The following is a 115343-nucleotide window of genomic DNA, read 5'->3' as shown; positions in this document are numbered from 1 at the left end:
TGAATGGCCTGGCAATGCGTGATGCGCTTCATCGCGCCTATGTGAACGCCCGCCTGATGTCCGCAATCCCATTGAATGGCGTCTGCGATAACTACAGCTGGGCAGAGGCGATTAGCCTGCTGCGCAACAACCGCGTGGTGATCCTCTCCGCCGGTACGGGTAACCCGTTCTTTACTACCGATTCCGCTGCCTGCCTGCGCGGTATCGAGATCGAAGCCGATGTGGTTCTGAAAGCGACCAAAGTGGATGGCGTGTTTACTGCCGACCCGGCAAAAGATCCGTCTGCCACCATGTACGATCAGCTGAGCTACAGCGAAGTGCTGGAAAAAGAGCTGAAAGTGATGGATCTTGCCGCCTTTACGCTGGCTCGTGACCACAAACTGCCGATCCGTGTCTTCAACATGAACAAACCTGGCGCACTGCGTCGCGTGGTCATGGGTGAAAAAGAAGGCACTTTGATCACGGAATAATTTCCGTCGGCGATAAATACAGGTAAGATTCCGCTTTATTTTGTAGTGGTATCTTACCTGGGCGCGCCTTTGGCGTTGTCAGAATTAAACGCGACTATACTTAGCACACCTGTAGCGCTGTGCTGGCGGATAGTCTGCCTGAGACAAGTTTTCAAGGATTCGTAACGTGATTAACGAAATCAGAAAAGATGCTGAAGTACGCATGGAAAAATGCGTAGAAGCGTTCAAAACCCAAATCAGCAAAATCCGTACTGGCCGTGCTTCCCCAAGCCTGCTGGATGGCATCATCGTAGAATACTACGGCACGCCAACGCCACTGCGTCAGCTTGCGAGTGTTACCGTTGAAGATACCCGTACGCTGAAAATCAACGTCTTCGATCGTTCTATGAGCCCAGCGGTTGAGAAAGCGATCATGGCGTCTGACCTGGGTCTGAACCCAAGCTCTGCGGGCGCTGACATTCGCGTTCCACTGCCTCCACTGACGGAAGAACGTCGTAAAGACCTGATCAAAGTCGTTCGTGGTGAAGCTGAGCAGGGTCGCGTATCCGTGCGTAACGTACGTCGTGATGCGAACGATAAACTCAAAGCGCTGCTGAAAGAAAAAGAGATCAGTGAAGATGACGATCGTCGTTCTCAGGACGACATTCAGAAGATGACGGATGCTGCGATCAAGAAAATTGATGCGGCGCTGGCAGATAAAGAAGCGGAACTGATGCAGTTCTGATTTCTGTCGTACACTGATAAACGCCGTTCAGAAGGACTTCGGGTCTTGCTGGCGGCGTTTTGCTTTTATCTGGTCTAACTTTTTTCGGGCATCTCATGAAGCATTTAACACTCCTTGGCTCAACCGGCTCTATCGGTTGCAGCACTCTCGACGTTGTTCGCCATAATCCTGAACATTACACCGTGACCGCGCTGGTGGCCGGTAAGAATGTGCAGCGTATGATCGAACAGTGCCTGGAGTTTACGCCTCGCTATGCGGTTATGGATGACGAAGAGAGCGCCCGCCTGCTCACCGCGCAGTTGCGTGAGAAAGGCTGTCGTACCGAGGTCCTGAGTGGCCAGCAGGCGGCCTGCGACATGGCTGCGCTGGATGAGGTTGATCAGGTCATGGCGGCAATCGTCGGGGCTGCAGGGCTGCTACCGACGCTTGCCGCTATTGATGCCGGTAAAGAGGTCCTGCTGGCTAACAAAGAGTCGCTAGTGACCTGCGGACGTCTCTTTATGGAGGCGGTGAAGCAGCGCGGGGCGCGTCTTTTACCGGTCGACAGCGAGCACAACGCGATTTTTCAGAGTTTACCGCAACCTTTTCAACAGAACCTGGGGTACGCTGACCTGGAGCAGAATGGCGTAGTATCGATTTTGCTTACCGGGTCAGGTGGCCCGTTCCGTGAAACGCCACTGTCTGAACTGAGCGCAATGACGCCTGAGCAGGCGTGCCGTCATCCGAACTGGTCAATGGGGCGTAAAATCTCCGTTGACTCCGCCACCATGATGAACAAAGGTCTGGAATACATTGAAGCGCGCTGGCTGTTCAATGCGTCGGCGAAACAGATGGAAGTGCTGATCCACCCGCAATCGGTGATTCACTCGATGGTGCGCTATCAGGATGGCAGCGTCCTTGCGCAATTGGGCGAACCGGACATGCGCACGCCTATCGCGCATGCCATGGCGTGGCCGAATCGGGTGAAGTCCGGGGCGAAGCCGCTCGATTTTTGCAAGCTGAGTTCACTGACCTTTAGCGAACCGGACTACGATCGTTATCCGTGTCTGAAGCTTGCGATGAAAGCCTTTGACCAGGGGCAGGCGGCGACGACGGCACTTAATGCAGCTAATGAAATTACCGTTGAGGCATTTCTGAATCAGCAGATCCGATTTACCGATATTGCGACGTTGAATTTATCGGTACTGGAAATGATGGATTTGCGCGAACCACAAAGCGTGGAAGAGGTGCTGGCGGTGGATGCACAGGCTCGCGTTATTGCACGTAAGCAGGTGACACGCCTCGCAAGCTGGTGATAAAGCAAGCACTAGTGGTTGTGCTATTTGTTAGCGTTGGGCTTCAGTGATATAGTCTGCGCCACCTGATCGCAGGTATTTGACTTTACGTGGTCAGGTAAGCCGTGGTTTGACACGGCTTTTTTACGTATAGGCTTCAGTATTCCTGAGTACCGTTAAATCCTTTTCAGGGACCAAAAACGCGTTATGTTGTCTGCGAATCAACCAATAAGCGAAAACTTGCCAGCTCATGGCTGCCGTCATGTAGCAATCATTATGGATGGCAACGGCCGCTGGGCGAAAAGACAAGGGAAGATACGAGCCTTTGGGCATAAAGCTGGGGCGAAATCTGTTCGCCGCGCCGTTTCTTTTGCCGCCAATAACGGCATTGATGCGTTAACGCTCTATGCTTTTAGCAGTGAAAACTGGAATCGACCGCCGCAGGAAGTGACCGCGTTGATGGAATTGTTTGTGTGGGCGCTCGATAGCGAAGTAAAAAGCCTGCACCGCCACAACGTCCGTCTGCGTATTATCGGCGAAACCAGTCGTTTTAACTCACGTTTGCAGGAACGGATTCGTAAAGCAGAAGCGCTGACTGAAAATAATACCGGTCTGACGCTCAATATCGCGGCGAATTACGGTGGACGCTGGGATATTATCCAGGGCGTTCGGCATCTGGCCGAACAGGTTCAGGAAGGGCTGTTGAGACCCGACCAAATTGATGAAGAGGCGCTGAGTAAGCAAATCTGCATGAATGAACTGGCACCTGTGGATTTGGTAATTAGGACAGGGGGAGAACATCGCATCAGTAACTTTTTGCTGTGGCAAATTGCCTACGCCGAACTTTACTTTACTGATGTTCTTTGGCCCGATTTTGATGAACAAGACTTTGAAGGTGCGCTGCATGCCTTTGCCAATCGAGAGCGTCGTTTCGGCGGCACCGAGCCAGGTGGCGACAAAGCCTGATGGGGGTAGCTTTTGCTGAAGTATCGCCTGATTTCCGCTTTTGTATTAATACCCATTGTCATTGCGGCGCTGTTTTTACTGCCCCCGGTGGGATTCGCTATTTTGACGCTGGTGGTCTGCATGCTCGCCGCGTGGGAATGGGGTCAGTTTAGCGGCTTTACCTCACGCACTCAGCGGGTATGGCTGGCGGTACTCTGTGGCTTTATCCTGGCCCTGATGCTGTTTACCTTGCCTGAATATCACCATGATATTCATCAACCGCTGGTTGCCGGTTCCCTTTGGATATCGCTGGGCTGGTGGGTTGCCGCGCTGCTGTTGGTGCTTTTTTACCCAGGTTCCGCGGCATTCTGGCGTAATTCAAAAGTGTTGCGTCTTATTTTTGGCCTGCTCACAATTGTTCCTTTTTTCTGGGGTATGGTCGCACTGCGCGCCTGGCACTATGACGAAAACCACTACAGCGGCGCGATCTGGCTGCTTTATGTGATGATTCTCGTCTGGGGGGCTGACTCTGGGGCCTATATGTTTGGTAAACTGTTTGGCAAACATAAACTGGCGCCAAAAGTGTCTCCGGGCAAAACCTGGCAAGGATTCATCGGCGGCCTGTTTACGGCAGCAATCATTTCCTGGGGCTATGGCGTCTGGGCGAATCTGGAAGTGGCACCGTCAATACTGCTGGTGTGCTCTATTTTTGCTGCGCTGGCCTCGGTACTCGGTGATTTAACCGAAAGTATGTTTAAGCGTGAAGCAGGGATTAAGGACAGCGGACACCTGATTCCAGGACATGGCGGTATACTGGATCGCATTGATAGCCTGACAGCGGCTGTTCCAGTGTTTGCGTGCTTGCTTTTACTGGTATTCGGGACGATTTAACGGAAGGTTTTATGCTGAGCATTCTCTGGAATCTGGCGGCGTTCATTGTTGCACTGGGTGTACTGATTACCGTGCATGAATTTGGCCATTTCTGGGTTGCTCGCCGTTGCGGTGTGCGGGTAGAGCGGTTTTCCATCGGTTTTGGTAAATCACTCTGGACGCGCACTGACCGCCACGGCACAGAATTTGTCATCGCTCTTATCCCGCTTGGCGGCTACGTTAAGATGCTCGACGAACGCGTTGAGCCTGTCGCCCCTGAGCTACGACACAGCGCATTCAACAACAAAACCGTTGGACAACGCGCCGCCATCATCGCTGCCGGGCCGGTAGCCAACTTCATCTTTGCTGTTTTCGCCTACTGGCTGGTGTTTATCATCGGCGTGCCTGGCGTGCGTCCGGTTGTGGGTGAAATTGCGCCTGATTCCATCGCGGCGAGTGCGCAAATTACGCCGGGGATGGAACTTAAAGCGATTGATGGCATCGAAACCCCTGATTGGGATGCCGTGCGTCTGCAGCTGGTAGCCAAAATTGGCGATCGGCAGACAACATTCAGCGTGTCGCCGTTTGGTTCTGACCAGCGGCAGGACAAAGTGCTCGATTTACGTCACTGGCGTTTCGAGCCAGACAAAGAAGATCCCGTCTCTGCGCTGGGCATTCGTCCACGCGGTGCGCAGATTGAGCCGGTATTAGCCGAAGTACAGGCAAACTCGGCTGCCAGCAAAGCAGGTTTGCAAGCGGGCGACAGGATCGTTAAAGTCGATGGTCAACCATTAACAGAGTGGATGACCTTTGTTACTCTGGTGCGCGATAATCCGGGCACGTCGCTCGCGCTGGAAGTTGAAAGGCAGGGCAGCCCGCTTTCGCTGACGCTGACTCCGGATACGAAGTCGGTCGGCAAAAAGGCAGAAGGGTTTGCAGGCGTTGTGCCGAAAGTCATCCCGCTGCCAGATGAGTACAAGACAATACGCCAGTATGGGCCGTTCAGCGCCATCCTTGAAGCCATGGATAAAACATGGCAACTGATGAAGCTGACGGTAAACATGTTGGGGAAATTGATAACCGGTGATGTGAAACTGAACAACCTCAGTGGGCCAATTTCAATAGCTCAGGGGGCTGGGATGTCAGCGGAATTCGGGGTGATTTACTATCTCATGTTTCTTGCGCTCATTAGCGTGAACCTTGGGATAATCAACCTGTTCCCGCTTCCCGTTTTAGACGGGGGTCATCTGCTGTTTTTGGCGATTGAAAAGCTAAAAGGCGGGCCGGTATCCGAGCGAGTTCAAGACTTTAGTTATCGCATTGGCTCGATTTTGCTGGTGCTGTTAATGGGGCTTGCACTTTTCAATGATTTCTCTCGGTTGTAAGAGAGTTAGTTAGGAAGAACGCATAATAACGATGGCGATGAAAAAGTTGCTCATAGCGTCGCTGCTGTTTAGCAGCGCCACCGTATACGGTGCTGACGGGTTCGTAGTGAAAGACATTCATTTCGAAGGCCTTCAGCGTGTCGCCGTTGGTGCGGCCCTCCTCAGTATGCCTGTGCGCCCCGGCGATACGGTTAATGATGATGACATCAGTAACACCATCCGTGCTCTGTTTGCCACTGGCAACTTCGAGGATGTCCGCGTCCTGCGCGATGGTGATACGCTTCTGGTTCAGGTAAAAGAACGTCCGACGATCGCCAGTATCACCTTCTCCGGTAATAAGTCGGTGAAAGATGACATGCTCAAGCAGAACCTTGAAGCATCTGGCGTACGTGTGGGGGAATCCCTGGACCGCACAACCCTTTCAGACATAGAAAAAGGTCTGGAAGACTTCTATTACAGCGTGGGTAAATACAGTGCCAGCGTGAAAGCGGTTGTGACGCCGTTGCCACGTAACCGTGTTGACCTGAAACTGGTCTTCCAGGAAGGCGTTTCTGCGAAGATCCAACAGATCAACATCGTGGGTAACCACGCGTTCAGCACCGATGAACTGATCTCTACGTTCCAGCTGCGCGACGAAGTGCCATGGTGGAACGTGGTGGGCGATCGTAAATACCAGAAGCAGAAACTGGCGGGCGACCTTGAAACCCTGCGCAGCTACTATCTGGATCGCGGTTATGCCCGTTTCAACATCGACTCGACTCAGGTCAGTCTGACGCCAGACAAGAAAGGCATCTACATTACGATTAACATCACAGAAGGCGATCAGTACAAGCTTTCTGGTGTTGACGTGAGTGGTAACCTGGCAGGCCATTCTGCTGAGATCGAATCGCTGACTAAAATTCAGCCGGGCGAGCTGTATAGCGGGTCTAAAGTGACCAAAATGGAAGACAGTATTAAGAAGCTGCTCGGCCGCTATGGTTATGCTTATCCGCGTGTACAAACTCAGCCTGAAATCAACGACGCGGATAAAACTGTGAAGCTTCACGTTAACGTTGATGCGGGTAACCGTTTCTACGTGCGTAAGATCCGCTTCGAAGGTAACGACACCTCCAAAGATTCCGTCCTGCGTCGCGAAATGCGTCAGATGGAAGGCGCATGGTTAGGTAGCGACCTTGTTGATCAGGGTAAAGAGCGTCTGAACCGTCTGGGCTATTTCGAAACGGTTGATACCGATACCCAGCGTGTTCCGGGCAGCCCGGATCAGGTTGATGTCGTGTATAAAGTCAAAGAGCGTAACACCGGTAGCTTTAACTTCGGTGTGGGCTACGGTACTGAAAGTGGCGTCAGCTTCCAGGTCGGCGTACAGCAGGATAACTGGCTGGGTACGGGTTACTCCGTAGGTATCAACGGTACCAAAAACGACTACCAGACCTACTCTGAGTTCTCTGTTACCAACCCATACTTCACCGTAGATGGTGTGAGCCTGGGCGGTCGTATCTTCTATAACGACTTTAAAGCAGATGACGCGGATCTGTCTTCTTACACCAACAAGAGCTACGGTGTAGATGGCACGCTCGGCTTCCCGGTTAACGAATACAACTCGCTGCGCGCTGGTTTAGGTTATGTGCATAACGACCTGTCCAACATGCAACCGCAGGTGGCGATGTGGCGTTATCTGGACTCTATTGGCCAGTCAACCAGTAAAAATGGGGACAACAACGGCTTTGCTGCTGATGACTTCACCTTCAACTATGGCTGGACCTATAACCGTCTCGACCGTGGTTACTTCCCGACGGAAGGTTCTCGTGTCAACCTGAACGGTAAAGTGACCGTTCCGGGGTCTGATAACGAGTTCTACAAGGTAACGCTGGACACTGCGTCCTACTTCCCAATTGATGACGACCACAAGTGGGTAGTCCTGGGTCGTACCCGTTGGGGCTATGGCGATGGTTTAGGTGGCAAAGAACTGCCATTCTATGAGAACTTCTACGCCGGTGGTTCCAGCACCGTCCGTGGCTTCCAGTCCAACAACATTGGTCCGAAAGCGGTCTATTACGGCGGTAACGACACCGATAACTGTAATAAATCGTCGTCTTCTGAAGTCTGTAGCTCTGATGATGCGGTGGGCGGTAACGCCATGGCCGTTGCCAGCCTGGAGTTCATCACGCCTACGCCGTTCATCAGTGATAAATACGCAAACTCAGTCCGTACATCCATCTTCTGGGATGCCGGTACTGTATGGGATACCAACTGGGAGAATACTGCCCAGATGCGTGCGGCAGGCGTACCAGACTACAGCGATCCGAGCAATATTCGCATGTCTGCAGGTATCGCATTACAATGGATGTCACCGCTGGGGCCGTTGGTCTTCTCTTACGCCCAGCCGTTTAAGAAATACGATGGAGACAAAGCGGAGCAATTCCAGTTTAACATTGGTAAAACCTGGTAATAATCCGCTGCAATGGAATGCGTTGGCAGTGTAGCGCTGACAACTGGCGATCGGTAACACGATCGCCTTGCCACGCAAAGAACGGTACCTTCTGGTGCCAATGGGATGGTAAGGAGTTAATTGTGAAAAAGTGGTTATTAGCTGCAGGTCTCGGTTTAGCGATGGCAACCTCTGCTCAGGCAGCAGACAAAATTGCAATCGTCAACATGGGTAATTTGTTCCAGCAGGTTGCACAGAAAACAGGTGTTTCTGCGACGCTGGAAAACGAATTCAAAGGCCGTGCAAGCGAACTGCAGGGTATGGAAAACGATCTTCAGTCCAAAATGCAGCGTCTGCAGCGTGATGGTTCTACCATGAAAGCGAGCGACCGTAGCAAGCTGGAAAAAGACGTAATGGCTCAGCGTCAGACGTTCTCCCAGAAAGCGCAGGCTTTCGAGCAGGATCGTCAGCGTCGTTCTAACGAAGAGCGTGGCAAGCTGGTGACTCGCATTCAGACTGCTGTTAAAGCAGTAGCTGCCGATCAGAGCATCGATCTGGTTGTTGATGCGAATGCCGTTGCTTTCAACAGCAGCGATGTTAAAGACATCACCGCTGATGTTCTGAAACAGGTTAAATAAGTAATGCCTTCAATTCGACTGGCTGATTTAGCTCAGCAGTTGGATGCAGAATTACACGGTGATGGCGATCTCGTCATCACCGCTGTTGCGTCCATGCAATCTGCTAAAGCCGGCACTATTACCTTCATGGTAAGCCCTAAGTACCGTGAGCAACTGGCTCAATGCCAGGCGTCAGCTGTTGTTCTGACGCAGGACGATCTTCCGTTTGCCACTGGAAGCGCGTTGGTAGTGAAAAATCCCTACCTGACGTATGCACGCATGGCACAAATTCTTGATTCCACGCCGCAGCCGGCGCAGGACATTGCTGCCACTGCAGCGATTGATCCGACGGCTCAGCTTGGTCACAACGTGGCAGTTGGCGCAAATGCCGTTATCGAATCTGGCGTGGTGCTGGGCGATAACGTTGTCATTGGCCCAGGTTGCTTCGTTGGGAAAAATACGAAAATCGGCGCCGGGACCCGTTTATGGGCCAACGTGTCTGTTTACCATGAAGTAGAAATTGGCGAAAATTGCCTCATTCAGTCCAGCACAGTGATTGGTTCTGATGGCTTTGGCTACGCTAACGATCGCGGTAATTGGGTTAAGATCCCACAGCTTGGTCGCGTGATTATCGGCGATCGTGTTGAGATCGGTGCTTGTACCACCATTGACCGTGGTGCACTTGACGATACGATTATTGGCAATGGTGTTATCATCGATAATCAGTGCCAGATTGCGCATAACGTTGTGATTGGCGACAATACCGCGGTTGCGGGTGGCGTTATCATGGCGGGCAGCCTGAAAATTGGCCGTTACTGCATGATCGGCGGTGCGAGCGTGATTAATGGCCATATGGAAATATGCGACAAGGTGACCGTGACAGGAATGGGCATGGTAATGCGTCCTATCACCGAACCTGGCGTCTATTCCTCTGGCATCCCGCTGCAACCCAACAAGGTATGGCGTAAAACAGCTGCTCTGGTGATGAATATTGATGATATGAGCAAGCGACTCAAGTCTCTTGAGCGCAAAATCGATCAACAAGACTAAGCGTTCGTCCGTTTAATGCTATATTCCCCGGCCTGTCGGCTTTCTTATAAACCGGCAGGCCGTGTTATTATTTTTATCAGTACATTTTGACAGGAAGAGTATTTTGACTACTGACACTCATACTCTGCATATTGAAGAGATTTTAGAACTTCTGCCGCATCGCTACCCGTTTTTGCTGGTAGACCGTGTGCTGGATTTTGAAGAAGGTCGTTTTCTGCGCGCAGTGAAAAATGTTTCCGTGAACGAGCCGTTCTTCCAGGGACACTTCCCGGGTAAACCTATCTTCCCGGGTGTGTTGATTCTGGAAGCGATGGCACAGGCTACCGGTATTCTTGCGTTTAAAAGCGTGGGCAAACTGGAGCCGGGTGAGCTGTACTACTTCGCGGGTATCGATGAAGCGCGCTTCAAGCGTCCTGTCGTGCCTGGTGATCAGATGATCATGGAAGTCACTTTTGAAAAAACGCGTCGCGGCCTGACTCGCTTCAAAGGCGTAGCTCTGGTTGACGGCAAAGTTGTTTGCGAAGCGACTATGATGTGTGCTCGTAGCCGGGAGTCTTGATACGTGATTGATAAATCCGCCTTTATTCATCCTACCGCCATTGTGGAAGTCGGTGCCATCATTGGTGCTAACGTCCATATTGGCCCATTTTGTATTGTTGGACCCCATGTCGAAATTGGTGAGGGTACAGTACTGAAATCTCACGTTGTCGTGAATGGTCATACGACTATTGGCTGCAATAACGAGATCTATCAGTTCGCTTCCATCGGCGAAGTAAACCAGGATCTTAAATATGCTGGTGAGTCGACCCGTCTGGAAATCGGCGATCGTAACCGCATTCGCGAAAGCGTCACCATTCATCGTGGAACAGTACAGGGTGGTGGATTGACGAAGGTGGGCAGCGACAACCTGTTTATGGTTAATGCGCATATCGCGCACGACTGTACGGTAGGTAACCGCTGTATTCTTGCCAACAACGCAACGCTGGCAGGACACGTATCGGTAGATGATTTCGCAATTATTGGCGGCATGACCGCAGTCCATCAGTTCTGCATCATTGGTGCACACGTGATGGTCGGCGGATGCTCCGGTGTGGCGCAGGATGTCCCACCGTTCGTCATTGCGCAGGGTAACCATGCCACGCCGTTTGGCGTGAACATCGAAGGCCTCAAGCGTCGTGGCTTTAGCCGCGAAGCGATTACTGCAATCCGCAACGCGTACAAGCTGTTGTACCGTAGCGGTAAAACGCTGGAAGAGGCGAAGCCGGAAATTGCCGAGCTGGCGGAAAAGCACCCTGAAGTGAACGAGTTCATGACGTTCTTTGACCGTTCCACAAGGGGTCTGATTCGTTAATGGTCGACAGTCGTCCGCTTACGATAGCCCTGGTCGCCGGAGAAACCTCCGGCGATATTCTTGGTGCAGGTCTTATCCGCGCGCTCAAGGCCCGGGTACCCAATGCACGCTTTGTAGGCGTTGCTGGCCCGCTGATGCAGGCCGAAGGCTGTGAAGCCTGGTATGAAATGGAAGAGCTGGCTGTGATGGGCATCGTTGAGGTGCTGGGTCGCCTGCGTCGTCTGCTGCACATTCGTGCCGATCTCACCCGTCGCTTTACCGAACTCAAACCCGATGTGTTTGTCGGTATCGATGCACCGGATTTCAACATTACCCTCGAAGGGAATCTGAAACAGAAGGGCATCAAAACCATTCATTATGTCAGTCCGTCCGTCTGGGCGTGGCGACAGAAACGCGTTTTCAAAATCGGACGGTCAACCAACCTGGTGCTGGCTTTTCTGCCTTTCGAAAAAGCGTTTTACGACAAATTTAATGTTCCGTGCCGTTTTATCGGTCATACCATGGCGGATGCAATGCCGCTGGATCCGGATAAAAACGCGGCGCGCGATGTGCTGGGTATTCCCCATGATGCGCACTGTCTGGCACTGCTGCCCGGCAGCCGTGGTGCAGAAGTCGAGATGCTCAGCGCGGACTTCCTGAAAACGGCGCAAATCCTTCGCAAGACCTATCCTGACCTCGAAGTGGTTGTGCCGCTGGTGAATGCAAAACGTCGCGAGCAGTTTGAGCGCATCAAGGCGGAGGTTGCTCCGGATCTCCATGTTCATCTGCTGGACGGGAAGGGCCGTGAGGCGATGGTCGCAAGCGACGCCGCACTGCTGGCCTCGGGCACCGCTGCGCTGGAGTGTATGCTGGCGAAGTGCCCGATGGTGGTTGGCTATCGCATGAAGCCGTTCACCTTCTGGCTGGCGAAACGTCTGGTGAAAACGGACTATGTCTCTCTGCCAAACCTGCTTGCCGGGCGCGAGCTGGTGAAAGAACTTCTGCAGGATGAGTGCGAGCCGCAGGCGTTGGCCGATGCGTTGTTACCGCTACTGGCCGATGGCAAAACCAGCCACCAGATGCATGATACGTTCCGCGAACTGCATCAGCAGATCCGCTGTAATGCCGATGAACAAGCGGCTGAAGCGGTGCTGGAGTTAGCAAAATGATGGAATTTATTTATCCTCACACCCACCTCGTGGCGGGTGTGGACGAAGTCGGTCGTGGCCCGTTAGTGGGTGCAGTGGTGACCGCTGCGGTGATCCTCGATCCTGCTCGCCCGATTATCGGGTTAAACGACTCTAAAAAATTGTCTGAAAAGCGCCGTCTGGCGCTGTTTAGTGAGATTCAGGAAAAGGCGCTGGCCTGGAGCCTGGGGCGTGCAGAGCCGCATGAGATCGACGAACTCAATATTTTGCATGCCACTATGCTGGCGATGCAGCGTGCGGTGGCGGGTCTGAAAATTACTCCGGAGTATGTCCTGATTGACGGAAACCGCTGCCCTGCATTGCCGATGCCGTCAATGGCGGTGGTGAAAGGCGATAGCCGGGTCGCAGAAATCAGTGCGGCTTCTATCATTGCCAAAGTGACGCGTGATGCCGAAATGGCCGCGCTGGACCTCACTTACCCTCAGTATGGCTTCGCCCAGCATAAGGGTTATCCAACGGCCTTTCATCTGGAAAGGCTGGCTGAACATGGCGCAACTGAACATCACCGACGCAGCTTTGGCCCGGTGAAACGCGCGCTGGGACTGGTGTCCTGAATCAATACGCAAGCAATTAAGTAACGCGGAATCTGAAGATGGCTGAACCACGTTTCGTACACCTGCGGGTGCATAGCGACTACTCCATGATCGATGGGCTGGCGAAGACCGGGCCGCTGGTAAAAAAGGCTGCCTCGCTTGGCATGCCTGCGCTGGCGATCACCGATTTTACCAACCTGTGTGGCCTGGTGAAGTTCTACGGAGCGGCACATGGCGCGGGGATGAAACCCATCGTTGGCGCGGATTTTCACGTCCAAAGCGATCTTATCGGCGATGAATTGACGCAAATCTCCGTGTTAGCGATGAATAACGTAGGGTATCAAAACCTTACTCTGCTTATCTCCAAAGCCTATCAGCGCGGCTATGGCGCACTGGGGCCGTGGATTGACCGGGACTGGCTGGCTGAGCTGAACGACGGGCTGCTGCTGATCTCCGGCGGCCGTATGGGTGATGTCGGCAAATGTCTGCTGCGTGGCAACAGTGCGCTGGTGGATCAGTGCGTGTCGTTCTATGAAGAACATTTCCCGGATCGTTACTACCTTGAGCTGATCCGCACCGGTCGGCAGGACGAAGAGAGTTACCTGCACGCCGCGGTTGCGCTGGCTGAAGAACGCGGCCTGCCCGTGGTGGCAACCAATGACGTGCGTTTCCTTGAGCCTGGCGATTTTGACGCGCATGAGATTCGCGTCGCGATCCATGATGGCTTCACGCTTGACGATCCGAAGCGTCCACGTAACTACTCGACGCAGCAGTACATGCGCAATGAAGAGGAGATGTGCGAACTCTTCTCCGATATCCCGGAAGCGCTGGAGAACAGCGTAGAGATAGCCAAACGCTGTAACGTCACCGTGCGCCTTGGCGAATACTTCCTGCCGCAGTTCCCGACCGGGGACATGACCACGGAAGATTTCCTGGTCATGAAGTCAAAAGAAGGCCTCGAAGAGCGTCTGGAATTCCTCTTCCCGGATGAAGAAGAGCGTAAAAAGCGTCGTCCAGAATATGACGAGCGCCTGGATATTGAACTCCAGGTGATCAACCAGATGGGTTTCCCGGGCTACTTCTTGATCGTTATGGAGTTTATCCAGTGGTCGAAGGATAACGGCGTACCGGTTGGACCGGGGCGTGGCTCCGGTGCGGGCTCGCTGGTAGCCTATGCACTCAAAATTACCGACCTCGACCCGCTGGAATTTGACCTGCTGTTCGAACGTTTCCTTAACCCGGAACGTGTCTCGATGCCCGACTTCGACGTCGACTTCTGCATGGAGAAACGCGACCAGGTTATTGAACACGTGGCGGACATGTACGGCCGCGACGCGGTATCGCAGATTATTACCTTCGGTACGATGGCAGCGAAAGCGGTTATTCGCGACGTTGGCCGTGTACTGGGGCATCCGTATGGTTTTGTCGATCGTATCTCTAAACTGGTGCCACCTGACCCAGGTATGACGCTGGCAAAAGCGTTTGAAGCTGAACCACAGCTGCCAGAAATCTACGAAGCCGATGAAGAAGTTAAAGCGCTGATCGACATGGCCCGCAAGCTGGAAGGCGTCACGCGTAACGCCGGTAAGCATGCGGGTGGGGTGGTTATCGCGCCGACCAAAATCACCGATTTTGCGCCGCTATACTGCGATGAAGCGGGCCAGCATCCGGTCACCCAGTTTGACAAGAACGACGTCGAATACGCCGGGCTGGTGAAGTTTGACTTCCTCGGTCTGCGTACGCTCACCATCATCAACTGGGCGCTGGAGATGATCAACGCCCGTCGCGAGAAGAACGGCGAGCCGCCGCTGGATATCGCGGCCATCCCGCTTGATGATAAGAAAAGTTTCGACATGCTGCAGCGCTCGGAGACCACCGCCGTCTTCCAGCTTGAATCCCGCGGCATGAAAGATTTGATTAAGCGCCTGCAGCCTGACTGCTTCGAAGATATGATCGCACTGGTGGCCCTGTTCCGTCCGGGCCCGCTACAGTCAGGGATGGTAGATAACTTTATCGACCGTAAGCACGGGCGTGAAGAGATTTCCTATCCGGATGTGCAGTGGCAGCACGAGTGCCTGAAGCCCGTTCTGGAGCCAACCTACGGCATTATCCTGTACCAGGAACAGGTTATGCAGATTGCCCAGGTGCTCTCTGGCTACACCCTTGGCGGCGCGGACATGCTGCGTCGTGCGATGGGTAAGAAAAAGCCGGAAGAGATGGCCAAGCAGCGCGGCACCTTCGAAGAAGGCGCAAGAAAAAACGGTATTGATGGCGAGCTGGCGATCAAAATCTTTGACCTGGTAGAGAAATTCGCCGGGTACGGATTTAACAAATCCCACTCTGCTGCCTATGCTTTGGTCTCTTACCAGACGCTGTGGCTGAAAGCGCACTATCCTGCTGAATTTATGGCGGCGGTTATGACTGCCGATATGGACAACACCGAGAAGGTGGTTGGCCTGGTCGATGAGTGCTGGCGCATGGGGCTTAAGATCCTGCCGCCGGATATCAACTCCGGTCTCTATCATTTCCACGTCAACGAGCACGGGGAAATTGTTTACGGGATTGGCGCGATCAAAGGCGTGGGTGAAGGCCCGATTGAGGCGATCCTCGAAGCGCGTAACAACGGCGGTTATTTCCGCGAGTTGTTCGATCTTTGCGCCCGTACGGACACCAAAAAACTGAACCGCCGCGTGCTCGAAAAACTGATCATGTCCGGCGCGTTCGACAGGCTGGGGCCGCATCGCGCCGCGCTGATGAACTCTCTCGGCGATGCGCTGAAAGCGGCTGATCAGCACGCCAAAGCGGAAGCGATCGGTCAGGCGGATATGTTTGGCGTACTGGCGGAAGAGCCAGAGCAGATAGAGCAGTCTTATGCCAGCTGCCAGCCGTGGCCAGAACAGGTGGTGCTGGATGGAGAGCGTGAAACGTTAGGCTTATACCTGACGGGGCACCCCATCACCCAGTACATCAAAGAAATTGAGCGCTATGTCGGAGGCTACAGGCTGAAAGACATGCATCCGACAGAACGTGGTAAAATCACCACGGCTGCGGGGCTCGTGATTGCTGCAAGGGTTATGGTCACCAAGCGCGGCAATCGTATCGGCATCTGTACGTTGGATGACCGTTCCGGGCGTCTGGAGGTGATGTTGTTCACCGACGCGCTGGATAAATACCAGCATTTGCTGGAAAAAGACCGCATACTTATCGTCAGCGGACAGGTCAGCTTTGATGACTTCAGTGGGGGGCTTAAAATGACCGCCCGCGAAGTGATGGACATTGACGAAGCCCGGGAAAAATATGCTCGCGGGCTTGCTATCTCGCTGACGGACAGGCAAATTGATGACCAGCTTTTAAACCGACTCCGTCAGTCTCTGGAACCCCACCGCTCGGGGACAATTCCAGTACATCTCTACTATCAGAGGGCGGATGCACGTGCGCGGTTGCGCTTTGGTGCAACGTGGCGTGTCTCTCCGAGCGATCGTTTACTTAACGATCTCCGTGGCCTCATTGGTTCGGAGCAGGTGGAACTGGAGTTTGACTAATACAGGAATACTATGAGTCTGAATTTCCTTGATTTCGAACAGCCGATTGCTGAGCTGGAAGCGAAAATCGATTCTCTGACAGCGGTAAGCCGTCAGGATGAAAAACTGGATATTAACATCGATGAAGAAGTGCATCGTCTGCGTGAGAAAAGCGTAGAACTGACGCGCAAAATCTTTGCCGATCTCGGCGCATGGCAGATCGCCCAGCTGGCGCGTCATCCACAGCGTCCGTACACCCTGGATTATGTCCGCCTGGCGTTTGACGAATTTGACGAACTGGCAGGCGATCGCGCTTACGCTGACGACAAAGCTATCGTCGGCGGCATCGCACGTCTGGACGGGCGCCCGGTGATGATCATTGGTCATCAGAAAGGCCGTGAAACCAAAGAGAAAATTCGTCGTAACTTTGGTATGCCGGCACCAGAAGGCTACCGTAAAGCCCTGCGTCTGATGGAGATGGCTGAGCGTTTCAAGATGCCAATCATCACCTTCATCGACACCCCGGGTGCGTATCCTGGCGTGGGCGCGGAAGAGCGTGGCCAGTCAGAAGCCATCGCGCGTAACCTTCGCGAGATGTCTCGCCTGAAGGTGCCGGTCATCTGTACCGTGATCGGTGAAGGGGGTTCCGGTGGTGCGCTGGCGATTGGCGTGGGCGATAAAGTGAATATGCTGCAGTACAGCACCTATTCCGTTATCTCACCGGAAGGTTGTGCCTCTATTCTGTGGAAGAGCGCCGATAAAGCGCCTCTGGCTGCAGAAGCGATGGGCATCATTGCCCCACGTCTGAAAGAGCTGAAGCTGATCGACTCCGTGATCCCTGAACCTCTGGGTGGCGCGCATCGTAAGCCGGAAGTGATGGCGGCTTCCCTGAAAGCGCAGCTGCTGGCAGACCTGGCGGACCTGGATGTCCTGAGCACAGAAGATCTGCTCAACCGTCGTTACCAGCGTCTGATGACCTACGGTTACGCGTAAGCTTCACAATTATCCTAAAAGCCGCACATTGTTGCGGCTTTTTTTATGCCTGCCGTTTACCTTAACTATGCTTAGCTAATGTTTTTCAAGGAGGTAAACCGTGAACATCATCGCCATTATGGGGCCGCACGGCGTCTTTTATAAAGACGAGCCCATTAAGGAGCTGGAGCACGCCCTTCAGTCCCGCGGGTACCAGCTGATTTGGCCGCACAATAGCGCCGACCTGCTGAAATTTATCGAGCACAACCCTCGCATCTGTGGCGTGATCTTCGACTGGGACGAGTACGACATGGAGTTGTGCAGCGATATCAATAAGCTGAACGAATATCTCCCGCTGTACGCTTTTATTAATACCCACTCGACAATGGACGTGAGCGCTCATGATATGCGAATGGCGCTGTGGTTCTTTGAATACTCACTCGGTGTCGCGGAAGATATTGCGACCCGTATTCAGCAGTACACCGGTGAATATCTCGATAACATCACGCCACCGTTTACCCGTGCGCTGTTCACTTACGTCAAAGAAGGCAAATACACCTTCTGCACGCCAGGCCATATGGCAGGGACGGCCTATCAAAAAAGCCCGGTGGGTTGTTTGTTCTATGATTTCTTCGGGGGCAACACGCTTAAAGCGGACGTGTCGATTTCCGTCACTGAACTCGGATCGCTGCTCGATCACACCGGACCGCACCTGGAAGCTGAAGAATACATTGCCCGGACTTTTGGTGCCGAGCAGAGTTATATGGTGACCAACGGCACCTCGACATCAAACAAAATCGTCGGAATGTACGCCGCACCCGCCGGCAGCACCTTGCTGATTGACCGTAACTGCCACAAGTCGCTGGCTCATCTGTTGATGATGAGCGATGTCGTGCCGTTATGGCTCTCCCCGACGCGAAACGCGCTTGGGATCCTCGGCGGGATCCCGCGTCGTGAATTTAGCCACGCCGCGATTGAACATAAGGTCGCGGCGATCCCGGGGGCAAGCTGGCCGATCCATGCGGTCATCACTAACTCCACCTATGACGGTCTGCTCTATAACACCAACTGGATTAAGCAGACGCTGGATGTGCCGTCGATCCACTTTGACTCCGCGTGGGTGCCATACACCAACTTTCACCCGATTTACGCGGGAAAAAGCGGCATGAGCGGTGAGCGCGTGCCGGGCAAAGTGTTTTTCGAAACGCAGTCGACGCACAAAATGCTGGCCGCGTTTTCTCAGGCCTCGCTTATTCACATCAAAGGCGAGTACGACGAAGAGACGTTTAACGAAGCCTTTATGATGCACACCACCACCTCGCCAAGCTATCCGCTGGTGGCCTCTATTGAAACGGCGGCGGCAATGCTGCGCGGGAATCCGGGCAAGCGTCTGATCAATCGGTCTGTAGAGCGGGCGCTGCATTTCCGTAAAGAAGTTCAGCGGCTTAAAGATGAAGCGGACGGCTGGTTCTTCGATATCTGGCAACCCGAAGAGATTGATGAGGCCGAATGCTGGCCTGTCTCACCCGGCGAGAGCTGGCACGGTTTTCGCGATGCCGACGCCGACCATATGTTCCTCGACCCGGTGAAGGTGACGATCCTGACGCCGGGGATGGACGAACAGGGCACGATGAGTGACGAAGGTATTCCTGCTGCTCTGGTGGCAAAATTCCTTGATGAACGAGGCGTAGTGGTGGAGAAAACCGGCCCGTATAACCTCTTGTTCCTGTTCAGTATTGGGATTGATAAAACCCGTGCGATGGGCTTATTGCGCGGACTGATGGAGTTTAAGCGCGCTTACGATCTCAACCTGCGGGTGAAAAATATGCTGCCGGATCTTTATGCTGAAGATCCTGACTTCTACCGCAATATGCGCATTCAGGATCTGGCTCAGGGGATCCATCGGCTGATCCGTCAGCACGATCTGCCGCGCCTGATGCTGCAGGCGTTTGACGTGCTACCGGAGATGAAGTTGACCCCACACAAGGCCTGGCAACGTCAGGTGAAAGGGGAGGTTGAAACCGTTGAGCTGGAAAATCTGGTCGGGCGCGTGTCGGCTAACATGATCCTGCCTTATCCGCCGGGCGTACCGTTGTTGATGCCGGGGGAGATGATCACCGAAGAGAGCCGGGCGGTACTCGATTTTCTGCTGATGCTCTGCTCAGTGGGTCGCCACTATCCGGGCTTTGAGACTGATATTCACGGGGCGAAGCGCGATGAGCAAGGGGTTTACTGGGTGCGAGTCCTAAAATAAGGGCGACAGCTTGCCAGGCCCGGGTTGTCGGTTGTAACGTTCAGGCATCATAAAAAGGAGAAGCTATGCTGGGTTTAAAACAGGTTCACCATATTGCGATCATTGCCACCGATTACGCAAAAAGTAAGGCCTTCTACTGCGATATTCTGGGCTTTACGTTGTTAAGCGAGGCTTACCGTGAGGAGCGTGACTCCTGGAAAGGCGATCTCGCTTTAAACGGGCAATATGTGATTGAGCTGTTCTCTTTTCCTTTTCCGCCAGCACGTCCGTCCCGCCCGGAAGCCTGCGGCCTGCGCCACCTTGCCTTTAGCGTCGACGACATTGATCGCGCCGTAAAACATCTGGAGACCCACGGCGTGAAGTGCGAAGCGATTCGTATCGACCCGTTCACCGACAAGCGTTTTACCTTTTTCAACGATCCGGATGGCCTTCCGCTGGAGCTTTACCAGCAGTAATTTCCACCCTGTGTGATAATGCCCGCTCAGTTCGGGCATTTTTATGTGTGATTTTCTATGACCCTACCCGCGATTGCTCAAGCCGTTTCACCGTACCGCCAGCTGTTGGTGGGGTTTAGCGGTGGCCTGGATTCCACCGTTTTGCTCCACCGTCTCAAACTCTGGCGTGACAACGAGCCTGATATTCAGCTTCGGGCGATGCACATTCATCACGGGTTAAGCCCGCACGCGGATGCGTGGGTGGCACACTGCGAGGCGGTGTGTGCAGCATGGGCGATCCCGCTGACTGTTGAACGTGTACATCTCCATGATGAGGGGCTGGGCATTGAGGCGCAGGCGCGTAAAGCACGCTATGCCGCTTTTGCCGCTGAATTACAGCCTGACGAAGCGCTGGTCACGGCGCAGCATCTCGATGACCAGTGCGAGACGTTATTACTGGCCCTCAAACGAGGAAGCGGCCCGGCGGGGCTATCCGCGATGCCAGAACGGGCTGATTTCGCCGGATCGCACCTCCTTCGCCCACTGCTTGGCGAGACGCGAGCCTCGCTGGAAACGTGGGCACGGGAACACGGGCTGAGCTGGATTGAAGATGAAAGCAACCAGGATGACCGCTATGACCGTAACTTCCTGCGTCTGCGTGTCGTACCGCTTCTGAGCGAGCGCTGGCCGCACTTTGCAGAAGCGGCAGCACGCAGCGCCATGCTGTGCGCTGAACAGGAGAGTCTGCTGGATGAGTTGCTGAGCGAAGTGCTGGCGGAACTGATTACCGCGCAGGGATCGCTTACCATCGCACCGCTGGAAGCGATGAGCCCGGCGCGTCGGGCCGCATTGTTACGACGCTGGCTGGCCTCTCACGGTGCCGCTATGCCGTCGCGGGCAATGCTGGCTCGTCTCTGGGATGAAGTCGCCCTGGCACGGGAAGATGCTACGCCGTGTGTGCACCTGAACGGTTTCGACGTCAGACGCTATAAAGGGGCGCTCTGGTGGGTTAAATCATCCCCCTCGCTCGCCGACAGGGTGCTCGACTGGCCGTCGCTTGCGGAACCGCTGCTGTTGCCCTGTGATGCCGGGCGTGTGTCTCTGGTGCCAACCGGCCATGTGCGTCTGCCTGAACCCGGGGAGCCGGTCACCGTGCGCTTTAAGGCGGGCGGACTGCTGCATATTGTCGGGCGCAACGGAGGGCGGAAGCTGAAGAAAATCTGGCAGGAGAGCAATGTGCCGCCCTGGCGACGCGATACCACGCCGCTACTTTTCTACGGTGAAACGCTGATTGCAGCAGCAGGGGGATTCATTACGCAAGAGGGGTGGGCAGACACGGGCGTGCAGTTTGAGTGGAAAGCGTAACGGGCAGCCGGGCTGCCCGTTAGTGTCATCAGGATTCGCTCACCACAACGGTGCCGATTTGCGGGTGGCTGAAGCTGGCAATTTTGTCCAGACGTAGCTCACGCGTCGCCCCGGCATCTTCCACTATCAGATATTCCACATTCTTTCGCGAAACCAGGTCGCTGGCTTTTGCCTTCAACACTTCGCCATCTTTTAGCTCCAGCGTCAGTATTAAATGATGCTGGCAGGCGAGTTCGAGGTTGTCATAGTCATCACAATTGATGGGTTGATAAGTTTCATTCATTGACATAATCGCTCACCAGTAAATTCGCCGCAGCATACGCTGCTTTTTCCCTGACCGATTCTGAAAGGCCCTCATCAGAGGCCACTTCATTAAGCACTTTCAATACACAGCCCAACGCGTCCGGGACATACCCCAGATCTCCGCTGGCGATTTCCGCATACCGTTTGCGAATTAACTCACAATAATTATTCACATCCCCTCCCGCCAGCGCACTGACTTACTGTGAGATATCATTAAGCCTACGAAGATAAACTCGGTTTAGCAAGGTGACTATACCATACTCATTTAAGCAATATCAGCGCCTTGATAGCCGGTGAATGTTCACCCGGGAACAGCCTTTTTATTCCTTTTTCGCTACAATGTGCGCCTGATTCGAAAGGAGTTCTCTCATGGCGCTGAAAGCGACAATTTATAAAGCTGTGGTCAATGTGGCAGATCTTGACCGCAACCAGTTCCTGGATGCGTCACTCACTCTGGCACGCCACCCTTCTGAAACCCTGGAGCGCATGATGCTGCGCCTGCTGGCGTGGATAAAGTATGCTGACGAGCGTCTGCAATTTAGCCGTGGCTTAAGCGCTGAGGACGAGCCAGAGGCCTGGCTGCACAACGATCATCTGGGTATCGATTTATGGATTGAACTCGGTCTGCCGGATGAGCGCCGCATTAAAAAGGCCTGCACGCAGTCCGCTAACGTGGCGTTATTCGCGTATAATCAACGTGCTGCGGAAATCTGGTGGCAGCAAAGCAAGAGCAAGTGCGGGCAGTTTGCCAATCTTACCGTCTGGTATCTGGACGATGAGCAGCTGGCGAAGCTGAGCGAGTTTGCCAGCCGGACGATGGTCCTGCAGGCCACAATTCAGGACGGTGCTATCTGGCTTTCTGATTCTCAGAATAATCTGGAAATTCATTTGACGGCGTGGCAGCCAGCGCCATGATTGTCTTGTCCCGAAACGTTAGTATCCCTGACAATGAGCTGGAGATCACCGCCATCCGTGCTCAGGGGGCGGGTGGACAGCACGTTAACAAGGCTTCAACGGCTATCCATTTGCGCTTTGACATTCGGGCCTCCAGCCTGCCAGAGTATTACAAAGAAAGCCTGCTCGCTGCCAGCCATCATCTGATCACCAGTGATGGCGTGATTGTGATTAAAGCGCAGGAGTACCGCAGCCAGGAGTTGAACCGCGAAGCGGCGATTGCCAGACTGGTGTCGATGATTAAAGAATTAACGGCAGTGCAAAAAAGCCGTCGGGCAACGCGACCGACCCGCGCATCGAAAGAGCGTCGGCTATCGTCGAAGGCCCAAAAATCCACAGTGAAAGCACTACGCGGTAAAGTTCGTCGCCCTACGGAGTGACGAAAAGGAACACAATTTCATAAGGAATTCATTGTGAAAAAAGCATTATTGTCAGCGCTGGCAGTGAGTACGCTGTTTGCGCTTTTCGGGTGTAACAACCGTTCTGAAACGCAGGTCGTGCAGCCTGCGCAGAATGAAGAGTTAAAACCAATGCAGCAGAGCTGGCGCGGCGTTTTACCGTGTGCCGACTGCGAGGGCATTGAAACGTCACTGTTCCTGCAGAAAGATGGTACCTGGGTTATGAACCAGCGTTATCAGGGCGCGAAAGAACCATCTTCCTTTGCGAGCTACGGGACATGGGCGCGTACGGCTGAGAAGCTGGTACTGACGGATACCACCGGTGAGAAAACCTATTTCCGCGCCAAAGGTGAAGGGATGGAGATGCTCGACCGCGAAGGCAATCCGATTGAGTCCCAATTCAACTATACGCTGGCCCCGGTGAAAGCGGCCCTGCCTGCAACGCCAATGCCAATGCGTGGGATGTATTTCTATATGGCGGATGCGGCGATCTTTACCGACTGCGCCACCGGCAAGAAAACCAGCGTGGCGAACAATGCGCAGCTGGAGCGTGATTACGCTGTTGCGCGTGGCAATGACAGCAAGCCTGTCCTGCTGACGGTAGATGGTCACTTTACGCTGGAGCCGAACCCGGATAGCGGAGAGCTGGTGAAAACGCTGGTGGCAGATAAAGACGCGAAGTTTGTTGCGGGCAAAGACTGTAACAGCAAATAAGCCGATATCGACCCATTAAAAAACCCCGCCTGAGCGGGGTTTTTTGTTGAACGTTAACCTTTGATGGCTTTCACCAGGTAATCAAGAATGTCGCCAGTCTTGATCATCTGCTTTTCACCACTGCGACGGTATTTGTATTCAATGTCGTCGCTGTCGAGGTTACGGTCGCCGATGACTACGGTGTGCGGGATACCGATCAGTTCCATATCGGCAAACATCACGCCTGGACGCTCTTTACGGTCATCCATCAGCACTTCGATACCCTGAGCGCGCAGCTCGGAGTAAAGTTTTTCGGCCAACTCCTGCACGCGGTAAGACTTGTGCATGTTCATTGGCAGAATAGCCACCTGGAACGGGGCGATATTGTCTGGCCAGACGATGCCACGTTCGTCGTAGTTCTGTTCAATGGCGGCTGCAACCACACGCGTCACACCGATACCGTAGCAACCCATGGTCAGGATCTGGTTGCGGCCATCTTCCCCCTGAACGGCGGCATTCAGTGCGCGGGAATATTTATCCCCCAGTTGGAAGATGTGGCCCACTTCGATACCGCGTTTGATCATCAGGGTGCCCTGACCGTCCGGGCTCGGATCGCCTGCCACCACGTTACGGATATCAGCCACTTCCGGTGTCGCGACATCGCGATCCCAGTTGATACCGAAGTAATGTTTACCGTCGATGTTAGCGCCAGCGGCGAAGTCGCTCATTGCGGCTACCGTACGGTCAATAACCACCGGAACCGGCATATTCACCGGGCCCAGAGAGCCAGGACCTGCGTTCACGACGGCACGGATTTCCGCTTCCGTTGCGAACGTCAGCGGGCTGGCAACCTGAGGCAGCTTCTCAGCTTTCACTTCGTTCAGTTCGTGATCGCCACGCACCAGCAGGGCAACCAGCGGGTACGCGCTACCTTCGGTGGATTTCACCAGCAGGGTTTTTACCGTTTTTTCGACGGGCAGGTTGAACTGCTCAACCAGCTCGGCAATGGTTTTTGCGTGAGGTGTATCAACCAGCGTCATCTCTTCGGTTGCAGCAGCACGTGGCGCTTTAGGGGCCAGCGCTTCTGCAAACTCGATGTTCGCGGCGTAATCAGAAGAGTCAGAGAAGATCACATCGTCTTCGCCGCTCTGAGCCAGAACCTGGAACTCATGAGACGCGCTTCCGCCGATAGAACCGGTATCAGCCTGCACAGCACGGAAATCCAGACCCATACGGGAGAAGATTTTGCTGTAAGCCTCGTACATTTTGTCGTAGGTCTCTTGCAGCGATTCCTGAGACGTATGGAAAGAGTAAGCATCTTTCATCAGGAATTCGCGTGAGCGCATGACGCCGAAACGTGGGCGAACTTCATCACGGAACTTGGTCTGGATCTGGAAGAAGTTTAGCGGCAGCTGTTTGTAAGAGCTCAGCTCATTACGAATCAGGTCGGTAATGACTTCTTCATGCGTTGGGCCGAGGACGAATGGACGCTCGCCACGATCAACGAAACGCAGCAGCTCAGGGCCATATTGCTCCCAACGGCCGCTCTCCTGCCACAGGTCAGCGGGCTGAACCACAGGCATGGACACCTCGATAGCACCGGCGTTGTTCATCTCTTCACGCACGATGTTTTCGACTTTTTTCAGGACGCGCACGCCGGTCGGCAGCCAGGTATATAACCCGGAGGCCAGCTTGCGGATCATCCCGGCGCGCAGCATCAGCTGATGGCTGATCACTTCGGCGTCGGCAGGCGTCTCCTTCAGAGTGGAGAGCAGATATTGGCTAGTACGCATGTTGTTACGGTTCCATTTCGACGATTGGAACAGGCTGAAACACCAGCCTGAGACAAAAAAAGTGGTTTAGTTTACCAGTGTGGCAAAGATGCCAAAAGAGAGGAGGACAAAATTACCTGGGTTCAAGGGCAAACACTTCAAAACCTGCCCCGGTCACGCGCCAGCGAACGTTAAAATCCAGCAGCCAGACGGCGTAGGTTTTCCCGGCGTCCTCTTCTTTACGATAGGCCGGACGGGGGTCCTGAGCCAGCACTTCGGTGATAAAGTCACGAAGGCGGGGATAGCGTGTTTCCAGCTGCTGAAGCTGCGTGGTTATCTCAGCCGTGAAGTGAACAGGCATATCTGCCTGCGGTGCTTCCTGTGCATAGCTTGCGCGGGCGTCGGGTAACGCTTCGGCAAAGGGGAGATACGGCTTGATATCGATAACCGGCGTGCCATCAACCAGGTCAAGGCTGCCTAACTCCAGTATGACCTGATCCTTCTGACAGCGTATACCTTTCAGTTCGACCAGCGACATCCCGACAGGGTTTGGACGGAAGGTTGAGCGCGTCGCAAACACGCCCATCCTGGCGTTGCCTCCCAGGCGAGGAGGGCGTACGGTCGGACGCCAGCCACCTTCCATCGTCTGGTGAAACACAAACACAACCCATAAGTGGCTGAATGCTTCGAGCCCGCGTACGGCATCGGCCTGATTGTAGGGCGCGATCAAGTGAAGCTCGCCACCGCTGGTGACCAGACCTGGCTGGCGTGGCACGGCGAACTTCTCTTTATAGGGAGAGCGAATAACGCCTATCTGTTCGAACTGAAATGAACTCATTTCGCCGTAATGTTCAGCGCCGAGCCGATGCAAACCGCCTGACGGTAGCAACCCGGTGTTCCACTGGTCACTTCGCAGCTATGCAGCAGAACCGCGTTGGCTTTCATTTTTGCCGCGTTGATCTGCATGCGTTTACGCGCTGTTGGGATATTCGGTGGAGAGTCCTGATTGGTAGCCTGACAGGATTCGCCGCTTACTTCACCCAGTTCACGGAAAGGTTTACCCACGAGTTCGTCAGCTTTGGTAATAATGCGAACCGGCGCAGGGCGAGGCGCTTTCGGTTTTACGGGTTCTGCTTTTGGCGGGGTTGCCGTGCTTTGGACAGGTTCAACAGGAGATCTGCTTAGCATAGAACAGCCGCTCAGCATGAGTGCTAAAAGACAGATCGGTAAAGCACGCATAATAATTCCTCAATGGATAATCAAAACGTCAGATATTGAATCAGTTGACTGCACAAATGACAAGACGGGCATAAGCCCGTCTTGATGATATTACACTGAGGTGAGATTACCAGCCCTTAACAGCGCCGCCGTTAAACACTTTGTTGGCTTCCTGGTAAACTTCGTCAGACTGATAAGCCTGTACGAACTTCTTCACGTTTTCCGCATCTTTGTTGTCTTCGCGAGTCACGATCAGGTTTACATACGGGGAGTCTTTGTCTTCAACGAAGATACCGTCTTTCGCTGGCGTCAGGCCAATCTGGCTGGCGTACGTGGTGTTGATAACGGCCAGGGCAATCTGCGCGTCGTCGAGAGAACGTGGCAGCTGTGGGGCTTCCAGCTCAACAATTTTCAGATTTTTCGGATTCTCGGTGACATCCAGAACGGTTGGCAGCAGGCCAACACCGTCTTTCAGCTTAATCAGGCCCACTTTCTGCAGCAGCAGCAGGGAACGGCCAAGGTTGGTTGGGTCGTTAGGGACGGCAACCTGAGAGCCTGGCTGTAGTTCGTCCAGAGATTTAATTTTCTTGGAGTAACCGGCAATAGGGTAAACAAAGGTGTTACCCACACCCACCAGTTTATAGCCGCGGTCCTTGATCTGCTGATCCAGGTAAGGTTTGTGCTGGAAGGCGTTGGCGTCGATATCGCCTTTGCTCAGCGCTTCGTTCGGCAGAACGTAATCGTTAAAGGTCACCAGCTCAACGTCCAGACCATACTTCTCTTTCGCGACTTTCTGCGCGACTTCAGCAACCTGCTGTTCTGCACCCACGATAACGCCCACTTTGATGTGGTTTGGATCTTTTTCGTCCTGACCGCAACCCACCAGTGCCAGAGAGCCGATCAGCGCGCCTACCGCTGCAAAGGTCTTTAATTTAAACGCCATGTTATATCCTTAACTCGTCGAGTTTGTGTTGTGTGTAACGTTATTTGTGAGTAACAGTCCGGACGATGCGATCGCCAGAGAACTGGATTAAGTAAACCAGCACAACCAGCAATACCAGAACGGTATTCATTACGGTAGCGTTATAACCAATATAGCCGTACTGGTAGCCAATCTGGCCTAAACCGCCGGCGCCAACGGCACCGCCCATCGCGGAATAACCCACCAGAGTAATCAACGTAATGGTTGCCGCGTTAACCAGCCCGGGCAGCGCTTCAGGCAGCAGGACTTTACGCACGATCTGCATTGGCGTTGCCCCCATCGCGCGGGAAGCCTCGATCAAACCGGTCGGGATTTCCAGCAGGGCGTTTTCCACCATACGGGCGATAAACGGCGCAGCTCCCACGGTCAGCGGAACGATGGCTGCCTGCAAACCGATAGACGTTCCCACGATCACACGGGTAAATGGAATCATCCACACCAGCAGAATAATGAACGGGATAGAACGGAAGATATTCACCAGTGCAGACAGGGTGCGATACAGCTTCGCATTCTCAATGATTTGTCCCGGGCGCGTCACATACAGCAGCACGCCGACCGGCAGACCAATCACAAAACCAAAGAAGCCTGATACAAAGGTCATTGCCAGCGTTTCCCAAACGCCGCGAACCAGCAGCCACATCATCGGCTCAGACATAACCCAGTACCTCTACTTTTACGTGATGTTCTTGCAGCCAGGCAATGGCCGCCTGGGTTTCTGCTTGTGTGCCGTGCATTTCCGTCAGCATGATGCCGAACTTCACGCCACCGGCGTAATCCATTTGCGCGCTGATGATGTTGTTATTCACATTAAAGCGGCGCGCGGTTTCGGACAGCAGTGGCGCATCGACGGACTGGCCAGTGAACTCCATACGCAGCATCGGGACGCTGTCCGCGGTCGATTCTGTTTTTAAACGCTCCAGATAATCTTCCGGAATATCCAGGTGCAGCGTGGACTGAATAAACTGTTGTGCCAGTGGGGTTTTCGGATGGGAAAACACTTCGCTGACCGTGTCTTGCTCAATCAACTCACCGTTGCTGATTACCGCGACGCAATCACAGATGCGTTTCACCACGTCCATTTCATGTGTAATAAGGAGAATGGTCAGGCCGAGGCGACGGTTGATGTCCTTCAGCAGCTCCAGAATGGAACGCGTAGTGGCGGGATCTAATGCGCTGGTGGCTTCATCGCACAGCAGCACTTTCGGGTTGCTTGCCAGCGCGCGGGCAATGGCCACACGCTGCTTTTGTCCGCCGGACAGGTTTGCCGGGTAGCTATCGTGTTTATCACCCAGACCGACGAGATCCAGCAGTTCGGTTACGCGACGCTTAACTTCTTCTTTTGGCGTGTTGTCCAGTTCCAGCGGTAAGGCAACGTTGCCAAACACCGTACGGGAGGCCAGCAGGTTAAAGTGCTGGAAGATCATGCCAATCTGGCGGCGTGCTTTCGTCAGTTCTTTCTCTGAAAGGGCGGTCAGTTCCTGCCCGCCAACTTCTACACGACCCTGGGTTGGGCGCTCAAGCAGGTTAACACAACGGATCAGCGTACTTTTACCTGCACCCGATGCGCCAATGACGCCATAAATTTGACCAGCAGGAACATGCAGGCTGACATTGTTCAGCGCCTGAATGGTTCGGTTCCCCTGCTGGAACACTTTGGTGATATTGGAAAGTTTAATCATTAGATTATTTTTATCGTATGTAAGTTAGCCGTGGCATTTTCTTCTGCCAGATACGGGTGATGACCGTAAACAAAACGGATGTTAAGGCATCCAGACGTCTAAATCAATCCAACTCTGTACGATGAGCACTTTATTGCGCTGCGATTCATGAGATACTAGCTGTACATGCCTTTTTCAGGAGCAAACCGGTGGCAAAATCAGTACCCGCAATTTTTCTCGATCGTGATGGCACTATTAATGTGGATCACGGTTATGTCCACGAAATTGATGAGTTCGAGTTTATCGAGGGCGTTATCGATGCCATGCGCCAGCTGAAAGAGATGGGCTATGCGCTGGTCGTCGTGACCAACCAGTCCGGTATCGCACGTGGAAAATTCACCGAGGCGCAATTCGAGACGCTGACGGAATGGATGGACTGGTCGCTGGCTGACCGCGGTGTCGAACTTGATGGCATTTACTATTGCCCGCACCACCCGCAGGGAACTGTAGAAGAGTTTCGCCAGACGTGTGATTGCCGCAAGCCGCATCCGGGAATGTTTATCTCTGCGCAGGAATTCCTGCATATCGATATGGCTGCTTCTTATATGGTGGGCGATAAACTGGAAGATATGCAGGCAGCAACCGCCGCAGGTGTGGGGACTAAAATACTTGTGCGCACCGGCAAACCTGTGACCCCTGAAGCAGAGAGTGCCGCGGATTGGGTGATTAATAGCCTGGCAGAGCTGCCAAAAGAGATTAAAAAGCACCAAAAATAGCCTTTTTGGTGAAAAGGTGAGCGGTCGAAATAAAAATGCATATTTCCGCTTGTCATTCCTCGGCGGCACCCTATAATGCGCCTCCATCGACACGGCGGATGTGAATCACTTCACAGTTAACCCGGTCGGTTGAAGAGAAAAAATCCTGAACTTCAGGGTTGACTCTGAAAGAGGAAAGCGTAATATACGCCACCTCGCGACGGTGAGCTGTAAGCCGCGTCGCAACTGCTCTTTAACAATTTATCAGACAATCTGTGTGGGCACTCAAAGTGACATGGATTCTTAACGTCCTCGGACGAAAAATGAATACCAAGTCTCTGAGTGAACATACGTAATTCATTACGAAGTTTAATTCACGAGCATCAAACTTAAATTGAAGAGTTTGATCATGGCTCAGATTGAACGCTGGCGGCAGGCCTAACACATGCAAGTCGAACGGTAGCACAGAGAGCTTGCTCTCGGGTGACGAGTGGCGGACGGGTGAGTAATGTCTGGGAAACTGCCTGATGGAGGGGGATAACTACTGGAAACGGTAGCTAATACCGCATAACGTCGCAAGACCAAAGAGGGGGACCTTCGGGCCTCTTGCCATCAGATGTGCCCAGATGGGATTAGCTAGTAGGTGGGGTAACGGCTCACCTAGGCGACGATCCCTAGCTGGTCTGAGAGGATGACCAGCCACACTGGAACTGAGACACGGTCCAGACTCCTACGGGAGGCAGCAGTGGGGAATATTGCACAATGGGCGCAAGCCTGATGCAGCCATGCCGCGTGTATGAAGAAGGCCTTCGGGTTGTAAAGTACTTTCAGCGGGGAGGAAGGTGTTGTGGTTAATAACCGCAGCAATTGACGTTACCCGCAGAAGAAGCACCGGCTAACTCCGTGCCAGCAGCCGCGGTAATACGGAGGGTGCAAGCGTTAATCGGAATTACTGGGCGTAAAGCGCACGCAGGCGGTCTGTCAAGTCGGATGTGAAATCCCCGGGCTCAACCTGGGAACTGCATTCGAAACTGGCAGGCTAGAGTCTTGTAGAGGGGGGTAGAATTCCAGGTGTAGCGGTGAAATGCGTAGAGATCTGGAGGAATACCGGTGGCGAAGGCGGCCCCCTGGACAAAGACTGACGCTCAGGTGCGAAAGCGTGGGGAGCAAACAGGATTAGATACCCTGGTAGTCCACGCCGTAAACGATGTCGACTTGGAGGTTGTGCCCTTGAGGCGTGGCTTCCGGAGCTAACGCGTTAAGTCGACCGCCTGGGGAGTACGGCCGCAAGGTTAAAACTCAAATGAATTGACGGGGGCCCGCACAAGCGGTGGAGCATGTGGTTTAATTCGATGCAACGCGAAGAACCTTACCTACTCTTGACATCCAGAGAACTTAGCAGAGATGCTTTGGTGCCTTCGGGAACTCTGAGACAGGTGCTGCATGGCTGTCGTCAGCTCGTGTTGTGAAATGTTGGGTTAAGTCCCGCAACGAGCGCAACCCTTATCCTTTGTTGCCAGCGGTCCGGCCGGGAACTCAAAGGAGACTGCCAGTGATAAACTGGAGGAAGGTGGGGATGACGTCAAGTCATCATGGCCCTTACGAGTAGGGCTACACACGTGCTACAATGGCGCATACAAAGAGAAGCGAACTCGCGAGAGCAAGCGGACCTCATAAAGTGCGTCGTAGTCCGGATTGGAGTCTGCAACTCGACTCCATGAAGTCGGAATCGCTAGTAATCGTAGATCAGAATGCTACGGTGAATACGTTCCCGGGCCTTGTACACACCGCCCGTCACACCATGGGAGTGGGTTGCAAAAGAAGTAGGTAGCTTAACCTTCGGGAGGGCGCTTACCACTTTGTGATTCATGACTGGGGTGAAGTCGTAACAAGGTAACCGTAGGGGAACCTGCGGTTGGATCACCTCCTTACCTTAAAGAACCTGCCTTTGTAGTGCTCACACAGATTGTCTGATGAAAAACAGCAGTAAAAAACCTCTACAGGCTTGTAGCTCAGGTGGTTAGAGCGCACCCCTGATAAGGGTGAGGTCGGTGGTTCAAGTCCACTCAGGCCTACCAAATCTGTCATGCAGATTTGAAGAGGTTGGTCATACGATGGGGCTATAGCTCAGCTGGGAGAGCGCCTGCTTTGCACGCAGGAGGTCTGCGGTTCGATCCCGCATAGCTCCACCATCTTTTACTGCGAAAACAAGAAAACTTCAGAGTGAACCTGAAAAGGTGCACTGCGAAGTTTTGCTCTTTAAAAATCTGGATCAAGCTGAAAATTGAAACGACACACATGTTATGTGTGTTCGAGTCTCTCAAATTTTCGCAAACCGGTGGTGAATCGAAAGAAACATCTTCGGGTTGTGAGGTTAAGCGACTAAGCGTACACGGTGGATGCCCTGGCAGTCAGAGGCGATGAAGGACGTGCTAATCTGCGAAAAGCGCCGGCGAGGTGATATGAACCTTTGACCCGGCGATGTCCGAATGGGGAAACCCAGTGTGTTCCGACACACTATCGTTAACTGAATACATAGGTTAACGAGGCGAACCGGGGGAACTGAAACATCTAAGTACCCCGAGGAAAAGAAATCAACCGAGATTCCCCCAGTAGCGGCGAGCGAACGGGGAGCAGCCCAGAGTCTGAATCAGCTTGTGTGTTAGTGGAAGCGTCTGGAAAGTCGCACGGTACAGGGTGACAGTCCCGTACACGAAAGCACACAGGCTGTGAACTCGAAGAGTAGGGCGGGACACGTGGTATCCTGTCTGAATATGGGGGGACCATCCTCCAAGGCTAAATACTCCTGACTGACCGATAGTGAACCAGTACCGTGAGGGAAAGGCGAAAAGAACCCCGGCGAGGGGAGTGAAAAAGAACCTGAAACCGTGTACGTACAAGCAGTGGGAGCCTCTTTTATGGGGTGACTGCGTACCTTTTGTATAATGGGTCAGCGACTTATATTCTGTAGCAAGGTTAACCGTATAGGGGAGCCGAAGGGAAACCGAGTCTTAACTGGGCGTTAAGTTGCAGGGTATAGACCCGAAACCCGGTGATCTAGCCATGGGCAGGTTGAAGGTTGGGTAACACTAACTGGAGGACCGAACCGACTAATGTTGAAAAATTAGCGGATGACTTGTGGCTGGGGGTGAAAGGCCAATCAAACCGGGAGATAGCTGGTTCTCCCCGAAAGCTATTTAGGTAGCGCCTCGTGAACTCATCTTCGGGGGTAGAGCACTGTTTCGGCTAGGGGGCCATCCCGGCTTACCAACCCGATGCAAACTACGAATACCGAAGAATGTTATCACGGGAGACACACGGCGGGTGCTAACGTCCGTCGTGAAGAGGGAAACAACCCAGACCGCCAGCTAAGGTCCCAAAGTCATGGTTAAGTGGGAAACGATGTGGGAAGGCACAGACAGCCAGGATGTTGGCTTAGAAGCAGCCATCATTTAAAGAAAGCGTAATAGCTCACTGGTCGAGTCGGCCTGCGCGGAAGATGTAACGGGGCTAAACCATGCACCGAAGCTGCGGCAGCGACGCTTATGCGTTGTTGGGTAGGGGAGCGTTCTGTAAGCCGTTGAAGGTGTCCTGTGAGGGGTGCTGGAGGTATCAGAAGTGCGAATGCTGACATAAGTAACGATAAAGCGGGTGAAAAGCCCGCTCGCCGGAAGACCAAGGGTTCCTGTCCAACGTTAATCGGGGCAGGGTGAGTCGACCCCTAAGGCGAGGCCGAAAGGCGTAGTCGATGGGAAACAGGTTAATATTCCTGTACTTGGTGTTACTGCGAAGGGGGGACGGAGAAGGCTATGTTAGCCGGGCGACGGTTGTCCCGGTTTAAGCATGTAGGCGGAGGTTCCAGGTAAATCCGGTACCTTATTAACGCTGAGGTGTGATGACGAGGCACTACGGTGCTGAAGTAACAAATGCCCTGCTTCCAGGAAAAGCCTCTAAGCATCAGGTAACATCAAATCGTACCCCAAACCGACACAGGTGGTCAGGTAGAGAATACCAAGGCGCTTGAGAGAACTCGGGTGAAGGAACTAGGCAAAATGGTGCCGTAACTTCGGGAGAAGGCACGCTGATATGTAGGTGAAGCCCCTGCGGGTGGAGCTGAAATCAGTCGAAGATACCAGCTGGCTGCAACTGTTTATTAAAAACACAGCACTGTGCAAACACGAAAGTGGACGTATACGGTGTGACGCCTGCCCGGTGCCGGAAGGTTAATTGATGGGGTTAGCGGCAACGCGAAGCTCTTGATCGAAGCCCCGGTAAACGGCGGCCGTAACTATAACGGTCCTAAGGTAGCGAAATTCCTTGTCGGGTAAGTTCCGACCTGCACGAATGGCGTAATGATGGCCAGGCTGTCTCCACCCGAGACTCAGTGAAATTGAACTCGCTGTGAAGATGCAGTGTACCCGCGGCAAGACGGAAAGACCCCGTGAACCTTTACTATAGCTTGACACTGAACACTGGTCCTTGATGTGTAGGATAGGTGGGAGGCTTTGAAGCGTGGACGCCAGTCTGCGTGGAGCCAACCTTGAAATACCACCCTTTAATGGCTGGTGTTCTAACGTAGACCCGTAATCCGGGTTGCGGACAGTGTCTGGTGGGTAGTTTGACTGGGGCGGTCTCCTCCCAAAGAGTAACGGAGGAGCACGAAGGTTAGCTAATCCTGGTCGGACATCAGGAGGTTAGTGCAATGGCATAAGCTAGCTTGACTGCGAGAGTGACGGCTCGAGCAGGTGCGAAAGCAGGTCATAGTGATCCGGTGGTTCTGAATGGAAGGGCCATCGCTCAACGGATAAAAGGTACTCCGGGGATAACAGGCTGATACCGCCCAAGAGTTCATATCGACGGCGGTGTTTGGCACCTCGATGTCGGCTCATCACATCCTGGGGCTGAAGTAGGTCCCAAGGGTATGGCTGTTCGCCATTTAAAGTGGTACGCGAGCTGGGTTTAGAACGTCGTGAGACAGTTCGGTCCCTATCTGCCGTGGGCGCTGGAGAATTGAGGGGGGCTGCTCCTAGTACGAGAGGACCGGAGTGGACGCATCACTGGTGTTCGGGTTGTCATGCCAATGGCACTGCCCGGTAGCTAAATGCGGAAGAGATAAGTGCTGAAAGCATCTAAGCACGAAACTTGCCCCGAGATGAGTTCTCCCTGAGACTTTAAGTCTCCTGAAGGAACGTTGAAGACTACGACGTTGATAGGTCGGGTGTGTAAGCGCAGCGATGCGTTGAGCTAACCGATACTAATGAACCGTGAGGCTTAACCTTACAACGCCGAAGATGTTTTGGCGATGAGAGACGATTTTCAGCTGATACAGATTAACAGAATTTGCCTGGCGGCTTTAGCGCGGTGGTCCCACCTGACCCCATGCCGAACTCAGAAGTGAAACGCCGTAGCGCCGATGGTAGTGTGGGGTCTCCCCATGTGAGAGTAGGGAACTGCCAGGCATCAAATTACGTAGTAAGCCGGTGCATAAATCCGGTGGTTACAGCAGTCTTCGGTGGAGCGGTAGTTCAGTCGGTTAGAATACCTGCCTGTCACGCAGGGGGTCGCGGGTTCGAGTCCCGTCCGTTCCGCCACTTATTAAAAGCCCTGAGTTAACGCTCAGGGCTTTTTTCATATCTGTCGTATCATTATTGCCAAATCAGCAAAAATCCTCTGCGTTAAACGCTCTTTTTATGCATAACGGCAGCAGCGATAATCCTCCTCAGTTAACAATCATTATGAATAACGAGGATTACATGACTATCCCTGCACTGGGTCTGGGCACTTTCCGCCTGAAAGACGACGTTGTTATCGCATCCGTTAAAACTGCACTTGAACTCGGCTATCGCGCAATTGATACGGCGCAGATTTATGATAACGAAGCTGCCGTTGGTCAGGCTATCGAAGAGAGCGGCGTAGCGCGCAGCGAGCTTTTCATCACCACCAAAATCTGGATTGAAAACCTCAGCAAAGACAAATTGATCCCCAGCCTGAAAGAGAGCCTGGAAAAACTGCGTACCGACTATGTGGATCTGACGTTGATCCACTGGCCATCACCGAACGATGCTGTGTCAGTCGAGGAGTTCATGCAGGCATTGCTTGAAGCGAAAGAGCAGGGCTTAACGCGTGAAATAGGTATTTCTAATTTCACCATCCCGCTGATGGAAAAAGCCATTGCCGCCGTGGGGGCAGAAAACATTGCAACCAATCAGATTGAACTCTCTCCCTACCTGCAAAACCGCAAAGTAGTGGACTGGGCAAAACAGCACGGCATCCACATTACCTCATATATGACCCTGGCCTACGGTAAGGCACTGAAAGATGACGTGATTAATCGTATCGCAGAAAAACATAGCGCAACGGCTGCACAGGTGATTCTGGCATGGGCGATGGGTGAAGGTTACGCCGTGATCCCCTCTTCAACCCGACGTGAAAACCTGGCCAGCAACCTGTTAGCGAAGGATCTCCAGCTGGACGACGAAGACAAAAAAGCGATCGCTGCCCTGGAATGCAACGATCGTCTGGTCAGCCCTGAAGGTCTGGCACCTGACTGGGATTAATATTGACCCTTTCCTCTGTAGCCTGAAACCCTCACACAGCTCCCACGGGAGCTGTTTTTATATGTTCGCTCAGGAAATCGATAAAGGCGCGTATGCGCGTACTTACCGCTCTGTCACTGTAATAAACTGCACTAAAAGGCATCTCCACAGGCAGACGTTTATCTGCCATCAGCTCTACAAGCTCACCGCGTGCAATTTCTTTATCAATCATATAGTCCGACAAACAGGCGATCCCATTCCCTTCGAGGCAAAGCTGCTTCAGCGTTTCTCCACTGTTGGACGATAACCCACTGGTGATTTCATGCAGTTGACCATCATGACAGGCCACAGGCCAGGTGTTCAGGGATACGGGCTCCGTGAAGCCCAGGCACAGGTGCTGATTCAGCTCTTCAACCGTCTCTGGTTTGCCATGCTCTGCGATGTATTGCGGTGACGCGACTATCTTGCGGTAGCTGGCAAAAAGAGGGCGGGCCCGCAAGCTCGAGTCGGTCAGGGTGCCGGCCCGGATCGCCACATCCACTTTTCGCTCAATGAGATTGATAAACGTCTCTGAGGAAACTAACGAGAGCGTCATCTCCGGATAGCGTTCGCGGAAAGGCTTGATCAGCGGCATCAGAAAATGAAGAACAACCGGTGTTGCCGCATCAATGCGCAGCAATCCGCGCGGCGTACTACGGGTTTCCATAATCTCTGTTTCTGCCGCCGCCATCTCCTGCAGGACGGACTGCACACGGCGGAAATAACGCTCGCCTTCCTCCGTCAGGCTTAGCTGACGCGTCGTTCGGTTGAGAAGACTGACGCCGAGCTTCATCTCCAGTTTTTTCACCGAGCGGCTGATGGCTGAATTAGCCTGCCCCAACTGCTCGGCCGCACGGCTAAAACTGCCGCTTTCGACGACGGCGACAAAAATTGTCAGCTCTTCCGACGTTGCTTTCATTGTTGCACCACCTGCAAAATTCTATTGATATTTTGACCATTTTTGTTATTTAAGCACTGGCGCATACTGCCTGTCATCTTAATCCTGATGATATGGAGTTATTTATGCCACTGGCGCTACTTGCCCTGACGATCAGTGCCTTTGCAATTGGCACGACCGAATTTGTTATCGTAGGACTGGTGCCTACGATAGCTAACCAGCTTTCAATCTCGCTGCCCTCTGCCGGCCTGTTGGTTTCTATCTATGCGCTCGGGGTCGCCATCGGCGCCCCCGTACTGACCGCGTTGACGGGACGTTTCCCGCGTAAGCCGCTGTTGGTTGCGCTGATGGTGTTATTCACCGCTGGCAATATTCTGGCCTGGCAGGCGCCGGACTACACCACGCTGGTGATTGCCCGGCTGCTGACCGGTCTCGCTCACGGTGTGTTCTTCTCTATTGGTTCAACTATTGCAACCAGCCTGGTACCAAAAGAGAAAGCAGCATCCGCCATCGCGATTATGTTCGGTGGTCTGACTGTCGCTCTTGTCACCGGTGTACCGTTAGGAACGTTTATCGGACAGCACTTTGGCTGGCGCGAAACCTTCCTTGCCGTCTCTTTACTGGGGGTAATTGCCCTGGTTGCCAGCCTGCTATTGGTACCGTCGACAATTGCAGGACGTGCGAGTGCCAGCCTGAGCGATCAGCTCAAGGTACTCACGCATACGCGTTTGCTGATCATCTACGCCGTCACAGCGCTCGGCTATGGGGGTGTATTCACGGCTTTCACCTTCCTGGCTCCGATGATGCAGGACCTGGCAGGCTTCTCACCCAGTGCAGTGAGCTGGATTTTGCTGGGGTATGGTATCTCCGTCGCCATCGGTAATATCTGGGGTGGGAAGCTTGCGGACAAACATGGTGCAGTGCCAGCCCTGAAGTTTATCTTCGCAGCACTGGTTGTTCTGCTGATGATTTTCCAGTTCACGGCATCGATGCAATACGCCGCACTGATAACGGTACTGGTGATGGGGATCTTCGCTTTTGGTAATGTGCCAGGCCTGCAGGTTTACGTGGTACAAAAAGCCGAACTTTATACACCCAACGCGGTAGATGTCGCATCGGGCCTGAATATTGCCGCGTTCAATATTGGGATTGCGCTGGGTTCCATCATTGGTGGGCAAACCGTTGAACATTTCGGATTAACCCAAACGCCATGGATTGGTGCGGTGATTGTTCTGGTCGCTTTCCTGCTCATTAGCCTGAGTGGGCGCCTTGATAAACCCGCTCGTGTAGTGCTGGGATAACATCAGTAAGTGCTTGCTTACAAAACTGGAAAGCGGTTTATCTGAAATTGCGTTGAAAGTGTAACCTAAAGTCCCTATAACATTAGAACCAGTCCGTTTTCCGGGCTGGTTCATGTTACAGAGGCCGTTTCCAAAAGTGCGAAAAAATACCTATGCCATGCGTTATGTTGCCGGAATGCCCGCGGAGAGGATCTTGCCTCCGGGGTCGTTTGCGAGCATAAGTCAGGCATTACCTGCCGGGACACCCTTAAGCAGCGATGAAAAAATCCGGGTGCTGGTGTGGAACATCTTTAAACAACAGCGCGCTGAGTGGTTATCGGTACTCAAGAATTTTGGGAAAGACGCCCATCTGGTGCTGTTGCAGGAGGCGCAAACCACCCCCGAGCTGGTAAGGTTTGCTACGACTCACTACCTTGCTGCTGACCAGGTTCCCGCGTTTGTCTTGCCGCAACATCCTTCTGGCGTGATGACCCTCTCTTCGGCTCATCCGGTCTATTGCTGCCCGCTGCGCGAGCGCGAGCCGATTCTGCGTCTGGCGAAATCGGCGCTGGTAACGGTCTACCCGCTGCCGGACACGCGCATGCTGATGGTTGTGAATATCCACGCGGTCAACTTCAGCCTGGGCGTGGATGTGTATAGTAAGCAGTTACTTCCGATCGGTGACCAGATCGCCCATCACAGCGGGCCCATCATTATGGCCGGGGATTTTAATGCCTGGAGCCGTCCGCGCATGAATGCGCTGTATCGCTTTGCACGCGAAATGTCGCTGCGTGAAGTTCGTTTTAGCGATGACCAGCGCAAGAAAGCGTTTGGCCGTCCTCTCGATTTTGTCTTCTATCGTGGTCTGAACGTTCACGACGCCTCTGTTCTGGTGACGCGTGCCTCCGATCACAATCCTCTACTCGTTGAATTCAGTCCCGGCAAACCTGATAAATAATGGTATGTCAGGTCTGCCGTGGGGCAGGCCATTCGGGTGCTGCCCTTTATTTTTAACAACAAAAGGACAGTACGATGACAACAACACACTCCCATCATGACAACGTAGAAAAACAGTTTGGCTCCCAGGCAAATGCTTATCTGAGCAGTGCCGTGCACGCGTCTGGCCGTGATCTGGTCCGTCTCGGTGAACGCCTGGCGGCAGTGCCGCACGCGCACGTCCTGGACTTAGGCTGTGGTGCCGGGCATGCCAGCTTCACGGCAGCACAACAGGTGGCGCAGGTCACGGCCTATGATTTATCCAGTCAGATGCTGGAGGTGGTTGCAGAGGCCGCAAAAGCCAAAGGGCTGAACAACATCACGACGCGTCAGGGCTATGCCGAATCCTTACCCTTTGAAGATGCCTCATTTGAAGTTGTTATCAGCCGTTATTCTGCCCATCACTGGCATGATGTCGGCCAGGCATTACGTGAAGTTAAACGCGTTCTGAAGCCGGGCGGGGTCTTTATCATTATGGATGTGATGTCGCCGGGACATCCGGTGCGTAATATCTGGCTGCAGACGGTTGAAGCGCTGCGCGACACCTCGCATGTGCAAAACTACTCCAGCGGGGAGTGGTTAGCGCTGATTACTGAAGCGGGGCTGATCACACGTGCATTGATAACGGACCGCTTGCCGCTGGAGTTCAGCTCGTGGATTGCCCGTATGCGCACGCCGGAAGCGTTAAGCCAGGCCATTCGGTTGTATCAGGATAGTGCGTCAGCGGAAGTGAAGGCGTACTTTGAATTGCAGGATGATGGATCATTTACCAGCGATACCATCATGGCTGAAGCGCAAAAAGCAGCGTAAAGAAAAAAGGCACCGAGGGGAATCGGTGCCTTTTTATCGTTAGGTCGTGTCATCAGGAGTCTGGCGTGGCGCTGTTTTTCACAAACAACGTTAGCTGGTCGCCTGGTTTCAGATTGTCAGTATCATTGTTCCAGCGCATCACATCCTTGATATTTACGCCGTGTCGTTTTGCGATACTGGACAGTGAATCACCTTTACGCACACGATAGGTAATGCTATCGCTGTTGCTGGCGAGACGCTGTGCACTGTTACCTGCACCCACCGTCAGAGTCTGACCCACTTTCAGGCCTGAGCTGCGCAGATTATTCCACTGCTGCAAGTCGTTTGCCGTCACGCCAAGACGTGAGGCAATGCCCGAAAGCGTATCACCTGACCGAACCTTATAGCTGCGGCTGTTCACGGATGATGCATCCGCGATCAGTGTTGACTGAACAGCGGCAATTTCACCCGATGCTAAAGACTCACGTAACTGCTCAGCATGTTTCTGCGGAACCATTACATACTGCGGACCACTGGCCCCCAGCGTTGAGCCTTTAACGCCAGCATTAAAGGTTTTCAGTTTACTTACCGACATACCCGTCATATCAGCAACCTGTTGAATATCAACCGGATTGCTGAGGCGAACGCGCGCCAGTGCACGACTTTCGTCTGGTGTTGGCAGTTGTACACCGTAACGCTTGCTGTTCTTGAGAATATCGCTCAATGCCAGCATTTTCGGTACGTAAATCTTCGTTTCCTGTGGCAGTGAGAGCGACCAAAAATCGGTGGATTTACCCCGTGCTTTATTCGCTTTCATTGCCTTCAGTACACGACCTTCGCCACTGTTATACGCTGCGACCGTTAACAGCCAGTCGCCGTCGAACATCTTATTAAGACGTTCCATCATGTCGAGAGCGGCTGTCGTTGAAGCGACAACATCACGACGCGCATCATAGTTGCGGGTCTGTTTCAAACCATAGTTTCGCCCGGTGCTCGGAATGATCTGCCAAATGCCTGCGGCATTGGCGCCAGACGTCGCGTGTGGGTCAAAAGCGCTCTCCACTATGGGTAGGAGTACCAGCTCCATCGGCATGTTACGTTTCTTAACTTGCCCGGCTATCCAGTACATATACGGCTCTGCCCGTAAAGTTACATCGTGGAGATAGCTCTTATTTCTTAAATACTTTTGCTTCTGTTCGCGAATCCGGTTGTTTTCCGGAATTCCCATCTTTAGCTCGTCGCCAATAGAGGTCCACAAGTCTTCATCCTGTGCGAAAGACGTCCCATCGTCCATCCATCGCGCTGAACTTGTAAACTTCCCTGCTTCCCCTTGACCAGCTGCAGAAAGGCTCTGTGCGTGCTGTTGTACGTTGCTGCCGTTCTGCGACTGGCAACCTACAAGCAGGACAGAGGCGAGAAATATCGCTTTTGCCTTCATGTGTGTGTCAATAGTTGCTTAAAAGACGAGCGATGATAACGGCGAAATTTTGAAAAGGCAACCCGCAATTATCTGAAGTTATCTTTCTTTGACCTTAACCATGCAAATCGTTGTTCTGGTTGTGACAAATTTGTTTCTTTGTTAATTTCATCAATTAAATCAATATCATCTGTTCGTAAAAATAAATTAGTTTTACGCTCATTTTTCAGAATTACGGGGAGTGTTTTTTGGTTTTTTGCACGTAACTCCTTCACTTTGTGATAATAATCTTCAATCGCCCGATCCTCTGGCAAGATGCTTGCCGCAAACTTCATATTTCCTAATGTATACTCATGTGCGCAACAAATAAGGGTATCGTCAGGTAATGCGCTAATCTTCTGTAATGACTGGTACATCTGGGATGGGGTGCCCTCAAAAAGCCTTCCGCAGCCTCCGGAGAACAGCGTATCGCCGCAAAAAAGATAAGGTTTACTGTAGAAACAAAGATGTCCCAAAGTGTGACCTGGTGTAGCAAATACAGAAAACTCCCACTCGCGTATGAGGATATTTTCACCTTCTTCGACTACCTGCGTTGTTCCCTTATCTTGTGTCTCTGCCGGTCCGTAAACCACCAGATGCGGGAATTGGGCACGAAGGTCAGCAACGCCGCCGGTGTGATCGTTATGATGATGGGTCAGAAGGATGGCCTCTGGTTGCCAGCCGTTCTCTTTTATCGCGTCTGATACGGGAGCCGATTCTCCAGGATCGACAATGACGCACCGACGCTCGTCATCGACTAAAACCCAGATGTAATTGTCCTGAAAGGCGGGAATACTGATAAGATTCATAAATTACCTCTTATAGCGTGGTGGGTGTGTTGATGAAACCGGCAAGGATACCTCAGATTGTCCCGGCACCTGAACGTTGGGCCGAATTGCCCTGGGGTGAATACTATCGCGAGAACCTGGAACAGCAGCTTAAACCCTGGCTCGCGAAAATGTATGGTTTTCACTTGCTTAAGATTGGCAATCTCAGCGCGGAAATCAATACCGAAAGCTGCGCTATCTCACATCAGGTTAATGTCTCTCTTGGCGCATCACCGGTTCAGGTGAAAGCGGATCCTTTGCATCTGCCGTTTGCGGAAAAGTCCGTTGATGCCTGCCTGCTGGCACACACGTTGCCCTGGTGCAGCGATCCTCATCGCCTGCTGCGCGAGGCCGATCGCGTCCTGATTGATGATGGCTGGCTGATACTCAGCGGGTTCAATCCGCTGAGTCTGATGGGGCTGCGCAAGCTGGTTCCGGTGCTTCGCCGGACACCGCCGTATAACAGCAGGATGTTCACGATGATGCGCCAGCTTGACTGGCTTTCACTGCTGAATTTTGAGGTGCTCTGCTCGGGCGGTTTTCAGGTACTTCCCTGGGCGCGGCAGGGGGGCGTTGTTCTGAGCACCCATCTGCCGGCATTAGGCTGCATGCAATTTATTGTCGCGCGTAAGCGGACCATCCCCCTTACGCTTAATCCGATGAAGCAGAGTAAATCGAAATCGCCCATTCGCCAGACCGTGGGCGCCACGCGGCAGTACAGAAAACCCTGATCAGGATTCGGGCTGATAGCCTGTGTCTTCATGAGCGGGGTTGGATGCCGCCGCCCGTGCCAGTTCGTCACAACGTTCGTTTTCGGGGTGGCCTGCGTGACCTTTAACCCATTCCCATTTAATCTCGTGCTGGCCCAGCGCAGCATCAAGACGTTTCCAGAGATCGACGTTTTTGACCGGCTTTTTGTCTGCCGTCTTCCAGCCGCGTTTTTTCCAGTTGTGGATCCACTGGGTGATCCCCTGGCGTACGTACTGACTGTCAGTGCTCAACACCACATCGCAGTGTTCTTTTAGCGCTTCCAGTGCCACAATGGCGGCCATCAACTCCATGCGGTTGTTGGTGGTCAGAAAATAGCCTTCGCTAAAAGTTTTTTCATGCTCACGATAGCGCATAATCGCGCCATAACCGCCAGGCCCTGGGTTGCCAAGGCAAGATCCATCGGTGAAAATTTCTACCTGTTTACGCATCTCTGGTAGACTTCCTGTATTTGAAACGTTCAGTTAAACGATAAGTCTGACATAAATGACCGCTATGAGCACTGCAATTACTCGCCAGATTGTCCTCGATACCGAAACCACCGGTATGAACCAGATCGGCGCGCACTACGAAGGGCACAAGATCATTGAGATCGGTGCCGTTGAAGTGGTGAACCGTCGTCTTACGGGGAACAACTTCCATGTCTACCTCAAACCCGACCGGCTGGTGGACCCAGAAGCGTTCGGCGTGCACGGTATCGCCGATGAGTTCTTGCTGGATAAACCGACCTTTGCGGAAGTGGCAGACGAGTTTCTGGAATATATCAAAGGCGCCGAGCTTATCATTCACAACGCGTCGTTCGATATCGGCTTTATGGACTATGAGTTCAGTAAGCTCCATCGTGATATTCCGAAAACGAACACGTTCTGTAAGGTGACCGATAGCCTGGCGCTGGCGAGGAAAATGTTTCCTGGCAAGCGTAACAGCCTGGATGCGCTCTGTTCTCGCTATGAAATAGATAACACCAAGCGAACGTTGCACGGCGCATTGCTCGATGCCCAGATCCTGGCGGATGTCTACCTGGCGATGACCGGTGGTCAGACGTCCATGAAATTCAGCATGGAAAATGAATCCCAGCAGACGCAGGGGGAAGCGGGGATTCAACGTGTTGTTCGCCAGGCCAGTCGTTTGCGGGTGGTTTTAGCCAGTGATGAAGAGTTACTTAACCATGAATCCCGTCTTGATTTAGTGCAGAAGAAAGGCGGAAGCTGCATGTGGCGGGCCTGAAAAAGGGCCAGAATGCCTGTAAAATCATCGTTTGGGTGAATTTTGCAGCAAACGATTCAAAACGTGAGAAAAAGCGTTGACGAGTCCGGAGGCAAACCGTAATATGCGCCTCGTTCCCCCAGCGGGAACAGTGGAGCGGTAGTTCAGTCGGTTAGAATACCTGCCTGTCACGCAGGGGGTCGCGGGTTCGAGTCCCGTCCGTTCCGCCACTATTCAGAAGGCCTGAATCAGAAATGATTCAGGCCTTCGTCGTTTCTGCGTCTGCAAATCTTCTTTATCCGCCCCCCTGTCTTTATTAACAAAAAGTTAATATCTGTGGTGCAATTAATTAACATTTGATCAATGATAGTGCACAATTTGCACCGTATTTGTGCATTTTGCCACCGATTGTCTTTTTGGCAGCGGAGCAGATGTGTAATTTTGTAAAAAATAATTCACAGAAAATCATTCGCTTATCTCCATCCCTTCAGAAAGTTCATGAACCAATGCTTTATTGGTTCGTTTATTGCTTAATCATTAGCACGGTAAGTAGCACGTCATATCAATAACTTATCGTTAATAAAAATAAAGTAATGATGATAGCGAGCGAACCAATATGGAAAAACCGTCACGGTTTCTGGCCAATTCCAGCACCGCGCTTGAGCAGCTGCGCGGACTGATCAACCAGCATGAGTCAACACCAGGCACTCCGCTGCCCACTGAACGTGAGCTGTCGGAGACTCTCGGCGTAGGACGACGTGAAGTACGTCGTGCGCTGGATGTGCTGGAAGAGGAGGGGCGGATCTGGCGTAAACAGGGTAAAGGGACCTTTATAGGCCCGTCTGCACCTGTTGAACCTCTGGCCCTTCAGGGATTGGTTCAGCAAACCAACCTTCTGGAAGTCATGGAAGCTCGTCTACAGCTCGAACCCGGCTTAGCCCGGCTTGCGGCACTGCGTGCCACCAGGGAAAACCTCGCGCTTATGCAGCGCATGCTGGAACGCATTGATAAGGTCAGCCCGGACGACCGCGATCTCAACGAACTCTGGGATAGCGCATTTCACCGCGCCATTGCCGAGGCTGCCGGTAATCGCCTGATGCTTGGCCTGTTTGATGCCATTGATGCCGTCAGACGTGAACCGGGCTGGCAGCATTTGCGCGAATTAGCCCGTACACCCGAGCGGGTTGATCACTACAACGACCACCATCAAAAAATCATGTCTGCGATTATCCATCGCCAGCCTAATGAAGCAGCGGCCGCCATGCGCGAACACCTGCTTAGCCTGCAGTCAGCCCTGATTCAGGCTATTCACCTTGAGGACGACTTCACGCTATGACGACGATCCCGTTTAAGGACCCCACGCCTGTACTGCGGCTGCAAAATCTTAACGTAACGTTCGCCGGCTCTCCGGTGAGCGTGCTTGATGGTATTTCACTGACGGTCAACGCGGGAGAAACGCTGGCGCTGGTGGGGGAATCCGGCTGCGGGAAAAGTATCACCTCATTAGCGCTGATGGGCTTACTGCCCGCCAGCGCACAGATCGTCAGCGGCGAGATGCAGTTCCGTCGTCACGACTTACGAAAGCTTTCACCGCGGGAATATGCCGATCTGCGCGGCAGTGAACTGGCAATGATTTTCCAGGAGCCAATGACCTCGCTCAACCCTGCCTTCACGCTGGGAGACCAGCTCAGTGAAGCGGTGATGCGCCATCAGAAACTTTCTCGTGCAGAGGCGATGAAGGTTGCGCTGCAGATTCTGGAGAAGGTGCAGATCCCGGCAGCAGAAATGCGCCTGAAAGCGTATCCGCACCAGCTTTCCGGGGGGATGCGTCAGCGCGTGATGATTGCGATGGCGCTGATTAACCATCCACGTTTGCTGATTGCCGACGAGCCGACAACCGCGCTGGATGTGACCATTCAGGCGCAGATCCTCGCGCTGCTTAATACCCTCAAAGAAGAGACCGGTACGGCGGTGTTAATGATCACCCACGATCTGGGCGTGGTGGCGGAAGTCGCGCAGCAGGTGGCGGTAATGTATGCCGGACAGGTGGTAGAGCAGGGGAGCGTGGAGGCCATTTTTGCCGATCCGCAACACCCGTACACCATAGGACTGATGGGCTCGATTCCGTCCCTCGGCGCACGTAAAGGCGCGCTTTCCACTATTCCCGGAGCCGTTCCGCTGCCGGAATCCATGCCCAAAGGGTGCCGGTTCGCTACCCGCTGCCCCTTCGCGCAAACGCGGTGTCATGACGAAAAGCCGTCGCTGACGGCGATGGGGACCGACCATCAGGTGGCCTGCTTCCGCGTGCCGCTGGAACAACATATTGCGCTGGGAGAAATTGCATGACGACGCCCATTCTTGAAGCCCGGGACCTGAGCAAACTTTTTCCCGGCCCTAAAAAACTGTTTACCCCAGCACGTTTTGTCACCGCGGTCGATCGCGTCTCCCTCTCCGTCATGTCTGGTGAAACGCTGGCGATTGTGGGTGAGTCCGGATCCGGAAAATCGACGCTGGGCCGTCTTCTTCTGCGCCTGCTGGCGGCCAGCGAAGGACGCGTATTTTATCAGGGTGAAGAGATCACTCACGCCTCGGGAGCGCGCCTGAACCAGCTGCGGCGGGAGCTGCAGATCATCTTTCAGGATCCTTTCGCATCGTTAAACCCGCGCATGACGGTCGAGCAGATCGTCGGTGAGCCGCTGTGGCTACACCAGTCAATGAAGAAAGCCGACAGGCAATATCGGGTGGCGGAACTGCTTAACACCGTAGGGCTGCCAGCGGCCTGGGCGCAACGTTATCCGCACGAATTTTCCGGAGGGCAGCGTCAGCGAATCGGTATTGCGCGTGCGCTGGCCTCCGGGCCAAAGTTGTTGCTCGGGGACGAGCCGGTCTCCGCGCTGGATGTCTCGGTTCAGGCGCAGGTGGTCAACCTGCTGGAAAGCCTGAAGCACCAGTTGGGGCTGACAATGGTGATTGTCGCCCATGGCCTGGCGGTTATCCGCCATATGAGTGACCGCGTGGCGGTGATGTATCTCGGTCAAATTGTTGAGCTTGCGACCGTCGACGAAATCTTTGATGCCCCGCTACACCCCTATACGCAGGCGTTAATCGCCTCCGCCCCCCAGATGCAGCCAGGCGCGCCGCGCGTGGCACCTCTGCTGCAGGGGGATTTACCGAACCCGGCCAGCCCACCGTCAGGCTGCCGTTTCCATACCCGTTGTCCGTATGCCACGGATGAATGTCGCCAGGTCGAGCCGATCAATCAGGTGCTGGACGGGGGACGCCAGATTGCCTGCCATCGCTGGCAGGAGATTAACCGCGATCGCAGTGTTATCCAGATAGCACCGCCATCCGCAGCCTTTCTGCGCCGCCGCGCGCTGTTTGAACACGCGGCCACTCACTCCTCCCTTCCTTCAAGGAACTCATGATAATGACAATGCGTAATTCTCTTTTGACCGTACTGGGAAGTGTTATGTTGCTTGGCGCGGCGCTGCCCGCCCATTCTGAAAGCGTACTGCGGATTGGTCTGGGTGCGGATCCGGACATGCTCGATCCGCATCTTGCGCGCACCTATTATGGCCGTTTCGTCTTTGCGTCTCTGTGCGACCGGCTGGTGGACGTGGATGAGCATCTGAAAGTGGTTCCCGGGCTGGCGAAATCGTGGGCCTGGAGTGACGACGGCAAAACGCTGACCATGGATCTGCGTGAAGGTGTGACCTTCCATGACGGTGAAAAATTTGACGCCGCCGCGGCAAAATACAACCTCGACCGCGCGCTGACGTTAAAAGGTTCGCTGCGTAAAAGTGAAATCTCGTCCGTTGAGTCCGTTGAGGTGACAGGCCCGATGCAGATTGCCCTGCATCTGAAAACACCTGATGCCGCACTGCTGATGCAGCTTACCGATCGCGCCGGGGCGATGATGGCACCCGACGCCGCGAAAAAGCCTGACTTTGCCGCCCATCCGGTCTGCTCTGGCCCCTATAAGTTCGACAGCCGCGTCTCGCAGGACCGTATCGTTTTGACGCGTTTTGACAACTACTGGAACAAAGACGCTTACCACTTCGACAAAATTATTTATCTGCCGATCCCGGATGCTTCCGTGCGTCTGGCTAACCTGCGTGCCGGAGATCTCGATCTGACCGAAGGCATTGCCGCCAGCGACGTGAAAACCGTCGAAGCCGACAGCAAACTGGCGCTGGCGAAGGTGACCGGTCTGGGTTATCAGGGCATTACCTTCAATATCAATAACGGCAAGGTCCCGGCGAACGATCCGTTTAAGGATGCCCGCGTGCGTGAGGCATTTTCTCAGGCAATCGATCGCGATGCGTTAAATCAGGTGGTCTTCGAGGGGCTGTACACCCCGGCAAACCAGGCGTTTTCTACCGTAAGTCCGTATCACGTTAACCTGCCGGTGCCACCACGCGATGTCGACAAAGCCAAAGCGCTGTTGAAAGCGGCAGGCGTCACTACGCCGCTGAACGTCAATCTGCTGGTGCCCAACAACCCAACTTCACAGCAGGTCGGTCAGGTACTGCAGGCGATGGTCGCAGAGGCTGGCTTTAACCTGAACCTGCAAATGACCGAGTTCGCCACGCTGCTCGACCGCCAGCAAAGCGGTGATTATCAGCTGAGCTTCTCTGGCTGGTCGGGTCGTCCGGATCCGGATGGCAGCATCTACGGCTTCATTAACAGCAAAGGCACCCTTAACGATGGTCGCTACAGTAACGCGCAGGTGGATGAATGGCTGACGCAGGCGCGCCTGAGCAACGACAAAGCCGTCCGTCAGCCGCTGTACGACAAGGTGGTGAAACAGCTGCAGACGGATATGCCCATTGCCTACCTCTATTTTGAACCGCGTATTTTTGGTCTGAACAAGAGCGTGCAGGGCTTTAAACCGTATCCGGACGGCATTGTGCGTCTGGCTGGTCTGACGCTGGCGAAATAACTGGCCTGAGGAGAACCCATGCTGGAACTGATTTGCAAACGTCTGCTGCTGGCCATCCCGACCTTACTGCTGGTGAGCATGATGGTGTTTGGCCTGCAAAAACTGCTGCCCGGCGATCCGCTGATCGCCATGGCCGGGGAGGAGCGCGATCCGGCGGTGATCGCCCAGCTGCGTGCTGAGCTCAATCTCGATGCGCCCATCCCTGTGCAGTACTTCAACTGGCTGACGCGCGCGCTGCAGGGCGATCTTGGTGTCTCCTTACGCACTCACGAGCCGGTCACCCAGCTCATTGCCAGCAAACTGCCGGTGACGCTGGAGCTGTCGCTGCTGGCGATGATCATCGCGCTGGTGTTTGGCATCAGCATGGGGATCCTCGCGGCGGTCAACAAAAACAGCTGGGTCGATCACGGTGCCAACTTTGTGGCGATCTCGGGGATCTCGATACCGCATTTCTGGCTCGGGATCCTGTTGATTCTGGTCTTCTCGGTCAATCTGCAATGGCTGCCAGCGTCGGGGTTCGTGCCGTTTAGTGAAGATCCGATCCAGAACCTGCGTACGCTGTTGTTGCCTGCCTCGGTACTGGGAACGGGGCTGGCGGCCACGCTGATGCGCCATACCCGCGCCTCCATGATCGCGGTAATGAAGGCCGATTACATCCGCACCGCACGGGCTAAAGGGCTGTTGCCAAAGGCGGTGATTTTAAAGCATGCGTTTCGCAATGCGCTGGTTCCGGTGATCACCCTGACCACGCTGCTGTTCGGCGAACTGTTGGGGGGCGCGGTACTGACCGAACAGGTCTTCACCATTCCAGGGTTCGGCAAGATGATCGTCGATTCGGTCTTTAACCGTGACTATGCGGTGGTGCAGGGGGTGGTGCTTATCGTGGCGATCGGTTTCCTGCTGCTGAACCTGCTGGCCGACGTGCTTTACGTTCTTATCAACCCGAAAATGCGAGGTTAAGCATGGCGGAACTGACAACTCAAACCATTGTCGCGGTTCAGCCCCGTGCGCAGAACCGGGTGCTGAAGAAATTTCTCGCCAATAAAAGCGCGGTGATGGGTGCCGTGGTGGTGGGCTTTTTTGTGCTGGTGGCACTGCTGGCACCGTGGATCGCGCCTTTTGATCCGGTGAAAGCCAATTTCCTGGCGGTGCGTAAAGCGCCTTCGGTGATGTACTGGTTTGGGACCGATGAACTGGGCCGCGATATTTTGTCCCGCATTATCTGGGGGGCGAGAACGTCGTTGATGGCTGGCTGTATGTCGGTGGTGATCGCCGTGGTCATTGGCGTTCCGCTGGGGCTGGTGGCGGGTTACTTCCAGAAGATGTGGGACGGCGTGATCTCGCGTTTTATTGAAGCGCTGCTGGCCTGTCCGTTCCTGATCATGGCGATCGCGCTCGGGGCGTTTCTGGGCCCAAGCCTGACCAACGCCATGATCGCCATTGGCCTCTCCGCAATGCCGATCTTCGCCCGCCTGACGCGCGGCCAGGTGATCGCCATTCGCAACGAAGAGTATATCGACGGCGCGAGGGCGATTGGCCTGCCGGATCGCTGGATCATCATTAAGTATGTGCTGCCCAATGTGATGTCTCCGATTCTGGTGCAGGCCACGCTGGCCATTGCCTCGGCAATCATTGCTGAAGCCAGTTTGTCATTTCTGGGGTTAGGCCAGCAGCCGCCGAACCCGTCATGGGGCTCAATGCTTAATACCGCGAAAGGTTTCCTTGAGCAGGCTCCATGGATGTCTGTATTCCCCGGTGTGGCGATTTTTCTTGCCGTGCAGGGCTTTAATTTACTCGGCGACGGGCTGCGCGATGCGCTCGATCCGCGCCATGACTAAGGAGTCATGATGACCAAAGCGCTTGATTTCACTTCCGGTTACGATTCACGACGCCCGCCGATGATGGGCCACAACGCCGTGGCGACATCTCAGCCGCTGGCGGCCCAGGCGGGAATGAAAATGCTGCAGCTCGGCGGGAACGCGGTTGATGCGGCGGTTGCAACCGCCATGGCATTGACGGTGGTTGAACCCACCGGCAACGGTATTGGCAGCGATGCCTTTGCCATCGTCTGGGATGGTGAAAAACTCCACGGCCTGAACGCCTCAGGCCGCTCGCCTGCCAGCTGGCACGCGGATCTGTTTGCCGGTAAAACCGCGGTGCCAGAAATTGGCTGGGACGCCGTCACCGTGCCGGGTGCGGTTTCGGGCTGGGTGGCGCTGGCAGAACGTTTTGGCACGCTGCCGCTCACTACGCTGGCGCAACCGGCCATCGAGTATGCGCGTAACGGTTTTCCGGTCTCCCCGTTGATTGGCCATCTCTGGCAGCGGGGTTATAACAAGCTCAAAGATCAGCCAGGCTTTAGCGCCTGCTTTGCACCGGTAGGGCGTGCTCCCAGGGTTGGCGAGATCTTCCGTAACCCGGCGCAGGCTCATTCACTGGAGCTGATTGCCAGAACCAACGGTGAAGCGTTTTACCGCGGCGAGCTGGCGCAGAAAATTGCCGCTTTCGCGAAAGAACATGGCGCGCACCTGACGGCAGAGGATTTGGCCAATCATCGTGTGGACTGGGTAGAACTGCTGTCGCGTGATTTTGCCGGTGGTTCGGTGCAGGAGCTGCCGCCAAACGGGCAGGGCATCGCCACGCTGATTGCGCTCGGTATTCTGGAGCAGTGTGGAATTGAAAAACATCATCCGGATTCCGTGCAGTCGCTTCATCTGTCTATTGAAGCGATGAAACTGGCGCTGGCGGATCTCGATCGCTACGTCGCTGATGAAGAACACATGGAGTTTGCGGCCCAGGCGTTGCTGAGCGATCGTTATCTGGCGTCGCGCGCGGCGCTTATCGACCCCGATAACGCCTCCGATTTCGTCTACGGTTCGCCGACGCAGAGCGGCACGGTCTACCTGAGCGCTGCAGATTCCAGCGGTATGATGATCTCCTTTATTCAGTCCAACTATATGGGCTTTGGATCCGGGATTGTGGTGCCGGAGACCGGGATCAGTCTGCAAAACCGCGGCTGTGGCTTTGTGCTGGATCCAAACCATCCGAATGCGCTGGCGGGCAGTAAGCGTCCGTTCCACACCATCATTCCGGGCTTTGCGATGGACGGCAACGGTAAACCGCTGATGTCCTTTGGCGTCATGGGCGGCCCAATGCAGGCGCAGGGGCATATGCAGATGGCGCTGCGCATCATGCTGCACGGGCAAAACCCACAGGCGGCAATTGATGCGCCTCGCTGGCGCGTGGTGCAGGGCAGGGAAGTGATCGTCGAATCGACGTTCGATCGCAATACTATCGCCGCACTGCGTGAGCGCGGGCACCAGATCGTGGTGGAAGATCCGCTCCAGGATTACAACTTCGGCGGCGCGCAGGTGATTTATCGTATGCCGGAAGGGCACTATGTGGCGGCGACAGAGAGCCGCAAAGACGGGCAGGCGCTGGTGAGTTAATGATGTCCCCTCCCTCTTCCTGTGAGAGGGAGGGGAAACCGTTATCCAATGCTAAACGGATCCGCATCCTGCCAGGCCGGAAACTTCTCGCGATATTCCTTCAGGGCCGTCAGTGACAATTCAGCATCAATGCGCGTTGCCTGATGCGGCTCGGCGGTGGCAATAATTTCACCCTGCGGGTTCACCACCCGGCTATCCCCCCGATAATGATGCCCGTTGCCATCGGTCCCCACGCGGTTACAGCCGACCACATACGCCTGGTTTTCAATGGCGCGTGCGACCAGCAGCGACTGCCAGTGCAGGGAGCGCGGGGCAGGCCAGTTGGCGACATACAGCGCCAGGTCGTAATCGTTGCGGTTGCGTGACCACACCGGGAAGCGCAGGTCGTAGCAAACCAGCGGCAGAATACGCCAGCCGCGCCATTCGAACACCACGCGCGCATCACCCGCTTCATAGTGATGATGTTCATCTGCCATGCGGAACAGGTGGCGTTTATCATAGAAATGCACTTTCCCTTCCGGCTCGACCAGCAGGAAGCGGTTGACCGGCCCGCGTTCGGTTTGCAGCGCAGCGCTGCCGGCAATCAGCGCATTGGTTTGCTGCGCTTTGGCGTGCATCCAGGCGACCACCTCTTGCTGTGGCATTGACTGTTGCGCCGCTTCCATGGCGAAGCCGGTAGTGAACATCTCCGGCAGGACAATCACATCACGCCCGGTAATGCCTTCCAGTTGACGATCAAAGTGGCGCAGGTTGGCAGGGCCGTCCATCCACACTAAAGGTTGCTGCAAAATCGAAATCTTCAGACCAGGCACAATTCAGACTCCTCAAACGACCACTTTTTGACACTGTAGCACGACATAAAGAGAAAATGTGGCAATAAAAAACCCCGCGCGTGGCGGGGTTTGTAGAAGCGAAACGCGTTATGCAGCTTCAGGTTTGCGGACCTTCTCCGGCAGCTTTACCGGCTGTGTCGCCAGCTCATCCGGGTCGAAATCATCCACGTTAATGCTGCGCAGACGGCTCTCTTCGGCTTTCACCAGCAGAGCGGCTTCATCATTGTTGATGATCCCGCCCGTCAGGGCCTGTTTCGCCAGTTCATCCAGGCGGGTGAACGGCAGGTTTTTGCCCAGCTGTTTGCAGATCTTCTGGTGGATGGGATCGGCAGCCATCACGTCCAGCAGCGCTTCTTCCAGCAGACCAACCGGGTTATGCGGTGTTGGAGCCAGAAACTGACCGCGGCCGATACGGGAACGGGTTGCGCTCGGTACCTGCAGGATCTTCGCCACTTTGTGATCCAGTTTGTCAGACGGCGCCAGATGATGACGACCGGTCGGGAAGATCACCACGCGAAGGGCGCCTGCAACAAAGCGGTTCGGGAAGTTCGCCAGCAGATCGTCAATGGCCTGTTCCGCCTGATACATCGCATCCTGAACGCCCCAGTGAACCAGCGGCAGATCGGCTTCCTGACGGCCTTCATCGTCGTAGCGTTTCAGGACCGCAGAGGCCAGGAAGATTTGGCTCAGCACATCACCCAGACGGGCAGAGATACGCTCGCGACGCTTCAGGCTACCGCCCAGCACCGCCATAGAAACATCTGACAGCAGAGCCAGGTTGGCGCTCAGACGGTTAAGATGCTGGTAATAACGCTTGGTCGCATCACCGGTTGGCGTGGCGCTGGTAAGACCGCGCGTCAGACCCAGCCAGAAGCTGCGTACCTTATTACTGCCCACGTGACCGATATGTTTGAACAGCAGCTTGTCGAAGGCATCCACGTCGTTATTCTGCGCGGCGGCCATCTCTTCCAGCACATAAGGATGGCAACGGATTGCCCCCTGGCCGAAGATCATCATGCTGCGGGTCAGAATGTTTGCCCCTTCAACGGTGATGGCAATCGGTGCGCCCTGGTAGCCGCGCGCCAGGAAGTTGCCCTCGCCGAGCATGATGCCTTTACCGCCCGCGATATCCATTGCATCAATGATTGACTGCTGTGCGCGGTGGGTACAGTGATACTTCACGATAGCTGACAGCACGGCCGGTTTTTCGCCCAGCATAATGCCGTAGGTAATCAGGGAGGCGGCAGCATCCATCACGTAGGCGTTGCCTGCGATACGTGCCAGCGGCTCTTCGATCCCTTCCATCTTGCCGATAGAGATTTTGAACTGACGGCGGATATGGGCGTATGCACCAATCCCCATCGCGACAGATTTCAAACCACCGGTCGAGTTCGACGGCAGGGTAATACCGCGGCCAACCGACAGACATTCCACCAGCATGCGCCAGCCCTGACCGGCCATTTTTGGACCACCGATGATGTAGTCAATCGGTACAAAGATATCCTTGCCGCGGGTTGGGCCGTTCTGGAACGGTACGTTCAGCGGGAAGTGGCGACGACCAATTTCAACGCCTGGGGTGGAGGTTGGGATCAGCGCACAGGTAATGCCCAGATCTTCTTCACCGCCCAGCAGTTTTTCCGGATCGGAGAGCTTAAAGGCCAGTCCCAGCACGGTCGCGATAGGGGCGAGCGTAATATAACGTTTGTTCCAGGTCAGGCGCATACCCAGCACCTGTTGGCCCTGCCATTCACCCATGCAGACGACGCCGGTATCCGGGATCGCACCCGCATCGGAACCCGCTTCCGGGCTGGTCAGCGCGAAGCATGGAATTTCCTGGCCGCGTGCCAGACGCGGCAGGTAGTGATCTTTCTGCTCTTCGGTACCGTAGTGTTGCAGCAGTTCACCCGGGCCTAACGAGTTCGGCACGCCAACGGTGATCGCCAGGATCCCAGAAACGCCTGCCAGTTTTTGCAGGACGCGTGCCTGAGCGTAAGCGGAGAACTCCAGACCGCCGTACTCTTTCTTAATGATCATCGCGAAGAAGCGGTGTTCTTTCAGATACGCCCACAGTTCTGGCGGCAGGTCCGCCATTTCATGGGTAATCGCGAAGTCATTTGCCATGCGGCACGCTTCTTCCACCGGACCATCAATAAAGGCCTGTTCTTCAGCGGTCAGACGCGGTTGCGGATAGTTGTGCAGCTTTTTCCAGTCCGGGTTGCCCTGGAACAGGTCGCCTTCCCACCAGGTGGTACCGGCATCAATCGCTTCTTTCTCCGTACGCGACATGGGCGGCATCACTTTGCGGAAGCCTTTGAACACCGGCGCGGAGATCATCGATTTACGCATCGGCGTAAAGTTAAACGGCAGAAGAATGATAGCCAGCGGGACTAAAAGCCAGATATTCCACAGGCCAGCGACGCCAAGCGCAGCCGTCCAGGCCAGCAGAATCAGACTGCTCAGGAATAAACTCACCCGGTGATAGAACAGCACACCGAGCAGAACAACGGTTGCGAGAATGCTCAAAATCATCATAAAGAAAAGCTCCCTTGCTTGTAGGAGGTCTGACCACTTGTGATGATATGGTTGTAGTTGATGTTATTTCCTTTAGCAATGTGTTTACAAAATAATTACAACCTGGTTCACATTGTTCAGGTTTAAGCCGGCACGAAAACGCAAAACGCCAGACGATTCGCATGGCTTTAGCTTCTCGCTTTTCCCGCTATCCGGTACACTCCACTGTGTTATTTCATCAATACTGAAGGATTATCCTCATGTACCAGGATCTTATTCGTAACGAACTGAACGAAGCGGCGGAAACGCTGGCTAACTTTCTGAAAGATGATGCCAATATTCACGCTATTCAGCGCGCAGCGGTCCTGCTGGCCGACAGTTTCAAGGCCGGCGGTAAAGTGCTCTCCTGTGGTAACGGTGGTTCCCACTGTGATGCGATGCACTTTGCAGAAGAGCTGACCGGGCGTTATCGTGAAAACCGTCCGGGATACCCGGCGATTGCGATTTCCGATGTGAGCCACATTTCCTGCGTCAGTAACGATTTTGGTTATGACTTTATCTTCTCTCGCTACGTTGAAGCCGTGGGCCGTGAAGGTGACGTGCTGCTGGGTATTTCGACGTCCGGAAACTCGGCTAACGTGATCAAAGCGATTGCCGCAGCGCGTGAAAAAGGGATGAAAGTCATCACCCTGACCGGTAAAGATGGCGGTAAGATGGACGGTACGGCGGATATCGAAATCCGTGTTCCGCACTTCGGTTATGCTGACCGTATTCAGGAAATTCACATCAAAGTGATCCACATCCTGATCCAGCTGATCGAAAAAGAGATGGTTAAGTAAGACTTCGCTGGGGGCATGATTGCCCCCGCTGTTGTGGAGGTGATGTATGTGCGAATTGCTCGGGATGAGCGCCAATGTGCCAACCGATATCTGCTTTAGCTTCACCGGGCTCGTTCAGCGCGGCGGGGGTACCGGGCCGCATAAAGACGGCTGGGGCATTACCTTCTACGAAGGCAAAGGATGTCGCACATTCAAAGATCCCCAGCCCAGCTTTAATTCCCCGATTGCCAGACTGGTGCAGGACTATCCCATTAAGTCCCGCTCGGTGATTGCCCACATCCGTCAGGCAAACCGTGGGGAAGTGGCGCTGGAAAATACCCACCCGTTCACCCGCGAGCTGTGGGGCCGTCACTGGACCTACGCGCACAATGGCCAGCTCTCCGGCTATAAGTCGCTGGAGACGGGCAATTTCCGTCCGGTCGGTGAGACCGACAGCGAAAAAGCGTTTTGCTGGCTGCTGCACAAGCTGACGCAGCGTTATCCACGCACGCCCGGCAACATGACCGCCGTCTTCAAATACATTGCGTCGCTGGCATCAGAACTGCGTGAGAAGGGCGTGTTCAACATGCTGCTGTCTGACGGGCGTTATGTGATGGCGTTCTGTTCGACCAATCTGTTCTGGATCACGCGCCGCGCGCCGTTTGGCGTCGCCAAGCTGCTCGATCAGGATGTGGAAATTGATTTTCAACGAGAGACCACACCGAATGATGTGGTCACAGTGATCGCGACCCAGCCGCTGACGGGCAACGAAACCTGGCAAAAGATTATGCCAGGCGAGTGGGTCTTATTTTGTCTCGGGGACCGAGTAGTTTGATGCCAGCTGCGGCTGGACGACTTCGTGGCTCAGCGGCTTGCTGACCACATAGCGGCCATCGACAACCGAGACAACCGGCGGCTTGTGCGTCTGCTCAAAGTAGTCGTAACCCGGTTTCAGCTGTTTCCAGAAATCCGCGTAGTAGGAGTACTTGTGACGCGCCATGTTGGCATCGGTCATGCGGAACGGGTAGATGCTGACCTGAACGTTCGGCTGACCAAAGACCAGTGCGCCGGTGACAAACTGGAAAATCTCATCAATGCCGGTATCGGTCATCGCATAACAGCCGATAGACACGCATGCACCGTGGATCATCAGGTATTTGCCTTCATAACCGTGGGCACGGTCATAGGCGTTCGGGAAGCCAATGTTAATGGCTTTATAGAAGCGGCTGTCAGGTTTTAGCTGGCTACGCTGAACGTTGTAAAACCCTTCCGGACTTTTGAAATCGCCCTGACGCTGTTTTGGCCCCAGACCACCGGAGTAGTTACAAATCTTGTAACTATCAAGCAGCTGATATGTCTCGCCCATTTTTACAAACAGATCGAGTGTGCGTTCTTCCTTGAAGATTTGAATATAAACCGGTGATCCCATTAACTGCTGTTTATATTCTTTGCTGACCGGCGTGGTTGAGCTATTGCTGCTGAGCAGCCCGGCAAACGATACGCACGGAATCAGGAGCATCGCAATGAACAATGCGATTTTACGCATACTACTAGTTCCTTGATAAAACTAAGACCAAATTGCCAGGACGGCAAAAGAGACCCGAAATCAGATTATTCTGTTAGGTGCGCTCACATTAGCACCGCCATAGATTTTCGCAAGAGCCGGGCGGTGAGTTTACAAATTAGTTTTACTTTATAAACCATCAAAATCGCGTTGGCTCCAGGAACTTTGCGTAATACCTCGCACTTTAGCGCCTGCAACCGAGGTTTTGGTGCCCGAAAAACAGCGAAAATGGTACACTTCGCTCCCTCTGGATTGAAGTTCATGGAAGCTTGCTAACCACATGTTTAAAATCAGAAAAGGACTTGATCTGCCGATTGCAGGCGTGCCCGAGCCGCACGTTTCGCCTGGCGCAAGTGTCCGCCATGTCGCCATTTTGGGCGATGACTACCTGGGAATGCGTCCCTCAATGCTGGTGCAGGAAGGCGATCGCGTCATTAAAGGACAGGCGCTCTTCGAGGACAAAAAAAATCCTGGCGTTATGTTTACGGCCCCCGCGAGCGGTACCGTGGTGGCAATCAATCGCGGTGAACGTCGCGTCCTGCAGTCGGTGGTTATCCGTATTGAAGGCGACGAACAACGTGAGTTTTCCCGTTTCGACGCAGCAGACCTCGCCGCCCTGAGCCGGGAAGCCGTTCAGGCACAACTGCTGGCGTCCGGCTTGTGGACGGCGTTTCGCACGCGACCTTTCAGCAAATCGCCTGTTCCGGACACGCTTCCGGCCGCTATTTTCGTCACCGCCATTGATACCAACCCGCTCAGCGCGGACCCGGAGCCCATTATTCTGGCGCAGCGTAACGCGTTTGATGCCGGGCTAACCGTGTTAACCCGTCTGACTTCGGGGAAGGTCCACGTCTGTCAGGCGGGCGGCGGCAAACTCGGGGGCCATCCGCAAGGGCAAGTTACGTTTAATGCGTTTGCAGGCCCGCACCCGGCGGGGTTAGTCGGAACGCATATCCACTTCCTGGAGCCGGTGAGCCTGACGAAACAGGTCTGGCATCTGAATTATCAGGACGTGATTGCCATTGGTAAGCTCTTTACCACCGGTGAACTGTGCGCTGAACGGGTGATCGCCCTCGGCGGGCCACAGGCTGCAAATCCACGCCTGGTGAAAACGCTGCTGGGTGCGGACATTAATGAACTGCTTGCCGGTGAAACGAAAGAGGGTGAAAACCGCCTGATTTCTGGCTCGGTGCTCAGTGGCCGTCATGCGGCTGGCGCGCAGGCGTATCTTGGGCGCTTCCACCTGCAGGTCAGTGTGGTTCTGGAAGGTCGCGAGAAAGAGCTGTTCGGCTGGGTTCTGCCGGGCGCTGAGAAGTATTCAGTGACCCGCACCACCCTTGGGCACTTCCTGCGTCGCAAACTCTTTAATTTCTCGACCAGCACCCACGGCGGAGAGCGCGCCATGGTTCCGATTGGCAACTACGAGCGCGTTATGCCGCTGGATATTCTGCCAACTCTGCTGCTGCGCGATCTGCTGGCCGGCGACACCGACAGTGCCCAGGCGCTGGGGTGCCTTGAGCTTGACGAAGAAGATCTGGCGCTCTGTACCTATGTCTGTCCGGGAAAATACGAATATGGACCGGTATTGCGCGAGGTGTTAACCCGCATTGAGCAGGAAGGATAACTGATGGGCTTAAAACACCTCTTTGAAAAAATAGAGCCGCACTTTACGCACGGGAAGCTCAGGAAATACTACCCGCTGTATGAAGCAACGGCGACCATTTTCTACACGCCGGGGCTGGTCACAAAAGGGGCGGCACACGTTCGCGATGCTATCGACCTCAAACGAATGATGATTCTGGTCTGGTTTGCGGTCTTCCCGGCCATGTTCTGGGGTATGTACAACGTTGGCCTGCAGACCATTCCGGCGCTGCATCATTTATATGATGCCCCACAGCTGGCTCAGGTTATCCAGTCGGACTGGCACTACCGCCTGGCTCAGACGTTGGGCGTCAGCTTTGCAGCCGATGCCGGCTGGATAAGCATGATGACGCTGGGAGCCGTATTCTTCCTGCCAATCTACATCACGGTGTTTATCGTGGGGGGCTTCTGGGAAGTGCTGTTCGCCATCATTCGCAAACATGAGATCAACGAAGGCTTCTTCGTGACGTCGATTCTGTTTGCCCTGATTGTTCCACCGACGCTGCCGCTCTGGCAGGCGGCACTGGGGATCAGTTTTGGCGTGGTGATTGCCAAGGAGATCTTCGGTGGCACCGGGCGCAACTTCCTCAACCCGGCGCTGGCCGGGCGAGCTTTCCTGTTCTTTGCGTATCCGGCGCAAATTTCGGGCGACCTGGTGTGGACGGCCGCGGATGGGTTCTCGGGTGCGACGCCGCTTTCACAGTGGGCCGCGCACGGGGGCGAAACGCTGGTTAACAACGCCACGGGTCAACCCGTAACCTGGCTGGATGCCTTTATTGGCAACATTCCCGGCTCTGTTGGAGAAGTTTCCACGCTGATGATTTTACTCGGTGGCGCCATCATTCTCTTCGGACGCGTCGCGTCGTGGCGGATTGTCGCAGGGGTAATGATTGGCATGGTGTTAACAGCCACGATGTTTAATTTCATCGGTTCCGCCACCAACCCGATGTTCTCCATGCCCTGGTACTGGCATCTGGTGCTGGGTGGGTTCGCTTTCGGCATGATGTTCATGGCCACCGATCCTGTCTCTGCGTCCTTTACCGACAAAGGTAAATGGAGCTATGGCGTGCTCATTGGTGCGATGTGTGTCTTGATTCGTGTGGTCAACCCGGCTTATCCGGAAGGGATGATGTTGGCCATTCTGTTTGCCAATCTGTTTGCGCCGCTCTTTGACTATCTGGTCGTGCGCGCCAACATTAAGCGGAGGAAAGCGCGTGGCTGAAAGCAAGAATAACGACAGCATCGGCAAAACGCTGCTGGTGGTGCTGGTCCTTTGCCTGGTCTGTTCCATTGTCGTGGCTGGCTCTGCCGTGGGGTTAAAACCACGGCAACAGGAGCAGCGTGCGCTGGATAAACAACGCAACATCCTGGCTGTGGCCGGGTTAATGCAGGAAGGGATGAGTACAGACGACGTGGCTGAACTCTTCGCGGAGCGCATTTCGGCGCGTCTGGTGGATTTAAAAACCGGCCAGTTGCTGGATAAAGACCCGACGAAATTTAACCCGGCACTGGCACTGAAAGACCCTCAGATGAGCCTGACGCTGGAGGCATCGCAAGATCCCGCTGGCATCAAGCGTCGCAGTAACCTCGCCGAAATTTACCTTGTGCGCGATGAGCAGAAGCGGGTGCAGGAGGTCGTGCTGCCGATATACGGCAACGGGCTATGGTCGATGATGTACGCCTTTGTGGCACTCGATACGGATGGCCGCACGGTGAAAGGGATTACCTATTATGACCAGGGCGAAACGCCGGGGCTCGGCGGTGAGGTTGAAAACCCTAACTGGCGCGCGCAGTTTGTCGGCAAGAAAGTGCTCGATGATAACGGCCTGCCTGCCCTGAAGGTGATGAAAGGGGCTGCGCGTCCAGGTGACGAATATGCCGTAGATGGGCTTTCCGGGGCAACGCTCACGTCAAAAGGGGTGCAGCACAGTTTTGATTTCTGGATGGGCGAGCTGGGCTTTGGTCCTTTCCTGAAAAACGTACGTGAAGGAGCGCTGAACAATGGCTGATACGGGTGAACTGAAAGAAGTCAAAAAGGTGCTCATTGGCCCGCTACTGGCGAATAACCCTATTACCTTACAGGTGCTGGGCGTCTGTTCGGCGCTGGCGGTCACGACAAAACTGGAAACCGCGCTGGTCATGACCGTCGCGGTCACGCTGGTGACGGCATTTTCCAGCATGTTTATCTCCATGATCCGCCACCACATCCCGAATAGCGTGAGGATCATTGTGCAGATGGCGATCATCGCGTCGCTGGTGATCGTGGTCGATCAGCTACTGCGCGCTTTCGCGTATGAAACGTCAAAACAGCTCTCGGTGTTTGTCGGCCTGATTATCACCAACTGCATCGTAATGGGGCGTGCCGAAGCTTATGCAATGAAAATGCCTCCGCTGGCGAGCTTTATGGACGGGATCGGTAACGGTCTCGGTTACGGCGTTATCCTGCTGACCGTTGGGTTCCTGCGCGAGCTGATCGGCAGCGGTAAGCTCTTTGGCGTCACGGTGCTGGACACGGTACAAAACGGCGGCTGGTATCTGCCAAACGGACTCTTCCTGCTGGCCCCAAGCGCATTTTTCATTATCGGTTTGCTGATCTGGCTGATTCGTACCCTGAAGCCCGAACAGCAGGAAAAGGAGTAACCGACGATGGCTCATTACCTGAGTTTATTTGTGCGCGCGGTGTTTGTTGAAAACATGGCACTCGCGTTTTTCCTGGGCATGTGTACGTTTCTTGCCGTTTCCAAAAAGGTATCGACGGCATTTGGTCTGGGTGTCGCGGTCACGGTGGTGCTCGGCTTATCTGTACCGATTAACAACCTGGTCTACAACTTTGTGCTGCGCGACGGTGCGCTGGTAGACGGTGTCGATCTCAGCTTCCTGAACTTCATCACCTTTATCGGTGTGATTGCGGCGCTGGTACAAATCCTGGAGATGATCCTCGACAGGTATTTTCCGTCGCTATACAACGCGCTGGGGATTTTTCTGCCGTTGATCGCGGTGAACTGCGCCATCTTTGGTGGCGTTTCGTTTATGGTTCAGCGTGATTACAACTTCAGTGAATCCGTTGTGTATGGTTTCGGCTCCGGCATCGGCTGGATGCTGGCTATCGTCACCATGGCGGGGATCCGCGAAAAAATGAAATATGCCAATGTGCCTGTGGGCTTACGTGGCTTAGGGATCACCTTTATCACCACCGGACTGATGGCGCTGGGCTTTATGTCCTTCTCCGGTGTGCAGCTATAAGGGCTAACAGATGGAAATTATTCTTGGCGTGGTGATGTTCACGCTGATTGTACTGGTGTTGTCAGGGCTGATTCTGGCGGCACGCGCGAAGCTGGTGAATTCCGGCGACGTGGTGATTGATATCAACGGTGAGCCGCAAAACCAGATCCGCACGCCGGCGGGGGATAAACTGCTCAATACGCTCTCCGGCAACGGGATCTTTGTCTCCTCGGCCTGCGGTGGCGGTGGCTCCTGCGGTCAGTGCCGCGTCACGGTGAAAGAGGGGGGCGGGGATATTCTGCCCACTGAGCTGGCGCATATCACGAAGCGTGAGGCGAAAGAGGGCTGCCGTCTGGCCTGCCAGGTCGCGGTGCGCCAGGACATGAAAATTGAGCTGCCGGAAGAGATCTTCGGGGTCAAAAAATGGGAGTGCGAAGTTATCTCTAACGATAACAAAGCGACTTTCATTAAAGAGCTGAAGCTGCGCGTGCCGGAAGGGGAAGATGTTCCGTTCCGGGCAGGGGGATACATCCAGATTGAGTGCCCGGATCACACCGTGGCGTATGCGGACTTCGACGTTCCGGATGAGTACCGTGCCGACTGGGACAAATTCAATCTTTTCCGTTTTGTGTCTGACGTTAAAGAACCGACGCTTCGCGCCTACTCAATGGCCAACTACCCGGACGAGAAGGGCCTCATTATGCTCAACGTGCGTATCGCCACGCCGCCGCCGAATGTGCCTGATGCACCCCCGGGCGTCATGTCGTCGTATATCTGGTCCCTGAAACCGGGAGATAAGGTGACCATCTCCGGTCCGTTTGGCGAGTTCTTTGCTAAAGAGACCGAGGCTGAAATGGTCTTTATCGGTGGTGGCGCGGGCATGGCACCGATGCGTTCGCACATTTTTGACCAGCTCAAGCGCCTCGGGAGCAAGCGCAAAATCAGCTTCTGGTACGGGGCACGCTCGCTGCGAGAGATGTTCTATGATGATGAGTTTGAGCAACTGGCGCGTGAAAACCCAAACTTCACCTTCCATGTGGCCCTCTCCGATCCGCAACCGGAAGATAACTGGACCGGCCACACGGGGTTCATCCACAACGTGCTTTATGAAAACTACCTCAAGCAGCATCCTGCGCCAGAGGATTGCGAATTTTACATGTGTGGGCCGCCAGTGATGAACGCTGCAGTCATTAAGATGCTAAAAGGTCTGGGTGTGGAAGATGAGAACATCCTGCTGGATGACTTCGGGGGGTGATGATGCTGACGTTTCTGGCAACTTTCGCGGTTTTTTTGCTTGTTGTACTCGGCATGTCTCTGGGCTGGATCATAAAGCGTAAAAGCATTCAGGGCAGCTGTGGTGGTATCTCCGCGCTCGGGATGGAAAAAGTGTGCGACTGCCCCGAACCCTGCGACGCCCGTAAAAAACGCATGGCGCGTGAGGCCCGGCGGATCCTGTAGTGAATCCGGTGTTTTCCCTCTTCCAGGAGGAGAGGGGAAACACACTTCTCAACTCTCATTTCTTTACTGTATACTTATCCAGTGATGAGTGAGGGCTTACTATGCGCAAAATAATCCATGTCGATATGGACTGCTTTTTTGCCGCAGTGGAGATGCGTGACAATCCGGCGCTGCGGGATATACCTATTGCGATTGGCGGTAGCCGTGTCCAGCGCGGTGTGATCAGTACCGCCAACTACCCTGCGCGTAAATTTGGCGTGCGCAGCGCTATGCCAACTGCCATGGCGCTAAAGCTGTGCCCTCATCTCACACTGTTGCCCGGCCGATTTGAAGCCTACAAAGAAGCCTCCCTGCATATCCGCGAGATCTTCTCTCGCTATACCTCGCTGATTGAACCTCTGTCACTGGACGAAGCCTACCTGGATGTCACTGACAGCCTGCACTGCCACGGCTCCGCAACGTTAATGGCGCAGGAGATCCGCCGGACTATCTTCAACGAGCTAAATCTGACCGCTTCCGCGGGCGTCGCACCGGTGAAATTTCTCGCCAAAATAGCGTCTGATTTGAATAAACCCGATGGTCAGTACGTCATCACTCCGGAAGAGGTTCCGGCGTTTTTAAAAACGCTGCCGCTCGGCAAAATCCCCGGCGTGGGGAAAGTGTCTGCTGCAAAGCTGGAAAGTATGGGATTACGGACCTGTGAAGATGTACAGCGAAGCGATCTGGCCATGCTGCTCAAGCGTTTCGGTAAGTTTGGTCGCGTGCTGTGGGAGCGCAGTCAGGGAATTGATGAGCGCAGCGTGAGCAGTGAGCGGCTGCGTAAATCGGTCGGGGTTGAACGCACGCTGATGGAAGACATCCATGACTGGTCCGAGTGTGAAGTCATTATCACTGACCAACTTTATCCCGAACTGGAGCGGCGGTTAGCGAAAGTAAAACCCGATCTGCTGATTGCCCGTCAGGGCGTTAAGCTGAAGTTTAATGATTTCCAGCAGACGACGCAGGAGCATGTCTGGCCGCGACTGAATAAAGACGATCTTATCGCCACTGCGAGAAAAGCCTGGGAAGAACGACGGGCAGGGCGGGGAGTGAGGCTGGTGGGGTTACACGTAACGCTGCTGGACCCGCAACTGGAGCGGCAGCTGGTATTGGGGTTATAGCTGACGGATTTGTCAGCCCGGCAGGCAACGTGCTACCGGGCATCATACGGCGAATTACTTAGCAGGGATCGCTTTCAGCAGTTCAGTCAGCAGAGTCCAGTAATGACCGACGCTTTCAATATGAACCTGCTCATCCGGCGAGTGCGGACCGGTAATGGTTGGCCCGATAGACACCATGTCCATGTTCGGATACGGTTTCTTGAACAGACCACACTCCAGACCGGCGTGGATCACCTGAATGTTCGGGGTACTGTTGAACAGACGCTGGTAAGTTTCACGCACCAGCGCCATCACCGGGGAACTTGCATCCGGCTGCCAGCCTGGGTAGCTACCTTTTGCGGAGGTGTGCGCACCCGCCAGTTTACCCAGAGACTCCAGCATGCTCACCACATACTCTTTACCGCTGTCGATAAGCGAGCGGATCAGGCAGATGATCTCCGCGCTGTCATCACTCATGGTGACCACGCCCACGTTCAGGGAGGTTTCAACCACGCCTTTCGCGACGTCTGAATTACGAATCACGCCGTTTGGCGTCGCGTTCAGCAGCTGAACGAAGGCGTCACGAGACGGGGAGGTCAGCGCCGCTTTGTCGGTAGTCACGGACTCGAGCACCACGGTCAGGTTCTTCTCTTTCGCTGACAGTTCGTTTTTCAGGATATCCAGATACACGCTGGAAAGCTTTTTCAGCTCGTCGGCTTTTGCAGCGGGTACTGCCACGGTCGTGAAGGCTTCACGCGGAATGGCATTGCGCAATGTGCCGCCGTTGAAATCCACCAGACGCAGATCCAGCTCAGCCGCGTGGCCAGCCAGGAAGCGTGCCAGCAGTTTGTTGGCGTTGCCCAGACCCAGGTGAATATCACCACCGGAGTGGCCGCCTTTCAGCCCTTTCAGCGTCAGCTTGAAGGTCTGGAAACCAGCAGGGATCGCTTCGCGGGACAGTGGCAGGGTCGTGATGAAATCAATCCCGCCGGCGCAGCCCATGTAGATCTCACCCTCTTCTTCAGAGTCGGTGTTGATCAGAATGTCCGCCTGCAGCCAGTTCGCCTGCAGACCGAACGCGCCGTCCATGCCTGCTTCTTCCGTCATGGTCAGCAGCACTTCCAGCGGACCGTGTTCAACGCTGTCGTCCGCCAGGACCGCCAGAGCAGACGCCATACCAATGCCGTTATCTGCACCAAGGGTCGTGCCGCGCGCTTTCACCCAGTCGCCATCGATGTAAGGCTGGATAGGGTCTTTGGTGAAGTCGTGAACGGTGTCGTTGTTTTTCTGTGGAACCATGTCCAGGTGCGCCTGCAGCACAACCGGTTTACGGTTTTCCATGCCTGCGGTCGCCGGTTTGCGGATCAGAATATTGCCAACCTGGTCGCGTTCAGCATGCAGACCTTTTTCCTTCGCCCAGCCCATAATATGTTCGGCAAGCTGTTCTTCATGGTAGGAAGGGTGGGGAATGGAACAGATTTTGGCAAAAATATCCCACAGTGGCTGTGGAGATAATTGAGACAGTTCAGACACGATAAGTCTCCTTGTCGATGCCCTGCAAAGCGAGTTGCAGGTCACAGGGTTAGCAGGTTAATAGTTACCACAAGACAGGCTTGCGAGATGCAACTGAGAATACCACTTTCTCCGGTGGCTGGTAGCATAAAGCATGTAAAAACTCAGGCTCCGGGCGCTAAACACTGGTTTTTAGTGCGTCAGATCTCTATAATCTCGCGCAACCTATTTCCCCCTCGAACACTTTTTAAGCCGTATACAAACAGGCTGGGACACTTCACATGAGCGAAAAATACGTCGTCACCTGGGACATGTTGCAGATTCACGCACGCAAACTGGCTGCGCGTCTGATGCCTTCCGAACAGTGGAAAGGCATTATTGCCGTCAGCCGTGGCGGTCTGGTACCGGGGGCGCTGCTGGCACGTGAGCTGGGTATTCGTCATGTCGATACCGTATGCATCTCCAGCTATGACCATGACAACCAGCGTGAGCTGACCGTGCTGAAACGTGCGGAAGGCGACGGTGAAGGCTTCATCGTTATCGACGACCTGGTTGATACCGGCGGTACCGCGGTGGCTATCCGCGAAATGTATCCAAAAGCCCACTTCGTCACCATCTTCGCGAAGCCAGCAGGCCGTCCGCTGGTTGACGATTACGTGATTGATATCCCTCAGGATACCTGGATTGAACAGCCATGGGATATGGGCGTGGTATTCGTACCGCCAATCTCTGGTCGTTAATTCTCTTACGCATTTATTTAACGCCCGGTGATACCGGGCGTTGTTTTTTTTAGTCTGACGCGCGTTACAATGGTCTCTATATGACGTATTCATGGAGGCAACGTAATGACGCAGGCGAATCTCACCGAGACTCTCTTCAAACCCCGTTTCAAACATCCTGAAACGTCGACGCTGGTGCGCCGGTTTAATCCGGGGACCATGCCTGCCGTCCAGTCTGCATTAGACGGTAAAAACGTGCCCCACTGGTACCGCATGATTAACCGTCTGATGTGGATCTGGCGCGGTATTGATCCCCGTGAAATCCTTGATGTGCAGGCGCGTATCGTGATGAGCGAAGCCGAGCGCACCGACAGTGAACTCTACGATACGGTCGTGGGTTATCGCGGGGGAAACTGGATCTACGAATGGTCTAAACAGGCGATGCTCTGGCAGCAAAAAGCCAGCCAGGAAGAGGACGCCACGCTCAGCGGCAAACACTGGCTGCATGCAGCCAACCTCTATGCTATTGCCGCATACCCGCATTTGAAAGGTGATGAGCTGGCCGAGCAGGCTCAGGCGCTGGCGAATCGCGCCTACGAAGAGGCCGCTCAACGCTTGCCGGGCCGGATGCGCGAGCTGGAGTTTACCATCCCGGGTGGCGCGCCCGTCACCGGGTTCCTGCATATGCCAGAAGGCGACGGCCCGTTCCCGACCGTTCTGATGTGCGGCGGGCTGGATTCACTGCAAATCGACTATTACAGCCTGTATGAGCGTTACTTCGCACCAAAAGGGATCGCGATGCTGACGCTGGATATGCCCTCAATTGGCTTTTCATCCAAATGGAAACTGACTCAGGACTCGAGTCTTCTGCACCAGCATGCACTAAAAGCGCTGGAAAACATTCCATGGGTTGACCACACGCGTGTTGCTGCATTTGGCTTCCGCTTTGGCGCCAACGTCGCCGTGCGTCTGGCTTACCTTGAAGCTTCACGCCTGAAGGCCGTCGCCTGTCTCGGTCCGGTGGTGCACGCTCTGCTCAGCGATCCGACCCGGCAGGGCCGCGTGCCGGAAATGTACCTTGATGTGCTGGCCAGCCGCCTTGGCATGCATGATGCATCAGACGAAGCGCTGCGCGTTGAACTCAATCGTTACTCGCTAAAAACGCAGGGGTTGCTGGGACGGCGTTGCCCTACGCCTATGATGTCAGGGTACTGGAAAAACGATCCCTTCAGTCCCGAAGAGGAGTCACGCTTAATCACTTCGTCATCTGCGGATGGCAAATTGCTTGAGGTACCGTTCAGCCCGGTGTACCAGAATTTTGACAAAGCATTGAGAGAGATCACACGCTGGATCGCGCAGAGATTGTGTTAATAGATTGCTAAATTTTGCTGGTTTGGTAAAACAGTGGCTTCACAAAAGGAGATCGCAATGACGTTACCGAGTGGACACCCGAAAAGTAGACTGATCAAGAAGTTTATGGCTCTCGGCCCGTATATTCGAGAAGAGCAGTGTGAAGAAAATCGCTTTTTTTTCGACTGCCTGGCTGTATGCGTCAACGTGAAGCCTGCACCCGAAAAACGTGAATTCTGGGGCTGGTGGATGGAAATGGAAGCGGAAGAAAAACGTTTTACGTATAGCTACCAGTTCGGCCTGTTTAATAAAGACGGCTACTGGCAAACAGCCCCAATCAAAGACCAGGAAGTGATTGACCGCCTGGAGCATACTTTGAAAGAGTACCTCGAAAAGGCAAGAGCACTGCTGGCCACCCTGGATCTGAAGCTTGAACCCGCGGATAACTTTTCCAGCGAAGCGGTTAAGCTGACGGCGTAATCGCGATATTTCTCCCTCTCTCTTCGCGAGGGATGGGGTGAGGGCAGTAAACCCGACCCCCTCCAGGCAAAAAAAATCCCGGCATCTGCGCCGGGATTTTTTATTTCAACAATATCAGAACTGGTAGGTCATACCCAGAGCAACGATGTCATCGCTGCTCACGCCCAGTTTATTGTCGTCATCAATCTGGTTGATTTTATAATCAACAAACGCGGACATATTTTTATTGAAATAATAGGTCGCGCCCACGTCGATGTATTTCACCAGATCTTCGTCACCCACACCTTCGATATCCTTGCCTTTAGACTGGACATAACCCAGGGACGGGCGCAGACCGAAATCGAACTGGTATTGTGCAACAACTTCAAAGTTCTGAGCCTTATTCGCAAAACCACCCGAAATTGGGGTCATATTGCGGGTTTCAGAGTACATCGCTGCCAGGTAAATATCGTTAGCGTCATATTTCAGACCGGTTGCCCATGCTTCTGCTTTTTTACCTTCGCCGCGCGTCAGCAGGTTTTGTGCGTTAGTACGGTCAGAGTTGGTGTAAGCACCGCTGACGGCGAAGTCGCTGCCACCGAAGTCATAGGTCAGAGAGGTACCGAAACCGTCACCGTTCTGTTTTTTGACGTCGCGGTTTTCGTTTTTGCCCTGATACTGCAGGGTCATATCCAGGCCATCAACCGCACCGAAGAAGTCGGTGTTACGGTAGGTGGCAAGACCGCTCGCACGTTTGGTCATGAAGTTATCAGTCTGGGCTGAAGAGTCACCGCCGAACTCAGGGAACATATCGGTCCAGGCTTCAACGTCGTACAGCGCACCCAGGTTACGACCGTAATCCAGAGAGCCAATGTCTTTCAGTTTCAGACCAGCAAACGCCAGACGCGTTTTCTGTGTAGAGTCGCTTTCTGCTTTGTTACCGGCAAATTCAGCTTCCCAACGGCCATAGCCTGTCAGCTGATCGTTAATCTGTGTTTCGCCTTTAAAACCGAAACGGACGTAAGTCTGGTCACCATCTTTAGTGTCATCATCGCTGATGTAGTGCATTGCTTTAACTTTGCCGTATACGTCCAGTTTATTACCGTTTTTATTATAAACTTCGGCTGCGTGTACAGATGCGGAAGCCACAACGCCCATTACCACTAATGCCAGTGTGCTCTTTTTCATTTTCGATCCTGTCTTATAAACGCGCTAAAAAAATTCGCTGGACGATAAGCTCATGCTTAAGTCCCGTGAAAAAACAGAAAGGGTTTTAACGTTACGCAATGAAACTTTTATGACAAATTAAGAATAATTTTAAAAAACTGTGATTTATTATTTCGGTAATAAAACTGTCAAATTTTGCCGCTACGCTTCCTGATCCCGCGCAACAAAGTGTTTCGCGATGTGCTAAGGCAGTTGGCAACGGGGCTGACACCTGTTAAAACGTTCGTTTGACATCATTTTCCCTTATCGTTGAACGGCAGAGAATCATGAGTGACAGCCAGACGCTGGTGGTAAAACTCGGTACCAGTGTTTTAACAGGCGGATCGCGCCGCCTTAATCGCGCCCACATTGTTGAGCTTGTACGTCAGTGCGCTCAGTTGCATGCCGCAGGGCATCGTATTGTAATTGTGACCTCCGGGGCGATTGCCGCCGGGCGTGAACACCTGGGTTACCCCGAACTCCCCGCGACGATCGCCTCGAAACAGCTGCTGGCCGCCGTGGGACAAAGCCGACTCATTCAACTCTGGGAACAGCTGTTTTCTATCTATGGCATCCACGTCGGGCAGATGCTGCTGACGCGTGCGGATATGGAAGACAGGGAGCGTTTTCTGAACGCGCGCGATACGCTGCGCGCGCTGCTGGATAACAACATCGTTCCCGTCATTAACGAAAACGATGCCGTTGCCACCGCTGAAATCAAAGTGGGTGATAACGATAACCTCTCGGCACTGGCCGCAATTCTGGCAGGCGCTGATAAATTACTGCTCCTGACCGACCAGCAGGGGCTCTTCACCGCCGACCCGCGTTCAAATCCGGACGCTGAACTGATTACCGATGTACACGGTATCGACGATGCGCTACGCGCCATCGCAGGTGACAGCGTTTCAGGCCTCGGGACCGGCGGGATGGGGACCAAGCTGCAGGCTGCTGACGTGGCATGCCGTGCCGGTATCGACACCATCATTGCCGCGGGCAGCCGTCCTGGCGTGATTGGCGACGTGATGGAAGGCATCTCCGTGGGAACCCGCTTCCACGCGCAGGCCTCCCCGCTGGAGAACCGTAAACGCTGGATCTTTGGCGCACCGCCGGCAGGCGAACTCACCGTTGATGAAGGGGCGACTGCCGCAATTCTGGAAAGAGGGAGCTCATTACTTCCTAAAGGAATTAAAAGCGTGACAGGCAACTTCTCACGTGGTGAAGTGATCCGTATCCGTAATCTCGAAGGTCGTGACATCGCCCACGGCGTAAGCCGCTACAACAGCGATGCCCTGCGCCGTATTGCGGGTCACCATTCACAGCAGATAGACGCCATTCTGGGTTATGAATATGGCCCGGTTGCCGTGCATCGTGATGACATGATTATTCGTTAAGGAGCCAGAAAATGCTGGAACAAATGGGCGCAGCCGCGAAGGCCGCCTCTTACAAACTGGCGCTCCTTTCCAGCCGCGAGAAAAACCGCGTACTGGAAAAAATCGCTGATTATCTGGAATCGCAGTCGCAGGAGATTCTGCTCGCCAACGAGCAGGATCTGCTGGAAGCGCGTCGCAATGGCCTGAGCGAAGCAATGCTCGACCGCCTGGCGCTGACCCCGGCACGTCTGAAAGGCATCGCTGACGATGTCCGCCAGGTCTGCAATCTTGCCGATCCGGTAGGTCAGGTCATTGACGGTGGGCTGCTCGACAGCGGGCTGCGCCTTGAGCGTCGTCGCGTGCCGCTGGGCGTGATTGGCGTGATCTATGAAGCCCGTCCCAACGTTACGGTTGATGTCGCTTCCCTGTGCCTGAAGACCGGCAACGCCGCCATTCTGCGTGGCGGGAAAGAGACCTGGCGTACCAACGCCGCGACCGTAAACGTTATCCAGCAGGCGCTGGAGGAGTGCGGCCTGCCGGCAGGTGCCGTACAGGCAATCGAGAGCCCGGACCGTGCGCTGGTGAACGAGATGCTGCGTATGGATAAATACATCGACATGCTGATCCCACGCGGTGGCGCGGGCCTGCACAAGCTGTGCCGTGAGCAGTCGACCATTCCTGTGATCACGGGCGGTATCGGCGTGTGCCATATCGTGGTCGATGACAGTGCCGAGATTGAACCGGCGCTGAAGATTATCGTCAATGCCAAAACCCAGCGTCCAAGCACTTGTAATACGGTTGAAACGCTGCTGGTGCATCAGGGCATCGCCAACACCTTCCTGCCTGCGCTGAGCAAACAGATGGCCGAAAGCGGCGTGACGCTGCACGCGGATGCCAACGCGCTGGCACTGCTGAAAGACGGCCCAGCGACGGTGGTACCGGTGAAAGCGGAACAGTACGACGACGAGTTTCTGTCGCTGGATTTGAACGTGAAGGTGGTTGCGAGCCTTGACGATGCCATTGCTCACATCCGTGAACATGGTACCCAGCACTCGGATGCGATTCTGACGCGTACCCTGCGCAATGCCGATCGCTTTGTGAATGAGGTGGACTCCTCCGCCGTATACGTGAATGCCTCAACCCGCTTCACCGACGGTGGCCAGTTCGGCCTGGGCGCAGAAGTTGCTGTCAGCACGCAAAAACTGCATGCAAGAGGCCCGATGGGCCTGGAAGCACTGACCACTTACAAGTGGATCGGCTTCGGTGATGATACGATTCGTGCGTAAATAATCACGGGTGATGCAAAAATAGCCGTTTGATTCAAAAGGGCATTGACGCATCACCCGGTTAGATCTAACCTTTTGCCCCGTGGTTACGCTCGTAACCGGCCTTTCAGGGCCGATATAGCTCAGTTGGTAGAGCAGCGCATTCGTAATGCGAAGGTCGTAGGTTCGACTCCTATTATCGGCACCATTCTACTTATTTTAACGTCTCCTTAAGTCTACTCAAATACCCTTTAAACCCTTATAATACGCGGTTTCACGGCCCTTGTTGTCTCTGCTCGTCTACTCACGTTCACAGAAATCTACGGTGAGTTGGGGGCATCGGTGGGGGCATATCGTGTTCGGTCTAAAGGAGATGCCCCCAAATGAAGCTCAATGCCAGACAGGTAGAGACTGCCAAGCCCAAAGATAAACCCTACAAGTTAGCAGATGGTGGGGGCATGTATCTGGAAGTGTTCCCTAACGGCACCAAAAGCTGGCGCATGAAATACCGTATCGCCGGTAAAGAAAAACGTGTGGTGTTTGGTGTCTACCCGACCATTACCTTAGCCGATGCCAGAAGCAAAAGAGATGATGCTAAAAAGCTGCTGGTTAATGGCGTTGATCCGAGTGCGTTTAAGCAAGAAAGCAAACAAGCCCAAATCGAAGAAGTAAAAAACACTTTTCAGCAAATTGCGCTCGAATGGCACAGCATGAAAGTGAAGAAATGGTCTGCGGGATATGCCTCAGACATTCTTGAAGCGTTCAACAAAGACGTCTTCCCCTTCATTGGTCAACGTCCTGTTGCAGACATCAAGCCGTTGGAACTGCTAAACGTGCTTAAAAAGATGGAAGACAGAGGAGCAACCGAGAAAGCCAAAAAAGTGCGTCAACGCTGCGGCGAAGTGTTTCGCTATGCCATCGTGACAGGCAGAGCCGAGTATAATCCCGCACCAGATCTCACCAGTGCCATGCAAGGGCATGAGTCTACACATTACCCGTTCCTGACCATAGAAGAGCTTCCCGCCTTCTTTAAAGCCCTTGCTGGCTACTCTGGCAGTGAATTGATGGTGCTGGCAGCAAGATTGCTGATCATTACCGGCCTGAGAACAGGTGAATTGCGTGGTGCGCTATGGTCAGAAATCGATACCAAGAAAGCGCTATGGGAAATTTCTGCTGAACGCATGAAAATGCGCCGTCCCCATATCATCCCGCTATCTACCCAAGCGTTAGCCATTATCGAACAGATCAGAGCAATGACGGGGCAATTTCCTTTACTATTTCCCGGACGCAATGATCCCAGTAAGACCATGAGCGAAGCCAGTATCAATCAGGTATTTAAGCGAATTGGCTATACAGGCCGGGTTACGGGTCACGGCTTCCGCCATACCATGAGCACCGTTCTTCATGAACAGGGCTACAACACCGCATGGATTGAAACCCAACTGGCGCATGTTGATAAGAATGCTATCCGTGGCACCTACAACCATGCGCAATATCTTGATGGCAGACGTGAGATGCTGCAATGGTATGCCGACTACATGGTAAGCCTTGAGAACGGAAGCAATGTGGTGCAGGGAGCGTTTAATCGGCGTGGGTAAGGATAACGGCTGATGAAAGAGGGGCTATGTCTTAACGGGCATAGCCCTTTTTCTTGGCTAAAGCAGATAAGAATTAAGTCAGAATTTAAACTGATATTGATTAACTAATTGATTAATATGGAAATTATAAAATACCTTAAAACAGGAAAATAAATAGCACTTTTTGCCAAATCGCTCTACACCCCGCCCAGTGACAGCTCTCCCGCCATTTCATTCGTTTTTGTTTAAAAAACATTCAATTCAGGTTCAATTCTGATTTTTCGAGGGTTGAACGTCATAAGCGATCTGCAGATACTACATTCATCAAAACAACAACGGAGAAATATATGACAACAAGAAGACTTATTCGCCTGCCGGAAGTGATGAATAAAACAGGATATAGCAAAGCATGGATTTATCGACTTATTAGCAGGGGCGTATTCCCAGAACCGATAAAGATTGGAATAAAAGCCAGAGCTTTTGTTGAAAGTGAAATCGATGAATGGATTGAAAATATTATTCAGTTATCACGTAAACATGCTGATTAATGAAAAATACACTATTAATACGATGAGGAGGTTTTATGTAAAACGTTAAATAACACACTTTATTAATCATATCCCTACATTGAAAAGCATAAAGCACTTTTATGCAGGGAATCTTATTACAAAAAAAAGGATAAACAAAATGAATAATGATATATCAATATTAGTAAGCATGGTATGTGAAAAAACGCCTAAAACACTTAGCGTGATCCAAGAAAGCTTCAATGTATTTGTTGCGTTGAGCGGATATACCATCGAGGAAATAATGAAAGATAAAAACTTGTTAGACGCTTTAAATAGGCATGTGAATAATGATTTAGTTGATGAGATGGAGTTAGAGTATGGATCTGTAATCATAAATCTAGTTTATAAAAAGTAGTTTTCTTATTTACCCTCTGTTCGGGGGTTAAAATAAAATGAATTCCAAATAATCATATAAAAGTGAGGTTTAGTTATGTTTGAAAATAATAAACTTGAAAATAAATCTACAGAGTTGTTCCTTGATCTTGCTATGAGATCGTTTGAAGCAAGCTGGGAGTATTTTCAGGAAGTAAATGGAGAGAGTATTGAGCTGCTTGATGATCCTGATTTTATGAGTTTATTCATTATGTATATTATTGATCATATCCAGAATAACTTTGAGAGATTCACAACCCAAGAAGGGAATGGTGGTGATATTGGTGAAGTTAACGTTGAGCAAGTTGCGGAAATGTTGGTGAGGTATTCGGATAGTTTTAGAAAGTAAGCTTTAATATTGCCCCGCAAGGGGCTAACAATCAACCTAACAAAAGGATTCAATATGAAAGAGATTGTATTAAATGAAAAGAATGAAACGGCAGTATATCTTATCGCAAAAGTATTACAGGGGTATTGTGAAACGATTTATAACATATTTGAAAAAGAACCTGAAACAGCAATGACTCTTTTATTTTGGCAAATGCATTCAGAGATATTGTATGACGTTTTACTTGCACATGAAGTTGAAGTGTGTGTGAAGAATGGCAGATATAGGGATTTAACAGGCATTAACTTTGATGACTTAAAGGAAAAGATTTTATATTGGCACCAAGAGCATATCATTGAGCTTGTATTAAAAAACATAAAACAAGATGAAACTGACGGCCCTATTTATTGGAAGCTGAAAATGACAGTGAACCAGCATTGAATAATGAATATATTCCCTCGATAAGAGGAAAATAAAATAGATAAGATAACTGAGAGATTAAAAATGATTGATGAATTCAACGTTATGTTTATGCATAGAAAAATCCAAGCTGATATTTTATTAAAGAGATCGAAAAATGATAATATTTTCACGCTATATCTGCTATTTTAAAATAATGCTAAATATTTTTGACTTTCTCTTGACGAATAATATATATCGGTTAAATAGAATAAAGATACAAAAAAAGTCAAACTATGATGTCTGACTTTCTAAGGACTAAAAAAGTTTTGCCGACTTTTGAAGCCTTGTAATCGAGTTAAGCAAGAACTGATTACAAATATAAATAAAACATTACTCAATCAACTTATATTTGTCAAATCTAAATCGCAACTTTTTACAAACTTCAAATACCATTTCTAAAAGCTTCGCAGTCCTCGAAAGCAATCAAATTAATAGCCTTTGTATCAGGTCTGCATATGTGGAGTCATTGAGCGCGAGTCGCTTACAAGAGTTGTCCGTATGTTTGTTGATTGTAGGTATAGAAGGGGGAGCGACGAAATACCAACTCGAAGCGAAGCTCTAAACAGATAAATGAAGTTGTAATGGAATGGCTATGAGAAAGCCCTACCTTTGCTTAACCGCATAAATAGGGGACAACAATACATTTTATCTGCATGGGCGAATCTGGGAGTGTCGTAGGGTGTCCTGTGTTGGAAACGATTCAGAACTCTAAGCCAGATCAACTTGGGTGAAGTCATATATTTTCATCTTGGTTCTCGCCAATCCTGATCGATTTTTGACTTTTTCGTCAGAAATTTCAGGAGGTGAAACCTTGGGTGAAGTCCCCTTTCGGGGAGCACACGCAAGGTAAACTCATTTATAATAAGTTATGCCATGAGATAATAAAATAGATAGGTGCCATTTTAAAGGCACCAATAAATTAAAAGTAAAACTTGGAAAAAATATACTTGGTTGTTATTCGTTAATCCAACAATCCTTTCGAAACCTTACTCGCCGTCTGACTGAAATTATATCGATCAACAACATTCCCCTTGAACCAAATCTCTAACGAATTCATATGCGCTGTGCTGCTGTTCTTCAGTAGGGCCAGACCGGGAATGTAGTTCGAGATCTGGCTCTCGCCTGACATGCTGGAGTAGGACCACATTTCTTGACCATCATTGGTAGCTCGTGTTTGTGGTTCCCCGAATGCGTTAATAACATCTTGCTGGGTCGTTTTCCCCTTAACGATTTTGGTTTTTACGGTTTGTTGTGATTCATCTTTCAGGGATTTATTGCCATAGGTGGTGCAAGCGGTAAGAGGCAGGATCACCAACGCAGCGATAAACAATTTTCTCATGTTAACTCCATATAAACAGTAAACGTAAAAATAGGCGCAAAGAATCCGGGGCCAGCGTTGTGCCGCATCTGGCTATTAAAGTTTGTGTTAATCAATAGTGAAGAAAGCCGCTTATCAGAAGCCTGTGAGTTTTTTTTATCTAATCAGCTACCGGCATCCTTCACTGTTGTTTTCCCTGATGTTGCATTAATAAAACCTACGCTAAGGCCATAGAACAGTGCTGGCTGTTGGTCATAGGGTTTGACGTTATATCCCTACAAACCAGCGCATAAACGGTCCAATGAGCCTTCTGTTCACTTTATCCAGTAACGATTCATCTAGCAAGAAAATGATCGGTAAATAAGATCGATAAATTGATATTGATAGATAATGTCGATTAATAACGTTTTTTCGATCGGTAGTTTAATTGGTTTAATCGATCAATATATATTTAATAATATGTGTTGGCTATCATTATTTTGATTTTGATCGTTACAAACGATATGACGGCCCACAAAAATAATTGAATCCTATCAATTGGTTAATCAGGTGGTTTTGCTGCGTTATGCCAGTAAGAACAAGCTTTAACGACTACAGGTGCGCAGCAGACTACCTCAACATAACAGCATTTTTGATTATCAGGATGGATAGGAAGATGAAGAAGATTTTGCTCGTTGCTGGCATAGCTCTTGTTCTGGCGGGATGTGGTGAGAAAGGCGACTTTGAGAAGGCTATCAACGCGAAAATTTCAAAATCAAAGGTGTGCTACTCATTGCAGAACAATGACTTTGCGTTCAATAAGGGTTTTCCAGTAAAGGTTAATCATGGCTACCGTTCTGCTGGATACAATGTCAGCCATGAAATCCTGAACGGGCTTGTTGAACAGGGGCTTCTCACTGTTTCACAACAGGCAAATGGTTTTAGTAGCGTTGATGTTCTGGAAGTAACAGACAAAGGACAAGAGGTTGGGTTTTGGAACCGTGAGGAAGGTGCCTGTGTCGGTCATCGTGTTGTTGCTGAGATCACCAGTTGGACTGAACCGAGTGATGGCGCTGGCGCTAAAATCACACAAGTGACTTATACGTGGAAACTCGACGCTGTTCCGGGGTGGGTTGATAAAAATGCTTTCTCTGGCGTCAAGGGAATCGCTGAATCCGAAGAAGCCAAAATTGTTCTGGTGAAAACTAATAACGGCTGGGTCGCTCGGTAATTACAGGAAAAGACGCTATGAACACTATTTATTGGGCGTTTTTCATCGATCTGCTGATGAACATACCATCACTGGCACCGGTGCTGTTTCTCCGAAAGACACAAAAGAACGTGAAGGTATCGCTGGCCCTTAGACTTTTTCTGCTTAACGCCTTCTTGGTGCTATCGCTGGTAACGGTATCGCAGAATACAACACAAAAATATGGACTGTTCCCTGTATGGCTGATTTTTGCCGCCATTGGGTTATTTGTGGTCATGCTGGTGCCAGCGGTAAAATTCATGCGTAAGCATTTAACTGTAGGTAAAAGCAGGGCTGTTATCCTTTCATCATTCCTGATTATCTATGCCATTAGGTTTCACGGCGTTTTTTCAGATGTGAATGGCAGTGGATACACGCTTAATGGATACAATGTGGTGTGGACGTTGTTCTTCTTGTTTGTCTGTCTGCTGGCTTATCTCGGTTGTGCTGGGAGTAAAACATATTCTGGTTATTCTGCACCGTCATCTGCACCGCAATCAGAATATTTCAAGCCCATTAAAGAGTATGAGACACAATCACAAATTGACTACGATATTGCTGTGAAGGGCGCAAGTATTCTGTCTGAACTCAATCTGAATATCGTCGAACGACAGCGTTATGAAGATGTTATAAAGGAAAGAAAAAATGATGTCTGGTAAAGATAAGCATAGTTTTAGCAATGGTTAATATGTAAGTGAATAAATTATAAGTTAGCAGGATGAAACATAGCCATCAGATACAGGATATGTGATGGCTATGTTTTTTGAGAGAGGGTGTCAAAGTAATACGAAGTCGTTTAGGTCAAAATTAAAATGATTTTTAAAAATAGTGCTGTACGCTTCTTTAAGTTCACTTTCATTATGTTTTGCTCTAATTTCGTTTATAAAATCAATGTTGAATTCACCTTCATTTATTATCCACTGTCTTATCAGGTTTGATAATATGTTCATAGTGGTAAAGTGATCTTTTAATATTTCAATATTATCTTCATTGATACCTTCTTGGTATGCTGCGTAGACATCTAAATCTTTTTGGTTTATAAATGGAGCCTTGTGCTTTTCAGTTAGAGAAATGTAACTATCTTTCAATTTTTCGCCTGCGCTACAAGCCCCCGTCCAGCAGAAAAACTCTGGATTTTCTTGTTTGTCTACACAAAAAATTATAAATTTAGATAAAAGAAAACGAATTGGAAGAAGTTCATTTTTATAAGAGTACGTTTTTTCTTCGCACATTATTTCGCGAATTGAATCATATTTTTCATTCCAAGAAATCACTTTCTCTAAAACTTCACTTGGATGAGGGTAATATAGTTTATCACATAATAAATTAGCTATGTAAGAATACTCATCTTTTGAATAGTCTCGTACAATGAAGTTCTGATCTGATTCAATTAGTTCTTTAGCCACATGACATAGATCATAAAAGCGTATGCCGGGTATTACTTCAAAGAAGAAACTTTCGTCATGACCTACATCTAATGGAAAAGCATTGCCGGGGTTTATTGCCAAATCACATATAACTAAAAATATAGGTATTAAAGAATCATTGAATGAGGAAGGGTAATCTTTTTCAATAACGGTTAAAAATAAGTCGAAGGCTTCACCATAAACCCCATCTAGTAATCTTTTTTCTTGAAAAAACGGAACGTCATATTTATGACTGTTAGAAAAATACAAAAATTGAAGTTGAATAAATCTGGCTTGTCCTTCAAATATTTGCTTGAGACCAATTGGGGGTATTACTATCTGTTCTTCTTTAAATGCATTAAACTCCTTATCTGGTGAGTTTTCTTGAGAGGATATTATAGATTTTAATTCGTTTGCTTTTATGTCTATCTCATCATCATTAAAGAAATGGGAAAGGATTTGAAGTGTGTTTATATAAGCGTATATTGTCGAATGGCCATAACTAATAAAAAAACCATTTTTTAAATGTATGTTTTCAGTTAATTTTTTAGGGTTTACAGCTAAGTGGGTATAATAGTTCAAATCATGAAAGTTGTTAAGTGTGTTATTAAGGTTTTGAAACAATTTATCATCTGGGGTATTTGTTTTTACATTATCATAATAGTATTTTTGTAAGGGCTTTACAGGACCTATTTCTTCAAGAATGATTTTTAAAAAGCTATGTAAGCAAAAGTTCTGAGATGGTGACACCATACTTAAAATAAATCCAGATATAGAGCCTATATGTTGTCTCCAGTGTACAGTTTCATGTAGGAATGTGGAGTATGCTTGTAATGTTTCATCATCAATGTTGCTATATTTGATAACTCCTGAGTTAAGTTTTTCTAATTTCTCATGAATATAATATGCAAGTCTTATTGTAAAATCCTCTGTGGTATAAGTCCCTAAAATATTATTATATATTGATAGTTCTTTATTTGTTGAAAACTCAGTGTATATTTCGTTAGAACTTAATAAGTCATCCATTTTTTGTCCTATGAGAAGGTTGTCTTTTTTGATGTAGGTTGAAAATAACAATTTTATTACGTGATTATACTTTCACTATATAAGTTTACAAGATGTAAATATAATGACTGCCATTTTTATTTTAATTGCAACCTAATGGTATTATTAGCTTGCTATTCTTTTTTGTTTTTTTCTTGTTATGTTGGGAAGATAACCCATCTTAACAGGCCGTGTGATGAGTAACAATGTTATAAATGACATATTTAAAGAGTTGGCTTGTTTTATGAGTTAGCTATGGCTATATTAATTCATTAACTTGACTTTTTAATTTTTCTTATCTTTGGTGTGTTTTTTGGCAGGAATATTTCACTTACATATACCTGCAATTTGTATGGCGTAAGATCCATATTTTTATCTTTATTAAACTGTCCATGTCCAAGACGACTTGGAAAACGTGTAATCTCTTCCTTGGTAGGCTTGTAATCATCACGGTTGAACCTTGTGCGTCTCTCATGTTCAGCGCGTGGAACATAGATCCCCAGCACATCATCAAACACATAGTTTTCAGCAATACGTTTATCGTGCTCAACATCAGGGGCAACAGGCTTCTTCTTGGCCCAGACGAATTTCTCCCTTATATATTCAACCACCAGTAGGGTGAAACGCTTGAACAAACCATCTTGACGAGGTTTAACCTGCTTTCTCTTACTTTTAACAGGCGCGCGTTTAACCGCTCTGGCCGTTGTAGAGGATGGGGTTTTCAGTGTAGTGCGTGTATGAGGTGTAGGGGCAACCAGAACAGGCTTTTGGCCTTCCGATGATGACGACTGCGAACCTGTTTCAGGCAATACGATTTCAACAGGCTCAGGCATTTCTGATACGGTGAAGCTTCTAAGGTCAACAACGATCTGCAGATCTAAATCTTTGAAGGTGTTGTATGTAGCCTGAGCTACCTTTTTCATCTCATCACGAAAAGCCTGTTCAGCAGCACGTTGTTTCTGAACACTCTTGCTGTTCCACTTGGCACGATGAACACGTTGCATTGCCGGGCGGCTGGTTGCTGTTGCCTTGGCAAGCCATAGCGCTTTTTCTTCTGCATCCAAGGTAATAGCAGCATTTTTCAAGGCTTCATTATGTTGAGCCTCAATAGAACGATGAACAATACGTTCTGACACGCCTGACGCCTCAAGATAGCGATTGGCAAGAGTAGACCACGCTTCACGCCACAGGATTACGTTTTTCTTGTCGTTCCAGCTTCTTTCTTTTTTACCGAAGCTATCAGCGGTGATCGGTTTTAATGTCAACATCACATGTGCATGTGGATTATTGCTATTAAGATCGTGATATGCGATATCGGCAATCATGCCCTTATCAACGAAATTATTCTGGCAGTATTCAACAACTAGTTTTATCTTGTCTTCATTGTCCAGTTCACAGGGAATAGCAACATCAAAATAACGGGCTGTTTGACCGTCTTTCTGACGTTCAACCTTTTCTACTTCATTCCACAAGGTGGTTGAGCTTTCGATAATATGAGCAGGTGCGGAAACTGGTGCTAATATCTGATGATGGAATAAATCTGTTCTGTGGCTAAAATTGTAGGTATTGCCTGTACGATCATCTGTTATTCTGCAACGCGCGTGGTAGGCTGCCTTCCTACAGGAAGACATACCCTCAGAGCGCTTCACAATTTTAAACTCCAGATGAAAAATCGCCATATAATAAATAACCTCAAATATAACCATGCTGCTGTTAGTTTTTCGCAAGAAAAACTTTTATGTTGACGTTGACCTGTCTTTTAGCCTGCGGCAGGCAACCGTAGGTAGACCCCACACGCTCACGAAGTGAGTGTATAAGTGGGCATTGTTTTTTCTAACAATGTAAAAGCCCCTACTTAATTAATACGAAATATATTAATGTCTGTAAAACAAAACGCCGAATTAAGCGGCGCAATCTAGATGAAAGGGCGAAGTATTACGCGATATTAACCCGATGGGTTTTAGATGGGGTCCGAAGGACAAGAAGAGTGTTAATTTATCCCGCCGTAAGGCGGGAAAGCCCTAAAACAATAAAATAGTAGCTTTTTGTCTGTAGTTTTCCCTGTGGCAACCTTCACAGGTTAGGATGGGAAATCATAGTGAAAATTTAAGAGATAATATGAAAAACATTAACGAGAAAAATTAAGTAACGTAGTGAGTATTAGACAAAACAGTTAGTGATTACTATCGTATAGTGTTGCTTAATTTAATTTATTGCCATAAATTTACCATCCCTTTCAACTGGTCAGGATTCCATGTATTGATGGTATGAATATTCTGATGCTTTGAATCGCTCAAATATATGCGCTTAACCTATTTAATAGATCATATATAAGCGGTTAAGTTAGATTCTATCTATCTTTTTCTTAATAACTATAATTGCCTACATAAGTGATATAAGTTAAATGAAATGATTAATGCTGTGGCGTGGGATTTAAATATAAGCCTTATGAGCTTGCATTTTATAAAATAAAATTAGTTTCCTGTGTTGATAATTATTAAAAATATGGTAAAGGATAACCTATAACAAACATAAGGAGGTTTAATGTATAAAAATAATGATGAAGCCATTGATTGGGAAGCAAAAAAACTTCTTGATGAAGGTGTTTATACCGATACGGAACAAGCCTATTTAGAAGCAGAAAAGATAGTAATAAATATTAGGGAACAAGCAAAGAAGCGCCAGATAAAGCAACAGTTCAAGATGAAAATAAGATCAATCAAGAAACAGATTAGTAATGGTTATGACTATGCTGACATCCCTTATTCCAACAAGAAAAAACATTGGGGAGATAAATAATGACAACAAAAACAATTAAACAACAAATTGCTTCAGCGCAGGAACGTCTATACTTCTTGGAAGCCAAAAAGAAACAACAAACAAAAAAAGAGAATACTCGTCAGAAAATTATTTTCGGTGCAGAGGTTGCCAAAGTCTTAGGATGTGATATTGGTTATGTAGATAAGGAATTAGTCTTTGGGGTTCTGCTTGATATCCAGAATCTTCATGAGAGTGATATCAAAGCCTACCGAGTACAGGGCCAAACCTATATCGATACTGTTATAAACAGAACTAAGTCCTAATCATGTTTTTCACGTCCAAACGGTGAACCGGCCTAAAACTTGCTTTTAGGTCGGTGAACTGTTGAACAAGCCCCAGAGGGTGAGTCGGCAAGTATTTAAATGTTATTTAAATATCGCAAATCTAGTTTCTCCAATGCTTATGTTGTGGTGCTAAGAATAAACTTATTAACTTCTCTATAGTTAATTGTCTTAGGTAATTGTCTTGGCAAAAACACCCGCTACAATGTCTTTTTGTTAATAGTGTTAAAGGCAATTGAACATTGTTCAATTCTATACTTAACGATGCATGTGCTACATCATAAAGTATGGTTTCGTCATAAATTTGAACGCCGGGATCATCAAGAACTATTTCCTCCAAGTACTTAAATAGTACTGGGTGGTATGGTTTTCGTATTGTTATCATTTTGCGTTGGCGATCAAAATTATTCCAGTTCAGTAAAATGTCAGACATGCCTTGGAAGTATCTTTCATTACTTGACATGTTTGGGATCCAAAACATTGGGTTTGTTTTTGTTATCCATATATCTAAATTTTCATGAAGTAGAAAATCTATATTAAACTTGAACAAAACAGGACCATATAGGTTTTGTCTCGGGAAAAAACCATGAAGGTCCACTGTGTCCAAAAACACATCTCCCCAGACGTCATACTGCTTATCTTCCGGGTCGGATTCCTGCTTCGTTTGAAATGCTCCAAGTCTTTCAATATCACTTCTTGAAACTAGCCCCCCATTCCTAATAAAAGATATTGCAGTTGCTACAGTATTTGCATGATGAAAATACGTTATATCCTGTGAGCGTAAGAAAGAGTGTAGCTGTATGTTGTCAATCTTCATGCTTTATCCTTGTTGTAATTTTATATTTTTATCTACAACCTATCAAAAATTGAACCGATATCTGGTGTGAATAATTTGTGGTACAGTTTTGTTGCATAACTGTCGGTCATTCCAGATATATAATCGCATAAAACTCTGTTTTTATTTTCAGCATTTTTATAAGCACTGAGTGTATTTTTTGGAAGCAATCGGTTAGGATTTTCACGTAAGACTTCAAATATCCTTAATATGATTTGTTGACCTTTATATTCTAAAACCTGAACTTCTGGAGTTTTTATTACCCGATTCATGACGAATTTTTTTAACGCTTTCAAGATGCTCATGCTGTCATTATCTTGGGTGGCTTTTAGCATTAAAAGTGGTGTGTCGAAAACATCATTCCTTTCAACATGTATAGATGAAATAAAATACCCTACTAATTTACTTATTGCATGTTTTCTTTCTTTATTAGAACCATCGAAGAGATTTTCATTATAGAAATCAATGTTTTCTGCCAGTTGATTATTATTATGAGCTAAAATTATTGGGATAATATCGCTTTCCCACATGCTTTTAGTTATGAGACCTAATGCTATACCGTCTTCTAAATCATGAACTCCATATGAAATATCATCTGCAAGCTCCATAATTGTCGTGTCAAATGATTTGAAAATTGTTTCATGATGATTGCTCTCTACAAATTTAATGGTTGAAAATATCTCAATGTCATTTTTAGGGATTTCTTTAAAAATCCAATCAAGTAAATTTTTTTCATCATCAAGATAACATTTTGGGGGGTGCCAGTTATCTAAATTTAAGGGAAGAATAGTTTGGGATATTTCCTTTTGATTATAGTTTCTTACTTTGCTATATGGAGCCGGATATTTTACCAGTCCTAAAAGGGTTCTTCGAGTCAAATCCATGCCATGATTTGGTGAGTATTCGGCAAGGCGACTAACAATTCTTAGGGTCTGCCCGTTGCCTTCAAATCCACCCGAATCAATCATTGAATAGTTAAGTGCTACTTCACCACCATGACCGAAAGGAGGGTGACCTATATCATGACTCAAACCGATAGCCTCAATCAGGCTTAAGGATGGAATCCACGATCTAATGAGTTCATCTGTCGTATACTTTTCATGTAATCTTTCACAAATGGCAGAGCCTATCTGTGCTACCTCTAAAGAATGTGTTAATCGTGTCCGGTAAAAATCATTTTCTCCGAGTCCTAATACTTGCGTCTTAGTTTGTAATCGTCTAAATGCTGCCGAATGAATAACCCTTGCTCTGTCTCTTTGGTACTGGCTGTCCTCAGTATTTGAATTGAATTCTTTTACAGGGTAGTTATCATCATCATTCTGTTTTCTTCTACTCCAGTACGCAGTATTCATGCATTAACCCTCTGATTTTTAATGGCATTATTACACTGATTTTTTTGGCATAGTTTTGGCATAGAAAGATTTAAAGCTGTATTCTATTTTATCTAATAATTTAGATTTGTGGGATATGGTTTGTTATACAGTGCATGGATAGGGTGGTAACAATAACATTCAGTTATTATATTGATTTTAACTAACTCAATGATGACTTAAAGTTCAACCTAAGGTGTGTGTTCATCAGGTGTTCATAACTAAAAAATGTTTTTTTAATTTCAGAGGTAATATTGACCACTTTTTTATTTTTGCTAATTAACAATTACGTGAAAGTAAAAAGGACGATGAAAAATGAAAATAATAAATAAAAAAGGTTTTTCCTTATTGGGAATAACATTAGTTTTAGGTATTGGCTCTGCAATGACATCCATAAAGTTTCAGGACATGAAGCAAGATCAAGAAGCCATCATGGCTAATACCGTTGGTGCTCAAATGAAACAGATGGGGGAAGCGGTTAATCGTTATATCAGTATTCATTTTGACAAGCTTTCAACCCTGACATCCAGCAGCAGCCAGACAAGCGATCCGGGACCAAGAACCTGTTCGGCTAATGGTTGTGAAATTACTTATCAGACGTTGGTTAATGAAGGGCTGTTGCCTGCGGGTCATACTGGCGTCAATATGCAAAAATCTTCTTATAAAATCCTGCTAAAACGCGCTGGAACAACGCCTAACTACGTTATCAATGGACTGATAATAACAACGTTGCCTTGGTCAGAAGGAGACCGTATTCGCTATGACTTATTAGGCCGTGCTATGCAAACAGCAGGGATTGATAGCGGTATGACGCAATCTGCATCTGTCGCATCAGGTACGAGTGGTCAATGGACTGAGAACCAAAATAACTATAGTGGGATTAATGCGGCTGGATTGCTGGCCTACCGAGTAGGATACGATTCCTCCATGTATTCTGTTTACCTACATCGTGATGGCACATTGCCAATGACGGGCGATCTCAACATGGGAGGTCAAAGCATAAACAACGCCAAAGACATTACCGCGTCCGGTGATGTCAATGCGGTTTCGTTTAATGGTTCCTATGGGCGCTTTGCCAAGAATGTCAGTGTTTCAGAAGATCTGGTGGTGACGGGCTTCTCTACCTTTGGCAAAAACGTATCCATGAACAGCTATCTGACCGTTAAGAATGGCATTGATTCGAATAGCTATGTTGCTGCCAAGACTAACAGCAGCCGTCTCCAAATTGGCGGCGGTGGGTCCAGTAATCAGAATGCGGTGTTGATTAACGTCGCAGGCGGGGCGGGTGATGGCTACCTCTCCCTTAATGGCGATAACAACTCATCGGTTAAGCTTGATGTATGGGGAAGTCAAAAGCTTCGCGGTGATCTTGTTTTGTCAGCATCTAATGATGGTAAAACCACCGGTGGCATCAGTGCATCAGGCAATATTGCTGGTAGATACATTCAACCCACATCAATAGCCACTACCGGGGAAACATGCTTACCTACGGACTTATCAGCAAGGCAACCGATGGATCGCCAGTATGGTGTATTGATGGCGAATGGAAGGGTAATGAAGGGAACACGATTGCTTGCTCTGAAACCCGAGTCAATTGCATTGCTATGGCAAGACTTGTCGCTAGCGCATGTTCATCACCAAACTCTTCTACTAAAATATTTTCAAAATTAATTAAAGCAGATTGGCATTCTCCACAAACCGCAAGATCTATAGCAGGTAAACTTCGATGCTCTATTCTATTTCGCAATCCAATAAGAAAAATTATATTTGCTTTTTCAGGTGTCATAACACCACGCCAGTATTCATCTATGCATTCTGCAAGTTCCCATGCTTTTTCCTCGCCATCAATGAAAATTGTTTTTGCATTATCATTAAAATGAAAATAATTAATTCCTTTTTTATTAAAAATAGCATGAAATAATGAAGTATAAGCGATGATGATATTTACAATGAATCCATAAGTTTTGAATTCTGTGTATGGATTATTATAAGTGCTTACTGCTAGTAGGGCGAATTCTTTAGCTTTATGAATGAAGATTCCTTTTATTGATTGATCGGTCGTCTGTTGAAGCTTTTGACTGTGAACTGATCTAAACTCCTCTTTACTTAGATAAATAATTCCTGAGGTTGTATATTGTGAACCATCTTTTTCAATGTACTGATGCCAACGTTTAGACGGATAGGTTCGACAAGTGTCAATAGCCCAACCAGTGGTTTCAACAAGTTGTTCTATTGTGAAAGCTTCACCTTTCTTTTCCATTTTGCTCAAAAATTCATATGCTAAATCAACTTTATCATATCTATTCATTCTTTGATCCTTGCAATCTGATTATATATAAATATATTTTAATAGCTGACTGATATTCGATATTTAGAGCAGTTGTTCAAGATGAGTGATCCTTGTTTGATAGTAAAATATTGTTAGGTGTTTTCTTCATCTTTCTACTAAGCACTGAAAGTAAGGTGTCAGCATCAAAATTATCTCTTGGGTCAATTACTTGTATTGAAACATCAGGCCAAAGTGCTTGGGCACTTGCTATATTTGGAAATGGATCAACTAAAATAACTTTTTGGAGGTTAGAACCATGCTTCTTTAAATACTCTAACAATGCCTGATCGTATGGGTTAAATGCAAAACCAAATATAATTAAAATGTTACTTTGTTCTAATAGTTTTGCTCCTAAAGCCCAAGTATACTGTAGTTCTACTGGTGGTTTTTTTTCTGGTGCTGGTGGAATAATTAGTGCTTTTCCATTTCTTCCCGGTTTTCCACTTGTGTATTTTGTATTTATATCCCAAGACAACGAACCGTGTAATTTAGCTAATGAAATTGAACCAGTAACCTGTAAGTGTGCATTTTGCCATGGGAATAATGGATTTATTCCTCTTCCGAACAATTGTTCACCGATGACACCGTAGTTAAATCCAGACATACCCAAAGCACACTCAGTAATTGTATCGTAATTACAAGTAAGAATTCCACTTAAACCATTTTCGCTTAATTTCGCAAAGAACTCTCGAAGATACTTTATTCTTTCATTTTCTCTAATTGATCTCTCATCAAACATTGCCGAAGTATATGAACCCCTGATTTTAGTCATGAATGGTTCTGTTAGGCGACGACTCACATACCAAATTATGCGACTTTTTCTATGCGATGATTTATTCATGCACCAATAGACAAATTGTTCAGGAGTTACATCAGGATTTTTTTTCCGCCAATCTCCCCAATCCTTTTCAATTAAAGCTAGTTTTTTTACCTCTTGCTCTGATGTCGCCGAGATATTTAAATCAAATAATTGATTTACTAAAGGTAAGTCGAATGCCCATTTCGAAAAACCAGCTCCTAAAAATAGAGTTATCATACTATCTCCTTGTCGTGCGTAATATTTAATCTATGTTATGTGGTATAGCCCAGTGTCCGTAGAGAGCAAGCTTGGATTATATGTTATATATCCTGCACCAAACAATCGATAATATCTTTAAGTAGTAGTATTTCTTTCGGTGTCGGTAAATTAGACTTCATCAGTTCTGATAACATTTTTATAATATCTGTTTTGTATTTTAACAGATCTGTTATTAGTTCGAAACCACGGTCGCAATCATTTTCATACGCAAATATTACACCTTTGATTACATTATATAATTCTGGTATTGTAATTTTATTTAGACGTTCTTTGAAGAAATTCCGTTGTTCATTTGTAACAACAGGAAAATGCCATGACAATCTATATCCAACATCATAAATGACTTCCGGATTGCTCTCTGATGAAAAGAATGCGGCAGTTAACCGCTTCCATATAATTATTTTATCAGTGTTAGATGTTTTATTATCACTGTCTAATGAATCAAAGTTGTTCAACTTTTCTTCTGTTATTGGTCGCTTGTAATAATTTCTAATATAATTAATAAGATAACAGCAAGGGCTGTTCTCAATAGATAATTCATTGGAGATGTCTATCTTCTGAATTATTGTGCTAGAGGAGTTGTTGCTAATGATTTCTTTTGAGTGGTTTTCTAGATTGAACCATGCAGCAGTTTTAAGTTTAGGAGAAAAGACAATGCCTATGCTTGGTATTGTAAGATTGTCCCAATATTTATAATGTTCTTTACTAGCTTTAAATGTGAATATCCTTTTCTTGTGGTCTACAAATGAGTCACCACTTTTTATCTGTACTCCAGCTAACATGCCAGTAGCAGAACCATCTTTATCAACTAATTCAATTTGCCCATCTATGCCAATATCACTTGAGCTTGTTTCGCGAAAGATAATACCTGATATTGACAAAGCGTACCCAGCAAAATATACGCCAGCTCTGCTAATTAATTCAGTTTTTGGGGCTTTCAAGTGCTATCTCCACTAAGTATAATAATTTAATGAAAATTGTCTATTTTATAAATTGTAAATCACTCTTTTTCTATTTCATTATTTTACTCATTCCAAACTAACGTTAAAGCAATATTTTTTCAACTTTTTTTCTGAGGCTAACGAAGTGATGAACCACGAAAATCTCCTTGATGTTTACAAATTATTCACACTCACTTAGGATAAATAATGCAACTATAACTAATAGACCAATGTGCATTTCTGACCGAAGTCGAAGTGGTTATATAAGATTAGGGTGTCTCTTGAGGCCCTCACACGTAAAATCAAAATTGAATCATCTCATCCCGGGTAAAGAACAGAAAATGAAACGACCACTCATTTTCGGAATGCGTTTTTCAAGATGCTTAGCCTAGCAGACCTTGGCTGCACATGCACGACAACACCCTCACAGCTCATCATGCACTCATAAGTAGACTTTAATCTCCTCAGTACATTTAAACTAGATGTACGCTTTGATGTGCATTATAATGTATGTAATAAAACACGATTTTAGGTGATCTATGGAACGTATCCTCGCAGAAAAATCTATCAACATCACCGAGTTACGAAAGAACCCGGCGAAATATTTTATTGATGAACCGGTTGCCGTTCTCTCAAACAACCGTCCCGCTGGCTACATGGTTAGTGCTAAGGTGTTTGAAGAGCTGATCGATCTGTTGGAAGAGAAGCAGGGCAGGGTTCATACCGGTGCGCGATTCAGGCCAACGGCTGAACGTTTAAGTGATATTGCGGATAGTGGACAGAAACTGCTGCAAAACGCCTCTGACAAGGATCTGACCGAGTTCACGGAATGAGTATCAGGATTTTCAAGTCAGCACTGATCCGTCAACAATTAAGCCAACAAGAGCTTGATGATTTGGCGGCGGATTTTCTGTCCTATAAAAAGGATTGCGTGTTGCCAGATACCTTTGGGCGTGATGCGCCTTATGATGATGACCGCACCTATCCCTTGGTAAAAGAAGAGCAAGTGGCCCACATTCATCTTGCCGATGCGGATGCCCCTTTCCCGAAGTTTTTACGTCAGTTCAAACGAACCAGCGATCAGGCGCATTTGGTATACTGCCAAGGTGCGATGGACCCTGATGCCTATCTGTTGATTATCATTCTGAAACCCGAAGCGCATAAAATGGCGCGTAACAATAACCATATGCATAAGATCGGGATGATGGCCGAAGCGTTCAGGATGAAGCATTAAGTTGGACAAAAAACACTCTGTCATTTAGGGCAGAAAAACATATGGGGGCATCAATGGGGGCATGTAGGTAGTTGAAACAGAGTATTAGTTAATACTATCAATATGATAGTGGTCAGGTGTTGTTCCTATTATCGAATCGCCATGTACTATGTCATTCATCACCTTGCCTGAATATAAGTAAAATAAAAGGCATACAAGAATCCAAATGTGTCTCAATATCGGTTTTCTCAACGGGATCAATTAAACCAATCGCCGCCTGCCGAAGAGGTTCGGCGACACACATGGCGAGTATGACTTTGGCACTAGTATCTGCAGGTAACATCGGCAACCAGCCCTGTTTTTGCTGTCGTGTAATCCACTCTGTGAGTAATTGTTGGCCGCGCGCTATGCCATTTTCAGTGTATTTCTTGAGGAGATCATCTTTACCAGGAAATTCAGTATTGAGAAGACGAAACATTTTCACGGCGGTTACTGATAGCGCCTGACCACAAATCGCAGCCAGTAATTTTCTTAACGCCGGTAAAACGTCATTCTTATCTGTCGGATCGCTCTGCAGGAGTGGGGCATAGTTATCCGTCCAGTTTCGAACCGAAAGGCCAAGCAATTCCTCCCTGTTTTTCGCAAAGCGATAGACGGTCTTTTTGGCAACGCCTGCATGCGATGCAACCGCCTCAATTGTTGTGGCGTCATAGCCTTTGTCAAAGAGCAAGGCCATCGCGCTACCAATGATTTGTTTCTTCACCTCTTCCTCAGGGACTGAGGGACGTCCGCGTGGTTTGGTTGGTGAGGTCATCCTGGAGATTCCTTTTCGCTTGTCATACGACCATTCTATCGGTAATGTTTAGGAAACGCACTTCGTTTCCTAAATGGTTCGAACTTCCCAATGCTAATGGAGAAAAAAATGCGACAACACGATATTGCCAGGCCCTGGCTGGATTATTCGGCATTGCTTGATCCTTCTCCCATGCCGCTGGAGACAGGTATTAAACGTCTGGATGACGGGAGTCTGCTGGTCGCCGTACGCACCGATTTACATGGCTGCAAAGGACGTATGATTAACTGGTGGTTTACCTTCTTTGAAACGACGCAGCATATAAAATGGTGGCATCCCATTGATCATGTTGAACATCGTGGATGGGATGCCAACTGGAAGCGTGGGGAAAGTTTTTATGGCGCAAGCATCCATGCAGTAGAATCATTAGCTGAAATCCCTCCCATTCCCGCGCGTCTTAAATTCCATCACCCTGCATCGGTATTTGGCGAAATGGCTGTCGAAAAGGCAATGGCGGATGGGAGTGTCTCGGCAATCATTGCCGCAAGGATAGGCTTCGGTGAAAAAACTGAACTGGATAGCCAGGGCGACCCGCTGGACGGACAAATGCTACATGTTGTCCGGGATACGCCTTTTGGGTGTGTGCTGCGTAGCCGGTTTATTCTGGGTATGAGTAATGACGACCACGCTGAACCTGCCGATGACGTTGGATTAGCGCTTATGCGACACTGTTATACAGAGTTCACGTTCTTGTCTCGTTTCCTGCCTTCTTTGTATTACGGCGAGAAAGCGAATGATGAGAAAATTGCGCTTCCCTGGTAACTCGCAGGTTTAACTGCTCAAATAAACGTTTCGACGAGGGTAATCATGCCCACCGTGTATTACCGGGCCAGACCAACGTTATCGCCTGCGTGACGCACACTGGCTAAGCAGTGATGCCTGGTTTAACTAACACGTAGCCAAACCGGCATCACTTCATATCTGAAATGAAGTCAGCGTAACAAAATCAATCGACTGATCTTACTGTGATTCCAGTTATGCTGAAATCATTACCATCGCCGCTGGCTTTATGGCTGAAAATTTCCAGCACATTATCGCCCTGTGCCGCCGTAAACTCACCTGACAGCGTGACCCACTCGCCTTTCACGGCAAGTGCTGTAACCGAGGTAATATCCTGGCCTGCCACCCGCAGTGACAGTTCGGGTATCACCTTGTAGTCATTGTCCCTGCGAGCCTGAAGGCTGAAGCGATAGCGTTTCCCCGGCAGGAGTTCCGAATAATGTTTATAAAGCAGCACGCCATTGTGTGTCCGGCCCTTAACATTGGTGGTCGGAAAACGAATCATGGTCGCGCCACCTTCTGAGTAAAACTCATGCTCAGGCGTTGCCGGTCCAAACTGCCAGTGATTCAGATGATTATTCGTAAACTTACTCTCATCCAGGAATGGTGTTGGCTCGGGACTGACAGAGGGAGTGTCCGGCGCAGCGGGGGGTGAGGAGGGGGGCACCGGTTTGTTGTGATGTTCCTGACACGGGCAAGGGGGCGTATTCTCTTTGCAACTGCAGTCGCTGGCGCAAGCGTCAATCAGGTTCTTAAGCACATCAGCAAGCGTATTCACCGCCCGGACAATCTCAGGGGCCTGTGCGCAAAGATCGCTGCCATTACCGGGCGTCTTCGCTGGCGTTTTGCCTTCCAGCGCATCTGCTTCTTCTTTTTTGTTCGCCACGCTGTCGTGTTGCGTGGCCTTACTGGCGCAAATGGTGCTTTTTAAAACCGAGGCAAAATCGGCAATGCCGGAGGTGTAGATATAATGCTCACCACCCGTACGAAGCGCCAGGCGCTTGTATTCCCGAACCATGGCTTTCTCATCATCCGGGGTGGGATAAGGTAATGAGGCATGAGGCGTGCCCAGATAGGAGTGGATTTTGACGCTGTACTCCAGGGCGGTGGCAATGGCATCATCGCAGGCTTTGATGCGGCCCGCATCCAGGGTCATCTCTCCGCCTTTCAGACTTTCGTCTCCCAGCACAAAAACATTCTTTTCAGCGCCGTCACGCCAGTTGTAATGACGGATAACGTCCTCCGCAGCAGGCGCCACATCTTCCTGAGCGGGGTTCCCCTCTTTGACATACTCTCTGCCTTTCAGGGCGGACGGGTTAGCACCGGCCTCGCTCGTCAGGAACTGACGGACCGTTTTATTAAATTTGGTGCCGGCAAAAACGCCTTCGATACCCAGAAAATCAGTTCGTAAATCCGAAGGGCAGGCTTTTCTGGCCTCCTCAATGGCGCTCTCAAGTTTTGCACAGAGCGCTTCCGCTTCATCCTTCATTGAAAGACTGCTGTCGATGATGAAAACCAAATCAACTTTTTTATTGTCCATAATGCTCATATCAGGGGCTCCATTAACGTTCATTTTTGTTTTCCAGTGAACCGGCAGGGAAGGCAGTGCATGGCACGTTGCCTCCCTGCGGGCGTTTCAACCGAGCACAACAAACCTGACGTCATAGCCTCCCGTATTATTGGCGTATTCAGACGCAACATTTGTATCGTTAAAAATGAATGAAATTTCGCCATCAGCAGGGACTTCCCAGTCGCTACCGCCGCTTCCGATACCGTAAATATGCTCACCCGCTTTGATCAGTAATTTCCCCGCCAGTGCTTCTGGCAGGACAAAAGTGGGATCCGGTTTTTGCGCTGACGGATGCTGGCTGTCGCCGTCAGGTCCAAAGCTGCGACCGCGGCTGTCGTACTGAGCGGTACCGGCAGCAATCAGCATCACCTTGTCCCCTTTGCTCACGGATACGCCGGTGTGGGTCCAGTCACTGCGCGTTGCGGGAACATGACCTTTCCAGTCCGCCTTTTGAGCCGCCGCTTTCTTTTCGTCTTCAGCGATATACACAACCGCGCTGAAAGCGCCGCTGTTGTCGCGATGTGAAGAGTCACTGACCACGAGAATCAGCTCGCCGTCTTCCGGTACCGACCATTGGTAAACACCACTGCCAATGTCATAGCTTTTTCCGGATGCACTGAATCGGGCTTTCAGCACCTTATCGTTCCGTAAGACAAAGCCCTCTTTTAGCCTGCCGTATGGCGATGCCAGGGCGTAGTCTTCTTTACCGTATTTAATCCATCCTTCCGCAATAATACTGATTTTTTGCCCGGCTTTTAGTTTAAGTCCGGTATTAATGCCCGTGTCAGCAGTTGCGTCAATATTGCCCGACCATGCAGGTGAAACAGTCATATAATTCTCCGTAATCGTGACAGCGTAGAGCGTCCAGCTTGTCAGTGGTATGAGGTAATAAATAGCCTACAGATAATGTTTTTTGTTACTAAGGGGTACGGCATTCACAATCAGAATATAAACAGATATGCCACTCAGCAAATAATATTCTGGAAATGATGCTGATGATTTCCGTTCGTCTCCCGTCTGCTGCAGTTCTGCGAATTAAATATTAGGATTAATCTCATGCTGTGTTTTGTTACTCCAGAGCGGTAATGCGTCCGCGTGAGAGGTATATGTTGAAACCAAAAAAGTAATACACAGGGTAACTAAGTGGATATTTGTTAACCCATTCATTTTCCGTCGGGGAGGCGAGAAATTAAGTGGAGAAGTAGAGGTTTTTTATTAGGCGGATATCGCAGTAGGCTGTGCTGTAAGGCGCCCTTTCACTGCTTCGCGTACCTATTATTACCGCCAGTCAGGCATGGTAATTAATTTACTAAAGGTATAATTACAGTCATGATTAAAAGTGCGATTACTCCTATAGTTAACATTAAAATCAACTACAAATCAATGTGTTAGTGGTTGGTTGTGTTGGTGTGTTTATATAAATCGCGGCGTAAAAAAAGAAATCGCATTATTCTTTCGACATAACTCTGGAAAAGATAAATATATTCATATGCATCCATGATGAAATGTTATGAATACTAAATGTGATGTCTGTCACATGCAGGAGAATCTTGTCTTTGATTGATGCAAAGCACGCATCAAATGTAATGTTAATGAAGTTTGATAAAGGAGAATAGCATGACGGCTAAGCCAGAATGGTCCGGAGAAGTTCCTGCAAATATTCCTGCCGGTATTAATACAGGCCTGCAACTGAATGCCGGTGATGAGATAACGATAATGGCCTCTGGCTGGATTAAATACGGTAAAGAAGAATTTGCGCTGGCGGTGCCGGATGGCAGGGTGAAAGAAGGGCTCATTACCTGCAATGATAAGGTGCTCAAGGCGAGATTTGATACTTCTGGCAAAGGTTATGATATAGGCGGTGGAGTATATAAATGGGCGACTCCCCAAAGCGGTATCCTGCATCTGTATATTGCCGATACAGAGGTTGGATACTCTGATAATACCGGCAGTTTCAGCGTCAATGTATACCGATAAGAACGGGTCGTTTCGGATACAGCGATTTCAGCCCCATTGATATGGCGGCAGGGATTATGTCCGGCGTTCTCAAACCGATATCTTATTCATTCCAATATTATTCGCAGAACTCAGCAGATGATAAGAAGACTAATCAACAATATTCTCTGGTACTCTACCGGGTGGGTGTTTTTTGGCCTGATAGTGCTCAGTGGAATCGCAGGGGGACTGGCGGCTTCAGTCCTGCATTTTACTACAACGGATGCATTCCTGGCCGCATTTTGCCTTTTTCTGTTGCTGTCATTGCCCGTTTGCTTCTGGCTGCACCGGTTATCTCGTATACACCGGCGTCAGTAATGTACACGCCCACAAGGAGAGTCCCTGTGAGCGTGTAGTGTTTCCAGTGCTGAGCATGCGCAGTCGCGTTACTGGTGCTTATCCTGCAACGCCTTCAGGGGTAAACGCCATACGTCATAGCGCTCCTGGCCAGGTTTGACCGCGCCAGCAAAATGGTCGTTCAGGCTGCTGGAGGTAAAGATCAGATCCCCGTTCGGATTGATGGCCGGTGTGTCCGGCCAGTGTACGCCGTCGTTTGACGCCAACAGGGTCATTGAGCCGCTCTTCGGTTCATACCTGACAATACCGTTGTGTGTCACATCGGTGATATAGAGGTTGCCTTTGGCATCGGTCACGATACCGTCGGTATTGCCTCCCACCGAACCAAGATCCCGGATCTGCGCCGCAATCTGCGCATCGTCAGCACCAGGCTTTCGCAGGATGTCAGTTGGTACCGCAAACGCATGGGTCCCTGTCGTCACCGTCCAGTAGAGCGTGCCGGTATCCGGAGACAGCGCAATACCGTTGATGCCAATCAGTAATGGATGACCTGGCCAGACTTCAGCCCCGTGCGAGACGACTTTCACACCCGGCTCAATCTGCAGGTCTGGATGACGGTCGAGCACACGTCGGGCAGTGCCGGTTGCGAAATCGGCGATGATAAGACCGACGCGGTTCTCAGGCGCACTGCGCGAGCCGCTGTCGGAGATGTAAGCGACACGGCGCGTCTCATCAACAACCACATCATTGAGGAAACTCGCCTTGCGGTCTGCCACGCCATCCAGTGGAATGCGTTTGATCGTGCGACCGGTATTCAGATCCAGCACCATCAGTTTCTGCGAACCCACGGGGGATTCCGCTTCTCCCGCGACGAACCCCATATCCAGGGCCCACAGCCAGCCATTCTTACGGTCAATATAGAAGCCAAGCACGTTACGCAGGTTCTGATCGGGAGCGGTTTCCACCGCATTCCCCTCGCGGGACGGAAATGCCGTGAGGCGCGCCGGTCCGGTCTGCACGGTCGTATCAAGAATACTTAACGTCGCGGGTGCACCGGCTGAAACCAGTCGAGGGGTACTGACAAAGGCTCTTCCCTTTGCATCAAAGTGGATGCCTGCGATGGGCGCGTTAACCGAGCCGGAAAACGGCGTCGGCGTTTCCTCCTTCTCAGGCGTATTCCAGGTTACGCCGGTATAGCTGCGCCAGCGCTCAAGAGGGGCCTGGTTCGCTGCGCTGACTCCGCTCGCAAAAGAGAACAACATTGCCATCGCGATGGCGGACATATTACGGGTACGTTTGAACATTTCTATGCTCCGGTAAATAGGGGAAAGCAGGGGACACTGATTCCCCTCAGGTCATGACGGCTGCTGTATTAAAGAATGGAGCGGAAGGTGCCGCCTTCGACGCGCACCGCGGCACCGTTAGAGGCAGCGCCCAACGGGCTTGCCAGCAGCGCGACCATCGCGGCTATCTCATCAGCATCGATCATTCGCGCGATAAGAGAGCTGGGACGGTAGGTCTGGAAGAAATTCGCTTCGATCTCCTGGTCGGTCATACCCGGTGCAGGTGCGGTCTGGCGCAGGTATTCGATAATGCCGTCGGAGCGGGTCGCTGAAGGCAGTACGCTGTTGACCGTAACGCCCGTCCCCTTCGTGAGTTCGGCCATACCGCGCGAAACGGCGAGTTGCGCCGACTTACTGACGCCGTAATGCACCATGTCTGGCGGCGTGAACGCGCCGACTTCGCTCGACATAAATATCACCCGGCCCCAGTTGCGTTCCAGCATGCGCGGGAAGTAATGCCGTGACAGGCGAACGCCGGACATGACATTGATGTTGAACATGTTCAGCCACTCATCATCGGTGATGTCGACGAAGTCTCGGGCTTCGTAAAAGCCCAGGTTGTTGATGAGAATATCGGTGTCAGGGCAGGCCGCGATCAGGGCTTTTGCCCCCTCAGCGTTTCCCAGGTCGGCAACGATGGCGGTGACCTGCGCCTGAGGCTGAGCGGCGGTAATGTCTGCCACGGCGTTTTGCAATTTCGCGTGGTCACGACCAGTAATGGTGACGGCCACGCCTTCGCGCGCCAGCGTGCGGGCGATGGCCAGACCAATCCCCGCGGTTGCGCCAGTAACGAGTGCTGTCTTACCGGTGAGTTGAAGATCCATGATTTTACCCTCTGGTGATGAATGCGCACACTTTACTCATCGCCCAACTGGAGATAAATTAGCGGAATTGAAAAACATTTGTTCCTGAAAGAGCATAATGAGCAGAAAATTCGATTATCTTGGCGATGTTGAGGTCTTCATCGCTGTCGTTGAACACGGCTCATTTACTGCTGCTGCCGTCGCCCTGTCCACCACGCCCTCGGTGTTGAGTCGTGCGGTTTCTCGCCTTGAGACGCGTCTGGGACGACAGCTTTTACAGCGAACCACCCGTCGGGTAGGCCTGACCGAGGCAGGGCGAGTCTATCTGGAGCAGGCGCGCTCTGCTTTTTCCCTGCTGGATGAAGCCGAACGTGATGGGCAGGGTCAGGAAGGCGATCTGACCGGACGCGTGCGCATGAGTGTACCGACTACCTACGGGCACTATCGCCTGCCGCCCTTGCTGGCGCGATTCTCCCAACACTACCCGCGCGTTCAGGTGGATCTGAACATCACCAACCGCAACGTCGACCTGATTGCTGAAGGGTTCGATCTGGCGATTCGTTTGGGTCAGATGCCCGACAGTGGTTTAGTCGCGCGTAAACTGGAGGATGCCGCTTTGCTGCTGGTCGCATCACCCGCGTACCTTCACAGGATGGGGACTCCGCAAACGCTGGATGATTTGCACCGACACATGTGTCTGCCGTTTATTTTGCCGCGCACCGGTCGCATCGCTCCGTGGGTGTTTCGGGAAGACGAACGCGATGTGGACTGGCTACCCGTTTCACCTATCGAAACATCGGATGATGTGCTTGGCGTCGTCTCCCTGGCTGAACACGGTATGGGGATTTGCCAGAGCTATGAATTTATCGTCCAGGACAGGATACAGCGCGGTCAGCTGGTGGAGGTGCTTCCTCACCTTCGCGGACGCTCGCGGCCGTTCTCGGTGATCTTCGCGCCACACCGGCGCCAGTCCGCTGCCACCCGCGCGATGATTGATCTCCTGACCACGCAATAACGACAAGGGAGGGGTGCAATATGAAAAAAACGTCTTATTCGTTTTTGATTCCAGCGATTGTTGGGGTATTGACGCTGGTAATTTGTTTTATTACCTGGCGCGTAGAAATTTACCGTGTGACATTTATTAACGCTCTCGCAATGCAATACATCGCGACCGGCTCATTGCTCTTGTCGCTGGCTTTGATGGTCATTTTTATCTGGAAGGGACGATTGAAAGGTTGGCCGTTTTCTGAGCGTCTAAAAGTGTTCATTGGCACCTTTATTATCAGCATGCCTCTCGCCATTTTCGTCGTCTTTACGGCGGTTTATTTACTGGATGGGAAAGTGTCGTCCTGGAGTGCTCCTTACAAATATAAATCTGTAGGCAGATATAATTGTGAAGGGGCTGAAGTATATGAACCTGAACTGAAAGAGAAGATACGTATTTGTCACCCGATGGGCGACTATCAACTCGATAACACCTTATATGTTGAAAAACGCAGTAATGCGCTGGGTATCGTGGTGCTTTGGGCTATCACGCGCTCATGAACAGGGGAAAGCCTCAGTGGCGCAACATGACGTCTAGCCCGCCTCCAGCATCCCAAAACTTACAATCCGCGATCGGCCCAGTTCTTTAGCCCGGTACAAAGCCACATCGGCTGCACGCAGCAGGTTGTCACTCTGGGCGTGCTGCGGATAGCTGGCGATACCAATCGAAACATCGACTGGCCCAATCTCCGTGAGTCCATAACGTAGCGACAACCCTTGTACGCCGTTGTAAATCTGTTGAGCACAGTCATGCGCTTCTTCTTCATCAGCACCGGAAAGCAGTACTAAAAACTCCTCCCCGCCGTAGCGGAAAGCCATTCCGTTGTCATGGGTAGCCCGCTGAACAATCGTCGCTACGCTTTTAATAACCTGATCACCCGCTTCATGGCCAAACCGGTCATTAATGCTCTTGAAGTGATCGATATCGATCATCATGCAACTCAGTGGTTCGCCGTTACGAATGGCCTGTGTCATTTGGGTATGAAGCGTATCTTCCAGATGATGGCGATTGCGCAAGCCGGTCAGCGGGTCGAACAATGCTTTTTCCAGCAACGCATCGCGTAGCCGCTGGTTTGCCAGCGCCAGACCGAGCGCTTCGGCCATCAGTTCGAGATAAGCTCGGGCAGGGGCATTTTCCGCGGTGATATTCTGGAATGAGAGCAGACCAATGGCCTCGCCCTGGGCAATGAGCGGCACGCACAGCGAACGATACGCCAGTGATTCTGGCAGATGATAGCAGGCGATATCCGGCTTACCGCTGAACGGGGGATGGCTCTGACCACGCCTTACTGCCCAACATTCGTCAGGATGAAACGTCATCTCCTCTCCCGTGGGGGAGAGCCACTGGGCAACGCAGCGCATCTGCCAGGGATCGCGGTCAAGGACATAGAGCCGGCCAGGGACCCCCGGGGCGATATTGGGGGCAAACAGCTCCGCCACGTTGATAACATCGGTAAAGTTCTCACACCCTTGCAGCCGCTGCGTCATGCGGGCCAGCAGTTCGCGGACAGCCCAGTCGGCGTCGCGCTCTTTTTCCAGCCGTTGCCGGGCAAGGCCGTTTTCACGAAAAATACGGATCGCCTGCGCCATATCGCCAATCTCATCAATCTGATTAAAATTCGGCGTTTCGACGGCGTAATCCTGCGACGCCAGACGGTGTACCACGTCGCTCAGACGCACCACGGGGCGCAGCACGCGGCGTTTCAGGATAAAGCCCAGGACAAACAGAAACAGCAGGGCGGTCAGGCCAACCATCAGTTCAGAGGCCGTACGCAGCGCTTTCGATTTTTTGGTGGCATCCTGCACGGACGCAATCACCCGCTTGTCGAGGATCTGGCGAAAGTGATCAATCTGGTTTTGTGCGCGTTCCAGCGCCTGCTCATAGGGGGCACCATAAAGCAGGGCAATGGCCTGAGCATCTTCTCCCCGCTCTGTACTGGTCAGGGCCGTCTGCTGTTCATCCTGTAGCGCATCGATAATCTTGAGACCTTCCCGCAGCAGGGCCAGCTCCTCATCAGACGCGCCGTTATCGCGCAGTTTATCCAGCCTCAGTTCGACATTTTTCAGGTTGTTCTCTGACTGGCTGTATTGTCTGAGGGTTTGCGGATCTTTTTTTATCACGTACAGGCGGGCTAAATCGGACTGCGCCCAGGCGTCGGTTTCAATATCCTCCGTCAGCTCATCAAAGCGCTGCCGCTGTTCAACGGCGTGACGTTCCACGGTGTCGGCATTGGATGCCATCAGCATGATGATGCCTGAGACAAGGGTCAGGCAGACCGTGGCACCATAGGCCCAGTTAGTTATCGTTGCGATTCGCACCTGTGGATCCTTTTACGACATGAGAAGGATGGCGTTCTTTCAAATTATAGAAAACGTTTGATTTAAGGCGAAAAAAAAGGCGGCACAGTGCCGCCTGGTGTGGTCTTTATCGTCATATCATCACAAATCTGGAGGGTTTTTTCCTTCCTCGATGAAATCCGCATCCAGCTCTTCGGCGTTACCCGCGTGATCGCGACCGGAGAACAGGTTCCAGCAGGCGATGAACAGCGCGGCGATCAGCGGCCCAATCACAAAGCCATTAATGCCGTACAGCTCCATCCCGCCAAGGGTTGAGATGAGGATCAGGTAGTCCGGCATTTTGGTGTCTTTCCCCACCAGCAATGGACGCAGAATATTGTCCACCAGCCCGACAATGATGACGAAGAAGCCAACGATAAAGAGACCCTGCCAGAGCTGATGCGTGGCGAACAGGAAGATGGCGGCCGGCACCCAGACAATGGCCGAGCCGACGGCCGGAACCAGCGAAAGGAACGCCATCAGCGCGCCCCAGAGTACGCTACCGTCAATACCAGCGATGGCAAATGCAATCCCGCCGAGCGTGCCCTGAACCACCGCCACTACCGCCGTACCTTTTACCGTTGCCCGCGAGACGCCGACGAATTTGGCGAACAGATGCTGTTTGGCAAAATCAGACAGAGGAAGCGAATCAAGGATCTGGCGTACCAGATACGGACCATCTTTCAGCAGGAAGAACAGCAGATAAAGCATGATGCCAAAGCTGATCGCAAAGCCAAACGTCCCTTTACCAATCAGAAACGCGCTGCCGGCCAGATACTGTCCGCCCTGCAGGGCCACATCGGAGAGTTTTTTCTGGATCTGCGCCGCGTTCGTCAGATTGTGGTCCGCAAGGAAGCCGCTGGCCCAGCCTGGCAGGTGGTTAAAGATGCTCGCCACCACTTCCGGGAATTGGGTGTTGTTCGCTTGCAGCTTGGTGTACACCACGTTCAGTTCAATGGCGAGCGATGAAAAGATCACCATCAACGGGATAAAGACGATGAGGCAGATAATGCCGATAGTTAACAGCGAAGCCAGTCCGTTGCGATCGCCCATCGCCGCGCGCAGCTTGTTTTTTACCGGGTTAAAGATAACGGTAAGAATGGCGGCCCATAAAATCGCGGAGAAGTAGGGGGAGAGCACGTCGAAGAAAGCCCAGGTGACAAGGGCGAGTATGAAGATAAAGAAACCTTTGGTCAGTCCGTTAAAGCGCATCAGTTGATCCTGTAACGATGAAACTGTGTCGACTATAGAACTGATTGAGGGATTTACCAAGAATTGCGCCGCTGTAAAATCCCGCGTATGAACCCGCTCCTTACGGATACCACTTTCGACTGACCGAAGAACGCCAGGGTCCGCGCCATGCTGTAAGTATCTGCTTGCGGAGGTACTTATGGCCTGGCGTCCGTTCCTGTATGTGATCCTCACAACCCACCCCAGACTCAGCGCGCGGCGCGCTCGATTACGTCTGGTCGTCTAGCTTTTTCTTAACAATCGCGGTATAACACACCTTCTTTGGATGTTTAGATGTCCATACGTATAGAAGGTAATATGCAAACACAACAAGAAAATGGGCAGCTTAAGCGCACCATGAAAACACGCCACCTGATTATGCTCTCGCTGGGTGGGGTCATTGGGACAGGGCTATTCTTCAATACTGGTTATATCATTTCAACGACCGGGGCCGCGGGAACGCTGCTGGCGTACCTGATTGGCGCGCTGGTGGTCTGGCTGGTGATGCAGTGTCTGGGCGAACTTTCCGTTGCGATGCCGGAAACCGGCGCGTTTCACGTCTATGCCGCCCGCTATCTTGGCCCGGCTACAGGCTATACCGTGGCGTGGCTTTACTGGCTTACCTGGACGGTGGCGCTCGGGTCGAGCTTTACCGCCGCCGGGTTCTGTATGCAGTACTGGTTCCCGCAGGTGCCCGTCTGGACGTGGTGCGTGGTGTTCTGCGTGGTGATCTTCGGCCTTAACGTCATCTCCACGCGCTTCTTTGCCGAAGGCGAGTTCTGGTTCTCGCTGGTGAAAGTCATCACCATTATTGCCTTTATTATTCTTGGCGGCGCTGCGGTGTTTGGCTTTATCCCGATGCAGGACGGTTCTCCCGCGCCGGGCTTAACCAACCTTACCGCCGAAGGCTGGTTCCCGCACGGCGGCCTGCCCATCCTGATGACCATGGTCGCGGTGAACTTCGCTTTCTCCGGGACAGAGCTTATCGGTATCGCGGCGGGTGAGACGGAAAATCCGCACAAGGTGATTCCGGTTGCCATTCGCACCACCATTGCCCGGCTGATCATCTTCTTTATTGGTACCGTGTTTGTGCTGGCCGCGCTGATCCCGATGCATCAGGCGGGCGTGGAAAAAAGTCCGTTTGTACTGGTGTTCGAAAAGGTCGGTATTCCGTACGCGGCTGATATTTTTAACTTCGTGATCCTGACGGCCATCCTGTCGGCGGCGAACTCGGGCCTGTACGCTTCTGGCCGCATGTTATGGTCGCTCTCGAATGAAAAAACGCTGCCGCGTTGCTTTGCGCGCGTTAATAAAAACGGCGTACCCATGACGGCGATTTCTGTTTCAATGCTTGGCGGCGTACTGGCGCTGTTCTCAAGCGTGGTGGCACCGGACACGGTGTTTGTCGCACTGTCCGCCATCTCAGGCTTTGCTGTGGTGGCGGTCTGGATCAGCATCTGCGCGTCGCATTTTGTCTTCCGTCGTCGCCATCTTCAGTCTGGTCAGCCGCTTTCCGCTCTGCAGTATCGCGCGCCGTGGTATCCGCTGGTGCCGGTGCTTGGCTTTATCCTCTGTGTGGTGGCCTGTGTTGGTCTGGCGTTTGACCCGAGTCAGCGTATTGCCCTTTATTGCGGGCTTCCGTTTGTTGCCCTGTGTTATGGTGCCTACTACCTGACCCGAAACATGACATCGCAGGAGCCTGAACATGTCGCAGAATAATCCGCTTACCGCCATCCTTGAAAAACAGCCATTTGTGGTGCTGGATGGCGCGATGGCGACGGAACTGGAAGCGCGCGGTTGTAATCTTGCAGACAGCCTGTGGTCTGCCAAAGTGCTGGTTGAAAACCCGGATCTTATCCGCGACGTTCATCTGGACTACTACCGGGCGGGAGCGCAGGTGGCGATCACCGCCAGCTATCAGGCCACGCCTGCGGGGTTTGCCGCACGAGGCCTGGATGAGGCGCAATCCCGCGCGCTGATTGGCAAAAGTGTGGAGCTGGCGCGTAAGGCGCGCGAAGCGTATCTCGCGGAAAACCCTCATGCAGGCACGCTGCTGGTCGCGGGATCGGTTGGGCCGTATGGTGCATACCTGGCGGATGGTTCTGAGTATCGCGGTGACTACGTGCGAAGCGCAGAAGCGTTTACCGATTTCCATCGCCCGCGCGTGGAAGCGCTGCTGGATGCCGGGGCAGATCTGCTGGCCTGCGAAACGCTGCCATCCTTTGCTGAAATCAAGGCGCTGGCGGCGCTTCTTGCCGAGTATCCCCGGGCCCGGGGATGGTTCTCGTTTACCCTGCGTGACAGCGAGCACCTCAGCGACGGCACGCCGCTGCGCGAGGTGATTTCTGCGCTGGAACGCTATCCGCAAATTGTGGCGCTGGGGATCAACTGTATCGCGCTGGAAAATACCACCGCGGCACTGAAACATCTTCACAGCCTTACCGCACTGCCGCTGGTGGTCTACCCGAATTCGGGGGAGCATTATGACGCCGTGACCAAAACCTGGCATCACCATGGCGAAGCCTGCGAAACGCTGGCGGGCTATTTACCCCAGTGGCTGGCGGCCGGGGCGACGTTGATTGGAGGATGTTGCCGGACCACGCCGAAAGACATTGCGGAGCTAAAGGCGCAGCGCTGATGCCGTGTGTCGTCTGATGCATTCACCTCATCCCTCTCCCGTCGGGAGAGGGAGCCAGAATAAACCTCACAAAATTCACTATCCTTTGCCACTTTTTTTCTAAAAACGAATCGGAATTAACGATTCTTTTTTATTCCTTTATCAAAATTCCTGCGCCGGAAATACTGCCCTCATAACAACAAGGGGAGCAGTCACAATGGCAATTTCATCGCGAATTACACTTCTCGGCGCGCTGGCGCTGTGGGCATTTCAGGCACAGGCGGTAGACGTTACCGTCGCGTATCAAACCTCTGCGGAACCGGCAAAAGTTGCGCAGGCGGATAACACCTTCGCCAAAGAAAGCGGCGCGAAGGTGGACTGGCGTAAATTCGACAGCGGGGCGGCCGTCGTGCGCGCATTAGCGTCCGGCGATGTGCAGATTGGCAATATCGGTTCCAGCCCGCTGGCAGTGGCTGCCAGCCAGCAGGTGCCTGTTGAGGTTTTCCTGCTGGCGTCACAGCTCGGGAATTCTGAAGCCCTGGTCGTGAAGAAAAACATCACCCGGCCGGAAGATCTGATTGGCAAGCGCATCGCCGTGCCGTTTATCTCCACCACCCATTACAGCCTGCTGGCGGCGCTCAAACACTGGGGCATCAAGCCGGGCCAGGTGCAGATCATCAACCTGCAGCCACCCGCAATTATTGCCGCCTGGCAGCGTGGGGATATCGACGGCGCTTACGTCTGGGCACCTGCCGTGAATGAGCTGGAAAAAGACGGCACCGTGCTGACCGATTCCGAACAGGTGGGACAGTGGGGCGCGCCGACGCTTGACGTGTGGGTCGTGCGTAAAGACTTCGCGGAGAAACACCCAGACGTGGTGAAGGCGTTTGCTAAAAGCGCCATTGACGCCCAACAGCCTTATCTCAGCAACCCCGATGCGTGGCTGAAAGAGACGGGCAATCTGGAAAAACTGTCGCGCCTGAGCGGCGTTCCGGAAGCGGACGTGCCGGGGCTGGTGAAAGGCAATACCTATCTCACGCCTGCACAACAGGTCCAGCAGCTCAATGGGCCGGTCAATAAAGCGATTGTCGATACCGCAACGTTTCTGAAAGAGCAGGGCAAAGTGCCTGCGGTGGCGACAGATTACAGCCAGTACGTGACCGATCGCTTTGTGAAATAAGGGGGAAGCGATGCTGAATATTACAAATCTGTCTGCTGATTACGGCGGTAAACCCGTGCTGGAGGAGATCAACCTGACGCTGGACAGCGGTGAATTGCTGGTCGTGCTGGGTCCGTCCGGGTGCGGCAAAACCACGCTGCTGAATCTGATCGCCGGGTTTGTACCGTATCAGCATGGTTCCATCCAGCTGGAAGGGAAACGGGTCGAGGGTCCGGGTGCAGAGCGCGGCGTGGTCTTTCAGAGTGAAGGGCTGCTTCCGTGGCGCAACGTGCAGGAAAACGTCGCCTTCGGCCTGCAGCTTGCGGGGATTCACCGTGAACAACGGCTGGCGACCGCGCGTGAGATGCTAAAAAAGGTGGGGCTGGAGGGCGCTGAAAAACGTTTTATCTGGCAGCTTTCCGGTGGCCAGCGTCAGCGGGTCGGGATTGCCCGCGCGCTGGCGGCAAACCCACAGCTGTTGCTGCTGGATGAGCCGTTTGGTGCGCTGGACGCCTTCACACGTGAGCAGATGCAAACGCTGCTTTTGCGCCTGTGGCACGAAACGGGCAAGCAGGTACTGCTGATCACCCACGATATCGAAGAGGCGGTGTTTATGGCGACCGAACTGGTGTTGCTTTCGCCGGGGCCGGGGCGTGTGCTGGAGCGGTTGCCGCTCAGCTTTGCCCGTCGCTATGTGGCCGGTGAACCGGTCCGCAGTATCAAATCCGATCCGCTGTTTATTGAACAGCGCGAATATGTTTTAAGCCGCGTATTTGAGCAACGGGAGGCATTCTCATGAGCATTGTCTTCAGTGAAAAAACGCGCCGTCCTCGTCTCGCGTTACGCTGGCCGTTCTCTCGCCAGATCACGCTGAGTGCGGGCACGTTGCTGGTATTGCTCGCGGTCTGGTGGGCAGTGGCAGCGCAACAGTGGGTTAGCCCGTTGTTCCTTCCGCCACCGGGACAGGTGCTGGCGAAACTCATCACCATCGCCGGGCCGCAGGGTTTTATGGATGCCACGCTCTGGCAGCATTTAGGTGCCAGTCTGGCGCGTATTCTGGTGGCGCTGCTGGCGGCGGTAGTGATTGGCATCCCGGTGGGTATCGCGATGGGGCTGAGCCCGACGGTGCGCGGCATTCTCGACCCGCTGATTGAGCTATACCGTCCGGTCCCACCGCTGGCCTATCTGCCGCTGATGGTGATCTGGTTTGGCATCGGGGAAACCTCGAAAATCTTGCTGATTTATCTGGCGATTTTTGCCCCGGTTGCTATGTCGGCATTGGCTGGGGTGAAGAGTGCGCAGCAGGTGCGGATCCGCGCGGCGCAGTCGCTTGGTGCCAGCCGTCTTCAGGTGCTGCTGTTTGTGATTTTACCGGGCGCGCTGCCGGAGATTTTAACCGGGTTGCGCATTGGCCTCGGGGTGGGCTGGTCAACGCTGGTGGCGGCTGAGCTGATCGCCGCCACGCGCGGATTAGGGTTTATGGTGCAGTCGGCGGGAGAGTTTCTGGCGACTGACGTCGTGCTGGCAGGGATCGCGGTGATCGCCGTGATCGCCTTTGGATTAGAACTGGGGCTGCGCGCGCTACAGCGACGTCTGACGCCCTGGCATGGAGAAATACAATGAGTGAACGTCTGACCATCACCCCGCTGGGGCCATACATTGGTGCGCAGGTCTCCGGCCTGGACGTGACCCGTCCACTGAGCGATAACCAGTTCGAGCAGTTGTACCACGCGGTGCTGCGCCATCAGGTGGTGTTCCTGCGCGAACAGGCGATCACCCCGCAGCAGCAGCGCGCGCTGGCCCTGCGCTTCGGCGATCTGCATATTCACCCGGTCTATCCCCATGCGGAAGGCGTGGAGGAGATCATCGTGCTGGATACCCATAACGATAATCCGCCGGACAACGACAACTGGCACACCGACGTGACGTTTATCGAAACGCCACCTGCCGGGGCGATACTGGCGGCGAAGCTGTTGCCGGACACCGGTGGAGATACGCTGTGGGCCAGCGGTATCGCCGCCTTCGAGGCGCTGTCCGTGCCGTTCCGGACGCTGCTGAGCGGGTTGCGGGCCGAACATGACTTCAAAAAATCCTTCCAGGAGTACAAGTACCGGAAAAGCGAAGAGGAACATCTGCGCTGGCAGGATGCGGTCGCGAAACATCCGCCGCTGCTGCATCCGGTAGTGCGTACGCACCCGGTAACCGGTAAGCAGGCGTTATTTGTGAACGAAGGCTTTACGACGCGGATCGTAGACGTGACGGAAAAAGAGAGCGATGCGCTGTTAAGCTTCCTGTTTGCCCATATCACCAGGCCGGAATTTCAGGTGCGCTGGCGATGGCAGGAGAACGATCTGGCGATCTGGGACAATCGCGTGACGCAACACTATGCGAACGCAGATTATCTGCCGCAGCGTCGGATTATGCAGCGGGCGACGATTTTAGGGGATAAACCGTTTTACCGTGCGGGCTGATGCCTTCACCTGACCCTCTCCCGACGGGAGAGGGGAAAGCAGGGTTACAAATGCGCCTCAATATAGCGCTGATAGCGGTTCGCCTTCAGATAACACAAATCCACCAGCACCAGGCCATCAACGCAGTTGTTGAATGCCGGGTCGCTCCCGAAATCAATAAACTGTACGCCACCCGGTTCGCACAGCTCGGAATACTGCTTGTAGAGCGGCGGAATGCCGCAGCCCAGATTGCCGAGCAGGGATTTCAGCTTCGTCAGATCGTCGACATAATCCACGCCGCCAAACTGCGCCAGCACATCCGGAAGCGATGCCGGGTAGGGCTGGCGTGACGCCGCGAGCGGATGGCTTGCCGGGAACCAGAGGCGGTAAAACGCCACCAGCAGATCCCGCGCGGCAGGCGGTAAGCCGCCGGATATCGAGACCGGACCAAACAGATAGCGGTAGTGGGGATAACGCGCCAGATAGGCACCAATGCCTGACCACAGATAGTCCAGACCTCGGCGTCCCCAGTAGCGCGGCTGAATAAAGCTGCGCCCGAGCTCAATGCCGTGCTCCAGCACATCCTGCATTTTGTCGTCGTAGTGGAACAGGCTGTAGCTGTACAGTCCTTCCGGCCCCCGACGCTCCACTTGTCTGGCGGTGGGCATAAAGCGATACGCGCCGACAATCTCCAGGTCCTCATCGTCCCATAAGATCAGATGCAGATAATCATCATCGTAGCTGTCAGTGTCCCGGCGTTTACCGCTCCCTTCTTCCACCGCACGAAACGCAATCTCACGCAGGCGGCCCAGTTCGCGTAGCAGTGGCGCCTCTTCCTGGCCGTTACGCTGCCAGAGATAGATGGATTTTCCATCGCCGGTTTTGCCCAGACATTCGGCCTGCGCCAGCTCGCGTTTTAGCGTAGCCCGGTCTTCCGGACGGGCAATGGCGCACTGGGTTTTAAAGACGCCAGGCACTCCCTTGCCAAGACGTATCACGTGCTGACGGCACTTTTCGGCCATCTCACGCGACGAAAGGGTGGCGCTATACCAGTCACTCCAGGCAATCTGCTGACCGATTGTAATCGGCAGCTGGCTATGGCGACGGCGGAACATCTGCTGCATCAGCAGCAGCATGGATAACGTCGGCGATACCAGCGTGCTGGCATAAAAGAGGAGGCTATTGTGCGCCTGAATATGTACCGGCAGCAGTGGGGCGCGCAGTTTGGTGGCGAGTTTGATAAATCCCGAGTGCCATTTTTTATCGCGAATGCCTTTTCGCGTCGGCCGGGAAACTTCACCCGCCGGGAAGAAGATCAGCACGCCCGCGTTTTGCAGATGTTGTTCCATCTGTACCAGCGACGTTTTTGCCGTCCTGCCGCCCATATTATCGACCGGGATAAACAGCGAGCTTAGCGGCTCCAGGTGGGTCAGCATCCGGTTGGTCACGACTTTGACATCGCGTCGCACGCGCGAGACGGCGTACATCAGCGCCAGCCCGTCCAGAGTACCTGTCGGGTGGTTGGCAATGATAACCAGAGGGCCATGTTCGGGGATTTGTTCGAGATCGCGGGCGGAAACGGTGCAGAGAATATCAAGGTGCTCCAGAACTTGCTCCACCATATCCAGTCCTTTCAGGTGGCGGTGTGCTGCGGCAAATTGCTGGAATTCTTCTTCGTAAAACAGCCTTTTTAACAGACTTTTTTGCCAGGGTGCCGGCCTCGCCTGAGGCCAAAGGTCATCGAGAACGCTATCGAGACTAAACATGATCACTCCTCCTGCCGTCTTGCGATGACAGTAGAAGGGGGAGATGTCGGTTGTATTGCAGTTTGGTGAAGTTTCGTGAGGCAGGGAGAGCAGGCCGGGTCAGGCGAAACCGCCCCCCGGCACCGTTGCGCCTTAGCGCAGAATTTTCTTCTCAGCCAGATCCAGCGCAAAGTAGCTGAAGATCAGATCCGCACCCGCGCGTTTGATCGCACCCAGGCTTTCCAGGATCACTTTCTCTTCATCGATCGCACCCGCTATGGCGGCGAATTTGATCATCGCGTACTCGCCGCTGACCTGGTACGCGCCCAGCGGCAGCGAGGTGCGTTCGCGAATATCACGCAGGATGTCGAGATAGGCTCCCGCTGGTTTCACCATCAGGGCGTCTGCGCCCTGGGCTTCATCGAGCAGGGATTCACGGATAGCTTCCCGACGGTTGAGCGGGTTCATCTGATACGTTTTACGATCGCCTTTCAGCGCCGTACCGGCTGCTTCACGGAACGGGCCGTAGAAAGAGGAGGCAAATTTGGTGGAGTAGGACATGATGGCCGTGTCGGTAAAACCGGCAGCATCCAGCGCCTGGCGGATAGCCTGCACCTGCCCGTCCATCGCAGCTGATGGCGCGATGAAATCAGCACCCGCAGCGGCAGCAACCACCGCCTGCTTACCAAGATTCAGCAGGGTAGCATCGTTATCCACGCCGTGATCGCACAGCACGCCGCAGTGGCCGTGAGAGGTGTATTCGCAGAAACAGGTGTCGGACATCACGACCATTTCCGGCACGGTCTCTTTGCAAATGCGCGACATACGGGCGACCAGACCGTCCTCTTTCCAGGCATCGCTGCCGGTGGCGTCAGTATGATGGGAGATGCCGAAGGTCATCACCGAGCGGATCCCTGCATTGGCGATACGTTCAATTTCACGCGCCAGATGTTTTTCAGGAATGCGCATCACGCCAGGCATGGCTTCGATGGCCTTGTAGTCGTCAATCTCTTCTTCGACAAAAATCGGCAACACCAGATCGTTTAAGGTCAGTGTTGTCTCTTCAAACATAGCGCGTAGTGCGGGTGACTTGCGCAGGCGACGGGGACGAGCAATTAAATCGGTCATGGTATGCCTGAGGTTTGTGGAACAAAGAGGGTTAGTGTACCTCAAAGTGAAAGAAGGTGTTTTACCAAAGTGGGCATTTTGTCGAGGGGGAAATCCCGATGCCAACGCGTCACGCGATCAATAATATACGCCTTTCCACTGGCGTTAATTGTTCACGAAATATTGGTTTTATTTCTATGATGAAATAAATATATCATTGAAAATGATCTATTTATTTTTATTATATTTTTTATCTTTATAAGAGGGTGTTTTAACTGCCTGTTTTATAATGATTATTGATGGCATTGCATCGCTACTGCATTATTTTCATGTTGTTTGTCTGAATGCGGACTTAATGGAATGATTCATTGAACCTTTTCAGATTGAAAATGCATAATTCCCTCCGCAATTAAGTATTGCAAAATCGTTAGATGGACAAACTTGCTTACGTCCCTGAGGAGGGATGACCCAATGCA

106 protein-coding genes, 5 tRNA genes, 3 rRNA genes and 1 pseudogene (2 of these 115 cut by a window edge) are annotated in these 115343 nt (G+C 51.5%); 81 read left to right on the top strand and 34 right to left on the bottom strand.

Annotation, left to right across the window (positions count from 1 at the left end; genetic code table 11):
- From pyrH to tilS, 18 genes are all read left to right on the top strand, one after another.
- Positions 1-470, top strand: the 3' portion of a protein-coding gene (gene pyrH, locus AM410_RS02860; protein ID WP_003856194.1) for a UMP kinase. The gene continues 256 nt to the left of window position 1, outside the view; only the last 470 of its 726 coding nucleotides appear in the window; its start codon lies off the left edge, out of view; its stop codon occupies positions 468-470.
- A 166-nt stretch (positions 471-636) separates the two neighbouring features.
- Positions 637-1194 carry a ribosome recycling factor gene (gene frr / locus AM410_RS02855; protein WP_014168702.1) on the top strand — a complete coding sequence of 186 codons (558 nt, stop codon included), beginning with the start codon at positions 637-639 and terminating at the stop codon, positions 1192-1194.
- A 95-nt stretch (positions 1195-1289) separates the two neighbouring features.
- Positions 1290-2489, top strand: coding sequence for a 1-deoxy-D-xylulose-5-phosphate reductoisomerase (gene ispC / locus AM410_RS02850; protein WP_020882617.1), 1200 nt, complete (start codon positions 1290-1292; stop codon positions 2487-2489).
- A 186-nt stretch (positions 2490-2675) separates the two neighbouring features.
- The gene (gene ispU / locus AM410_RS02845; RefSeq protein WP_014168704.1) at positions 2676-3434 is read left to right on the top strand and encodes a (2E,6E)-farnesyl-diphosphate-specific ditrans,polycis-undecaprenyl-diphosphate synthase; all 759 of its coding nucleotides are present in this window, start codon (positions 2676-2678) and stop codon (positions 3432-3434) included.
- A gap of 12 nt (positions 3435-3446) precedes the next feature.
- Positions 3447-4304, top strand: a complete 858-nt coding sequence (gene cdsA, locus AM410_RS02840; RefSeq protein WP_014168705.1) for a phosphatidate cytidylyltransferase — start codon at positions 3447-3449, stop codon at positions 4302-4304.
- Positions 4305-4315: 11 nt separating this feature from the next.
- Positions 4316-5668 carry a sigma E protease regulator RseP gene (gene rseP, locus AM410_RS02835; protein WP_073397203.1) on the top strand — a complete coding sequence of 451 codons (1353 nt, stop codon included), beginning with the start codon at positions 4316-4318 and terminating at the stop codon, positions 5666-5668.
- 31 nt (positions 5669-5699) lie between these two features.
- Positions 5700-8117, top strand: a complete 2418-nt coding sequence (gene bamA, locus AM410_RS02830) for an outer membrane protein assembly factor BamA (protein ID WP_014168707.1) — start codon at positions 5700-5702, stop codon at positions 8115-8117.
- Between the two features lie 122 nt (positions 8118-8239).
- The gene (skp, locus tag AM410_RS02825) at positions 8240-8734 is read left to right on the top strand and encodes a molecular chaperone Skp (RefSeq protein WP_020882619.1); all 495 of its coding nucleotides are present in this window, start codon (positions 8240-8242) and stop codon (positions 8732-8734) included.
- A 3-nt stretch (positions 8735-8737) separates the two neighbouring features.
- Positions 8738-9763: a UDP-3-O-(3-hydroxymyristoyl)glucosamine N-acyltransferase gene (gene lpxD / locus AM410_RS02820; RefSeq protein WP_108647486.1), complete on the top strand. Its 1026-nt coding sequence runs from the start codon at positions 8738-8740 to the stop codon at positions 9761-9763.
- A 103-nt stretch (positions 9764-9866) separates the two neighbouring features.
- Positions 9867-10322, top strand: coding sequence for a 3-hydroxyacyl-ACP dehydratase FabZ (gene fabZ / locus AM410_RS02815; RefSeq protein WP_010426706.1), 456 nt, complete (start codon positions 9867-9869; stop codon positions 10320-10322).
- A 3-nt stretch (positions 10323-10325) separates the two neighbouring features.
- Positions 10326-11114 (top strand): acyl-ACP--UDP-N-acetylglucosamine O-acyltransferase, encoded by a 789-nt coding sequence (gene lpxA, locus AM410_RS02810; protein ID WP_020882620.1) that lies wholly within the window; start codon positions 10326-10328, stop codon positions 11112-11114.
- Positions 11114-12262 (top strand): lipid-A-disaccharide synthase, encoded by a 1149-nt coding sequence (gene lpxB, locus AM410_RS02805; RefSeq protein WP_020882621.1) that lies wholly within the window; start codon positions 11114-11116, stop codon positions 12260-12262. Before lpxA ends, lpxB begins: the two co-directional genes overlap by 1 nt.
- The gene (gene rnhB / locus AM410_RS02800) at positions 12259-12855 is read left to right on the top strand and encodes a ribonuclease HII (RefSeq protein ID WP_014168714.1); all 597 of its coding nucleotides are present in this window, start codon (positions 12259-12261) and stop codon (positions 12853-12855) included. Before lpxB ends, rnhB begins: the two co-directional genes overlap by 4 nt.
- 38 nt (positions 12856-12893) lie before the next feature.
- Entirely contained in the window at positions 12894-16376 is a 3483-nt protein-coding gene (gene dnaE, locus AM410_RS02795; RefSeq protein ID WP_014168715.1) for a DNA polymerase III subunit alpha, read from the top strand.
- Between the two features lie 12 nt (positions 16377-16388).
- Positions 16389-17348 carry an acetyl-CoA carboxylase carboxyl transferase subunit alpha gene (accA, locus tag AM410_RS02790; RefSeq protein WP_014168716.1) on the top strand — a complete coding sequence of 320 codons (960 nt, stop codon included), beginning with the start codon at positions 16389-16391 and terminating at the stop codon, positions 17346-17348.
- A 100-nt stretch (positions 17349-17448) separates the two neighbouring features.
- A complete protein-coding gene (locus AM410_RS02785) occupies positions 17449-19581 on the top strand; it encodes a lysine decarboxylase LdcC (RefSeq protein ID WP_014168717.1) in 2133 nt (710 codons plus the stop codon).
- A 65-nt stretch (positions 19582-19646) separates the two neighbouring features.
- On the top strand, positions 19647-20036 hold the full coding sequence (locus AM410_RS02780; RefSeq protein WP_014168718.1) for a VOC family protein: 390 nt from the start codon (positions 19647-19649) through the stop codon (positions 20034-20036).
- Positions 20037-20093: 57 nt separating this feature from the next.
- Positions 20094-21380, top strand: a complete 1287-nt coding sequence (gene tilS / locus AM410_RS02775) for a tRNA lysidine(34) synthetase TilS (protein ID WP_108647484.1) — start codon at positions 20094-20096, stop codon at positions 21378-21380.
- A gap of 28 nt (positions 21381-21408) precedes the next feature.
- On the opposite strand, the gene rof is transcribed toward tilS, so the two are convergent.
- The gene (gene rof, locus AM410_RS02770; RefSeq protein ID WP_014168720.1) at positions 21409-21669 is read right to left on the bottom strand and encodes a Rho-binding antiterminator; all 261 of its coding nucleotides are present in this window, start codon (positions 21667-21669) and stop codon (positions 21409-21411) included.
- Positions 21656-21856: a YaeP family protein gene (locus tag AM410_RS02765; protein ID WP_014168721.1), complete on the bottom strand. Its 201-nt coding sequence runs from the start codon at positions 21854-21856 to the stop codon at positions 21656-21658. Before AM410_RS02765 ends, rof begins: the two co-directional genes overlap by 14 nt.
- 196 nt (positions 21857-22052) lie before the next feature.
- On the opposite strand from AM410_RS02765, the gene AM410_RS02760 reads away from it, so the two are divergent.
- Genes AM410_RS02760 through nlpE form a run of 3 tightly spaced genes read left to right on the top strand, consistent with a single transcriptional unit; the run spans position 22053 to position 23749 of the window.
- Entirely contained in the window at positions 22053-22598 is a 546-nt protein-coding gene (locus AM410_RS02760; RefSeq protein WP_108647483.1) for a YaeQ family protein, read from the top strand.
- Positions 22595-23017: an alternative ribosome rescue aminoacyl-tRNA hydrolase ArfB gene (gene arfB / locus AM410_RS02755; protein WP_020882624.1), complete on the top strand. Its 423-nt coding sequence runs from the start codon at positions 22595-22597 to the stop codon at positions 23015-23017. The genes AM410_RS02760 and arfB overlap by 4 nt, the downstream gene beginning before the upstream one ends.
- Positions 23018-23050: 33 nt before the next feature.
- Positions 23051-23749: an envelope stress response activation lipoprotein NlpE gene (gene nlpE, locus AM410_RS02750; RefSeq protein ID WP_108647481.1), complete on the top strand. Its 699-nt coding sequence runs from the start codon at positions 23051-23053 to the stop codon at positions 23747-23749.
- Positions 23750-23802: 53 nt separating this feature from the next.
- Here the strand turns inward: nlpE and proS are convergent, their stop codons facing one another.
- The 6 genes from proS to metN form a co-directional block, all read right to left on the bottom strand.
- The gene (gene proS / locus AM410_RS02745; RefSeq protein WP_014168725.1) at positions 23803-25521 is read right to left on the bottom strand and encodes a proline--tRNA ligase; all 1719 of its coding nucleotides are present in this window, start codon (positions 25519-25521) and stop codon (positions 23803-23805) included.
- A gap of 112 nt (positions 25522-25633) precedes the next feature.
- A complete protein-coding gene (gene tsaA, locus AM410_RS02740) occupies positions 25634-26338 on the bottom strand; it encodes a tRNA (N6-threonylcarbamoyladenosine(37)-N6)-methyltransferase TrmO (protein WP_041162435.1) in 705 nt (234 codons plus the stop codon).
- A complete protein-coding gene (gene rcsF, locus AM410_RS02735) occupies positions 26335-26739 on the bottom strand; it encodes an Rcs stress response system protein RcsF (RefSeq protein WP_014168727.1) in 405 nt (134 codons plus the stop codon). The genes tsaA and rcsF overlap by 4 nt, the downstream gene beginning before the upstream one ends.
- A gap of 106 nt (positions 26740-26845) precedes the next feature.
- Positions 26846-27661, bottom strand: a complete 816-nt coding sequence (gene metQ, locus AM410_RS02730) for a methionine ABC transporter substrate-binding lipoprotein MetQ (protein WP_014168729.1) — start codon at positions 27659-27661, stop codon at positions 26846-26848.
- 40 nt (positions 27662-27701) lie between these two features.
- Entirely contained in the window at positions 27702-28355 is a 654-nt protein-coding gene (locus tag AM410_RS02725) for a methionine ABC transporter permease MetI (protein ID WP_014168730.1), read from the bottom strand.
- Positions 28348-29379, bottom strand: a complete 1032-nt coding sequence (gene metN / locus AM410_RS02720; RefSeq protein ID WP_014168731.1) for a methionine ABC transporter ATP-binding protein MetN — start codon at positions 29377-29379, stop codon at positions 28348-28350. Before metN ends, AM410_RS02725 begins: the two co-directional genes overlap by 8 nt.
- Positions 29380-29567: 188 nt before the next feature.
- Between metN and gmhB the strand changes: the two genes are divergently transcribed.
- The 8 genes from gmhB (at position 29568) to dkgB (ending at position 36670) form a co-directional block, all read left to right on the top strand.
- On the top strand, positions 29568-30134 hold the full coding sequence (gene gmhB, locus AM410_RS02715) for a D-glycero-beta-D-manno-heptose 1,7-bisphosphate 7-phosphatase (protein ID WP_014168732.1): 567 nt from the start codon (positions 29568-29570) through the stop codon (positions 30132-30134).
- Positions 30135-30504: 370 nt separating this feature from the next.
- A 16S ribosomal RNA gene (locus AM410_RS02710) occupies positions 30505-32044 on the top strand.
- A 70-nt stretch (positions 32045-32114) separates the two neighbouring features.
- Positions 32115-32191 (top strand) — tRNA-Ile (locus tag AM410_RS02705).
- A gap of 38 nt (positions 32192-32229) precedes the next feature.
- Positions 32230-32305, top strand: a tRNA-Ala gene (locus tag AM410_RS02700).
- 180 nt (positions 32306-32485) lie between these two features.
- Positions 32486-35392 (top strand): 23S ribosomal RNA (locus tag AM410_RS02695).
- 64 nt (positions 35393-35456) lie between these two features.
- Positions 35457-35572, top strand: a 5S ribosomal RNA gene (gene rrf, locus AM410_RS02690).
- The 16S, 23S and 5S rRNA genes sit together here with 3 tRNA genes alongside, the layout of an rRNA operon.
- Before the next feature lie 55 nt (positions 35573-35627).
- Positions 35628-35704, top strand: a tRNA-Asp gene (locus tag AM410_RS02685).
- A gap of 162 nt (positions 35705-35866) precedes the next feature.
- The gene (dkgB, locus tag AM410_RS02680; RefSeq protein WP_073395954.1) at positions 35867-36670 is read left to right on the top strand and encodes a 2,5-didehydrogluconate reductase DkgB; all 804 of its coding nucleotides are present in this window, start codon (positions 35867-35869) and stop codon (positions 36668-36670) included.
- Positions 36671-36701: 31 nt separating this feature from the next.
- On the opposite strand, the gene yafC is transcribed toward dkgB, so the two are convergent.
- Positions 36702-37607, bottom strand: coding sequence for a DNA-binding transcriptional regulator YafC (gene yafC, locus AM410_RS02675; RefSeq protein WP_073395546.1), 906 nt, complete (start codon positions 37605-37607; stop codon positions 36702-36704).
- Between the two features lie 104 nt (positions 37608-37711).
- On the opposite strand from yafC, the gene AM410_RS02670 reads away from it, so the two are divergent.
- From AM410_RS02670 to AM410_RS02660, 3 genes are all read left to right on the top strand, one after another.
- Positions 37712-38887 carry an MFS transporter gene (locus tag AM410_RS02670; RefSeq protein WP_073395548.1) on the top strand — a complete coding sequence of 392 codons (1176 nt, stop codon included), beginning with the start codon at positions 37712-37714 and terminating at the stop codon, positions 38885-38887.
- A gap of 136 nt (positions 38888-39023) precedes the next feature.
- Positions 39024-39824, top strand: coding sequence for an endonuclease/exonuclease/phosphatase family protein (locus tag AM410_RS02665; RefSeq protein WP_025205128.1), 801 nt, complete (start codon positions 39024-39026; stop codon positions 39822-39824).
- Positions 39825-39898: 74 nt separating this feature from the next.
- Complete coding sequence (locus AM410_RS02660; protein ID WP_047955072.1) at positions 39899-40672, top strand: class I SAM-dependent methyltransferase; 774 nt, start codon at positions 39899-39901, stop codon at positions 40670-40672.
- Positions 40673-40724: 52 nt separating this feature from the next.
- Here the strand turns inward: AM410_RS02660 and mltD are convergent, their stop codons facing one another.
- Positions 40725-42089 carry a murein transglycosylase D gene (mltD, locus tag AM410_RS02655; protein ID WP_047744235.1) on the bottom strand — a complete coding sequence of 455 codons (1365 nt, stop codon included), beginning with the start codon at positions 42087-42089 and terminating at the stop codon, positions 40725-40727.
- 68 nt (positions 42090-42157) lie between these two features.
- Positions 42158-42916, bottom strand: a complete 759-nt coding sequence (gloB, locus tag AM410_RS02650) for a hydroxyacylglutathione hydrolase (protein WP_073395549.1) — start codon at positions 42914-42916, stop codon at positions 42158-42160.
- Positions 42917-42948: 32 nt separating this feature from the next.
- On the opposite strand from gloB, the gene AM410_RS02645 reads away from it, so the two are divergent.
- Positions 42949-43665 (top strand): class I SAM-dependent methyltransferase, encoded by a 717-nt coding sequence (locus AM410_RS02645; RefSeq protein WP_020882800.1) that lies wholly within the window; start codon positions 42949-42951, stop codon positions 43663-43665.
- Here AM410_RS02645 and rnhA read toward each other — a convergent pair whose 3' ends face one another.
- Entirely contained in the window at positions 43666-44133 is a 468-nt protein-coding gene (gene rnhA, locus AM410_RS02640; RefSeq protein WP_014168741.1) for a ribonuclease HI, read from the bottom strand.
- 64 nt (positions 44134-44197) lie between these two features.
- Between rnhA and dnaQ the strand changes: the two genes are divergently transcribed.
- The 9 genes from dnaQ to AM410_RS02595 all read left to right on the top strand — a co-directional run bounded on the left by dnaQ (position 44198) and on the right by AM410_RS02595 (position 53299).
- Complete coding sequence (gene dnaQ, locus AM410_RS02635) at positions 44198-44929, top strand: DNA polymerase III subunit epsilon (RefSeq protein WP_032677465.1); 732 nt, start codon at positions 44198-44200, stop codon at positions 44927-44929.
- Between the two features lie 132 nt (positions 44930-45061).
- Positions 45062-45138, top strand: a tRNA-Asp gene (locus AM410_RS02630).
- Positions 45139-45524: 386 nt separating this feature from the next.
- Positions 45525-46244, top strand: a complete 720-nt coding sequence (locus AM410_RS02625) for a FadR/GntR family transcriptional regulator (RefSeq protein ID WP_014168746.1) — start codon at positions 45525-45527, stop codon at positions 46242-46244.
- Positions 46241-47254 (top strand): ABC transporter ATP-binding protein, encoded by a 1014-nt coding sequence (locus tag AM410_RS02620; RefSeq protein WP_014168747.1) that lies wholly within the window; start codon positions 46241-46243, stop codon positions 47252-47254. The genes AM410_RS02625 and AM410_RS02620 overlap by 4 nt, the downstream gene beginning before the upstream one ends.
- Complete coding sequence (locus AM410_RS02615) at positions 47251-48333, top strand: ABC transporter ATP-binding protein (RefSeq protein ID WP_073395550.1); 1083 nt, start codon at positions 47251-47253, stop codon at positions 48331-48333. The genes AM410_RS02620 and AM410_RS02615 overlap by 4 nt, the downstream gene beginning before the upstream one ends.
- 2 nt (positions 48334-48335) lie before the next feature.
- Positions 48336-49850 (top strand): ABC transporter substrate-binding protein, encoded by a 1515-nt coding sequence (locus tag AM410_RS02610; protein ID WP_073395551.1) that lies wholly within the window; start codon positions 48336-48338, stop codon positions 49848-49850.
- An 18-nt stretch (positions 49851-49868) separates the two neighbouring features.
- Positions 49869-50810, top strand: coding sequence for an ABC transporter permease (locus tag AM410_RS02605; protein ID WP_020882795.1), 942 nt, complete (start codon positions 49869-49871; stop codon positions 50808-50810).
- A 2-nt stretch (positions 50811-50812) separates the two neighbouring features.
- The gene (locus tag AM410_RS02600) at positions 50813-51688 is read left to right on the top strand and encodes an ABC transporter permease (RefSeq protein ID WP_073395552.1); all 876 of its coding nucleotides are present in this window, start codon (positions 50813-50815) and stop codon (positions 51686-51688) included.
- 9 nt (positions 51689-51697) lie between these two features.
- Entirely contained in the window at positions 51698-53299 is a 1602-nt protein-coding gene (locus AM410_RS02595; protein ID WP_047356237.1) for a gamma-glutamyltransferase family protein, read from the top strand.
- 41 nt (positions 53300-53340) lie between these two features.
- Here the strand turns inward: AM410_RS02595 and AM410_RS02590 are convergent, their stop codons facing one another.
- Both AM410_RS02590 and fadE read right to left on the bottom strand, forming a co-directional pair.
- Positions 53341-54111, bottom strand: a complete 771-nt coding sequence (locus AM410_RS02590; RefSeq protein WP_014168753.1) for an amidohydrolase — start codon at positions 54109-54111, stop codon at positions 53341-53343.
- 108 nt (positions 54112-54219) lie between these two features.
- Positions 54220-56664 (bottom strand): acyl-CoA dehydrogenase FadE, encoded by a 2445-nt coding sequence (gene fadE, locus AM410_RS02585; RefSeq protein ID WP_073395553.1) that lies wholly within the window; start codon positions 56662-56664, stop codon positions 54220-54222.
- A gap of 239 nt (positions 56665-56903) precedes the next feature.
- Between fadE and lpcA the strand changes: the two genes are divergently transcribed.
- Positions 56904-57482: a D-sedoheptulose 7-phosphate isomerase gene (gene lpcA / locus AM410_RS02580; protein WP_073395554.1), complete on the top strand. Its 579-nt coding sequence runs from the start codon at positions 56904-56906 to the stop codon at positions 57480-57482.
- Between the two features lie 46 nt (positions 57483-57528).
- Positions 57529-58296 (top strand): class II glutamine amidotransferase, encoded by a 768-nt coding sequence (locus tag AM410_RS02575; RefSeq protein ID WP_014168756.1) that lies wholly within the window; start codon positions 57529-57531, stop codon positions 58294-58296.
- Here the strand turns inward: AM410_RS02575 and dpaA are convergent.
- Entirely contained in the window at positions 58267-59007 is a 741-nt protein-coding gene (dpaA, locus tag AM410_RS02570) for a peptidoglycan meso-diaminopimelic acid protein amidase (protein WP_014168757.1), read from the bottom strand. The genes AM410_RS02575 and dpaA overlap by 30 nt on opposite strands.
- A gap of 298 nt (positions 59008-59305) precedes the next feature.
- Between dpaA and AM410_RS02565 the strand changes: the two genes are divergently transcribed.
- From AM410_RS02565 to dinB, 8 genes are all read left to right on the top strand, one after another.
- A complete protein-coding gene (locus tag AM410_RS02565) occupies positions 59306-60649 on the top strand; it encodes a Na(+)-translocating NADH-quinone reductase subunit A (RefSeq protein ID WP_073395555.1) in 1344 nt (447 codons plus the stop codon).
- Positions 60650-60652: 3 nt separating this feature from the next.
- A complete protein-coding gene (locus tag AM410_RS02560; protein ID WP_020882790.1) occupies positions 60653-61888 on the top strand; it encodes an NADH:ubiquinone reductase (Na(+)-transporting) subunit B in 1236 nt (411 codons plus the stop codon).
- The gene (locus AM410_RS02555; protein WP_073395556.1) at positions 61881-62675 is read left to right on the top strand and encodes a Na(+)-translocating NADH-quinone reductase subunit C; all 795 of its coding nucleotides are present in this window, start codon (positions 61881-61883) and stop codon (positions 62673-62675) included. The genes AM410_RS02560 and AM410_RS02555 overlap by 8 nt, the downstream gene beginning before the upstream one ends.
- Positions 62668-63306 (top strand): NADH:ubiquinone reductase (Na(+)-transporting) subunit D, encoded by a 639-nt coding sequence (locus AM410_RS02550; RefSeq protein WP_025205100.1) that lies wholly within the window; start codon positions 62668-62670, stop codon positions 63304-63306. The genes AM410_RS02555 and AM410_RS02550 overlap by 8 nt, the downstream gene beginning before the upstream one ends.
- A 6-nt stretch (positions 63307-63312) precedes the next feature.
- Positions 63313-63909 carry an NADH:ubiquinone reductase (Na(+)-transporting) subunit E gene (gene nqrE, locus AM410_RS02545; protein WP_073395557.1) on the top strand — a complete coding sequence of 199 codons (597 nt, stop codon included), beginning with the start codon at positions 63313-63315 and terminating at the stop codon, positions 63907-63909.
- A 10-nt stretch (positions 63910-63919) separates the two neighbouring features.
- On the top strand, positions 63920-65143 hold the full coding sequence (gene nqrF, locus AM410_RS02540; protein WP_108647479.1) for an NADH:ubiquinone reductase (Na(+)-transporting) subunit F: 1224 nt from the start codon (positions 63920-63922) through the stop codon (positions 65141-65143).
- On the top strand, positions 65143-65346 hold the full coding sequence (gene nqrM, locus AM410_RS02535) for a (Na+)-NQR maturation NqrM (protein WP_020882787.1): 204 nt from the start codon (positions 65143-65145) through the stop codon (positions 65344-65346). Before nqrF ends, nqrM begins: the two co-directional genes overlap by 1 nt.
- A gap of 101 nt (positions 65347-65447) precedes the next feature.
- The gene (gene dinB / locus AM410_RS02530) at positions 65448-66506 is read left to right on the top strand and encodes a DNA polymerase IV (protein WP_014168765.1); all 1059 of its coding nucleotides are present in this window, start codon (positions 65448-65450) and stop codon (positions 66504-66506) included.
- Positions 66507-66560: 54 nt separating this feature from the next.
- On the opposite strand, the gene pepD is transcribed toward dinB, so the two are convergent.
- On the bottom strand, positions 66561-68018 hold the full coding sequence (gene pepD / locus AM410_RS02525; RefSeq protein ID WP_032677472.1) for a cytosol nonspecific dipeptidase: 1458 nt from the start codon (positions 68016-68018) through the stop codon (positions 66561-66563).
- A gap of 260 nt (positions 68019-68278) precedes the next feature.
- Here pepD and gpt point away from each other — a divergent pair, with 260 nt between their 5' ends.
- The 3 genes from gpt (at position 68279) to crl (ending at position 70546) form a co-directional block, all read left to right on the top strand.
- The gene (gpt, locus tag AM410_RS02520; RefSeq protein WP_010427903.1) at positions 68279-68737 is read left to right on the top strand and encodes a xanthine phosphoribosyltransferase; all 459 of its coding nucleotides are present in this window, start codon (positions 68279-68281) and stop codon (positions 68735-68737) included.
- 105 nt (positions 68738-68842) lie between these two features.
- A complete protein-coding gene (gene frsA / locus AM410_RS02515) occupies positions 68843-70087 on the top strand; it encodes an esterase FrsA (RefSeq protein WP_073395559.1) in 1245 nt (414 codons plus the stop codon).
- A 57-nt stretch (positions 70088-70144) separates the two neighbouring features.
- The gene (crl, locus tag AM410_RS02510; protein WP_020882784.1) at positions 70145-70546 is read left to right on the top strand and encodes a sigma factor-binding protein Crl; all 402 of its coding nucleotides are present in this window, start codon (positions 70145-70147) and stop codon (positions 70544-70546) included.
- Between the two features lie 114 nt (positions 70547-70660).
- On the opposite strand, the gene phoE is transcribed toward crl, so the two are convergent.
- Positions 70661-71713 (bottom strand): phosphoporin PhoE, encoded by a 1053-nt coding sequence (phoE, locus tag AM410_RS02505; protein WP_014168769.1) that lies wholly within the window; start codon positions 71711-71713, stop codon positions 70661-70663.
- 305 nt (positions 71714-72018) lie between these two features.
- On the opposite strand from phoE, the gene proB reads away from it, so the two are divergent.
- The 8 genes from proB to AM410_RS02465 all read left to right on the top strand — a co-directional run bounded on the left by proB (position 72019) and on the right by AM410_RS02465 (position 77653).
- On the top strand, positions 72019-73122 hold the full coding sequence (proB, locus tag AM410_RS02500; RefSeq protein WP_020882782.1) for a glutamate 5-kinase: 1104 nt from the start codon (positions 72019-72021) through the stop codon (positions 73120-73122).
- Positions 73123-73133: 11 nt separating this feature from the next.
- Positions 73134-74387: a glutamate-5-semialdehyde dehydrogenase gene (proA, locus tag AM410_RS02495; protein WP_014168771.1), complete on the top strand. Its 1254-nt coding sequence runs from the start codon at positions 73134-73136 to the stop codon at positions 74385-74387.
- 111 nt (positions 74388-74498) lie between these two features.
- Positions 74499-74574, top strand: a tRNA-Thr gene (locus AM410_RS02490).
- Positions 74575-74749: 175 nt separating this feature from the next.
- Positions 74750-75964 carry a tyrosine-type recombinase/integrase gene (locus AM410_RS02485; protein ID WP_073395561.1) on the top strand — a complete coding sequence of 405 codons (1215 nt, stop codon included), beginning with the start codon at positions 74750-74752 and terminating at the stop codon, positions 75962-75964.
- A gap of 326 nt (positions 75965-76290) precedes the next feature.
- Positions 76291-76491: a helix-turn-helix transcriptional regulator gene (locus AM410_RS02480; RefSeq protein WP_073395562.1), complete on the top strand. Its 201-nt coding sequence runs from the start codon at positions 76291-76293 to the stop codon at positions 76489-76491.
- A 139-nt stretch (positions 76492-76630) separates the two neighbouring features.
- Positions 76631-76867, top strand: a complete 237-nt coding sequence (locus tag AM410_RS02475; RefSeq protein ID WP_073395564.1) for a hypothetical protein — start codon at positions 76631-76633, stop codon at positions 76865-76867.
- A gap of 75 nt (positions 76868-76942) precedes the next feature.
- Complete coding sequence (locus AM410_RS02470; RefSeq protein WP_073395565.1) at positions 76943-77233, top strand: hypothetical protein; 291 nt, start codon at positions 76943-76945, stop codon at positions 77231-77233.
- A gap of 54 nt (positions 77234-77287) precedes the next feature.
- Complete coding sequence (locus AM410_RS02465) at positions 77288-77653, top strand: hypothetical protein (protein ID WP_073395567.1); 366 nt, start codon at positions 77288-77290, stop codon at positions 77651-77653.
- Between the two features lie 982 nt (positions 77654-78635).
- Here AM410_RS02465 and AM410_RS02460 read toward each other — a convergent pair.
- Positions 78636-79013, bottom strand: a complete 378-nt coding sequence (locus AM410_RS02460; RefSeq protein WP_073395568.1) for a hypothetical protein — start codon at positions 79011-79013, stop codon at positions 78636-78638.
- Positions 79014-79647: 634 nt separating this feature from the next.
- Here AM410_RS02460 and AM410_RS02450 point away from each other — a divergent pair.
- Both AM410_RS02450 and AM410_RS02445 read left to right on the top strand, forming a co-directional pair.
- Positions 79648-80202 (top strand): membrane lipoprotein lipid attachment site-containing protein, encoded by a 555-nt coding sequence (locus AM410_RS02450; RefSeq protein ID WP_073395956.1) that lies wholly within the window; start codon positions 79648-79650, stop codon positions 80200-80202.
- Between the two features lie 17 nt (positions 80203-80219).
- The gene (locus AM410_RS02445) at positions 80220-80879 is read left to right on the top strand and encodes a hypothetical protein (protein ID WP_073395570.1); all 660 of its coding nucleotides are present in this window, start codon (positions 80220-80222) and stop codon (positions 80877-80879) included.
- A 117-nt stretch (positions 80880-80996) separates the two neighbouring features.
- Here AM410_RS02445 and AM410_RS02440 read toward each other — a convergent pair whose 3' ends face one another.
- A complete protein-coding gene (locus AM410_RS02440; RefSeq protein ID WP_139252541.1) occupies positions 80997-82652 on the bottom strand; it encodes a hypothetical protein in 1656 nt (551 codons plus the stop codon).
- Between the two features lie 290 nt (positions 82653-82942).
- A complete protein-coding gene (gene mobQ / locus AM410_RS02435) occupies positions 82943-84349 on the bottom strand; it encodes a MobQ family relaxase (RefSeq protein WP_073395958.1) in 1407 nt (468 codons plus the stop codon).
- Between the two features lie 865 nt (positions 84350-85214).
- Here mobQ and AM410_RS02430 point away from each other — a divergent pair.
- Positions 85215-85469: a hypothetical protein gene (locus AM410_RS02430; RefSeq protein WP_073395573.1), complete on the top strand. Its 255-nt coding sequence runs from the start codon at positions 85215-85217 to the stop codon at positions 85467-85469.
- Positions 85469-85753 (top strand): conjugal transfer protein TraD, encoded by a 285-nt coding sequence (locus tag AM410_RS02425; RefSeq protein ID WP_049594967.1) that lies wholly within the window; start codon positions 85469-85471, stop codon positions 85751-85753. Before AM410_RS02430 ends, AM410_RS02425 begins: the two co-directional genes overlap by 1 nt.
- A 121-nt stretch (positions 85754-85874) precedes the next feature.
- Here the strand turns inward: AM410_RS02425 and AM410_RS02420 are convergent, their stop codons facing one another.
- A complete protein-coding gene (locus AM410_RS02420; RefSeq protein ID WP_073395574.1) occupies positions 85875-86588 on the bottom strand; it encodes a hypothetical protein in 714 nt (237 codons plus the stop codon).
- A 32-nt stretch (positions 86589-86620) separates the two neighbouring features.
- Positions 86621-87958: an anti-phage deoxyguanosine triphosphatase gene (locus AM410_RS02415; protein WP_073395576.1), complete on the bottom strand. Its 1338-nt coding sequence runs from the start codon at positions 87956-87958 to the stop codon at positions 86621-86623.
- A 333-nt stretch (positions 87959-88291) separates the two neighbouring features.
- Between AM410_RS02415 and AM410_RS24065 the strand changes: the two genes are divergently transcribed.
- On the top strand, positions 88292-89647 hold the full coding sequence (locus AM410_RS24065; RefSeq protein WP_236900106.1) for a shufflon system plasmid conjugative transfer pilus tip adhesin PilV: 1356 nt from the start codon (positions 88292-88294) through the stop codon (positions 89645-89647).
- Here the strand turns inward: AM410_RS24065 and AM410_RS24060 are convergent.
- From AM410_RS24060 to AM410_RS02395, 3 genes and pseudogenes are all read right to left on the bottom strand, one after another.
- A pseudogene (locus AM410_RS24060) lies at positions 89610-90236 on the bottom strand (DUF3644 domain-containing protein); the annotation flags it as partial. The gene AM410_RS24065 and the pseudogene AM410_RS24060 sit on opposite strands and share 38 nt — an antisense overlap.
- Positions 90237-90360: 124 nt before the next feature.
- Entirely contained in the window at positions 90361-91341 is a 981-nt protein-coding gene (locus AM410_RS02400; RefSeq protein ID WP_073395578.1) for a hypothetical protein, read from the bottom strand.
- Positions 91342-91424: 83 nt separating this feature from the next.
- On the bottom strand, positions 91425-92324 hold the full coding sequence (locus AM410_RS02395) for a DUF4365 domain-containing protein (protein ID WP_073395579.1): 900 nt from the start codon (positions 92322-92324) through the stop codon (positions 91425-91427).
- Positions 92325-92863: 539 nt separating this feature from the next.
- Between AM410_RS02395 and yafN the strand changes: the two genes are divergently transcribed.
- Together yafN and AM410_RS02385 are read left to right on the top strand one after the other, a co-directional pair.
- Positions 92864-93157 (top strand): type I toxin-antitoxin system antitoxin YafN, encoded by a 294-nt coding sequence (gene yafN / locus AM410_RS02390; protein WP_073395581.1) that lies wholly within the window; start codon positions 92864-92866, stop codon positions 93155-93157.
- Positions 93154-93558 carry a type II toxin-antitoxin system YafO family toxin gene (locus AM410_RS02385; RefSeq protein WP_073395582.1) on the top strand — a complete coding sequence of 135 codons (405 nt, stop codon included), beginning with the start codon at positions 93154-93156 and terminating at the stop codon, positions 93556-93558. Before yafN ends, AM410_RS02385 begins: the two co-directional genes overlap by 4 nt.
- Before the next feature lie 151 nt (positions 93559-93709).
- On the opposite strand, the gene AM410_RS02380 is transcribed toward AM410_RS02385, so the two are convergent.
- Complete coding sequence (locus AM410_RS02380) at positions 93710-94351, bottom strand: TetR/AcrR family transcriptional regulator (RefSeq protein ID WP_073395584.1); 642 nt, start codon at positions 94349-94351, stop codon at positions 93710-93712.
- 108 nt (positions 94352-94459) lie between these two features.
- Here AM410_RS02380 and AM410_RS02375 point away from each other — a divergent pair, with 108 nt between their 5' ends.
- Complete coding sequence (locus AM410_RS02375; protein ID WP_073395586.1) at positions 94460-95152, top strand: DAPG hydrolase family protein; 693 nt, start codon at positions 94460-94462, stop codon at positions 95150-95152.
- A gap of 184 nt (positions 95153-95336) precedes the next feature.
- On the opposite strand, the gene AM410_RS02370 is transcribed toward AM410_RS02375, so the two are convergent.
- Both AM410_RS02370 and AM410_RS02365 read right to left on the bottom strand, forming a co-directional pair.
- On the bottom strand, positions 95337-96719 hold the full coding sequence (locus AM410_RS02370) for a carbohydrate binding domain-containing protein (protein WP_236900105.1): 1383 nt from the start codon (positions 96717-96719) through the stop codon (positions 95337-95339).
- Positions 96720-96806: 87 nt separating this feature from the next.
- Positions 96807-97571: a LecA/PA-IL family lectin gene (locus tag AM410_RS02365; protein ID WP_014168780.1), complete on the bottom strand. Its 765-nt coding sequence runs from the start codon at positions 97569-97571 to the stop codon at positions 96807-96809.
- 786 nt (positions 97572-98357) lie between these two features.
- Here AM410_RS02365 and AM410_RS02360 point away from each other — a divergent pair.
- The gene (locus AM410_RS02360; RefSeq protein WP_108647478.1) at positions 98358-98717 is read left to right on the top strand and encodes a LecA/PA-IL family lectin; all 360 of its coding nucleotides are present in this window, start codon (positions 98358-98360) and stop codon (positions 98715-98717) included.
- A 404-nt stretch (positions 98718-99121) separates the two neighbouring features.
- Here AM410_RS02360 and AM410_RS02355 read toward each other — a convergent pair whose 3' ends face one another.
- A complete protein-coding gene (locus AM410_RS02355; RefSeq protein WP_108647476.1) occupies positions 99122-100336 on the bottom strand; it encodes an L-dopachrome tautomerase-related protein in 1215 nt (404 codons plus the stop codon).
- 68 nt (positions 100337-100404) lie between these two features.
- Positions 100405-101199 carry an SDR family NAD(P)-dependent oxidoreductase gene (locus tag AM410_RS02350; RefSeq protein ID WP_047355620.1) on the bottom strand — a complete coding sequence of 265 codons (795 nt, stop codon included), beginning with the start codon at positions 101197-101199 and terminating at the stop codon, positions 100405-100407.
- Between the two features lie 97 nt (positions 101200-101296).
- On the opposite strand from AM410_RS02350, the gene AM410_RS02345 reads away from it, so the two are divergent.
- Complete coding sequence (locus tag AM410_RS02345) at positions 101297-102193, top strand: LysR family transcriptional regulator (protein ID WP_050737472.1); 897 nt, start codon at positions 101297-101299, stop codon at positions 102191-102193.
- A gap of 20 nt (positions 102194-102213) precedes the next feature.
- A complete protein-coding gene (locus AM410_RS02340; RefSeq protein WP_020885258.1) occupies positions 102214-102723 on the top strand; it encodes a hypothetical protein in 510 nt (169 codons plus the stop codon).
- A gap of 33 nt (positions 102724-102756) precedes the next feature.
- Here the strand turns inward: AM410_RS02340 and AM410_RS02335 are convergent, their stop codons facing one another.
- Complete coding sequence (locus AM410_RS02335; RefSeq protein WP_073395592.1) at positions 102757-104541, bottom strand: diguanylate cyclase; 1785 nt, start codon at positions 104539-104541, stop codon at positions 102757-102759.
- A 120-nt stretch (positions 104542-104661) separates the two neighbouring features.
- The gene (locus tag AM410_RS02330) at positions 104662-105771 is read right to left on the bottom strand and encodes an AI-2E family transporter (RefSeq protein WP_020885256.1); all 1110 of its coding nucleotides are present in this window, start codon (positions 105769-105771) and stop codon (positions 104662-104664) included.
- A gap of 336 nt (positions 105772-106107) precedes the next feature.
- On the opposite strand from AM410_RS02330, the gene mmuP reads away from it, so the two are divergent.
- From mmuP to tauD, 6 genes are all read left to right on the top strand, one after another.
- Entirely contained in the window at positions 106108-107508 is a 1401-nt protein-coding gene (mmuP, locus tag AM410_RS02325; protein ID WP_025205021.1) for an S-methylmethionine permease, read from the top strand.
- A complete protein-coding gene (mmuM, locus tag AM410_RS02320; RefSeq protein ID WP_108647474.1) occupies positions 107495-108427 on the top strand; it encodes a homocysteine S-methyltransferase in 933 nt (310 codons plus the stop codon). Before mmuP ends, mmuM begins: the two co-directional genes overlap by 14 nt.
- Positions 108428-108623: 196 nt before the next feature.
- Positions 108624-109586, top strand: coding sequence for a taurine ABC transporter substrate-binding protein (gene tauA / locus AM410_RS02315; protein ID WP_014168800.1), 963 nt, complete (start codon positions 108624-108626; stop codon positions 109584-109586).
- 10 nt (positions 109587-109596) lie between these two features.
- Positions 109597-110364 carry a taurine ABC transporter ATP-binding subunit gene (tauB, locus tag AM410_RS02310; protein WP_014168801.1) on the top strand — a complete coding sequence of 256 codons (768 nt, stop codon included), beginning with the start codon at positions 109597-109599 and terminating at the stop codon, positions 110362-110364.
- Positions 110361-111188, top strand: a complete 828-nt coding sequence (tauC, locus tag AM410_RS02305; protein WP_014168802.1) for a taurine ABC transporter permease TauC — start codon at positions 110361-110363, stop codon at positions 111186-111188. The genes tauB and tauC overlap by 4 nt, the downstream gene beginning before the upstream one ends.
- On the top strand, positions 111185-112036 hold the full coding sequence (gene tauD, locus AM410_RS02300) for a taurine dioxygenase (RefSeq protein WP_014168804.1): 852 nt from the start codon (positions 111185-111187) through the stop codon (positions 112034-112036). Before tauC ends, tauD begins: the two co-directional genes overlap by 4 nt.
- Before the next feature lie 44 nt (positions 112037-112080).
- On the opposite strand, the gene AM410_RS02295 is transcribed toward tauD, so the two are convergent.
- Positions 112081-113781: a lysophospholipid acyltransferase family protein gene (locus tag AM410_RS02295; RefSeq protein WP_020885252.1), complete on the bottom strand. Its 1701-nt coding sequence runs from the start codon at positions 113779-113781 to the stop codon at positions 112081-112083.
- A 132-nt stretch (positions 113782-113913) separates the two neighbouring features.
- Positions 113914-114888, bottom strand: coding sequence for a porphobilinogen synthase (gene hemB, locus AM410_RS02290; protein ID WP_047744181.1), 975 nt, complete (start codon positions 114886-114888; stop codon positions 113914-113916).
- A gap of 450 nt (positions 114889-115338) precedes the next feature.
- On the opposite strand from hemB, the gene AM410_RS02285 reads away from it, so the two are divergent.
- On the top strand, positions 115339-115343 hold the 5' portion of the coding sequence (locus AM410_RS02285) for an autotransporter outer membrane beta-barrel domain-containing protein (RefSeq protein WP_073395595.1). It continues 2770 nt past the right edge of the window; the window shows 5 of its 2775 coding nt (coding positions 1-5); it begins with the start codon at positions 115339-115341; its stop codon lies off the right edge, out of view.

The sequence above is a fragment of the Enterobacter cloacae complex sp. FDA-CDC-AR_0164 genome, from assembly GCF_003071645.1.
Classification (GTDB): domain Bacteria; phylum Pseudomonadota; class Gammaproteobacteria; order Enterobacterales; family Enterobacteriaceae; genus Enterobacter; species Enterobacter ludwigii.
Note: the sequence above shows the minus strand (reverse complement) of the source record. Positions and strands in the feature narration are given on the sequence as shown.

Excerpts from the sequence above, each read along its gene's own strand:
- ispC (WP_020882617.1), top strand. The coding sequence starts at position 1,290 with ATGAAGCATTTAACACTCCTTGGCTCAACCGGCTCTATCGGTTGCAGC.
- ispU (WP_014168704.1), top strand. The coding sequence starts at position 2,676 with ATGTTGTCTGCGAATCAACCAATAAGCGAAAACTTGCCAGCTCATGGC.
- rseP (WP_073397203.1), top strand. The coding sequence starts at position 4,316 with ATGCTGAGCATTCTCTGGAATCTGGCGGCGTTCATTGTTGCACTGGGT.
- bamA (WP_014168707.1), top strand. The coding sequence starts at position 5,700 with ATGGCGATGAAAAAGTTGCTCATAGCGTCGCTGCTGTTTAGCAGCGCC.
- lpxD (WP_108647486.1), top strand. The coding sequence starts at position 8,738 with ATGCCTTCAATTCGACTGGCTGATTTAGCTCAGCAGTTGGATGCAGAA.
- lpxB (WP_020882621.1), top strand. The coding sequence starts at position 11,114 with ATGGTCGACAGTCGTCCGCTTACGATAGCCCTGGTCGCCGGAGAAACC.
- rnhB (WP_014168714.1), top strand. The coding sequence starts at position 12,259 with ATGATGGAATTTATTTATCCTCACACCCACCTCGTGGCGGGTGTGGAC.
- dnaE (WP_014168715.1), top strand. The coding sequence starts at position 12,894 with ATGGCTGAACCACGTTTCGTACACCTGCGGGTGCATAGCGACTACTCC.
- accA (WP_014168716.1), top strand. The coding sequence starts at position 16,389 with ATGAGTCTGAATTTCCTTGATTTCGAACAGCCGATTGCTGAGCTGGAA.
- AM410_RS02780 (WP_014168718.1), top strand. The coding sequence starts at position 19,647 with ATGCTGGGTTTAAAACAGGTTCACCATATTGCGATCATTGCCACCGAT.
- tilS (WP_108647484.1), top strand. The coding sequence starts at position 20,094 with ATGACCCTACCCGCGATTGCTCAAGCCGTTTCACCGTACCGCCAGCTG.
- rof (WP_014168720.1), bottom strand. The coding sequence starts at position 21,669 with ATGTCAATGAATGAAACTTATCAACCCATCAATTGTGATGACTATGAC.
- AM410_RS02760 (WP_108647483.1), top strand. The coding sequence starts at position 22,053 with ATGGCGCTGAAAGCGACAATTTATAAAGCTGTGGTCAATGTGGCAGAT.
- arfB (WP_020882624.1), top strand. The coding sequence starts at position 22,595 with ATGATTGTCTTGTCCCGAAACGTTAGTATCCCTGACAATGAGCTGGAG.
- proS (WP_014168725.1), bottom strand. The coding sequence starts at position 25,521 with ATGCGTACTAGCCAATATCTGCTCTCCACTCTGAAGGAGACGCCTGCC.
- tsaA (WP_041162435.1), bottom strand. The coding sequence starts at position 26,338 with ATGAGTTCATTTCAGTTCGAACAGATAGGCGTTATTCGCTCTCCCTAT.
- rcsF (WP_014168727.1), bottom strand. The coding sequence starts at position 26,739 with ATGCGTGCTTTACCGATCTGTCTTTTAGCACTCATGCTGAGCGGCTGT.
- metQ (WP_014168729.1), bottom strand. The coding sequence starts at position 27,661 with ATGGCGTTTAAATTAAAGACCTTTGCAGCGGTAGGCGCGCTGATCGGC.
- AM410_RS02725 (WP_014168730.1), bottom strand. The coding sequence starts at position 28,355 with ATGTCTGAGCCGATGATGTGGCTGCTGGTTCGCGGCGTTTGGGAAACG.
- metN (WP_014168731.1), bottom strand. The coding sequence starts at position 29,379 with ATGATTAAACTTTCCAATATCACCAAAGTGTTCCAGCAGGGGAACCGA.
- dkgB (WP_073395954.1), top strand. The coding sequence starts at position 35,867 with ATGACTATCCCTGCACTGGGTCTGGGCACTTTCCGCCTGAAAGACGAC.
- yafC (WP_073395546.1), bottom strand. The coding sequence starts at position 37,607 with ATGAAAGCAACGTCGGAAGAGCTGACAATTTTTGTCGCCGTCGTCGAA.
- AM410_RS02670 (WP_073395548.1), top strand. The coding sequence starts at position 37,712 with ATGCCACTGGCGCTACTTGCCCTGACGATCAGTGCCTTTGCAATTGGC.
- AM410_RS02660 (WP_047955072.1), top strand. The coding sequence starts at position 39,899 with ATGACAACAACACACTCCCATCATGACAACGTAGAAAAACAGTTTGGC.
- mltD (WP_047744235.1), bottom strand. The coding sequence starts at position 42,089 with ATGAAGGCAAAAGCGATATTTCTCGCCTCTGTCCTGCTTGTAGGTTGC.
- gloB (WP_073395549.1), bottom strand. The coding sequence starts at position 42,916 with ATGAATCTTATCAGTATTCCCGCCTTTCAGGACAATTACATCTGGGTT.
- AM410_RS02645 (WP_020882800.1), top strand. The coding sequence starts at position 42,949 with ATGAAACCGGCAAGGATACCTCAGATTGTCCCGGCACCTGAACGTTGG.
- rnhA (WP_014168741.1), bottom strand. The coding sequence starts at position 44,133 with ATGCGTAAACAGGTAGAAATTTTCACCGATGGATCTTGCCTTGGCAAC.
- dnaQ (WP_032677465.1), top strand. The coding sequence starts at position 44,198 with ATGAGCACTGCAATTACTCGCCAGATTGTCCTCGATACCGAAACCACC.
- AM410_RS02625 (WP_014168746.1), top strand. The coding sequence starts at position 45,525 with ATGGAAAAACCGTCACGGTTTCTGGCCAATTCCAGCACCGCGCTTGAG.
- AM410_RS02620 (WP_014168747.1), top strand. The coding sequence starts at position 46,241 with ATGACGACGATCCCGTTTAAGGACCCCACGCCTGTACTGCGGCTGCAA.
- AM410_RS02615 (WP_073395550.1), top strand. The coding sequence starts at position 47,251 with ATGACGACGCCCATTCTTGAAGCCCGGGACCTGAGCAAACTTTTTCCC.
- AM410_RS02610 (WP_073395551.1), top strand. The coding sequence starts at position 48,336 with ATGACAATGCGTAATTCTCTTTTGACCGTACTGGGAAGTGTTATGTTG.
- AM410_RS02605 (WP_020882795.1), top strand. The coding sequence starts at position 49,869 with ATGCTGGAACTGATTTGCAAACGTCTGCTGCTGGCCATCCCGACCTTA.
- AM410_RS02600 (WP_073395552.1), top strand. The coding sequence starts at position 50,813 with ATGGCGGAACTGACAACTCAAACCATTGTCGCGGTTCAGCCCCGTGCG.
- AM410_RS02595 (WP_047356237.1), top strand. The coding sequence starts at position 51,698 with ATGACCAAAGCGCTTGATTTCACTTCCGGTTACGATTCACGACGCCCG.
- fadE (WP_073395553.1), bottom strand. The coding sequence starts at position 56,664 with ATGATGATTTTGAGCATTCTCGCAACCGTTGTTCTGCTCGGTGTGCTG.
- lpcA (WP_073395554.1), top strand. The coding sequence starts at position 56,904 with ATGTACCAGGATCTTATTCGTAACGAACTGAACGAAGCGGCGGAAACG.
- AM410_RS02575 (WP_014168756.1), top strand. The coding sequence starts at position 57,529 with ATGTGCGAATTGCTCGGGATGAGCGCCAATGTGCCAACCGATATCTGC.
- dpaA (WP_014168757.1), bottom strand. The coding sequence starts at position 59,007 with ATGCGTAAAATCGCATTGTTCATTGCGATGCTCCTGATTCCGTGCGTA.
- AM410_RS02565 (WP_073395555.1), top strand. The coding sequence starts at position 59,306 with ATGTTTAAAATCAGAAAAGGACTTGATCTGCCGATTGCAGGCGTGCCC.
- AM410_RS02560 (WP_020882790.1), top strand. The coding sequence starts at position 60,653 with ATGGGCTTAAAACACCTCTTTGAAAAAATAGAGCCGCACTTTACGCAC.
- AM410_RS02550 (WP_025205100.1), top strand. The coding sequence starts at position 62,668 with ATGGCTGATACGGGTGAACTGAAAGAAGTCAAAAAGGTGCTCATTGGC.
- nqrE (WP_073395557.1), top strand. The coding sequence starts at position 63,313 with ATGGCTCATTACCTGAGTTTATTTGTGCGCGCGGTGTTTGTTGAAAAC.
- nqrF (WP_108647479.1), top strand. The coding sequence starts at position 63,920 with ATGGAAATTATTCTTGGCGTGGTGATGTTCACGCTGATTGTACTGGTG.
- nqrM (WP_020882787.1), top strand. The coding sequence starts at position 65,143 with ATGATGCTGACGTTTCTGGCAACTTTCGCGGTTTTTTTGCTTGTTGTA.
- dinB (WP_014168765.1), top strand. The coding sequence starts at position 65,448 with ATGCGCAAAATAATCCATGTCGATATGGACTGCTTTTTTGCCGCAGTG.
- gpt (WP_010427903.1), top strand. The coding sequence starts at position 68,279 with ATGAGCGAAAAATACGTCGTCACCTGGGACATGTTGCAGATTCACGCA.
- frsA (WP_073395559.1), top strand. The coding sequence starts at position 68,843 with ATGACGCAGGCGAATCTCACCGAGACTCTCTTCAAACCCCGTTTCAAA.
- crl (WP_020882784.1), top strand. The coding sequence starts at position 70,145 with ATGACGTTACCGAGTGGACACCCGAAAAGTAGACTGATCAAGAAGTTT.
- phoE (WP_014168769.1), bottom strand. The coding sequence starts at position 71,713 with ATGAAAAAGAGCACACTGGCATTAGTGGTAATGGGCGTTGTGGCTTCC.
- proB (WP_020882782.1), top strand. The coding sequence starts at position 72,019 with ATGAGTGACAGCCAGACGCTGGTGGTAAAACTCGGTACCAGTGTTTTA.
- proA (WP_014168771.1), top strand. The coding sequence starts at position 73,134 with ATGCTGGAACAAATGGGCGCAGCCGCGAAGGCCGCCTCTTACAAACTG.
- AM410_RS02485 (WP_073395561.1), top strand. The coding sequence starts at position 74,750 with ATGAAGCTCAATGCCAGACAGGTAGAGACTGCCAAGCCCAAAGATAAA.
- AM410_RS02480 (WP_073395562.1), top strand. The coding sequence starts at position 76,291 with ATGACAACAAGAAGACTTATTCGCCTGCCGGAAGTGATGAATAAAACA.
- AM410_RS02475 (WP_073395564.1), top strand. The coding sequence starts at position 76,631 with ATGAATAATGATATATCAATATTAGTAAGCATGGTATGTGAAAAAACG.
- AM410_RS02470 (WP_073395565.1), top strand. The coding sequence starts at position 76,943 with ATGTTTGAAAATAATAAACTTGAAAATAAATCTACAGAGTTGTTCCTT.
- AM410_RS02465 (WP_073395567.1), top strand. The coding sequence starts at position 77,288 with ATGAAAGAGATTGTATTAAATGAAAAGAATGAAACGGCAGTATATCTT.
- AM410_RS02460 (WP_073395568.1), bottom strand. The coding sequence starts at position 79,013 with ATGAGAAAATTGTTTATCGCTGCGTTGGTGATCCTGCCTCTTACCGCT.
- AM410_RS02450 (WP_073395956.1), top strand. The coding sequence starts at position 79,648 with ATGAAGAAGATTTTGCTCGTTGCTGGCATAGCTCTTGTTCTGGCGGGA.
- AM410_RS02445 (WP_073395570.1), top strand. The coding sequence starts at position 80,220 with ATGAACACTATTTATTGGGCGTTTTTCATCGATCTGCTGATGAACATA.
- AM410_RS02440 (WP_139252541.1), bottom strand. The coding sequence starts at position 82,652 with ATGGATGACTTATTAAGTTCTAACGAAATATACACTGAGTTTTCAACA.
- mobQ (WP_073395958.1), bottom strand. The coding sequence starts at position 84,349 with ATGGCGATTTTTCATCTGGAGTTTAAAATTGTGAAGCGCTCTGAGGGT.
- AM410_RS02430 (WP_073395573.1), top strand. The coding sequence starts at position 85,215 with ATGTATAAAAATAATGATGAAGCCATTGATTGGGAAGCAAAAAAACTT.
- AM410_RS02425 (WP_049594967.1), top strand. The coding sequence starts at position 85,469 with ATGACAACAAAAACAATTAAACAACAAATTGCTTCAGCGCAGGAACGT.
- AM410_RS02420 (WP_073395574.1), bottom strand. The coding sequence starts at position 86,588 with ATGAAGATTGACAACATACAGCTACACTCTTTCTTACGCTCACAGGAT.
- AM410_RS02415 (WP_073395576.1), bottom strand. The coding sequence starts at position 87,958 with ATGAATACTGCGTACTGGAGTAGAAGAAAACAGAATGATGATGATAAC.
- AM410_RS24065 (WP_236900106.1), top strand. The coding sequence starts at position 88,292 with ATGAAAATAATAAATAAAAAAGGTTTTTCCTTATTGGGAATAACATTA.
- AM410_RS02400 (WP_073395578.1), bottom strand. The coding sequence starts at position 91,341 with ATGATAACTCTATTTTTAGGAGCTGGTTTTTCGAAATGGGCATTCGAC.
- yafN (WP_073395581.1), top strand. The coding sequence starts at position 92,864 with ATGGAACGTATCCTCGCAGAAAAATCTATCAACATCACCGAGTTACGA.
- AM410_RS02385 (WP_073395582.1), top strand. The coding sequence starts at position 93,154 with ATGAGTATCAGGATTTTCAAGTCAGCACTGATCCGTCAACAATTAAGC.
- AM410_RS02380 (WP_073395584.1), bottom strand. The coding sequence starts at position 94,351 with ATGACCTCACCAACCAAACCACGCGGACGTCCCTCAGTCCCTGAGGAA.
- AM410_RS02375 (WP_073395586.1), top strand. The coding sequence starts at position 94,460 with ATGCGACAACACGATATTGCCAGGCCCTGGCTGGATTATTCGGCATTG.
- AM410_RS02370 (WP_236900105.1), bottom strand. The coding sequence starts at position 96,719 with ATGAGCATTATGGACAATAAAAAAGTTGATTTGGTTTTCATCATCGAC.
- AM410_RS02365 (WP_014168780.1), bottom strand. The coding sequence starts at position 97,571 with ATGACTGTTTCACCTGCATGGTCGGGCAATATTGACGCAACTGCTGAC.
- AM410_RS02360 (WP_108647478.1), top strand. The coding sequence starts at position 98,358 with ATGACGGCTAAGCCAGAATGGTCCGGAGAAGTTCCTGCAAATATTCCT.
- AM410_RS02355 (WP_108647476.1), bottom strand. The coding sequence starts at position 100,336 with ATGTTCAAACGTACCCGTAATATGTCCGCCATCGCGATGGCAATGTTG.
- AM410_RS02350 (WP_047355620.1), bottom strand. The coding sequence starts at position 101,199 with ATGGATCTTCAACTCACCGGTAAGACAGCACTCGTTACTGGCGCAACC.
- AM410_RS02345 (WP_050737472.1), top strand. The coding sequence starts at position 101,297 with ATGAGCAGAAAATTCGATTATCTTGGCGATGTTGAGGTCTTCATCGCT.
- AM410_RS02340 (WP_020885258.1), top strand. The coding sequence starts at position 102,214 with ATGAAAAAAACGTCTTATTCGTTTTTGATTCCAGCGATTGTTGGGGTA.
- AM410_RS02330 (WP_020885256.1), bottom strand. The coding sequence starts at position 105,771 with ATGCGCTTTAACGGACTGACCAAAGGTTTCTTTATCTTCATACTCGCC.
- mmuP (WP_025205021.1), top strand. The coding sequence starts at position 106,108 with ATGCAAACACAACAAGAAAATGGGCAGCTTAAGCGCACCATGAAAACA.
- mmuM (WP_108647474.1), top strand. The coding sequence starts at position 107,495 with ATGTCGCAGAATAATCCGCTTACCGCCATCCTTGAAAAACAGCCATTT.
- tauA (WP_014168800.1), top strand. The coding sequence starts at position 108,624 with ATGGCAATTTCATCGCGAATTACACTTCTCGGCGCGCTGGCGCTGTGG.
- tauB (WP_014168801.1), top strand. The coding sequence starts at position 109,597 with ATGCTGAATATTACAAATCTGTCTGCTGATTACGGCGGTAAACCCGTG.
- tauC (WP_014168802.1), top strand. The coding sequence starts at position 110,361 with ATGAGCATTGTCTTCAGTGAAAAAACGCGCCGTCCTCGTCTCGCGTTA.
- tauD (WP_014168804.1), top strand. The coding sequence starts at position 111,185 with ATGAGTGAACGTCTGACCATCACCCCGCTGGGGCCATACATTGGTGCG.
- AM410_RS02295 (WP_020885252.1), bottom strand. The coding sequence starts at position 113,781 with ATGTTTAGTCTCGATAGCGTTCTCGATGACCTTTGGCCTCAGGCGAGG.
- hemB (WP_047744181.1), bottom strand. The coding sequence starts at position 114,888 with ATGACCGATTTAATTGCTCGTCCCCGTCGCCTGCGCAAGTCACCCGCA.